Source organism: Thalassospira sp. HJ (genome assembly GCF_000948415.1).
Classification (GTDB): domain Bacteria; phylum Pseudomonadota; class Alphaproteobacteria; order Rhodospirillales; family Thalassospiraceae; genus Thalassospira.
The window spans coordinates 173,014-286,595 of record NZ_JYII01000012.1 but is presented as its reverse complement, the minus strand read 5'-3'; the positions used below and the strand labels follow the sequence as shown (position 1 = coordinate 286,595).

The following is a 113,582-nucleotide window of genomic DNA, read 5'->3' as shown; positions in this document are numbered from 1 at the left end:
TTGAATCTTCGTGGATTTGATTTGTCAACGAATTGACTAACTGCCAATAGTCGACATTAGCCGGTTTAGAATTGCTCCATCGCCCGACATTTGATTCGTTCAATAGTGCAAATCCCATAATAGCTGGATGGTTGGGATAGCGGGCACCAATTGACTTCAAATTGTTTTTCATGAAGTTACGACGATTTTTGTACCCCATAGCGCCGCCCGGTAGAGTTGGCGGGAAAATAGTGCCGATGGCACCCGGCGCTGAAACGCCAATCAGAACATAAATCGGATCGTTTCCCTTGTTCCATAATTCATCAAGGAATTCTTTATGTGACCACAGGTCACCGCAGCCTTTAGCAGTTTCTTTCTCAAGGCACTTTTGGGATACCCCCCAAAAATCTTCGCATTGTGATGGTGATCCTTTATCCTCGCTACAGTTATTATAGTTGGCAATAAGATTGTCCTGTGTTGGCGCATGTTCCCAAAACCCGTAAACGCGGACAGTATTAATGTTCATTTTTCGCATGATCGGGATGTCTCTCATGAAAACAGTCCGCCACGCTTCATGGTAAGTATCAACCATCGTGCTACCATCGCTGGATCCGATCGGCACCGGCTCATAGGCGATACCGTTACCAAAAAAATTTTCCCCATTCAGCTGTATGGTCTGACCACTTACCGTCCAGTCACTTGTCGATGAGGCCCTGACGTATGTTGCGTTGGCCATCAGAGACAAAGCCACGCCAAACAGAAACAAACAAGACTGCTGAGAAAGTCGTTTTATACCCACCATCTCTACCCCTCTCCTGCTTCGGAAGACGGTCATTTCAGACGCACACCGAAAAAGTAAAATCAGCCATCGGGAAATACATTTAAAGTTGAATTTTATATCAATCAACTCGCTTATACAAGACAGTTAACAGCATGAAGACGTCCCAGACCAGAAGTCATTCGCAATAATGAGCCACGGACTGACTGGCATCTTGCTGCCCTATGGCTGCAAATTGGGCATCCAGTAAGTCCTTGGCATCAAAAGCGAACCGCCACGGATGTGAAGTCGGTCAAAGGTATGACATTCAGGGTTAATCTTGCACTTGCCCAAGCTCAACTCAGTGGATATACATTTGAACAATCCCAAAACAACCAATCCAAGGAGGCAAGTTTGCAGGGTAACGATTACGAACTCACCGAAACCCACGTCAGCATCTATCACGGCTACACGAACTTCGTGAAATGGGGCACCATCTCCATCATTGCCCTGCTGATCCTGATGGCGATCTTCCTTCTGTGATCTGCCAAGTGGCATTGATCCGAACAAATTAAAAAGCTGCCGGAAAACGGCAGCTTTTTTGTTTTTCAAAGCGTGTCTGTCTGATGGGTAACAACGTTAAACCCCTCCTCCACGCTTGGCGGGACAAAGGCCGCATTGATCTGATGGAACTGCGCGTCGCTTGCGGCGAACTGATGGCTGCCCGCCCGGTTGCGCACCCGAAGCCGGTTGATACAAACATCATCTTCCAGATCAAGATAATGCAAAACATGATCGACCCCGGCATCCTCAAGCACACTGCGCATCCAGCGGCGCAAACCAACCGTATTGGCCGGAAAATCCAGCACCACCGATAATCCGGCGCGCAGCAACATTGCCACATGCGGCCCCATGACAGAGCGCAGCTTCTCTGATACCCGGACATAATCGGCGACCGAGCACATCTGATCGCCAAAAAGCGTCGATAACCATTCATCCTCGGCGATCAGAACCGTTCCGGGCTTGCGCGCCAGTTCGGCGGCAAGGGTTGATTTGCCTGCAGCAATCTTGCCGCACAGCATATGCAGCGTGCCGGGCTTTGAGCCGCCCGAAAGAACCTGCGGGCTTTGCGTCTGGTGTAATTGTGATAGGGGCTTGGTCATCTCTGTCTCCCGTTCTGCTTTGGTCTGGCCGGGAGACAGCCACAAAAAAACCCGCCTCGCCGGCGGGTGGGTATCATTTACTCAAAACGTCGCTACCCCGCCACTCTATGAGAGGCGGTAAAAATTCGTACTGAATGCTGGGTCACAACGTTTTCCATACCCCAACCATCGCACGCACCTGCCACCTTGTCCAGCATGACGCGGCGCACAATTGGTTAAAGTGATAAATATTATTCACCCTTGGGTTATTTGCAGGTAGTATTTTGCCATCGCCTTGCGCGACACCGGGCAACAAAACCAATCAGATAACCGGCCCGGTCAATCATGATCCGCAATCAGGGAGGAAACCCATGCAAGGAAGTGATTATGACGAAGGCCTGGTGCATCACCACGAGGAAGGCTGGCACCACTGGACGAAATTCATGCTCTGGAGTGTGGTCTCGATCGCCGTTCTTCTGCTGCTGATGGCCGCATTCCTGATCGACTGATTTATCGATATTCCAACAAAAAACGCCCCGCAATCTGCGGGGCGTTTTTGCATCCGGATAAACCGGAGAACTTCAGGGTCAGGACCTGCTAATTTGGCAGAAATGGCAGTCTTTATATCTGTAAAATTCAAGGAAAAGCCCGCTGTGCGGGGCGGCACCCCGGACAAGGGGTTTGACGTCGAAGTTTGCAGATATAAAGACTGTCCAGAGGATCAACCAGATTTGCACGACCTAGCTTTGTCGCAAAAACTTGAAAGATATTATCTTCCTGCGGTTTTGCTCCGCGTATCCGCACAAATCTGATTGACCATTTCGGTCAAACTAGCAGGTCCTGACCCTGTTAGCTTAGCCGACGATTTCGGTCTGAGCGAAGAAATATGCAATTTCGATTGCAGCGTTTTCGAGCGAGTCCGAACCGTGGACCGAGTTCGCTTCGATGGATTCTGCAAACTGTTTGCGGATGGTGCCTTCCTCGGCATTCGCCGGGTTGGTTGCGCCCATTACTTCGCGGTACTTAACGACGGCATCTTCGCCTTCGAGAACCTGGACAACAACCGGGCCAGAGACCATGAAGTCTACCAGCTCGCCAAAGAACGAACGTTCTTTGTGAACTGCATAGAAACCTTCAGCCTGAGCGCGGGTCAGAGCGACGCGCTTCTGTGCGACAATGCGCAGGCCAGCTTCTTCGATGACGGCGTTGATTTTGCCAGTCAGGTTGCGGCGCGTTGCGTCCGGCTTGATGATCGAAAGAGTGCGTTCGACAGCCATTGGTTTCACCTAAGCTTTGTAAAAATTCGTTACCCCCAAAGAGGACCCCATAAGGCCCCCCGAGCACAAAGGGCCTGCGGAAGATAAAGGCGGCACCAAAGACCGCCCTTATCATCCACAGACCCGAAGGTTGGCGCTATATAAACGGGGTTGGATCGCAACGCAACACATAGTTCTACCGCTGCAAAGCAGACCTGCAGCCGTTGCATTCACACGTTTCGCCTGCAAAATGTCGCCAAAAGGCATGAAACTGCGGTTCCGGGCGGTTTTGCGACCCTCCTGTCATCGAAATCACAGCTGCGATGACAATTTGAAGAATCCTTGCGTCAAACACGCTCCTGCCCTATTGAAAGCACAGAAATCCTTGCGATTCCCCCGATAATGCCCCGAAAACGACCCGATACCGGCGAAAGAGAACATGCTGCAAATTACCGATCTGACCTACCGCATTGGCGGCCGTGTCATTCTTGATCAGGTCAACCTGACCATCCCGGACGGGCACAAAGTCGGCCTGATTGGCCGTAATGGCGCGGGGAAATCGACACTGCTTAAACTGATCTCGGGCGAATTGCCGGGCGATGGCGGTGATATCCGCATGTCCAAACGTGCGCGCATGGGGGTGGTCGCACAGGAAGCCCCGGCGGGCGAACGCTCGCTGATTGAAACCGTTCTCGCAGCCGATACCGAACGCGCAAGCCTTTTGGAAGAAGCCGAAACCACCACCGACCCGCACCGCATTGCCGAGGTCCACACACGTCTGGCCGATATAGACGCCCACACGGCCGAGGCCCGCGCGGCCTCCATTCTGTCCGGCCTTGGTTTTGATGCGGATGCCCAGCAACGCCCGTGCGATGATTTCTCGGGTGGCTGGCGCATGCGTGTCGCCTTGGCCGCCACGCTGTTCCTGCGCCCCGATCTGCTGCTGCTTGACGAGCCGACCAACCACCTTGATCTCGAAGCCACCATCTGGCTTGAAAACTATCTGATCAACTATCCCGGCACGATCATCCTGATCAGTCACGACCGCGATCTTTTGAACAGGGCTGTCAAAACCATTGCCCATCTGCATGACGGCACGGTGACGCTGTATGGCGGCAATTACGACAAATTTGCCAAGACGCGCCGCGAACAGATGGAACTGGCCTCCAAGCATTATGAAAAGCAGATCGCCCAGCAAAAGCATCTGCAATCCTTCATCGACCGCTTCCGTGCCAAGGCCAGCAAGGCCAAGCAGGCGCAAAGCCGCGTCAAGATGCTTGAAAAAATGGGCCCGGCCATTCCGGTGGTCGAGGATCGCGGCATTACCTTTGACTTCCCAAGCCCCAAGGAACTGCCGCCGCCGCTGATCAACATTCATGATGGCGATGTCGGCTACGAAGAAGGCAAACCGATCCTGCGCAATATCAGCCTGCGCATTGATATGGATGACCGTATCGCCCTTCTGGGGGCCAACGGTAACGGTAAGTCGACACTGGCCAAGCTGCTGTCGGACCGCTTGCAACTGATGTCGGGTGAAAAGGCCGCATCAAGCAAACTGCGCATCGGCTATTTCGCACAGCACCAGACCGATGAGCTGCGCGGTGATGAAACGCCCTATCAGCATATGGCATCCCTTATGCCCAACGTCATCGAAAGCAAGGTCCGCGCCCAGCTCGGCCGCTTTGCCTTTGAAGGCCAGAAAGGCGACACCAAGGTCAAGGACCTCTCGGGCGGTGAAAAGGCGCGCTTGCTGTTTGCCCTGATGACGCTCGATGCCCCACACATGCTCATCCTTGATGAGCCGACCAACCACCTTGATATCGACAGCCGCGATGCGCTCAACCATGCGCTCAATGCCTATGAAGGTGCGGTCATCATCATCAGCCACGATCCCTATCTGATCGAAGCCTGTGCGGATCGCCTCGTTTTGGTTGCCGATGGCACGGTCAAGGCGTTTGACGGCGACGTTGCCGAATATCGCCAGTATCTTCTGGATCGCGCGCGCATGGAACGCCGCGCGAATAAGGGCGACGATGCTGGCAAACCGGCGAAACGCGACCGCAAGGCCGAACGCCAGCAGGCCGCCGAAAAGCGTAAAGTCGCCGCCCCGGTCAAACGCGAAATCGAGAAGCTTGAAAAACAGATGGAAAAGCTTTCCGAACGCAAAGCCGCAATCGAAGAAAAAATGGCCGACCCGACCCTTTACGAAGACGCCAACGCGCAAAAACTGGCCGACATCCAAAAGGAACTCGGCCAGATCGAAAACGAACTCGCCATGGTCGAACAGAAATGGCTCGACAAGCAGGAAGAATACGACGCGATGGTGGCGTAGGCCACCATCGCCCTCTCAAGCACGCCCCGCTCTCCCTCAAAAACCGTCATCCCCGCGAAAGCGGGGATCCATCTATGCTGCCCCCAAGGACGCCATCTCCCCCCTCTTCCTTGTCATTTCCGCGCAGGCGGAAATCCATCTATGACGCGACGAAAAACAGAAAACAGCACCTAAACCACACCAACCAATTCAACCAAAGATTGCCAATCTCAACACCCGCCTCTATCCTGAAAACCTCAGGAATCAAAGAGGTGCCCCATGCTCAAGACAGCAAGAAAACCCGTCAGCGTTGGTAAAATGCTCGTCACCGAGTTCATGGAACCAATGGACCTGACACAGATCGCCTTGGCCGAGGCCATGGGCGTTCCGCGCAAACATGTCAACGAACTGTGCAACAACCGTCGCCGGATTACCGCCGACACCGCCCTTATCCTGGCGCGTGTTTTTGGCAACAGTGCGGAATTCTGGATCAATCTACAAGTTCGGCAAGCTCTCTAGAAAGCTTGAACATCAAAAGTTACAGCCGCCGCTCCATTACCAAACAACTCTCGACGATCAGTTAAACTGCTTCTTCAGGCGGCAACATTACGTTTTGCAACTGCGCGCGGCGCTGAACATATTTCTCGATCAAGCTCTATTAATGGTTTCGGTACATCTGGCACTTGTAATCCATGGCTAAAGAACATGGCTTCTCGTCCGCGTTCCGCTTTTCTGGCGCTATAATTCAGCGTGTATTGCATCCATGGACAGTTTTCGTAAAGCTGATGGATAGGATACACATCGTCGTAGGAGACTATCCAGTTATGCTCATTCAAAGATGTCACCGCTGATGCTATTTGCGCATGATCATCTTCCCCGTAAGCATTATGATACAGGGATGGACCTTTTTTATAGTAAGGAGGATCAATGTAAATGAGAGTGTTGCTTCTCCACTCTTCTGATTTTTTCTTAAGAAGCTCTACAGCGTCCATACACGTCAACTCGATACGAGAGCGCAGAGCAGCAATTTTTTGAATCCGTAAAATCAGTTCATCTTTGTTAAATCTCGCATCGATTTTCCAAGTTCCGGTCTGCTTACGCCCACCAATAATCCCGCCATTCAAGATACCCGAACGATTCGTACGATTGAGGAAAAAGAAGGCAAAACCAAGCTCCAGAGTACCGGCGTCATCTTGATTACGATAAATATCCTTCCAGCGATCCCATTCATCAACTGTAACAGGGTGATCCTGAATCAGTGCACAAAGAGCATCCGTTTGGTTCAAAACGCTATCCCAAAACGCCCAGACCGGTCGGTTTATATCGTTGATCGTAACGCGACGAACAATGCCCGTAATCAGTAGTTCCCAAGCTACAGCAGCACCTCCTGCGTATGGCTCGACATATCGACCATCGGAAAGACCATTTAGGCGGATGATATCGCGCATAAAGCGTGCGATCTTTCCCTTACCTCCTGGATAGCGAAGGGGAGAATAACGTCCGGACTGGACTTTATCTGGTTTGTCGGGGTTCATCATGGCTCACCAAAAGTCGTGATGAATAGAGGGACGGCTTTCTCCCATCCACCAACGAGTGCGTCAGCAGCAGGAATCTCACTATTCTGGTGAACGGAAGCATTGAGGCTTTCGATAGAAATAGGACTGCCATTACCGTTTATGAGTTTTCGGAAACCAGATAGCTGCTTTTTCATGCCTTTTGTATTCTGTTCGATGTGGTTTGCAGCACTCTCTGCCTTTTGCCTAAGTGTAAGTTCTCTTCCAGATTTCCGGTCAACCTTCGGCAAAGAATTATCGTCAATATATTTATCAACCGTATACTCTATGAAAGCCCTGAGCAGAAAAGCAGATGAAACTCTATAATTTTGAACAGAAATATTTCCTGCCTCTTTAAGAAGCTGACGGGCTTTTTCAGATTCGGGGTGTTTAAAAGGGTTTTTCTTGGGCGCCAGAGTACTTCGATCTTGCGGTAAACGCTTTGACTTTACGGATGCCGTTTTTGTTGCCCCCCCCTTGTTCTCTCCTGAACCCACAATCATTTCACGAAAAGAATGAGGCTTTCCCATAGTTTGACCAGATGGCTGCAACGTTTTTGGAAGCCCCTCCAGATAGTCCTCTATGTCCTTCTCTTTATTCAGTTTTCGTGTATTTATCTGCTTCTTCTTTATATCGTCAACCACCTTCTGTAGCACACGAAGAATCCACTTTGGATTATATATCGTGGACGGGATCACCTCTTCGCCGTCTCGTTTTACGACAATACCCAAATGCTGCCTCCCCGGAGAGGATTCCAACAAACGGGTCAGGGTCGTAGAGTTTCTTTTGAGAAGATTCCTTATTTCTTTTCCTTCTTCATCGGAAGCGGCGTTTTTTATGATAAATTCGATCACGTCGAGGGTGGAACCATCACCTGAAAAGCGTTGCTTTTCCAGCGTCCCCCAATTTATGCGTCCTCTGCCCTTGTCCTCTCCCTCATGACGACGAGAAATCCATAAGTTTGCTTCATCACGATTTTCGAACAAAACCGCTCGAAGAGGTTCAACGGTCGCACAATCGAACCCTTTCGCAACACCTTTTAGAGATTTTTTGACCGAAGCTGAAATACCGGTTCCATCCAGCACGTTGGAATTAGACAGAATGATCAGCGCAGACGATCTGCGGTTACCATCAAGAACCACATAATCATTCGTATCATTTTCATTTTTCATGACATAAAGACTGTCTCCTGGATCAAGACCGTTCTCTTTTATGTCTATCATCAGGTTACGAATATGTTCGTGATTAAGTCCAATCAACGCCTCAAGCGCTGCCGATTGGTTTTCGACCGGATCTAAACGCGGGTTATTCTGATCCAGTAGCAGATCGTCGATTAAAAGTTCGATCTGTTCAGCCATCATTTCCCCCGAATATGCCTTCAATTATACAGCTATACATGAATACAGTATTTAAGTCAGGATGCTCTTGTACAGCATCGCAACCGTAGGTGTTGCTCCTACAAAGCACGCTGGCTATATGCGGTCACCCATTCTACGGCTTCAGGCAAAAGATCAAACGCCTCAATTGAGACCCCGTTATTATGCAAGACTACAGCTTGCTCGACACGATACGGTAAACGTAAACGATGAAGGACATTACCCAACGTCAAGACATCATCGCGAAACTCAATGTCGGATCGCGTAAATGGAATAATGTGGTAACAAACCATCTGAGAAACTGGCTGCCGCCCAAACCATCTCTTCCAGAAAACCTCTGAAAGATGAGATTTGATGGATTTATCTTTCCAGTTGTTTCCTGTAGCTACCTGTGCTCCCGCTAACAGAAATCCGGGCAATGCGTCCGGATGCCCTTTCCAAGCAAAGATATCAATTTGATCGTCTTTCGGTCTTTGTGGGGCGGCTGGGTCCACCGCTACACTACCATCTCTAAGCACATCCCAAATTTGTCCTAGCTTTTCAAGAAAGCCGGTATGGTCAGGTCGCGGATATCCGAAAGACCACGCCTGTCCCCCAATTTCCGCAGCAAGCGCCGCTGTGGCAAAATATTGAAAGTACTGACGTAGTTTTCGAATATCATCATCACTTGGATATACGATTGTTCCGTCCAAGACTGCTGAGACAGACTTCAGGTGAGATAACACAAGGCAAAGAAGATATGCGGCCTGCCCGTGTGTTAGTTCATCACGAAAGAATGTCAGTAAATCGCCGTTATCATCCATGCTGAAAGGATAGGAATCGCCAAGTGCATTCTTGCGTCCATCAATCCTTGAAATAGCCCCAGAAATGATTTCCTCACGATTGATAACCTCATCATCGACATCCAGATAGTCTTCTTCCGCACCAATCTCCGAGGCGTTTACTAAATCTTTAGTGAACGCCTGCGCATCCTTCGAAAAAAACGCGGTAAGCTCAAGATAATCCGCAGCTAAATCGCAATTTGGCTTTGGCGCATGAATTTCATCAATGGGAAAGTACAAAGACACATTCATGAATCTTGTCTCGTAGTAGCATTAAACTTCTTCTTTATCCGGTCATGAATAGTTTGCGCCGTTTCAGATATATCTTCAGCAATGTTCAAAAGTGATTCGTCACGCCCGTCATAGCCGCGTAAATTATTTACTGCTTCCCGCAGACCTGCACGGGCACGAATGAGTGATGATGATAGCTGTTCATCAGCAGGTTCAGTGCTTGTATGAGCTTCGTCAAGTGAACGCCCTGCACGCAACAAATGCAGGCCTTCTGCACTGGTAAGAACCTCGCCAAGACGCTTGATATCAGGATTCTGGGACTGGATAATAGGGGCTCTAGCATCTTCTTTTGACCCATAAATCCAAACAAGAACCTCTCGTAGAGCAGGAAGTTTTTCTTTTGGTATTTGATCTGGTCTGGGCTCATAACTCGCCCAAGCTATATCCAAACCTAAAAAGCTCATATAAGAGGCACGAGACAAAGCTGTATAGAGGTGGGAGAAATTAAATTTCTTAGCGTTCCGGTTATCAAGGGAGAAAATTTCATTCTCCTCGGCCTGCTCAAGAACGTATATGGCTGCAACCATCCGCTTGATAGTGTCGTGCCGGTCACCGATCTTGCTCGCGATTTCTTCCAAACTCTTGCCACCAGTTCGAAACCAATCAGCAGCAAATTTTGCCTTCGCGTAAGATTCCCATTTTGCAGCACCATTAATGTGCTTAAACCCGATAAATGAGCGGGCAGATTCCCGATCTGCAACGCGATATACAGACACTCTGTCAAGAGTTTGTCTATGTTCCGGCGACAACTCGGGAACTGTTATTCGAAGACGTTCAGATTTACTTATCCTATCAACAAGATCCGCATCTCGAAACAACATGATAGCCGCAAGCCGTCTGTTGCCTTCAAGGACAATAAATTGGTCATCATCCAATTCAACAATGAGCGGTTCAATATTAAGATAACCGTTGGCGGCAATAGAATGCAGGAGCTCCGCTAATTCCTCACTGCGATAAAGTTGAGCTACTATGCTTTCTATAGTTGTCTTTTGGTTGACACCGACCAAGCGCGGATTTTTCTGATCAAGCCGCAACCAATCAACAGGAACCTTGTATGTTTCTTGCAAAGGTACGTCTTTTGGTAAAGGCTGATCGTTAGTCATAATTTATATTTCCTCAAAATGGCTCCTCCCTCCATGAAGGCGGCACCTGCCTTTTCTATGGCCTTCCTAACGTCGCTTGCTCGCGACACGCGGGCACTTGTGCTCTGAGTGAAAGGTTAGCTTAAGGCGCTTATCGCGAGTATAGAAGCCAGTTCGTTGAGCTTCCAGCAGAACACTCAATGACATCTTTCCTTCGAGGTTATCAATACCTATCATTCAATCCAACTAGAAACCTCTAGAACTTTGATTTCTCAAGTTTCCGGGTGAAGATCAATCTTTGGAAAGCCCTCAACATTCCTGACCGCCACGAACGAATTGAACGCGCCGCCCCCATTGCGTCTTAGCGGACATACCTCGTAGTGAGTGAAGTGGGCCCCCCCCTTTTTTTTCCGGTCAATTAAAATCACAGCACCACCGCAGCACCATGCACTCCCGCCTGCAGCGGGAGTGACGGCACAAAGAACACAACTGCGGTTCCGTCATCCCCGCGAAGCCTGCCGCGCCCCGACCAGCCATCAAGTCGCCAAAATTCCGACGCAACCTTGGATTGCCGGGGTATAGGTATTCCACGCAGGAGATGGTCATGGTTGACAACATCTATGGAACCGACGGCAACGACACGATTATCGGAACAGAACAGGACGACAGGATATATGGCCGCGAGGGCGACGATTATGTCCAGGCCCTTGGCGGCAACGATCACCTGTTTGAGCTGGGATTTGGTGATGACACGCTTGATGGCGGTGCCGGACATGACGACATTAATGGCAGTGCCGGAAACGATACGCTGTTTGGAGGATCGGGCAATGACGAACTCAATGGCGGATCGGGCGCTGATGTGATTGATGGCGGCCCCGGTCGCGACGAAATCACGTTCGGCTTCACGCAAGATCCATCAAACCAGGGCGTTTACGTCAATCTCGCGACCGGGATCGGATTGGGCGGTGATGCCGAGGGCGACCGATACAGCAATATCGAAGATATCCGCGATACGACCTATGGCGATGTGCTGATCGGCGATGACGGCAAAAACGCCTTTTATCAGATCTACAATCGCACCGATGACGGCGATGTCATGCAGGGACAAGGCGGCGACGATACGTTCTATGCTGCCGCCAGCACTGACTTTTCCGAGGACAGGACCAATATCTTTGATGGCGGTGACGGGATTGACACCATCAGCTATATCGCCGGCTGGGGCAATGATGCACCTTATGGCGAATACGGCCCGCAACCGGTCATCAACCTTGAAACCGGCACGGGGCGTACCGGTGATCATTTCATCAATATCGAAAATGTCGATGGCAGCAATCAAAGCGACCTGATTATCGGCGATGACCAGGATAACCGTCTTGTCGGCAACCGCGGCAATGACACCATTTATGGCGGTGACGGCGACGACACCATGGTTGGCGAGAACCTTTACGGCGAGGCGGGAAATGACACGCTGACGGGCGAAACACGCGACGTTTCGCTCTTTGGCGGCGATGGGCATGATACGCTGCGTGCCGGTGCCGGTGGTAATCCGGTTTTCCATGAAAACCTTTTGTCTGGCGGGGCCGGTAATGACTGGCTTGAAGGCAATAGCAGCCCGGACACCTTCGTTTTCGATGCAGAGGCCTCAAGCCGTGACCGGATCGTCGGGTTTGAGACCGAAGATTATTATGACGAAATTCGCGATGTGCAGCGTGACATCGGGCACGATACGCTGCTTCTGACAAGCGACCTTCAGGAGCGCTCCGGCATCACGGATTTCGAAAGCTTCCTCGATCACACCACCCAGACCGGCGATGACCTCTATGTCGATTTCAGCAATGGCGATCCATGGACATTTGGCGTCATTATCGAGGACACCGACAAGGATGATCTGACCGCCGATCACGTCCTGTTTGGTGAGGTGTGATGAAAGGTCGATCAAATACTCACACGATTTGATTTCGACCACCAATCGGTCGGGTCATATAAAAATCCCGCAAGGCGCAAACCCTGCGGGATTTTTCAATTATTTTGAATAATGCAGATGATTATTCAGGAAGTTTGAATACCGGCAGAACCGATCCTTCATACTTGGTTTCGATGAATTTGCGGACCGCTTCATCGTGATAGGATTCAACCAGGGTTTTGACCCACGGCTCGTCTTTGCGCGACGTCTGGGTGACGATCACGTTGGCATACGGGCTGTCATTGCCTTCGATTGCAATCGAATCCTTGATCGGGTTCAGACCGGCTTCGAGCGCGTAGTTGGTGTTAATCGCCGAGGCATCCAGATCATCAAGCGAACGCGGCAGCTGAGCAGCATCGAGCTCGACAAAGCTGATATCTTTCGGGTTTTCAATAACATCAAGCGGGCTGACGACCAGACCAACCGCCGGATCAACCTTGATCAGGCCATGCGACTGCAGGACGAGCAGCGCACGACCGCCATTGGTCGGATCGTTCGGAATGCCGACTTCGGCACCTTCGGGCAGCTCATCGAGGCTTTTGATCTTGTTGGAATAAATGCCCATCGGGGTCAGGATGTTGTAGCCAACCACCGACAGCTCATAGCCGCGATCCTTGATCTGGTTATCGAGATACGGCAGGTGCTGGAAGCTGTTGGCATCCAGATCGCCATCATCCAGCGCCTGGTTCGGAATGACATAGTCCGAGAAGCTGACGATTTCGATATTAAGACCCTTGGTGGCCGCGACCTTGACGACTTCTTCCATGACTTCTTCATGCGCACCCGGGGTGACGCCGATTTTGATTTTTTCGTTCGCAAGCGCCTGACCGGTCAGGGCCGATGCGAGGACGGCAGCCGCCGTCAGTTTAAACAGAAACCGCATTGTAAAACTCCTTGTTTTCTTTTGGGTTTGTGCGGGAATTTGGCAAATGTGATCGATCCTCACATTCGGAATTTCGTTCGATCAGAGGATCAGATGTTTCGCTTGTCGGCCTTACGCGCCAGATAGTCGCCAAAGCTTTGCACGGCCTGCACAACGACAATCAGGGTAATGACAACCGCTGCCATCACATCCGGGCGGAAGCGCTGATAGCCATAACGAATGCCAAGGTCACCAAGACCACCGGCACCAACGGCGCCCACCATCGCGGAATAGCCAATCAAGGTCACCGCGGTCAGGGTCAGACCATGAATGATGCCTGGCAGGGCTTCAGGCAGCAGAACCTTGACCACGACCTGAACCGGACGCGCGCCCATGGCCTGGGCGGCCTCGATCAGGCCGCCATCAACTTCGCGCATCGCCCCTTCGATGATCCGGGCAATGAATGGGATGGCCGCCACGGTCAGCGGCACAATGGCAGCAGAGGTGCCGATTGAGGTGCCGACAACGAACCGGGTAAAGGGAATGATGGCCACTGCCAGAATGATGAACGGCACCGAGCGGGTCGCATTGACCAACGGACCAAAAACACGCTGGAACCAGAGCGCCTCAAACAGCTCGCCCCGGCCGGATGTCGCCAGCAAGACGCCAAGCGGCAAACCAAACAGGGTGGCAATCGAAAGCGACACCGCGACCATATAAAGGGTCTCGCCAGTTGCCTGCAGCAGAATGGGTGCAAGGGTTGAAAACATGACTTAGCCCTCCTGCCCGGCTGCAGCGCCGGTGTTATTGGCATCCGATCCGGCGCGGAAATCCATGAATTCATCGGCCAGAAGCGATTGGGTGGTCGCGTGTTTGGGATCGGCAAAGATGCCTTCGACAACACCTTCTTCAACAATCACACCACCATCCATCACCGCCACACGGTCACAGAGCGCCTTGACCACCGCCATTTCATGGGTGATCACGACCATGGTCAGACCAAGGCGCTTGTTGATGTCTTTAAGCAGTGTGAGGATCTGACGGGTGGTTTCCGGATCAAGGGCCGAGGTCACCTCGTCACACAGCAAAACCTTGGGATTGGAGGACAGGGCGCGCGCAATGCCGACACGCTGTTTCTGACCACCTGACAGTTCAGCCGGATAGCGATCCCGCTTTTCTTCAAGCCCGACCAGCGGCAAAAGCGGATCAACCGCCTTGGCGATCTCGGCCTTGGACGCACCGGCCAGTTCAAGCGGCAGTGCGATGTTATCGAACACGGTGCGCGAAGACAGAAGATTGAAATGCTGGAACACCATGCCGAGTTGACGGCGGAACAGTGGCAAGTCGCGTTTGGAAAGTGTCGTGACATTGGTGCCATCAACCGTGACCGTCCCGGATGTCGGGGTTTCAAGCAGGTTGATGCAGCGGATCAATGTCGATTTGCCCGCGCCGGAACGGCCGATGACGCCAACAATTTCGCCTGCTGCAATATCAAGATTGATGCCGCGCAAGGCGATATGTTCGTCACTGCCACGCCGGGCTGCATATGTTTTATGGACGTTCGAGAGCCGGATCATGGGTCTCAACCTTTCCGTAGATACAAAAAAACCGCCGCGGCTTAACCGAGGCGGTCGTACATACGGAGCATATACGCCCTCTCGCTTTAGCCGCATTTTTAGCGCGCCCGCAAGCTGAGGAGCAAATCGGCGCGTTCAACACCTCACTGTCTATCTGACCCGCTGTCATTCTTCAACAGGTAAAATCATGCATTTTACGCATGGCATGCATGAAACACCCAAATACAACACAAAAATATTGTTTATTAAACCCGAAACGGCATGAAATCACAAAGCCGGAACCTGCCCGTCTACTGATCGTCAACATCAATGCGGGATTGGACAGATGGCCTATGCCAACCGGATCAGCGACCTTGCCCGAACACTGGCGCAATACCCCACCACCGTCACGGTCATGGGCAACAAAGTCGATGTCCGCACCAAGGAACAATTGGCGACACTTTCGGCTGAAACCACAAAGCTCGAAGCATTGGCAGCCGAGGGCGATAGCGCGATCGCAAGTGGCACCTGCAAAGATCCATCGGGGCTTTCATCGCGGCTGAACTTCAATGCATCGCAGATTTCATCCCTGCTGACAGCCTTTGCCGCGCAAGACACCGAACGCCTGAAATCGATGAGCATCATCAGCAAACAGAAATTCGATGGCTACGCAAAGAACCGCCTGAGCGCGGAAAAGCGTTTCGCTGATGAAGTTTCCCAACTGCTGACGCAGGAAGCCAAAACCGTTAGCGGACTGGGCAAGAGTGAAACCGGGAAACCGGATGTGAAGCCGGATACAAAGCCCGAAAGCCCATCCACCCCAAAACCTGAAGACCCGGTTAAACCGCAGCCATCAAAGATACCGACCATGCAGGATACGATTTCCGCCCTGCCCGGTTACCTGCGTACCACCATTCCAGAAATCGTCAAAAAATATGATGACGCGGCCCTGTCAATGCAAAGCAAAAGCTACGCGGACGCGGCGATCAAACTTGGCACAAACTCGAACGAGGCCGTCAGAATCTATGTGGTTATGGCATTCACCTATGGCCCAGAGTTTCTCGCTCCCAGCACAAAGATCGGTTGGGTCAACGACATCATCAATAATTCGCAGCTTGGCACGATCGACCAGCGAATTCTGATACTGCGCAACGCAGTGGAAATGCGACGCAAGCTTGATCTGCCGATCTTGGACGCTGCCTAACCGTCTCCCCCAGAACAGGAAAATGCAATGGTCACATTCACAGTAAAAGTCACCCGACCCGCATCAAACAAGCTTCTGAAGGCTGTGAATATCGACGTTGCGGGAACAACAAATGCTCAGAAGACACCATCGTTCGGAGACGATGACACATCACTTTCCGAAGACTTTCAACTTGAAGCGGGTGATAACTACACGATTACCGTTAAAGGTCCGGGATATCTGAAGGAAACCGTTCCCAATGTTACTGTTTCAAACGGTGGTGAAAAGACAGTTGCTCTCAAATCGGTATGGTTCTCGCTGCATACGGATCGGGATCGGGATGGCAAAATCGAAAATGGTGATGAGACACCTGCAGCGATAAACGGCCTGTCGCCAGCGGCCATCACCTTTGGTGTTGACGGCGTTGGCGCGATCATTCCTGTGAACTGCAACCGTGACGGTAACAATACCGCAATTGCCTACAGCGATTGCCAGGATAACAAGATCAATTCCGACGAAGACCTGTTAACCGGGCTATCGCGCATGAAGATCATCAGGCATTCCGCAGGTGACGCTGCGGATGTCGATGCAAACTGGGTTATCAAGCTTTCAGTTGAGCCAACAGGTCTGGAGAACCCAGCAGAACAACATGTTCGCATTTTCTCAAAAGCTGGGACAGATGCGATGGAGCTTATCAGCCCCCAGAAAGGCAAAACAGCCACGTTGAATGCAGCCGACATCAGACCAACCCTTGTGTTGCCGCTTGAGATGATCCGCTTTGCCGGCGAGGATTTTGAGTCTGGCACCGTCAAAATAACACTCAGTGTCATCCAACCCGAATACTCGGGACCAGACACCCCGAGCTATACCTTCACCGAACAGGTCGTTGCGGCAAGGTGGATCGCAAATCATCACTTGCACCAAGTGACAAAGCTTCTGGTCACCAGTGACAGTTTCAACGGTAAATTTATCACGGCCCTCGAAACAGACGTTGCCAAGGAGCCATCCGGCCCAACAGATCTACGCTACGGCATTTTGAAATCTGCACAAGAACAGGTTCTGATCCCGTATCTTGACACTGACAAATGGTCTTTTATGAAACCTTCGGCCGATGTCATGACCCCCGATCAATGGATGCGTGACACAATCTTTTCGGGTTACAGCAGTTGGCCCGGAACGGCAGGTAACCATAAAACCCAGACAACATTCATCAAAATGCATCGGCAGCGAGAACTACAGAACTGGGTTTTCGGTAACCTTATGAGCAAAGATCATGCGGTTTACTACCCGGCAGCGGGGAGTGGCGATGCTGTAAACTCTGCCAATTCGGGCGGAAACTTTGAAGTAACTCCCCCGGTCAAGAAAACCCTTGGGAACACCTATCCGCTCGGGCGAGTATATTACGGCCATAGTGCAAAAAACCGACTTGGCGCGAACAGCACTTTAAGGAAAAGCCGACATAAAATTGATGAAAGCACCCGATCTTTTATCGAGGCACAAACACTTCAGTCACCAATTGAACTTGATACCGACTGGCTTGCCGTTGGCCATGTTGATGAAATGATGACCTTCCTGCCTTACCCGGGCGGTGGTGAGAACAAAAAGTGGAAACTTTTGGTCGCAAGTCCGAAGAAGGCTTATGACCTGATGACTGACAAAAGAGCTGACAACGTTGTTTTTGGCGGAGCAAAAGTTTTACGACGCCCGAAATGGGACACCGATCACTTTAATTATACGACCCTCAAGCTACACAATACCGTGGTTAGCTGCACCATCAACGATTTACTCGGGAATGGGCATGCGCCGCTCCGGGCACCGAACGGTTATACATATACCTATGATAGCCTTAAAGACTGGAATGTTGGCGGGGTGGAAAAGGCAATTGGCGACAATATCGATATCCTGAAAAGCGAATTTGACTTGGAAGACGACGATATCGTTCGAGTGCCGGTAATATTCTATCCAAGCGATCACGTTAGTGGTGGCCACGCATATGTACTTCCGAGCACCGACAAAATCGACAACACCAAAAGCCGACAGAACGGTTTCAACATCTTCCCTGGCCGCGGTGAGGGATTTAAATGCGGCGCTTTGACCGCCGATATGCCCAACATGTTTGTCGGCAACACCCAGCTTTATATTCCCAAGCCGTATGGCCCGTGGATCGACACTGGCGATGAAGGCACAAGCTTTGATCTTTTTGAAAAGTACCTGAAAGACGAAATTGCCAAGTTCAACGGTGCGCTGAACTGCAATTTCATTGATGACTGGGATCATTATCATGCATGCGAAGGGGAAATTCATTGTGGCACGAACGAAATCCGGCAACCGTCGCAAACGGATGAAAAGTGGTGGGCCATTTGATTGCAGCCAAACTGCATCAATATTCCATTCTCAGGAGTACGCAAAATGAGCGCACAACAGGACTATCAATCCGCACTCAGCAAGATTTCAGATCGCGAAAAGGCGGCAGCAGGTCGGGTTTCCGGTCGACCCAACGCTGGAAGCATGGCCGCTATTTTCGCATCATATGGCAACAGTATTGCAGCACCGATGACTGAAGACCTCCAATCTGGCACATGGAAAATCATGCCTGACTGGAAGTTGTCAGCCATGATTGATTATCTATCTGGCTATGGCACTTCTGCGGCTATCCCGGTCCTTCGCGAAATCGAAAAGGAGTATCCCGTGAGCGATATCCAAACAGAGGCAAAAGAGGTCGCGGACCATCTAGCAACACTTGAAGTTGCTGTCTCCGAAGCGCGCAAACTGGATTTTGTCCAGACCGCACTTTCGTCCGGTGATGCAAATGCGATGGCAAAGGCCGGGTTGCTTGCTCTTTCGCAGATTGATCCCGACTGGGACAACCGCGCATCGGAAATTCAGACCGCTCTTTCAAAGCTTGCACGCGATTGTTTCCCCGCCGTCAACGAAATTGCGTCAGGGAAAGTCACGCCCGATGAACTCGTAAAGGCGCTGATTGAAATCCTGTTTGAGGACAAGGATCACTTGGGAACATCAATCACAAAAGACTGAGAACGAAACAAAAGCAATCAGCTTTCGGCCTTTTTCTCCCACGCACCTTGCGGGGTTTGTTGCCAGTAGGACAGTTTGTGTCCGGCGTCTTTCCAGTCTTTCCAGCGGGTGCGGGCTTCTGCCACCGCATCGTAATCGCGATCATCAAACAGCATGATGACCCGTTCATAATCGCCGACCTTGTCGCTCATGGCGCGGTCGGTCAGGAACAGGAACTGGGCACCATTGGGATTTTCGTCATCCGTCGTCAGCCAGACCGGCTGCATTTCGGCATCGCCATCGGACTTGGAGCCATGGGGCAACCAGCTTGCCGGGTCAAAGGTCCAAAGCAAGGTGTTGATGGCTTCCACCCGTTCTTCCACACCGGTCATCACCACGGCACGCTTTTCGCGCTCCAGCGTTTTGGAGAGCAGCGTGGGCAAGGCCCGTTCCAGCGGCATGCTGGTGAGATGGTAAAACCAGATATCAGCCATAAGGCGGTTTTATCCCGAACATGAAAACGGGGCAAGGTGATCAACACCCTGCCCCGTATATTTCAACGCTATCATGCCCACTATGCCAACGCGGATTCCCGCCTTCGCGGGAATGACGGCATTTGGGCATAGCGGTTAGCTTTCGCAGTTATCGGCAACAAAGCGATCAAGCAGACGCACGCCAAAGCCGGTGCCGCCCTTCGGCACGACTTCCTTGTCCGCGGTTGACCAGGCCATGGCGGCGATATCAAGATGCGCCCACGGGCGATCCTTGGTGATAAAGCGCTTGAGGAACTGGGCTGCGGTGATCGAACCGGCCGGACGGCCGCCAACGTTCTTCATGTCGGCAATGTCGGATTTAAGCTGCTTGTCATAGGCGGGTGACAGCGGCAGACGCCAGACGCCCTCATCGACCGAAAGACCGGCTGTGGTGATCTGGGTTGCCAGATCATCATTATTGGAAAACAGACCGGCATTTTCATGACCGAGTGCTATGATGACGGCACCGGTGAGGGTTGCCAGATCAACAATCAGACGCGGATCGTATTTTTCCTGCACATAGGTCAGCGCATCACAGAGAACCAGACGGCCTTCGGCGTCGGTATTGATGACTTCGATCGTCTGACCGGACATGGAGGTCACAACATCGCCCGGGCGCTGCGCGCTTGAGGACGGCATGTTTTCAACAAGGCCCAGAACCGCAACCACATTGCATTTCGCCTTACGACCAGCCAATGCCTTCATCAGGCCCGACACCACACCGGCCCCGCCCATATCCCACTTCATGTCTTCCATGCCAGCAGCGGGTTTGAGCGAGATACCACCGGTATCAAAGGTCACGCCCTTACCAACGAAAGCAACCGGGGCGTCCTTTTTCTTGCCACCGTTCCAGCGCATGACGACCATGGCCGGTTTACGGGCCGAACCCATGGCAACACCCAGAAGTGCGCCCATGCCGAGCTTCTTCATTTCCTTTTCATCAAGGATGTCGATCTCGACACCGAGCTTTTCCAATGCCTTGACTTCCTTGGCGAAGCTTTCCGGATAGAGAACGTTGGCCGGTTCGGACACCAGATCGCGGGTGAAGAACACGCCTTCGACGACCTTTTTGGCGGTATCGAATTGTTTCTTGGCGTCCTTGTAATCGCGGGCGGCGATATCAAAGGCCTTCAATACCGGTTTGTCTTCCTTGGTCTCGGTGGTGCGGTATTTATCGAAACGATAATCGCGCAGCATGGCACCGGTTGCGAAATCAGACGCGAGGTTTTCCATATCAAAGAGAACGGAAAGCTCCTTCTCGCCGGTCGAGATGGCGCGTGCGGTGACAGAACCACCAAGTTTCTGCGCAGCAATCACGTCAAATTCGGCTTCCTTGCCGATCCCGAAAATGATCACGCGCGACAGATCAACATTGGCGGGCGCCAGGATCTGCAGGCTTTGGCCCGATTTACCCTTGAAGGTCGACGCCTTGATCGCCTTGGTGATCGCACCACCGGTTGCCTCATCAAGTGCGACCGCACTTGGCATCAGATCGGCACCTTCGGTCGCAAAGGCGATAACGGCACCGCTTTTCGGAATGGCGAGATCGGAAAACGTGATCTTCATGGTGAACAGGACTCCTGTCATGTTTCGGGGCGCGCGGCCCTTATCAAGCAACCGCGCATCAAAATGCTGCCCCTAATCTAGCGTGAATAACGCGGTTGAAAAGGCTTATCGTGGAAAAAGCTGCTGCTTTCGGCGACTAAGGCCATACGTTAGCTATTTATTCTGAAAACTGCATGTCGAACACCAAGGCGCCTAGCTAGACTTTTCAGGTTCCCATCTAATTCTGTTTCAGTGATTAGCAGCACTTTGACACTGTGGTTTGATCGGGGGTCTTGAGCGCGAAGGACAGCTTCATATTTGACACATTGGAAAATACCCCTTCGCAAATCGAACCAATCTGAGTCTATCGACTTCACCTCTATACCCAAAGTTCGCGAGCTAGAAAAATACGCGACGTCCACCCTGTCTCCTGAATAGAGTTCTACCTCTGTCTCCGAACGCGCGTTCTTCATACCGGGCGCTACTTTTCTAATATTATCCTTTACCCATAACCTCAGCGCCTTGTGGTTTTCGCCTTCTCCGCCTTTTCCAAATCGACCATCTCTTTCGGTGCCTTTTGGCTTTTTCAAGCGTTCTTCAGGCCATTTTTCCTTGTAGATACCCTCATAGACTTCTTTCCAATTTTGATACTCGTAAACTTCTCCTGCAGCTTTTTGGAAAGTCTTACGCCAAAGGTGAGGGTAACGGTCAGGAGCTTTTTCCTCTCTCAATTTAGCCAAACCATACTTTTCAGCCAGATAGCTTCCCGCACCTGAACCGGGCTCGTGGGTATCTTTTTTCACGAGCAGAACATTAAGCAGTGGCAAAGATTGATCATACTCATGGAGCAGGTCCATCGCTGCTCCAGCAGGCATACCTACCATCGTGGAGAAAATGGTACTGAACCCATGCTCTGCCTCCAGGCGTCTTTTGACCTCTCCATAAGTCAAATCTCTGCCGTTGATAGCTGCATCCATTAGCCAAAGGATCAACGGTTTAACTGCATGTTCCTTTAGATTCTCAAATGTTGGTTCGATCTGCTTTTTCATTTAGCTCTCCCTTCGTCGCTCTATTCAACCATAGAGAGCAAACAACACCAATCCAAACACTTAATAATCTGTGCTTATTCTTAGTTAGTGAAACCACTTCATGACCATTTTGGGCTGTTTCAGCTCGGTTCCAAATCTTCCATTTTCACAAATTGACATTGCGCAGAGACTTGCGGACCAAAACATTACATCATAATTTTATGGTATATCGTTCGCATTATCGGAAGAAGCCCCCATGCAGCCTTTTATTCCTCGCCGTCTGGAGCCTGTTGCCTTTGCCTTTTTGCTTTCGGGCATCCAGTCCTTTCTGATTTCGGGCATCGCGACATCCATCGCGATTTCCGACTGGTCGAAGTTTTTTGAATTGTGGATGGGGGCTTATGTGTCGTCCTGGGCGATTGCATTTCCGGGTGTGCTGGTGGTGGCACCGCTGGTGCGCCGGATTTTGAAACGGATCGTTAAACCGGATAGCAGCACGCAGGCCGCCTGAGCAAGGCCAAATCAGCCAAAATCAAACAGAGAAAGCGACGGATTGGATTTGATATATTCCACCTCGTCGTTTTCGATATCGCCCGTCGAATGCCAGCCATGGCTTTCATAAAAGCCGTGCGCGCGGTTATCGGGATTGGCCCCGGTAGTGAGCGAGATGTCATTACATCCCTTGGCAAACAGCCAGTCCTCTGCCGTGCGCAGCAAGGCGGCCCCGACACCGCGTCCTTCAAATTCCGGGTCGACAAACAGCGCCCACAGGGTGGCCTCGCTCGGGATCGCAATCGCGAACCCGGCGGCGGAGCCATCGAGATCGGCAAGCCAGATGCCATAGCCCTGGGTAAGCCATTTGCCAAAGGCCGCCTTGGTGATGCCGCGTTCGGCGAGTTCCGAGGCAGAAAGATGGTTTTCGCGCACGCGGCTTCGGATGGCAAAGATTGCCCCGACATCGCCCAATCGTGCTTTGCGAATTTTCATCCCGGCCACTGTGTGTACTTTCTTGCCAACCGCGTCAAACTGGGCGGCAATGTAGCGATATGGCGCGAGAGTGCCAGTGAAATCGTCAGGCACTGGAAGAGCGTGCATTTACCACACCGTCATCCCCGCGGAGAGCCTGTGCCCGCGTAGGCGGGTACGGGGATCCATAAGGCACCACCGCGCGATGGATTCCGGGTCTGCGCTTTGCTCCGCCCGGAATGACGGCGGACGGTCAGGTGGTTTCTTTAAGCCGCACCGGCAGGCGTTTCGGGCCCCACTGGCCCGGTTGAGCCTGAAAGACACCGGCACAATGGGTGCCACAGCTTTTGCACGCCCCGTGGGCATCAAGGTTCCAGTCGGATAGCTGATACCAGTCACGGCCAATCAGGATCTCGCCACAGCCATGGCAGAAGGTGCTGCTATGGGATTTGTCATGGACGTTGCCGACATAGGCGTAGCGGATGCCGTTTTCCATGGCGATATTACGCGCGCGGACCAGCGTTTCGGGCGGGGTGCGCGGGGTATCCATCATTTTCCAGTCGGGGTGGAAGGCCGAGAAATGCATCGGCACATCGGGACCAAGTTCATCATGGACCCATGACGTCATTTCATGGAACTCGGCGTCGCCATCATTTTCGCCCGGGATCACAAGGTTGGTCAACTCCACCCACACGCCGGTTTCATCGCGGAGATATTTGAGCGTCTCCAGAACGTCACCCAGATGGGCCGAGCACAGCTGATGATAAAAGCGATCCGTAAAGCCCTTGAGATCGACATTGGCGGCATCCATGTGGCGGAAGAATTCCACGCGCGCCTCATCACCAATATAACCCGCCGTGACCGCGGCCGTGCGCAAACCCATTTCACGGCAGGCAATGGCAACATCGACGGCATATTCGAGAAATATCACCGGATCATTATAGGTAAAGGCGACGGACGAGCAGCCATAGGCCTTGGCGGTTTTGGCGATCATTTCAGGTGTGGCGAGCGAGGAAAGCTTATCCATCTCGCGCGCCTTGGAGATTTCGTAATTCTGGCAGAACTTGCAGGTCAGGTTACAGCCCGCTGTGCCAAAGGACAGGATCGGGGTGCCGGGCAGAAAGTGATTGAGCGGCTTCTTTTCGATCGGATCAATACAAAAGCCCGAGGATCGGCCCCACGTCGTCAGCACCATCTGATCGCCTTGGCGGGCCCGAACAAAACACAAGCCCCGCTGCCCGTCGTTTAGCTTGCAAAAGCGCGGGCAGACATCGCACTGAATACGGCCATCATCGAGATGGTGCCAGTAGCGGGCGGAGACGGTGTCAGTGTTGATTGCGGGATCGGTCATCAGCTTTTTCCAAATGCAAAGCTTCCTCTTTGAAAATCTAGTCCTGATCGCTATCTTTTTAAAGGTAGGGTCACAACGGACTTATTTGATGGAATGGTCAATCAGATTTGCTCGAATACGCGAAGTAAGATTGCAGGAAGATCAGTATCTTTCAAAATCTTACGACAAAGTAGGTCGTGCCAATCTGATTGATCCTACGGACAGGCTCTGTCTTGGCCAAATCCAGCGTCAATCCCCTCAGTCGGGATACCAGCCCGAACTTCGGAGATTTCCTAGTATTTCACCAAGACAGAGCCTGCCATTCCGATCAAATAAGTCCGTTGCGACCCTTATCATGCGATTGGAGCGCCAATGACCATCATCCGCCCGCCTGCTGTTGCCGGGACGTTTTATCCGGCCGATGCCGATCTGCTGCGTAGCGAGATTGACGGGCTGATTGATGCCGCCTTGCATTCCGGGATCGCGCAGCAGGAAACAGCCACGCCCAAGGCGATCATTGTGCCGCATGCGGGATTGATGTTTTCGGGCAGTCTGGCAGCCCTTGGTTTTGCCACGGTGCGCGCACTCAAGGACACCATCAAACGCATCGTGATCATTGGCCCGGCGCACCGCATGGCGTTTCAGGGGATTGCGCTGGCGCGGGCTGATCAGTTTGCCACACCGCTTGGCAATATGCGCTGTGACCTGCCAGCACTGCAAAAGGCGTTGGCGTTGCCGCATGTTCAGATGTTGGATGAGGCGCACACGCTTGAGCACGGGCTTGAGATCGAATTGCCGTTTATCCAGCGCCTGTTTGGCGAGGGTGCTGATATCGGCATTGTGCCGCTTCTGGTCAGCCGGTGCAGCCCGCGGCAGGTGCATGAGGTGATCGAGAAGCTTTGGGGCGGGCCGGAAACCCTGATCGTGATTTCATCGGATCTGTCGCATTTCCATGATTATGACACCGCGCAACAAATGGATAACCGCACGCGGACGATGATCGAGAATTTCGATACCGAGAACATCGATAGCAGCGATGCCTGTGGCGCGTTGCCCGTCGCCGGGATGCTGATCGCGGCGCGCAATCGCGGGATGCGGATCAAGACGCTTGGCATGCGCAATTCCGGCGATGTGACGGGGGATAAATCGCGCGTTGTCGGCTATGGCGCCTGGGCGCTTTATGACGGAAAGGCATCGGGGATGCACGATGACGAGGACGGCGAGGACGGCTTCGCCAAGGCGACCGAACATCTGATCAAGACGCACGGGGCAGAGATGCTGGGCCTCTGTCGGCAATCGATCCTGCATGGACTTGAGACCGGGGCGCCGCTTTCGGTTTCGCCAAATGAATTTGGCCCGGCACTTTCCGCACCCGGCGCGTGTTTTGTCACGCTCAAGAAAGCCGGGCAGTTGCGCGGCTGTATCGGGTCGATCATGGCGCATGTGCCGCTTGCGAGTGACCTGTGCGAGAATGCCTTCAAAGCGGCGTTTCGCGATCCGCGCTTTGCCGGACTTTCGCCGGGTGAGATCAATGATGATCTGGAGCTTTCGATATCGGTGCTGTCGCCACCCCATCCGTTTGCCTTTGCCGATGAGGCGGATTTTGTTGCCAGACTGACGCCGTTTGAGGACGGGATTATTCTTTCTGATGGTAACCGGCGGGGCTTGTTCCTGCCGCAGGTTTGGGATCAATTGCCCGATCCGAAAGATTTCCTTGCGCACCTTAAGCGCAAGGCGGGGCTTGCGATGGATCACTGGTCGCCCAATATGCGCGCAGAGCGGTTTATTACGCGCGGGATATCCTCACGCGATGTTTCGCCGCACGGTTTCTGGGACCAGCAAGGTTAAAGGTTATGGCAAACGAGACACAAGGCGACACACGCTACGCCGATTTCATCCGCGAGGTTGCGGAATGGGAAGGTGTCTGGGCGCTGTATCATAATGGCTGGTTGCTGCAAACGACCGAGACGGGCCAGAAATACTGCCCGATCTTTGCCATGCGCGATGAAGCCAAAAGCTTTGAGGCCAGCATTCAAAGCGACCATGTGCCGACCGCGATCACGCTGGTTGAGTTGATGGAAAGCCTGATGGTGCAATGGCGGGCCGAAGACATCATGGCGGGCATCTGCCCGACCCCGGCCAAGCCCGCGATTGTGGTCAGCCTTGATCAGGTGAGTTCAGATCTTATGGCAGCACTCAAGGACGTTATGGCCGAGCGGCTTGGCAAGCAAAGCTGAGAAGACGCGCTGTTTCCAATGCCGATTACAATGACGGGCTGGACCTTGCGGGCAAAATTCCCTATTCCCGTGGGATAGTTCAATCTCCCTGATAAACGAGAGTGCCATGACCGTTGCCCTGCCCGCTGATGCCGATGCCCTTGAAAACGGCCTGATTGAAATCGCCCGCAAGGCCGGGGCCGCGATGATGGCAATCTATCAGACCGATTTCGAAGTGCGTTCCAAGGATGACGCAAGCCCGGTGACAGAGGCCGATGAAGCGGCAGAGGCCGTGATCCTGCCGGGGCTTCGCGCACTCACCCCCGATGTTAAAATCGTGTCCGAGGAAAGTGCCGCCAAGGGCGATGTGCCCGATGTGAATGGCGACACCGATTTCTTCTGGCTGGTCGATCCGCTGGATGGCACCAAGGAATTCATCAAGCGCAATGGCGAATTCACCGTCAATGTCGCCCTGATCGCCAAAGGGAAACCGGTTCTGGGCGTGGTTTATGCCCCGGCCATCGACAAACTTTATTACGGTGGGCCGGATGGTGCCAAGCTGATCGAAGGCGATCTGGAACCGAAAACCACCGCCATTTCGGTGCGTGAAATGCCTGAAGACGGCGTTGTCGTGGTCGGATCACGCTCGCACGGCGATCCGGAAGCGATGAAAGCGTTTCTGGGTGATCTTGCAGTCAAGGAACTGCGCCCGGCGGGAAGCTCGCTCAAGCTTTGTCTGGTGGCTGCGGGTGAAGCCGACCTTTATCCGCGTCTTGGCCCGACCATGGAATGGGATATCGGGGCGGGTCATGCGGTGCTGCTTGCCGCCGGTGGCGTGGTTGAAAATATGGACGGATCAGGATTCGTTTACGGCAAGGCCGATTTCCGCAACCCGTTCTTCATCGCGCGCAGCCCGTCTGTGCCGGTTAAATACGAGCAGTAAACCTTCGCAAAGCGGGATCAAAAGCGAATTTCAAAGCTGCATCAGCGGCTTGCTGATCCCGCGTTGCAACACCAGCCAAACGCGCATTTTTCGGGAAATTTTGAAACTGCCCCACGCCGCAGTTTTCTTGACTTTCAGCATGTTTTGCGCTATCAATTCCTTATCGCCACACAGAGTGTAGGTGACGTAAATAGCCGCCGGAATCACGGCGACGCGGTCCAGTTTCACCACCGCGGGGCGAAGCCGGGCTAGAGCGTAAAATGGAGCCGCCATTTTCATGGCGGCTCTGCGCTGTTCGGGGCATATCCGCGCCATTACTAATTCTTGTCAGAACATCACAATTTGCATGAAATACAGTGCGAAAGCCGTTACGGTTGCATGATCCAATTCGCACAAATCCTATAATAGAAGTCCGGTCTTTCATGCCCCGTGATCAAGTATCCCCGAATAACGACCTCGTCCTCGACGTCCTCGACTATTGGCACAAGATCGAATTTTTTATTCCATTCGATCTTAAGTCGAGAATTGAATCTGCATTAAATCAAGACAAACCAGCACGACGGCTTGATATCGGGCACGGTGCAACCTCACTGGCTAATTTGAGAACAACGGAGTTGCCTGCCGAGAAAGAAGTTGGTGGATATACATTATTTGTCGGTGTTTTCGACAAGGGCTCAGTCACATCTTTGTGCGATCAGATCGTTCCCACGGAAGGCACGGAAGTCATTAAGACCGATGACGATGAACGTGCAGACCTAGAAGGGGAAACTTGTTTTGCCCAAATCAGCCTATCTGCTGAAGGAGAACCAAGTTTTGAAAGCATGTCTGTTTCGACCCTGCCTTGGGCTCTGGGGAAAGCACAAAAGTACGGCTTAAACTTCCTCTCAATGAGTAATTTTGAAGCCGACTGGAACAACCTAGAAAGGCAGATTTATAATTTCCAGTCCAAACGCGAAGAGTCTTTTCGAAAGCGTAAGGAAGAAGATGAGAACCTTAAGTTCAACAGCCTTGAGTTTCCCGAAATCGTCGAACTTTGCAAGCTTTTAGCCGATTGGGCGGATTTTTCTCCCCTCAAAGAAAACGACATTGCCTTTGTCGAAATGTGGATCAAGGAAAAGAGGGCTAAGAGTTCCGGTTCCGAACCAAACGACACAGCGCCGGCAAAAGATGAAACCGACATTAATGACGATGAAGAGGATGCAGAAGAAGAAACAGAACAAACAACCGAAATTGGTATTTTAAACAGCTTCTTCATCAAAGACATCGAACGCGCAGCATCCGACATTCGCATCAATTCTGACGAAGGAACCAACCTTCACAAATACATATCTGCAGAAGAAGGAGACGGAAGAACCGACCTGTTTACCGTGAAAGGCCAAAAAGAAATCATCAATCAACTTTCCCCATCACGCACAGTTCAAGGACGGTGGTTTGACGAACCTCATCATATGATGAGCCTGATGCAGCAATTTTCGATTAATAGCGCTTTCACCGAGCTGCAAAACAACGGCATATTTTCGGTGAATGGACCTCCAGGTACCGGCAAAACCACTTTGTTGCGTGAAATGTTTGCTGAGAACATTGTCCGCCGGGGTGAAGTTCTTTCAACTTTGAAAACGGCCCGAGACGCTTTTGAATCTCACGCGACATCAATTCCCGTGCCAGAATGCGTTCGCAAGAAACACCGTCTATCGACCAAGAAATACCGGCCACTGAAGAGTGAACTTACCGGTTTTGAGATGGTCGTTGTTTCTGCCAACAATGCAGCTGTAGAAAACATTTCGCGAGAACTTCCCCAATCAGGTGCAATTGGTGAGTTCTGGAAACAAGGAAAAGCTCCGGAGTATCTAAAACCCATTGCTTATAACGTTGCTGCAAAGATTGGTGACAGCAAGTTCCGGCAACTTCCTGAAAAAGAGATCCCATGGGGTTTGTTTTCGTGCGTGCTGGGAAGAGCAAAGAACAGAAATACATTCAAAAGCAACTTTCTGTTCTCAGCAAAAGACGTTAATCCCAGACACAAGCCGCAAACCACTGCACAGGGGCTTTGGGAGTGGCTAAGAAACTACTCTGGTCCCTCATTTACAGATGCGCGCGAACTTTTCAGAAGCAAGAAGGTAACCGTTGACGCTCTCAGAGAAGATCTGTCCAAATACGAAAACTTGATTAATCGTTACGGCAGAACCTCATTGGAAGCCTTCCTGTCCGAGGCACAAGAAAAGTGCGACAGCGCCGAAAGAGCGTTTAGGTTGCGTGTCCGTGACAAAGAAGCTGCAGAACAGTCTCTGGAACCGCTTGAAGCGAAACTTCAATCCTTGAGAGAACAAGAACGATTACTTGACCGGGAGTCTCCCGCCTGGTGGGAAAAACTCTTTGTAACAGCAGCTGCGCGTCGGCATAAAATTGACGTCAGACACAATGCCAACGAGCAGCGCTCAACCTCAAATGACGTTGCGCGCATCAACGAAGAACTACGCTCTGTTCATCTTCCTGCCGTTAAAAAAGCGACCGATCACCTAGAACACGCAAAGCACGCGCTTAATCAATGTACTCAGGAATGGGAAGAGGCCCAAGCAGCATTAGCACGCTATCGCACGAAATATCCTGATGTTAAAGTTCCTGCATCAATCTCAGACATAGAGCAGGATACGTTTCAGATATCAGGGCTTTGGCATACACAAGAACTTGCCAAAGCACGGTCGGAGCTATTCCAAGTTTCTTTGGTTCTTCATGAGGCCTGGTTAGCGGAAGCGGCAGGTACGCCAGACAACAAAGGCCCTATGCGCGCCCACATCCATCTGATTGGCGCAATGCTGAGCTCGCCCAGCGCAGTAACAAGGCCAAATGATGCTTCGGCATTATGGCAGAGCTTCTTTTTGATGGTTCCCGTTGTCTCCACCACTTTTGCATCGTTCGGAAATCAGTTTTCCGCGCTGGGGCGCGACACCCTTGGCTGGGTCTTTATTGACGAAGCCGGGCAAGCCCCACCACAGGCATCTGTCGGGGCATTTTGGCGTGGCAAGCGCGTTATTGCTGTTGGAGATCCACGCCAAATTGAACCGGTATTCACTGTTCCAACAACATTGATTGAGGCGCTTTCAGAGCAATCGCCGAATACAGAAGGTGGAGCCTTTGCGCCGAACCGAACCTCGGTTCAGGAATTGTCAGATAAGGGCAATCGATTTGGTGCCTATGTCGACAATGGCATGGGAGATGACATATGGATTGGCAGCCCTTTGAGGGTCCACCGCCGCTGTATTGACCCGATGTTTTCGGTTGCAAACAAGATTGCTTATCAAAACAACATGGTTTTCGGCCTGCCAAGTCACGAGAAGAAACAAGATATATCTATTCGCCAAGAAAGTTGCTGGATCGACATCAGAGGGAACGTGCGTGGCAAACAAACGGTCGATACACAGGTTTCGTTCGCAGCCAAACTCGTAAAGCTTCTCGCTGCCGACGGTCAACTACCCGAAGATGTCTTTATCATCACCCCCTTCAAGGAAATTCGGCGAAATCTAATCAAATCTCTTAACGAAGAAATCCGCAGCGAAAAGCGTTTCAAAAAATCGCATTTTGACAAATGGTGCAGAACATCGGTTGGAACCGTTCATACATTTCAAGGGAAAGAAGCCGCAATTGTTTTATTCATCCTTGGCGCGGATCAAGAACATGATGGATCCGCTAAATGGGCTTCTTCAAAACCGAATTTGCTGAACGTTGCCCTGACACGTGCGAAACAACGGATCTTTATCGTTGGTGACCCGAACCTTTGGGGAAAGCAAAAGCACTTCAGTACCGCCTTGATGGCCTTACCGAAGGTTCACGAAAGAGAATTCCTTGAAAGATTGCATACGCGGGAAGCATAACTTTCAGCCTTCTTCCTTGTCATGGCAGTGCATCATCGCTAGGTATTTGAGATAGATTATCTTTTCGCGGAACGTTGCATGTCGCCAGCCCTTACCATCCGTCCCTATTCCGAAGGTGCCCTTAGTCAGGCGGCAGCGAAGCTGCGCGCCGGTGAGCTGGTGGCCTTTCCGACCGAGACGGTTTACGGGCTGGGCGCGGATGCGACCAATGCCGATGCGGTGGCGGGGATTTATGCTGCCAAGCAACGCCCGAGCTTTAATCCGCTGATCAGCCATTTCCCGGATCGCGATGCCGCCGCCAAGCATGCCGAGTTTGATGCGCGGGCCGATAAACTGGCTGCCGCGTTTTGGCCGGGTGCGCTGACACTGGTGCTACCGCGCAAGGCTGAAAGTGATGTTTGTGATCTGGTGACCGCAGGGCTTCCCAGCATTGCGGTTCGCGTTCCGGCCCATCCGATGGCGCGCGAGTTGTTGCGTGCGGTGGGTCGCCCGGTTGCGGCCCCGTCTGCCAACCGGTCTGGCAAGATCAGCCCGACCACAGCCGGTCACGTTGCGCGATCACTTGGCGATGCGGTTGGCATGATCCTCGATGGTGGGCCGTGTGGGGTCGGGCTTGAAAGTACGGTGATTGATCTGACCACGGATCGGGTGGTGATGCTCCGCCCCGGCGGGGTGACGGCCGATCAGGTTTCAGAGTTGCTCGGCACCGATGTTGTCATGGCCGAAAGCGATGACACAGCCCCCAAAAGCCCCGGTATGCTCAGCAGCCATTATGCGCCGGGCCTGCCGGTGCGGCTTTCGGCCACCCGTGCCGATCCGGCCCAATATGGCAATGAAGTGCTGCTGGGCTTTGGCGATTGCACCACCAAGGGATTTGATGCCGTATTGTGGCTATCGAAATCCGGCGATGATATCGAGGCGGCCACCAACCTGTTCGCCAAGCTGCATGAAGCCGATCAAGGCCGCTTTGACGGAATTGCGATTGCGCCGATCCCGGATCAAGGGCTTGGCATTGCGATCAATGATCGCCTGAAACGGGCCGCGGCACCGCGTGCGCCGCATGACGGCAAGTAAGGGAACAACACCATGTCGTTCCTGCCAGAATCTGCACTCACTGAACTAAAAGACCTGCTGGGCCCCAAGGGGTTCAGCATGGAAAGTGACGTTCTGGCCGCCCACAACAGTGAGGCCCGTGGCAAGTTTACCGGCACATCCGAGATCGTCCTGTTTCCGGCCAGCACCGATGAAGTCGCCAAGGCGGTTGCCATCTGTGCTGCGCATGACATTGCAGTGGTGCCGCAAGGCGGCAATACCGGGCGCTGCGGCGGGGCGGTTGCCGGGGACAAACAGATCCTGATCAACCTCAAGCGCATGAACAGCGTGATCGAGATTGATGCCCGTGATTTCACCGCGACCGTGGAAGCCGGTGCGATCCTGCAAACCATTCAGGAAGCGGCAGAAGAACAGGATTTGCTGTTCCCGCTTTCGCTTGGGGCCGAGGGCACCTGTCAGATTGGTGGCAACCTTGCGACCAATGCCGGGGGATTGAACGTTATTCGCTATGGCAATGCGCGCGACCTTTGCCTTGGGCTTGAGGTCGTGTTGCCCGATGGTACGGTGTGGAACGGGCTATCAAAGCTTCGCAAAGACAATACCGGTTACGACCTGCGTGATCTGTTTATTGGTGCGGAAGGCACGCTTGGCATCATTACCAAGGCGACGCTAAAGCTTTTTGCCCAACCCAAACACATCGCCACCGCCTGGCTTGCCGTGCCCTCGCCCGAATGCGCGATTGATTTGCTGGCACTCGCGCGTCGTCATACCGGCGATGGTATTTCGGCCTTTGAGCTGATGAGCGACTTTGCCCATGATTTGTCGGTGACTTACCTTCCGGGCCTGACCCGGCCGCTTGCGACCAAAACGCCTTGGCATGTGTTGATCGAGCTGACCTCGTCCCGCCCGGATGATGATCTGCAAACGCTTCTGGTCGATCTTTTGGGTCAGGCGGTCGAGATCGGGCTGGCAACCGATGCGACCATCGCCCAGTCCGAAGCACAGCGTAAAAACCTTTGGGCGATCCGCGAAGGCATCCCGGAGGCGCAAGGCTATGAGGGCGGATCGATCAAGCATGATGTGTCAGTACCCGTATCTAGGGTGCCCGATCTTTTGAAACGCGGTATGGCGGCGGCCGAGGCGCTTATTCCCGGCATTCGCCCCTGCCCGTTTGGCCATGTCGGCGATGGCAATATCCACTTCAATTTCAGCCAGCCCGCCACTATGGACAAGCAGAGCTATCTGGCGAAATGGGAAAGCCTGAATGGGGTCATTCATGACATCGTTACCGACCTTGGCGGATCAATCAGTGCCGAACACGGCATCGGGCAGCTAAAACGTGACGAGCTGGCGCATTATGCCAGTGTCGAAAAGCTGCAGCTGCTGCACGCCATCAAAAAGGCGATTGATCCCGACAACCGGCTTAACCCCGGCAAGGTTGTCTAGCCCCACACGCCCACCATTCCGCACGGTGAAGAACCGATGTTTTCCGTTGAACCCTATGCGCCGCTTGATACCGCGAAACAGATTGCGCCCGATGTCTGGATCTTTGATGGTCCGGTGATCGGGTTTCAGTATTGCGGTGTAAAACTGCCCTTTCCCACCCGCATGACCGTGATCCGGTTGGCCAATGGCAAGTTGTTTATCCATTCGCCCATCCGCCTGACAGATGCGCTTAAGACAGAGGTCGATGCGCTGGGGGAGGTTGCCTATCTGATTGCGCCCAACACCATCCATTATGCCGGGGTGTCGGACTGGCAAAAGGCCTATCCCAACGCCACAGCCTATTGCGCGCCCGGTGTCATCAAACGCGCCAAGTCGGTTGGCATATCGATTTCGTTTGATGCGGAGCTTGCCGACACGCCGGAAGCCGAATGGGCCGGGGAAATCGAACAGGTTCTGGTGCGCGGCAGTTATCTGAATGAGGCGGTCTTTTTTCATAAAACCTCAAAGACGCTGATCCTGACCGACCTGATCGAGAATTTTGAAGTCGCCAAGATCCACAACCCGATCTGGCGGTTTATGGTCAAACTGTTTGGCACCATGGACCCGCATGGCAGCACGCCGCGCGACATGCGCCTGACCTTTGCCGGGCACCGGGACGCCATGCGCAAGGCGGTTGAAACCATGATCGGCTGGAACCCGGATTACGTCGTGCTGGCGCATGGACGGTGTTACGATACGAACTGTGTTGCCGAGCTTAAACGCGCCTTTTCATGGGTTCTGAAATAGCCAAACAAAAAGGGCGCCCCGATGAACAGGACGCCCTTCTGTGTGTTCAAGGTCGGCGATTATTCAGCCGGACCGCCCCACGGGGTCATGGCGTTGATCTTGTCCTGACGGCGTTCGTCGCCGGACTTGCCCCAATCGCCACCGAAGGCTGCTGACTCCCAAGAACCGTAGCTCGGGTTCGGGAGCATGAACCAGCGTTCGCCCCAGTAGTTGCCGTATTTTTCCATGACTTCGAGACGCTCGGAAATCGAGCCATCGATTTCGTCGGTGAAGTCACCGAAGTTGTCACCAAACTGCATGATCACACGGTAGTCTTCGGTCACAGCGGCACGGCGCGGGGTTTTGTTCGAGCCCCACTCTTCGACTTCACCACGCAGCATGACGTGTTTTTCATCCGCATAAGGGAAGCCGAATTTTTTGAGGTTTTCGATGGTCGGCTCTTCTTCCGGTGCCTTGCGGTTCGAGACATAGAAGACTTCGACACCACGTGCTGCCGCCGCCTTGGTGAATTCCAATGCGCCCGGGGTCGGGGTGGAAATCATGTCATGGACGAATGCTGCCCAGGTTTTGGAGCTGTAATGGGTTTTCTCGGCGACAACCCAGGCCTGATAGGCGGAGTTATCAAGAACGGTTTCATCGACATCAAGGATAACCGCCGGCGGCTTGGCAGAATAGTTGCCATCCTGCTCAAGGGCAGCGGTCCAGTCATGATCGCCAATGGCCGCATCGAGCAAACGGGTGGCACCGGCATAAACCGACATGGCGGTCGTTTTGTATTCGACCGAGGTTTGCAGCCACAGCGTGCCGTTCAGGCCATCATTCTGTTCCGGCTCTGCCTGTGCGCCAAAGGCGACAAGGGCGCTGGTCGCGACAATGGCCGCCACGCCAAATGATTTTGCGATAAAAGTCATATGTAGTCTCCCTGTTGATTTCCCGGTTGCACGGATACTGACCATGCAGACAGGATTGCATAACCATGCCACCGCACTGCGATAAAGAAAAAGCCTTTTTCAACATTCCTGCTGAAAAAGGCTTCTGCAATCGATTTAATAAAGCCGCCAACGCCTTGGCAAAACTCTTGTTTTAGGCGGTTGGGCGCTTCTCGAACGTGGCAAAACCGTCGTCGAGGGCGGGTTCTTCGTGAATGCGATCAACGCGCGCATGGGTCGGACCTTCGTGGCAGGCGGTGATCATTGACTGCACGACCTTGACCGGGCCGCAAAACACCGCCTCGACCGAGCCATCATTGCGATTGCGCACCCAGCCGGTGAGATCACGTTTGCGGGCCTCTTCCACCGTCCAGGCGCGATACCACACACCTTGAACCCGGCCTTCGATACGGGCGTGGACGGCGATATTACCGGCCCCCGTTGACGGGTCGGGGCTTGTATCTGTCATGATCGGGCCTCCTCCCTTGTCGCTGGTGTATCTGGGCGGTTATTTCGCGCCGGGGATTTTGGCATGCAGATGGGCTGTATCCTGGAACTTCTGTTTCTGTTCCTCGGATGCCGGCGCCTGATAATTATCCTTCCAGGCGTCATAGGTCATGCCATAGACGACTTCACGCGCACCATCGTAATCCATGGAAACACCCTTTTCGCGGGCTGCGGCCAGATACCATTTGGCAAGGCAGTTGCGGCAGAAACCCGCAAGGTTCATCAGATCGATATTCTGGACGTCCTTGCGGTTTTGCAGATGCGTGACCAGTCCGCGAAAGGCAGCGGCTTCGAGTTCCAGTTTGGTTTGCGGATCAAGATCGGCTGCCGGACCGTTGGCCAGGACGGCCTCGGTGGACATTTCAGAACCGGCGCAATCAGACATGTTCCATACTCCCAGCTGTTCTTTGTTGTTCAAGTTTCTCGATAATGCCGGGCACATCGGCAATGGTTTCGGCCGTGATGACCTTTTCATTATCGATCTCGGTCTGATCGACCATTTCATGCACCCAGGTGATTTCATAGGGAATGTGGATCGCAGCCCCGCCGCACGCAAGGACCGGCAGGATATCGGATTTCATTGAATTGCCGATCATGACCGCGTCTTCGGGCTCAACGCCATAGCGGCCAAAGATGTTGCGATAGGTCAGCGGATCCTTTTCCGAGACGATCTCGATGCCGTCAAACAGGTCTTCAAATCCGGAGCGATCAATCTTGAGCTGCTGGGCGATCAGATCGCCCTTGGTGATCAGGACCACCTTGCATTTCGGGTCCTTGGCATAGCGTTTGAGTACGGCTTCGGCCCCGTCAATGATCCGGGTCGGTGCGCGCAGCATCGATTTGCCGATTTCGGCCAGTTTGTGGATGTCCTCGGCGCTGATCGTACGATTGGAGAGTTCAATCGCGGTTTCGATCATTGAAAGGGTAAAGCCCGTCACGCCATAGCCGTATATGGAAAGGTTTTCGAGTTCGGCCTGATACAGGCGATCATCGACTTCGTCGGCTGCCACATAGTGGCTGAGCATTTCGCGCAGTTCGACATGGGCCTGGCGGAAAAGCGGCTCGTTATGCCACAGGGTATCGTCGCCATCAAAAGCAATCAGCTTGTACATTCATACGCCTCGTTTCTTGTTATTGGATGGCCACAAGCACGGTGAAAGCGTTGGCAATCAACGTGGTTCGGAGATTACGGCCTCAATTCACGACCATATGGCAGCGAAAACGCGCCGTAAAGCCCCGTTATCTGTATTTAATATGCGCGAAACCGTTCCGAAAGCCCTTGAAAACACAAGTGTTTGAACAGGTTCAGGAATTGCCTAGACAAACAAGCACGAGCAAAAAGAAAAGCACCGCATAAAGCGGTGCTTTTCGTGTGTCATCAGGTCTTGGGAAGCTGTTGATCAAACGGCTTTCAGATCTGCCAGGAACTTGGAAATCAGGTTTTCCATGTTTTCGGCTTGCTGGCTCATCGTGCCGGCGGCAGCCAGAACCGACGATGCCACGTCACCGGTATCCTTGGCGGCCATGGCCACTTCCTGAATGCCGGAGGTAACTTCCTTACTGCGACCAGCAGATTCAGATACATTGCGCGCAATTTCCTGGGTTGCGGCACCCTGTTCTTCCACAGCAGAGGAAATTGCGGTTGCGATCGAGCTGATGCGGTTGATCGTTTCCGAGATTTCCTGAATGGCAGTGACGGTATTTTCCGTCTCAGACTGAATGCTTGAAATCTGGGAGCTGATTTCCTCGGTCGCCTTGGAGGTCTGGTTGGCGAGGCTTTTTACCTCGTTCGCAACCACAGCGAAACCCTTACCAGCATCACCGGCACGTGCGGCCTCAATCGTTGCGTTCAAGGCCAGAAGATTGGTTTGGGCCGCAATGTCATTAATCAGAGATACCACGTCGCCAATCCGGCTTGCTGCTTCTGCCAGGCCCTTTACCAGTTCCTCACTTGAGGATGCTTGATCCACCGCAGAGCTTGATATCTCGGCGGACTCAGAAACCTGCTGAGCGATTTCAGCAACCGATGCGCTGAGTTCTTCAGTTGCGGATGAAACCGTTTGGATATTTGAAGATGATTTTTCCGCCGCTGAAGACGAGGCTTGCGACTGGATGCTGGTTTTGTCTGCGGTCGAGCTGATATAGTTCGCGCTTTCGCTGACATCATTGGCAGCCTTGGTCACCCCTTTGACCAACTCAATAGCCGACATTTCGAAGTTTGCAGCAATGGCCTCAATCGCTTTGGCACGTTCGGCTTGGGCCGCTTGCTCTTCAAGCTCACGTGCCTGAAGATCGCGCGTTTCCTGTGCTGACTTCTTGAAGTACTGCAGAGAACGCAACAATGAACCGATCTCGTCACGGCGCTCTGCACCGACAATTTCTATATTGAAATTGCCACCGGCAACGTCTTCCATCATCTTGGCAACCTTGCCAATTGGACGCGAAACCTGTGAGAGCACGATGGCAAATGCCACCGCAAGCGATACAATCAGACCAATCGCCGCACATACAATCAGAACAACGGTCGTTGTCTTGTAGCGATCATGTGCTTCTTGGGTCGACGCCGCCAGGTTTACCGTTGCGAGGTCTTGTAGCTTATTGAGGTAGAAAGTGAACTCTTCCTTGATGATAGGTCCGCTGCTGTCAAGATACTCGAACGCACGCGAAATATCACCCTTGCGCCCGGCATCAATCCCTTTGAGGATAGCCAGTTCATAGTTTTCAAGACCTTTCTTCGCCTCAATCACCCAGACTTTTTCTTCGTCGCTTAAATCAAACTGCAACAGTGCATCAAGACCAGCCTCGGCTTTACCAACAGCCGAGATAAATGCCTTGGTTCTTTTCTCGATCTGTTCGGGTGATTTTTCTGCAACGATATCAAGCAAAACGTTCCTTGCCGTCATGGCAGAAGCCACGCGGCCTCTGTTTACGTCCAATGCCCCAAGAGACAATGGTGCATCCTGTTCGGTAATTCGGGTTGTTGTCGCCTTTAACGAGCTCAACGAATAGATAGATATACTCGTCACAATTGCGATCGCGATCCCAAGCAGCACCAAAGGTATTGTCAGCTTGAGATGGATTTTCATGTCATTCATACGCATGGCCATCAATATTCCCCACATGTACAGAGTGCGTGCAATTCCCGGCATACGATAACATTTAAGTCCATTTACAGGCTTCCTCCCCGAATGCCGAACTGCAGCAATATGACCAATCGGTCGTCCTATTTAACATCCTCACCCCGGGGAAGGGTTTACATCATCAGACGAATCATTCAATTAAGAACACATAAATAACAAAATCACCGAGAATATTACTTATGTATAGTAGTTTTACCATGCTGACTTTAAACCTATTGCTAGAATTTTCGACACAGCGCAGCAATTTTTGCACTTATCTGACTTAGAATCGATCTGCAACGCGCAGCCCCTTGTTTTTAAGATCCAAAAAAAGGATGACGCTTTTGCGACATCCTCTTAGTAGTAGCTGATAAGACAAGCACGCTCTGCTGCGGCTTATTCGTCTTTTTCGAACTCGATGATAATCGCATCGACCGAGAGGTTGGCGCCCTGCTCGGCGTGGATCTTTTTGACCACGCCCTTGCTTTCGCATTTAAGGACGTTTTCCATCTTCATGGCTTCAAGGATGCAGAGCTCCTCGCCCGGCTGGACGGTCTGGCCTTCTTCGACCGAGACCTTGACGAGCAAGCCCGGCATCGGGGACAGCAGGAAGTTCGACATGTCTGGCGGGGCCTTGAACGGCATCAGTTTCTGCAGCTCTGCCACGCGTGGCAGCATGACCTTGAAGCTGCGCTGAACGCCGTTGGCGGCGAGCTTGTAACCCACCCCTTCGATATCGATCTGCACACAGACCGGGGCACCGTCGATTTCACCGACAAACATCGGATCACCGATTTTCCAGTCCGACACCACACCATAGCTGCGATCACCAATGGCGACGATGTAATCACCGTTAACACCATCGAACTCGATATCAAATGGTGTGTGCTCATCACCACAAACCGCCACCCAGCTTTCGGCAACGTCCAGCGGATGATCGCTGACCTGGCCGGTGATGCCGGCATTGCGCTCGGCAACACGCTGATTGATGTAGGCTGCCACCACGATCAGGGTCGCGGGATCATCATTGGGCAGATCATCGGCCGAGAAGCCATCGGGATATTCTTCGGCGATGAAGTTGGTGGTGATGTTGCCATCTTGGAAGCGTTTGTTGGCCATGACAGCGGCCAGGAACGGGATGTTGTGCGAGATGCCGCGAATGAAATAGCCATCAAGCGCCTGGCGCATTTCGCCAATCGCCTGATCACGGTTTTCACCATAGGTGATCAGCTTGGCGACCATCGGGTCATAGAACATCGAGATCTCGCCGCCTTCATAGACGCCGGTATCAACACGCACGGTATCTGATTCGGCAGGCGGCTGATAACGCACCAAGCGCCCGGTGGAGGGCAGGAATTCGCGGAAGGGATCCTCGGCATAGACGCGGGTTTCCATGGCCCAGCCGGTCAGTTTGACGTCATCCTGTTTGAGGGTCAGTTTTTCACCATCGGCGATCTTGATCATCCATTCGACAAGGTCCTGACCGGTGACAAGTTCGGTCACCGGGTGTTCGACCTGAAGACGGGTGTTCATTTCAAGGAAGTAGAAGTTCTTGTCCTTATCGACAATGAATTCCACGGTGCCGGCCGAGCAATAATCCACCGCCTTGGCCAGTGCCACGGCCTGTTCGCCCATGGCTTTACGGGTTGCCGGATCGATAAAGGGTGACGGGGCTTCTTCGACGACCTTCTGATGGCGGCGCTGAATGGAGCATTCACGTTCGCCGAGATAGATCGCATTGCCGTGTTTATCGGCCAGCACCTGAATTTCAATGTGGCGCGGTTCTTCGACAAATTTTTCGACAAAGACGCGGTCATCACCAAAGGAACTTGCGGCCTCGGACGTTGCGCGTTCGAAGCCTTCGCGGCACTCGGCATCGTTGCGGGCAATACGCATGCCCTTGCCGCCACCGCCAGCAGAAGCTTTCAGCATCACCGGATAGCCGATGTCGTTGGCGATCTTGATCGCTTCGTCGGTGTCCTTGATGACGCCCATATAGCCAGGCACGGTCGAAACGCCGGCATCCGCCGCGATCTTTTTCGAGGTGATCTTGTCGCCCATGGCAGCAATCGCACCATTCGGCGGGCCGATAAAGGCAATACCAGCGGCATCAAGCGCCTTGGCGAAGGCCTGATTTTCCGACAGGAAGCCGTAGCCGGGATGAACGGCCTCGGCCCCGGTGGATTTGCAGGCCTCGATGATGTTTTCAATGATCAGATAGGACTGATTACTTGGCGCCGGACCGATCCGGACGGCTTCATCGGCCATCTGAACGTGGAGGGCTGCCTTGTCGGCATCGGAATAAACCGCAACGGTTTTGATGCCCATTTTCTTGGCTGATTTGATCACACGGCAGGCGATTTCACCGCGGTTGGCAATCAGGATTTTGCTAAACATTTTTCTGTCTCCCAATTTGTCTTACAGCGGAATGTTGCCGTGTTTCTTTTCAGGGTTCTTGATGTCCTTGTTGCGCAGCATGCCAAGCGCCTTGCAGAGGCGGCGGCGCGTGCCATGCGGCATGATGACATCGTCAATGAACCCCTTGCGGCCCGCGACAAACGGGTTGGCGAATTTTTCGCGGTATTCTTCGGTGCGGGCTTCGATCTTTTCGGGATTATCCATATCCGCCCGGAAGATGATTTCCACCGCCCCTTTGGGCCCCATCACCGCGATTTCGGCGGTCGGCCAGGCATAGTTGACGTCACCGCGCAGATGCTTGGACGCCATCACGTCATACGCCCCGCCATAGGCCTTACGGGTAATGACGGTGACCTTGGGCACGGTGGCCTCGGCATAGGCATACAGCAGTTTCGCACCATGTTTGATGATGCCGCCATATTCCTGGGCTGTGCCCGGCATGAAGCCCGGAACATCAACAAAGGTGACAATCGGAATGTTGTAGGCATCGCAGAAACGCACGAAGCGCGCGGCCTTTTTGGAGCTGTCGATATCAAGGCAGCCGGCAAGTACCATCGGCTGGTTGGCGACAACACCGACGGTGCGGCCATCCATGCGTGCCATGCCGACAATGATGTTCTTGGCGTAGTCGGACTGAATTTCAAAGAAGTCGCCTTCATCGACAACCTTGGTGATCAGTTCCTTCATGTCATAGGGCATGTTGGGGTTTTCTGGCACCAGGGTATCAAGCGAGAAGTCATCACGCTTGATCGGATCTTCGCACAGACGTGCAGGCGGCTCTTCCTTGTTGCACAGCGGCAGGAAGTCCATGAAGCGCCGGGTCTGCAGCAGCAGATCAACATCATTGTCAAAGGCAAGATCAGCAACACCCGACACACTGGTGTGGGTCGATGCACCGCCCAGCTGTTCGTGGGTGACTTCTTCGTGGGTCACGGTTTTGACCACGTCCGGGCCCGTGACGAACATGTAGGAGCTGTCTTTGACCATGAAGATGAAGTCGGTCATGGCCGGGCTATAGACCGCACCACCGGCACAGGGGCCCATGATGAGCGAAATCTGCGGGATGACGCCGGATGCCTCGACATTGCGCTGAAACACATCGGCATAGCCGGCAAGACTTTCGACACCTTCCTGAATACGGGCCCCGCCCGAGTCATTGAGGCCAATCACCGGTGCGCCGACCTTCATCGCCTGATCCATGATCTTGGCGATCTTGCGCGCGTGCGCACCCGATAGTGCGCCACCGAACACGGTGAAATCCTGTGAGAAGACAAAGACCAGACGGCCGTTGATCGTGCCGTGGCCGGTGACGACACCGTCGCCGGGAATGCGGTTTTCGGTCATGCCGAAATCCACACAATCATGTTCGACAAACATGTCCCATTCTTCGAAGGAGCCTTCATCGAGCAGTACATCAAGGCGTTCACGCGCGGTGAGCTTGCCTTTCTTGTGCTGATTATCAATGCGGCGCTGGCCACCGCCCATGGCAGCTTCGGCGCGCTTCGCTTCGAGTTTGGCGACAATATCCTGCATGTTGCGTCTTCCTTGCTGTGATCGGCCATTGGGCACATTTCGGGCCAATGTGCGCGTCTCGAGAATGAAATAGCATTATTCGGTACTGGAATGCCAATTATTTTTGCTGTTCTGACAGAGGTCGAGGATAGCGCCTAAACACCTGATTTCCCTAACGTCATCGCGATATATGTGAATGGGCTGGACTAAAGTCTAGAGTTGCAGGTCGCACCATCCCCGCACGGGATCATTTCGCCACCTCAGACGTTGAGATATTGGTGCATACTGGGATGCCCCGTGATCCGGGGCCGCCAGATCGCGTATACCTCATACCTGTCGTCACCCCTAAACGTTTGAGCCCATGTTGAAATTCAGCCCCCGCAATCCGGAAAAAACCGGCGATGATCGCCCTGCCAGCTCCCTTTGGGGTTATGTCTGGCGGATGAGTGGTTGGCATCAGGTGGTGGTGTGCAGCATGGCCGTGATTGTTGCCGCCCTTGGCATTGCCCCGATCGAGCTGCAGCGCCGGATTGTGGATAACGCGATCACGCCGCAGGATTATGATCTGCTGATCACGTTGGCAGCACTTTATCTCGGCCTGATTATCGTGCATGGCGGCATCAAGTTTGTGCTGCGGATTTACGAAGGGTGGCTGAGCGAAAGTGCGATCCAGTATAACCGCAAGCATCTGACGCGATTGCGCGCGCATAATCAGGCGGGCAGCGACGATGAAAGCAACGGGCGCGCGGTTTCGATCATCGGGTCCGAGATCGAAAAACTTGGCGGGTTTGTCGGCGATGGCCTGTCCCAGCCGGTGGTCAATAGCGGCATGCTGATCTTTGGCCTTGGTTACATGATCAGTGTCGAGCCGATGATTGGCCTGATCGGGGTGATTGCGCTTATCCCGCAGGTGGCGCTTGTCCCGGTGATCCAGAAACGCATCAATGCGCTGATCGAAGCCCGGGTTGAGAAAATGCGCGCGGTCAGTGATGAGCTGGCCGATCTTTCACCTGATGAGTCTGACGACGAACAGCTCAGCCCGATCAATCGCGGGATTACCGGGCTGTTTGACAACCGCATGCAGCTATTCGTTCTGAAATTCGGCATGAAGGCATTGATCAATCTGCTTAATGCCTTCGCACCGCTTTGCGTGCTGTTTGTCGGTGGTTATCTGGTGATCCAGGGCCAGACATCGGTCGGTATCATTGTGGCCTTTATTTCCGGCTTTGACCGGATGTCTTCGCCGATGCGCGAACTGTTGTCCTATTACCGGGTCGCGGCACAGGCAGCGGTGCAGCACAAGATGATTGCAAAGTGGATGCAATAAGCTAAGCGGTGGGCCTGCGAGCCCGCCCTACTCCGCGACCGACTTGGTTGGTGAATGCAGGGTGTTGCGCCCGCAGAGCTCCTGATCAATGGAACTACATTCATTGCAATCGCCTTCGACATAGAAGCAATAGCGGTTGCGCCCGCAATTCTTGGCGCGATACAGCGCCTTGTCCGCATCGCGATAGATCGAGTCAGGATCGCCGGACTGATCAGCGCAGTTCGAGATACCGATACTGATGCCGACATGCATTTCGTTGCCATCAATGATCCGCGGACGAGAGACTTCTTCGACAATCCGCTGGGCAGGAATGGCAGCGTCGCGGACATCTTCCATCAGCGGCAGAACCACGGCGAATTCATCGCCGCCAAGGCGGGCAACAACATCGGCCTCGCGGCAATTGCGCTTGATGATCTCGGCCACGTCAACCAGCAACTTGTCGCCGACCGGATGTCCAAAGGTATCGTTGACCGCCTTGAAGCGATCCAGATCCAGCAGCAAGAGCACGATGTTCTTTTCGAAGCGCTTGTTGATATGAATGATCTGCGAAAGCATTGATGTGAACTGATGGCGGTTGGAAAGACCGGTCAGATGATCGGTCTGGGCGAGCCTGCGAATTTCCGCCTCGACCGTTTTGGACGGGGTAATATCGGCATGCGTGCCCGACATGCGAAGCGGATTGCCGTCTTCGTCCCATTCCACGACCTTGCCACGATCAAGCACCCAGACCCAGCTGCCATCCTTGTGGCGCATGCGGCATTCGCACTCGTAGTGATCAGTTTCGCCATTGAAGGTGCTTTGCAAGAGTGCACCGGATTTCTCGAAATCCTCAGGATGGCAATAGGCAATCCAGGTTTCGATACTGACGGGCTCAAGCTCTTCGAGGGTGTGGCCGATGATTTCCGCCCAGCGTTCGTTAAAGCGGGTTTCCCCTGTCTGGATATTCCATTCCCAGGTTCCGGCATTGGTGCCCCAGATGATCTCATTCAGACGCTGGCGTTCTTCGTCGAGCTGGCTATTGGCATCCTTGAGCTTCGTTTCGTAATGCTCGCGTTCGGTGATATCGACATTGGTGGTGTGGATATATTTGCGTTCATGCAGCTCGATCACGCCAGCATGCACCTGCATTTTGCGCTCTTCACCATTCCCCAAGCGGTGGCGGACATGGAATGAAAAGGAGCCATTTTCCAAGACTTCGGCAACATGCTTGCGCAGAGATGGCGCGCCATCGACATCAAGATCAGGAATCGTGCGCCCGACAAGCCCACCATCGCCAAAGTCATAAAGCTCTTCTGCCGCGTAGCTGGCATCAACAATGCGGCCATCTTCCGGGTCGACCAGAATGTTGATCGCCGTGGTGTTGCTAAACATCTGACGATAGAGCAATTCGCGCTCACGGAACGCTACTTCGGCTTGTTTGACATCATTGATATCAGCAAAGGACACAATGACGCCGTCAAGCATTCCACTGTCCGCGGAATGCAGGGGTTCGGCATTCACCCGGATCCAGCGAAAATCGCCATTCGGACGGGTGACGCCCAGAACGACGCCATATTCGCGTTTACCGGTTTCGCGCACCGTCTTGCCCGGCAGCTCGTCGAGCGACAGGGGAACGCCATCTTCACTCACAAAGCCCCAGGCGTCATCCGTTGGCGTCCTGCCACTCAGCTCATCCGCGGTCAGACCAAGAATCTCAAGCGCGGTATCATTGAATTCGACAACCGCACCGGTGGCGTCGTGAACCACGACACCCTCAGCCAGAGAATCCAGCAGTCGCTTGTGCAGATTATCGCTCGCCGCAAGCACATCACTAATGCCATTGCCAAATGCCAGTGTTTGCGCGCCGTCGCGTGCCGTCATACAGCCAGACGTGACGACATCCCCGGACGGCGTTACCCGGACGACCGAGCAATCTTCAACCAGCACCCAGTGACCATCCTTGTGACGCAGGCGCAGTACATTCCGTCGTTTTGTGCCTTCCGGGGTGGCATCCACATCGGCGAAATCAAGCTTTTCGGCGTCTTCGGGATGAAGGAGCGGTATCCAGCCCTGTGCCGGGTCAAACTCACCTGCGGACGAATCATAGCCCAACAGGCCAAGTATGCCCCACCCGACAAAGTTACGCGACGGCGATTTGCTGGAAAACTCATACAGAATCGATACGGGCACCGCCTGCGGTGCTTCGTTCATTCCTGCCTGCTTGTTTGAGTTTACCGCCAAATTCATCCTGTCGCCGTAACGGCGTCTCCTTTGCGAAACGGATCAACAGCGCCAACTGATTTCCCGCCCCGGTTGCTTGCCCGAAATGTGATATGCACATTCCGGTTTTTCAAAAGTTCGGCGCAGAGTCAGAGCGTGACTGACCAATTCCTGATTCCAATACCAAAGTATAGCTCTGTATTTATACCTATTGCAAGTTGATGAAAAGCAGATTTTGCAGACTCCAAAGCCACATAACCAACCGCCCCAGCCGCATCCTCTCTAAGATATTGAAACAGAATGCAACCGCGACAAACCCTTCGATAGTCGAACTTGCAGCCATGCCAAAAACGCATGCAAAACGGCCATAAAAAAAGGAGCAGTTACCTGCTCCTTCGTAGGGGATCGTAATTTTGGCTGCGAAAAGAGAATCAGCCGAGCAGCTCGAGATAGCGACCAGCGGCAAGAAGTTCCGCCCGGTGGCGATCACGACGGGCGATGGCCTCGGCATCCTCGCCCCATTTTTCCATGGCGTATTCTTCGTCAAGCTGGGCAGCCTCGAACGCCGCCTTGGCATCGATCTGTTTTTTCATGACGGCCAGACCAATGATCACGGAGCCCGAAACTGTGGTCAGGCTATGCAGGGCGGTCAGGTAATAGTCATCGAAAGCTTCGACATGGTCCTGCAACCGGATCAGTGCATGATCATCCTGAGTGATCGGCATCACACCTTCGGTGACACTCAGCGCCACGCCGAGATCATTTTTTGACCAGTCCAATAGCGGCTGCCATGCCTTGGCCTGGCGTTCGATCAGATCTTCGGGGAAAGACGCGCGATAGCACAACAGGTCAGACCGGCCATAGCCCGTCAGTTCGGCAATCACCGCATCGCGGTTCGGGCGCACCCGGTCGATTGCAGTCGCGGCAAGCTGCATGATCGGCATGGTCGATGGCTGGACCTTTTCGCCCTGCGCGTCCCATTCTGCCGCGATTTCACGGGCCAGCACCTCGGAAGGCAGCAGGAAATCGGCCTTGGCCGGGGTTTTCACAGCACGGCCATCCAGAAGCACGCGCCAGCCTGCCCCGCTGTCATCGAAAGCGGCATCGGCCTTTTTATAGAAACGGTTGATTGATTGTGTAAGCATGACCGCCATATGCCCAAAAGCAGCGATTTGCGCAAGGGCTTTGCCACATAATTTGACAGATAAAGCGTGTCAAATGAGCGATTATCAAGAATTTCTGTATAATTTTTGATCAAATTGCCCCATTGACCAAATAATAAACAACTCTACTCTGCTGCGTGAAGGTTACAAAACCGCGACAAAGCGGGCGCATTAGAGAGATGGCATGACCATTGCTATATGCGCATTGGATTTTATCAGGTGGCTGGATTGTTACATCAATCCGCAATCAGGAGGCTTCTTTAGACATGACCACGCTTACGAACCGACTTTTGGGGGCTGCTATTGGTGCAGCAGTTGCTCTGGGCGCGCATGCCGCACTGGCAGACATGGCGATCAAATTCTCGCTCGACTGGAAATTCGAAGGTCCGGCAGCACCGTATCTTCTGGCCAAGAAGAACGGCTATTTCGAAGATGAAGGCCTTGATGTCACGATTGACTCGGGTAACGGTTCCGTTGGTGCGATCACCCGCGTTGCCAGCGGTGCTTATGACGTATCGCTTGCCGACATCAACTCGCTGGTGGAATTCAACGCATCCAACCCGGATCGCGCCATGAAGTCGATCTTCATGGTTTATGACCGCCCGCCGTTTGCACTGTTCATGCTGAAAAGCTCGGGCATTACCAAGCCGGAAGACCTGGTTGGCAAAACCCTTGGCGCACCGGTCTTTGACGCGTCTCGCAAACTGTATCCGGCATTCGCATCGGCCACCGGCCTTGATCTGGATGCTGTGACCTGGGAAAGCATGGACCCGCCGCTGCGTGAGCCGATGCTGGTGCGTGGCGATGTTGACGCGATTTCCGGTCACTACTTCACCTCGATCCTGAACCTGCAGGCACAGGGTGTGGCCAAGGATGACCTGACCGTGTTCATGTACAAGGACTTTGGCATGGACTTCTATGGCAACGGTCTTCTGGCATCGCCGGACATGATGGAAAACCATCCGGAAGAACTTAAAGGCTTCCTGCGCGGTGTGGTCAAAGGCTGGGCTGCTGCCATTGCCGATCCGGCATCGGCAATCGAAGCGCTTAAGGAAGTTGATCCGCTGATCAACCCGGATCTTGAGCTGCAGCGTCTGCAGATGGCGATCGATGAGAACGTCGTCACCCCGGCAACCCTTGAAGAAGGCATGGGCCTTGTCAAAGCCGACCGTATGGCAAAGGCCATCGATCAGGTTGCCCTGGCATTCGGGTTTGAGAACAAGCCGTCTGTTGATGACATCTATACCGATGCTTTCATGCCGGCTGCTGAAGACCGCATGCTGAAGTAATCACCATCCAAGACGGGGCAGTCAGATTTTCTGGCTGCCCCGTTTTTTCATCTGCTATCTATTAAAGAATAAAGAGACAGGGTCGCGACCAAGGGTCAGGACCCAGGCCAAGCAGGGGGAATAACTGCAGTGTCCAAAAGCTTCGTCGAACTCAACGACGTCAAACTTCGCTATAGCGAAGGCGATGAACTGGCGCTTGAAACCACCAACATGAAGATCGACAAGGGTGAGTTTATCGCCGTTGTAGGTCCGTCAGGTTGCGGCAAGTCATCCTTGCTGAAACTGGTTTCCGGCCTGATGCCGCCATCGGAAGGCAATGTCATTGTTGATGGCAAGGAAGTTTCCGGCCCGCTCAAGATTGTCGGGATGGCGTTCCAGAACCCGACCCTTCTGCCGTGGCGCACGACCCTTGATAACGTCCTGCTGCCGATGGAAATCGTCAAGCCGCACCGCCACCGCCTGCGCAAGCATCGCGCGGAATACGAAGAACGCGCGCGCAAGCTTCTGGCGACCGTCGGCCTTGAAGGCCATGAAAACAAATACCCCTGGGAGCTTTCGGGCGGCATGCAGCAGCGCGCATCATTGTGCCGGTCGCTGATCCATGAGCCGGATCTTCTGATGCTTGATGAGCCGTTCGGCGCCCTTGATGCGTTTACCCGTGAAGAGCTTTGGGACATCTTGCAGAACCTTTGGATGATCAAGCCGTTCACCGTCATTCTGGTCACCCATGATTTGCGTGAGGCGGCCTATCTTGCCGACACCATCTATGTGATGTCCAAACGCCCGGGTAAAATCCTTGTGGAGCGTGAAAACACCCTGCCCCGTCCGCGGGATCAGGAAACCACCTTTACCCAGCCTTTCACCGATCTTGTCCACGAATTGCGCGGTCACATTCGTGACGTGCGAGAATCTTGAGGGGGCTGGCAGTCATCATGAAAAAGAAATTGAACCTTACCAAAGCAACACCATGGCTTAGCGCCATCGGGCTTTTCGTTCTCTGGGAACTGATTGTGCGGATTTTCAATATTCCGCCCTATGTCCTGCCGACCCCGTCCGAGAGCATCATTGTCGGCTGGCAGTTCCATGAAGCGATCTGGATGCATGCCTATCACACGCTTTATACCACACTTGCGGGCTTTGCCATTGCGGTTGTGTTTGGCGTGGTGCTGGGTGCGCTGGTCGGATCAAGCCGGGCGATCTATGACGCGGCCAACCCGCTTCTGGTCGGGTTTAACTCTGTCCCGAAAGTCGCCCTTGTCCCGGTTCTGGTCATGTGGTTTGGCATCGGCACGGTACCGGCGATCATCACCGCCTTCCTGATTTCGTTCTTCCCGATTGTGGTCAACGTTGCGACCGGCCTTGCGACGCTTGAGCCGGAATTGCGCGATGTTTTGCGATCCCTTGGGGCGACGCGGCGTGACATCCTGATCAAGGTCGGATTCCCGCGTGCGATGCCGTATTTCTTTGCATCGCTTAAGGTCGCGATCACGCTGGCCTTTGTCGGGTCGGTGATTTCCGAAACCGTGGCGTCGAACGTGGGTGTCGGCTATCTGATGCTCTCAGCCTCATCGAAATTCAACATGCCGCTGGTCTTTGCCGGTCTTCTGGTGATCGCGGTGATGGGGATTGCGATGTATGAGATCTTTAACGTGATTGAACGCCGGTCTACCCGCTGGGCCAACCGCGGCAACCAGACCAACTGATCCGCGGCCCGCACCCAATCATCAGACAAATAAAAAGGCCGGGGAAAACCCCGGCCTTTTTTCGTCACACTATTTGTTCGTGGCGATGATCAGCTGAGATGTTCGTTAAAGAAGGCCATGGTGCGATCCCAGGACAGCATGGCGTCTTCGCTGTCATAGCGGCCACCGGTCGGGTTGGCAAAGGCGTGGTCGGCCTCATACCAGAAAAACTCGTAATCGGTTTTGCCTGCAACGCGGAGCGATTGTTCGAACCCGTCGACCATTTCCTTGTTGATGCTTTTATCAAGGGTACCGAAATGGCCCATGATCGGCGCATTGAGCGTTGCGACCTGTTCCGGCGTCTTTTTGACATTGCCGTAATAGATTACAGCTGCATCGACATCGGTTGCGAGTGCTGTATTGAGCGACCAGCCACCGCCAAAGCACCAGCCGACCGAGCCGACCTTGCCGGTTGAATCCTTGTGATTTCGAAGGAACTCGACCGAGGACTGCAGTTTGCGGGTTGCCACTACCGGATCCATCGACGACATCAGCGCACGCGCCCCGTCCGGGGTGGTTGCCGGCGGTTCGCCGTAAAGATCAACAGCCAAGGCGATATAGCCCTGCTTGGCATATTCAGCCGCAACCGCACGGATATGGTCATTAAGGCCCCACCATTCATGGATCAGAATGACAGTCGGTGCCGGAAGCGTGTGCGGCATGGCAATTTCAGCAACCATTTCATCGCCTTCGGGCGTGGTGATGGTTACTTTATCAAGCCCGTGACCGGCAGCATGGGCCAGCATCGGGTCGGCAAGAATAACGGCCAAAGGCAGGGCAGCAGCGCCCTTTAGAAACAGTCTGCGTTGTTCGTCGGTCGCCTTGGGCGGCGGGCCGAGATGTTCGTGGGAGCCACATCCATCTAGCGTACACATGTTCAAGCCTCCTCTTTATTCCTGAATTCGGGTTTGTCCCGTATCAACATCATTTGCGAGCGAAGGTGGTGTTGGCAAATGACATTACCGTCATCTGGACTGCCATCTTACACCGAACGCCCGCGCCTGCACTTTGTTCAGGTCTCTTTACGGTGCCTGTTGTGACAAGGATCATAGCATTGTTCTGTCACGCAACTGCTGCTTGCGCGCAGGGCGACCACCTGATTTAAGGGAGCCCCACGGGATAAAGCCCGATACCCCGCCACCAAGGAAAACGGAGACAACATGCGCGATATCGAAACGGTTCTGTTTGATCTTGGGGGTGTGCTTGTTGATTGGAACCCGCGTTATCTGTATCGCAAGATCTTCAAGGATCATGCCGAGATGGAGCGGTTTCTGACTGAAGTCTGCCATCCGCATTGGAACCATCTGCATGATCAGGGGATGCTGAGCTTTGCCAATTCCATCCCCGACCTTCAGCATCGCTATCCGCATTATAATGACCAGATTGCCGCATGGCAGGAACGCTGGCCGGAAATGCTAGGCGGGGCGATTGAGCGCACGGTTGCGGTTCTTGAAGATCTGAAAAAGCGTGAAAAAGTCCGCCTGTTTGCCCTGACCAACTGGTCGGCGGAAACATGGCCGCATGCGCTGGAGCGCTTTGGCTTTCTTGATCACTTTGAAGGCATTCTGGTATCGGGACAGGAAAAGCTCGCCAAGCCTGATTCCAGGATTTTTGATCTGGCGATTTCGCGGTTTGACCTTAATCCGCGCGAAACCCTGTTTATCGATGATAGCGATCGCAATATTCAGCAGGCGCGCGAACTGGGCTTTATCACCCATTGGTTCCGCGACCCGGTCAAATTGCAGCGTGAACTGATCGAATACCGGCTGTTCTGATTAGCGTTTTTGACGCAGGTAATTGCCAAAGCATTCGCCAAAGGCAAATTCCCAGCCCTTGAGGTAGCCTTCACGCAGGGCCGGTGCGATATCGCCGACATTTTCCCACGCCTTGTGCTCAAGGCGGATCACGCAACGGCCAAAGTCGTTCAGATCAAAGGATACCTCGACCAGGGTGAAGTCACCTGCATTCCAGCCCGGATGCCAGGTAAAGGACAGATGTTCACCCGGCTGCCAGCTTCTGACACGGCCCCAGGGGATATCGTCCTTGCCCTTGGCGCGCTCGATGATTTCGCCGCCGACACCCGGGTTGAATTCGACCGTTTTGCAGTCTTTTTTTGAGATCGAATGGGTCTCGATCGGCCACCAGTCGCCAAAGCCCGATGTGAAGGCCTCAAAGGCGTCTTCGGGATCAACGGCCAGGGTCAGCTCAAAGCGGATCGGGGCGAGATCGGGGTTTTTAAGCGGCGTCACAGTTAATGTCCCAAATTTCATCAAGGGCAGCGGCAAGTTCATCAAAATGGCTGATGACGGCATGCGCACCGGATTTATGCAGCGTATCGACATCATGATAGCCCCAATCAACCCCGATGGCGATCATGCCGGCCGCCCGGCCCATTTCGATATCATAGCTGGTATCGCCAACAATCACCGCATTGGGCGCATCGACCCCGGTTTCCTCAAGGGCTGCAACCAGCATGGCGGGATTGGGTTTTGACGGATGATTATCGCAGGTCTGAAGGGTGACAAACCGTCCTTCCAGCTCATTACGGGCCAGAACCGCATCAAGACCCCGGCGCGCCTTGCCGGTCGCGACACCGCTTAGCCATTGGCGGCTGTCGAGTTCGGCCAGCACCTCGCGCACGCCCGGAAATAGCGGCTCATGGAAATCAGGCGTCTGGCGCAGGGTGACGAAGGCGGTTTTATAAGCAGCAGTGACGGCTTCAATGATGTCATCATCGACCCGTGCCGGACTTGCCAGTTTGGTGATGGCTTCGGGCAGGCTCAGACCAATGATGGTACGCGTGTTTTCCAGCCCCGGGCAGTCCAGCCCGTGCTGCGCGAAGGCATGATCCATGCAATGTGCGATGGCGTGCTGGCTATCAACAAGCGTGCCGTCGCAGTCAAAAATCACAAGTCTCAGCGGATCATTGGTCATGTGGGGTCTTTCATCTTAATTGAAGGTCAGGAGTTACTAATTTGATTAGAATGGCAGCGTTTATCTTTGTGAAATCCTAGAAAAAGCCCGCAGAGCGGGTTGGTATCCCGCGCAAGGGCTTTGACGCCGGAGTTTGCAAAGGTAAACGCTGTCCTCCGGATCGCTCAGATTTGCACGGCCTACTTTGTCGCAAAACCTTGAAAGATGTATATCTTCCTGCGGTTTCGCTTCGCGTATCCGCACAAATCTGAGCGACCATTCAAACCAAATTAGTAACTCCTGACCTTGGAAAAGCGGAGACTAATCGAAAGCAGATCAAAGATCGAGTCTCCCCGGGTTGAAATGGAGGACGATTTTTGTGCTTTGCGGGAAGCGCCCGAAACTACAAGTGAATTTTGTATTACTTTTTATGCATCGGCATGCGCGCTATAATTGAATTCTGGCCCACAGAGCACTGGCTGCTAATGACAGGCTCTCTGCGACAGGAGGCAGATCATGCTTACACTTCGCGACTGCATCGACTTCAGCGACCTCACCGAGGAGGAAGTGCTTGCTATTGCTGAATGTGAGCATATTCCACTCGTCACCGCCCTTGAGGAGGGTGAGTGCATGGTGCACACAAAACACGGCCGCAAACAGCTTGCCGTGATGATCAAGGGCCAGGCCGAAATGTGTGAGCGCATGGGCAACAAGGTTCACGCCGAACAGTTGAACCGGGTCTATGACACCTTCATCAAGCGTTTCGACAACCGATAACCCCAGTTCTGTTTCAACGCCGTTTGATCAGGAGGACGAAAAAGCCGACGCAGTGCGTCGGCTTTTCGGTATTTGATGTTCTGTCCGAGCGGCTTACTTCTTGCGCGAACGCGACGGCTTTGCCTTTGGCATGGGCTTTTCTTCCTTTTCGCGGTGAATTTCCGGGGTCAGGAATTTCGTCGGCGTTTTCGGATCGAAATTAAGCTTTTTGAGCGTTTCGGCGAAATGTTCTGGCACCGGGGCCTCGATCACGACACGCTGGCCAGTGACCGGGTGCGGGAAATCAATTGCACGCGCATGCAGATGCATCTGGTTGGACAGACCATCGATAAAGGCCTTTGACCCGCCATATTTACCGTCGCCGAGGATCGGGCATTCAATCGCCTCGCAATGAACACGCAACTGGTGGGTACGGCCGGTTAGTGGGGACAGGGCAAGCCATGCGGCCTTGCGCCCGGCGCGATGGAGCTGGCGGAAGACGGACTGTGCCGATTTTCCGAGCTTCTCGTCGATCACCATTTTCTCCCCACCCTTGCCTGCAATTTTGGCAAGCGGTGCGTCAATCATGCCTTCGCGCTCAGCCGGCGCGCCGGTGACAATCGCCCAATAAAGCTTGCGGGTCGATTTATCCTTGAACGCCTTGGTCAGGGCATGGGCCGCCGATGCCGAACGAGCCAGCAACAGAACACCACTGGTATCCTTATCGAGACGGTGAACCAGTTTCGGGCGTTCCTTGCTATCAAGCTTGAGCGCATCAAGCATGCCATCGACATGGACATTGGTGTTCGTTCCGCCCTGCACGGCAAGACCGGCGGGCTTGTTGATGGCAAGGACCAGCTCGTCATAGAAAATGACGGAATCACGAAGGGCTTGCAGCTCTGCCTCGGACGCATCGGACTTGGCGGGGCCAGCCTGTTTGCGTTGCTGAACTTCGGCCGGGTTATAGCCAGAACCATCTTCGGCCCAAGGGCCGGTGCCGCCACCGGACATGACCGGTGCGGGCGGCACGCGGATTTCCTGACCCGGTTCAACACGCTGGTTGGCCTTGGCACGTTTGCCATCGACGCGGATCTGACCGCCGCGCAGGAATTTCTGGACCTGACCAAATGTGAATTCGGGACAGTTGCGCTTGAACCAGCGATCGAGCCGAATGTCGGCTTCGTCTGCCTTGACCTTGCGCAGAGTGACACCACTCATTGCAGAACACCCCTTACCAGCGCGATTGCGCCAAACAATGCCGAAATGCCGACCGTCACGGAAACAATGACATACAGGGCCGCCAGCCCCATATTGCCCCGTTCATACAAGGTCGCAACATCCAGCGAGAACGTCGAAAAAGTCGTAAACGCCCCCAGAAAACCGGTCACGAGGAGTGCGCGCGTTTCCAGGCCCATGGAGAGTTTCAGGGCGGAAACTTCGATCAGCACCCCCATCAGGAACGATCCGACGACATTGACCGTCAAAGTTCCCCAGGGAAATCCAGTGCCCATCACCGAGCCCATCATGACGGACACACTGTGACGCGCAACGGCACCAATGGCACCGCCCAAGGCAATGGATGCGATTAACAACGGTGAAAATTGCATGGCGCGGAACCTATTCCCTCAGTCCTGAAATGTCACGTGTGAATACGGCATGGGGCCATGGCAATAACGATGACCGATATCATTGGCCCTGCCCGCCGGAATAACCCGTTGGTATCAAACACCAAGGAGCACGGATGATCAATGTTCTTGGCGCCGATCCAGGACCGCTTACGACCGCTTATGATCCTTGGCCCATGCGGGTCACGACATCGGCCAGCCAGGCACGCGTGCGTTTTTCATTTTGCCCAACATCGTCGACACCATAGACCGATTTGGCGAACAGACAGAATGACACGTTGTTGCCGGCATCCGCACCAGTGCCGGTTTCAGGCAAGATCAACTCGATCTCGACCCAGTCGGGGAAGCGGAACACAGGCGTGCGGGCAAGGAAATAAAGCCGACCGGCTTCACCACCCGCAACGTCCGTCATCAGCTTCATGCCATGATCAGGTGCGGTTTCGATCAGCACTTCGGTCAGGGCCGCGACCGATGCATTGAAGCTTGGGCTTTGCATGGCGCGATCGGTTTGCGGCAACCGGTCGGCCGGACAGGCGAGGAAGAAATTGCGTGTATTGGGAAGATCGGCATCACGCCCGAAGGTGACATTGGGCGGATCACCGGCGGGCAGCATATGATCAATCAGTCCGGTAAAACGGACCGTTACAAATATCCCTGCCAGTACCAGCAGTCCCCAGATTGCAAACATCGCCAGCCGTTTCAATGATACCACCTGCCTTGCCTGCACCGGTCAGACGAGGTGTCTGCCCATGTGTCTAACCGTGTGTCTGAGACACCATAGACCAAACAGGGCAGAATCAAAATGCCCGACCGGATTACCAGTCGGGCATTTTAGGATACAAACCCGTTAATCAGCGAACCAAGGGGGGGAAGTACGGAAATTCGCTGATCGGCAGATCGTATCTTGTTCCTTGGTGCTGGAAACCTTAGGCGGCAGCCGGAAGTTTCGCAGCATCAACATTGGCAAGGGCGCGTGCCATGGCTTCTTCGGCGTTGACACCAAAGCCGGAAGCTTCGACGACTTCAACATCGGTAATGCCGATAAAGCCGAGAACCTGTTTCAGGTACGGGGTCGCGAAGTCTGCCGGGCTGTTGACCGGAACACCGCCAGTTGCAGCAACGATATAGGCTTTCTTGCCTTCGACCAGACCAACCGGGCCATTTTCAGTGTAATTGAAGGTTACACCAACACGGGCAATCAGATCCACCCAAGCTTTAAGGGTTGAGGGAACAGAGAAGTTATACATCGGCGCGCCAATTACGAGCACGTCGGCATCAAGAAGCTCGGCAACCATTTTGTCAGATGCGGCGATGACTTCTTTCTGGGCGTCAGAGCGGTCTTCTGCCGGGGTGTAATAGGCACCGACGGTTTCACCGGTCAAGGCAGAGACAACAGCGTCATTGGTGTTGCGTTCGGCAACAGTCACTGACGGGTCCGAAGCCTTGATACGGTCGATCAGTTTAAGAGCAATCTGGCGGGAGTTCGAGTTCTCACCATTCACAGATGCGCTCACATGAAGAATTTTGGTCATTTTCAGTCTCCGAGTCCGGGTTTGTTTGTTAACCCCAACTTACGCTGGTCAAACTGATCTGTTTAGCCAGAGACTCTTCACCAGATTGTTTCCAATTCGGCACCTAAATAACCGATGGTTAGTTATTGTCGCGTTTCTTTTGGCGCTCGGCGCGAAGACGGTCGAAATATTCGACGCGTTTTTTAAGATCGCGCTCAAACCCGCGTTCGACCGGTTCATAGAAGTTCTGACGGCGCATGCCTTCGGGGAAGTAGTTCTGCCCGGAAAAACCATCTTCCTGATCATGGTCATAGGCATATCCCGTACCATAGCCGATATCCTTCATCAGCTTGGTCGGCGCATTGAGGATATGGGCGGGCGGCATCAGCGACCCGGTATCGCGCGCGATCTTGAGCGACTTTTTATAGGCCGCGTAGCCGGCATTGGATTTTGGCGCAAGTGCGAGATAAATCACCGCCTGTGCCAAAGCCAGTTCACCTTCGGGACTACCGAGCCGTTCATAGGATTCCCATGCCCCGATGCAAAATTGCTGAGCCTGCGGATCGGCAAGACCGATATCCTCGACTGCCATGCGGGTCAGACGCCGGGCGACGAATTTTGGATCCTCGCCCCCGGCCAGCATCCGGTTAAACCAATAAAGGGCCGCATCCGGGTCGGAGCCGCGAATGGATTTATGCAGCGCGCTGATCAGGTTGTAGTGGCTGTCATCGCCCTTGTCATAGATCGGCATACGCTTTTGCACGGTGCGGGCAAGTTCGGCGACACCGAGCGGGCCATCATCATCACTGGGGGGCAGGGAAAAGAGTTCCTCGGCCAAGTTCATGCAATAGCGCCCATCCCCATCGGCCATGGCGCGCAGGGTTTCGCGTGCCTCTGGCGTGACGGGCAGATCAAAGCCCATTTCCTTTTCCGCGCGCACCAGAAGTTCTTCAAGGCCCTGATCATCAAGACGCTTGAGCACCAGCACCTGACACCGCGACAGCAGTGCGGCATTCAGTTCAAAAGACGGGTTTTCGGTGGTGGCCCCGATCAAGGTGATAGTGCCGTCTTCGACATAGGGCAGGAAGCTGTCCTGCTGTGCTTTGTTAAACCGGTGGATCTCATCAATGAACAGAAGCGTCGCCCCACCGGTCGAGCGACGCGCACGCGCACGTTCAAACACCTTGCGCAGGTCCGCCACCCCGGAAAAGATCGCCGAAAGTGGCTCAAACGCCATATCGGCGACATCGGCCATCAGACGGGCCAGTGTCGTCTTGCCACAGCCCGGCGGGCCCCAAAGCACAACCGAGGGCACCCGACCCGTCTTGATCATGCGGGTGATCGGGCCATCATCGCCAAACAGATGGTTTTGCCCGACAACCTCATCGAGTTTGGCGGGGCGCAATCTGTCGGCCAAAGGGCGCGTGACCTGACTTTCAAACAGGGAAACCATGGAGCGACATCGTGATGTTGAACGGGTTGGGGCGACGTTCGCGAAACGTAACACGCAGATGACATTCATGACAGACGAAACATCGTTGATTGACGCCCTGAAACGCACGGCATAGCTTTCAGGCTTATCCCGATCAAACAACAAAAAGAACCCGTTTGTGACGCCCGTTCCTGCCTGCCTGATCTGCCTTCACTGCCGGAGGATGACATGACATCACCCGGCACACCGGCCAAATTGCCGATCGTGATCGGATTGGGCACGGGTCAGACCCTTGCATTCGGAACCACGCTTTACCTGCCAGCCATTCTGGCAGTGCCGATGGCGATCGAGCTTGGCATTCCACCTGGTTGGGCATTCGGGGCCTTTTCACTCGCACTGATTTTTGCCGCCCTGCTCGGCCCCAAGGCCGGAGCGCGGATTGATCAGTTTGGCGGGCGCACTGTGCTGGCGGTATCCAGCCTGATCTTTGCAGCCGGTCTTGCCCTGCTCGGCACCGCTGACAGCCTGACCATGATGTGTGTGGCCTGGTGTGTGATCGGGGTTGGCATGTCGATGGGGCTTTATGAATCGGCCTTTGCCACACTCAGCTGGATTTACGGCCATGATGCGCGCGGACCGATTACCGGTATCACCCTGATTGCCGGATTTGCCAGCACGATCTGCTGGCCGATTACCGCCGGGTTAGAGGCCGAATTTGACTGGCGCACGGCGTGCTATTTCTGGGCGGTGATGCATATCGTGCTGGGCTTGCCGCTTAATCTGTTTTTGATCCCGCGCACCCGATCCGCCGATAAAACGACGGCAGAGGATGAAACACCCAAGACCTCCCCTGCCCCGACCAAACTTTCCCATCAGGATATCTTCAACATGCCGATGGTCTTGCTGGCCATCGTGTTTGCGGCAAGCTGGTTTACCGCAACCGCCATGGCGGCACATTTGCCCCGCTTGCTTCAGATATCGGGCATGGATGCGGCCGGTGCGCTGATAGCAGCGTCACTGGTTGGTCCGGCACAGGTTGCGGGACGTCTGGCCGAGTTCGGGTTGCTTAAAAAGATGCATCCGCTGATTTCATCGCGGCTTTCGGCCCTGACCCATCCGGTGGGGGCAGTGTTGCTTTTGATCTTTGGCGGACCTGTCGGAATGCTGTTTACCAGCCTGCACGGGATCGGCAACGGCATCCTGACAATTGCCAAGGGGACATTGCCACTGGCGACCTTTGGCCCGGCCGGGTATGGCGCACGGCAAGGCTATATCATGGCGCCATCGCGCTTTGCACAGGCGGCTGCCCCGTTTGTCTTCGGGCTTCTGATTGATGATTACGGGCAATATGCGATCTTGCTGACAATCGGGCTGGGGCTTGTCACCTTTGTCGCCCTGATGATGCTCCGTCATCGGCCATACGGGACAAATGACACCGCCTGACAGACAAAGAAAAAGACGCGCTACCGGATGGCGCGCGCCTTTTCGTTTAATCGGACATCATTGATGCCTAAAGGGTGAAGTCACCCGTCAGGACCTTGCCATCGCGTTTAACGGCGATCTTCCAGTCGCGGCTGCTTTCACCGGCACGAATGACTTCCTTGAAGCGTGCCACCGAGGTAATCGGCTCGCCATTGACCTCGACAATATAGTCGCCGGCCTGAAGGCGGGTGCGGCGTGCAAGGCTGTCGCGGGCGACGGCCAAGATCATCACACCTTCGCTGAGCGTATCGATGCCCAGTTCATCTGCGAGTGCCGGGTTCATATTGGCGATCTTGGTCCCGCTGAACGGGTTGCGACCATCAATGATGCTTTCATCGCGTGCCGGCTGTTCCGGGGCGACCTCAAGCGGCATGGAAAGGACGGTTTCTGCCCCACGGCGCAGAACCGACAGGTTTGCCTTGCCATTCAGCTCAAGCGTCGCGATGCGGAATTTAAGTTCGTTCGGGTTATCGACCGCAAGACCATTGACGGCAACGACCACGTCACCTGATTGCAGGCCACCACGTGCGGCCGGGCTGCCGTCGCGGACCTTGTTGATCAGAACACCATGCGGACGATCCAACTCAAGCGAGGATGCCAGATCGGCTGTGACCGCCTGCCCGGCAGCACCGAGCCACGGACGACGCAGATCACCACTGATCAGACCGCGCATCACCACCTTGACCATATTGGCCGGAACAGCAAAACCGATGCCGTTGGAGCCACCGGACTTGGTGAAGATCGCCGAGTTCACGCCAATCAGGTTGCCATCGATATCAACCAATGCGCCGCCGGAGTTACCCGGGTTAATCGCCGCATCGGTCTGAATGAAAGATTGATAGTCCTGCCCGGTGACGCCAGCACGCGCAAGGGCGGAGACAATGCCGCTGGTCACGGTCTGTCCGACGCCGAACGGGTTACCGATGGCAAGGACAAGGTCACCGACCTCAACCGCATCAGAGTCGCCGAACGGGATCGCAGGCAGTTCCTGATCCACAGCGCGCAGTTTCAGAACCGCAAGATCGGTGCGTTCGTCCGAGCCGACCAGATCGGCATCGAATTCACGGTTGTCATGCAAGACGACGCGGATCTCGCTTGCCCCATCAATGACGTGGTGGTTGGTCACAATCGTGCCATCGCCCGAGACAATGACGCCGGACCCCAGCGAACGTTCAACCCGCTGACGCGGCGCGCCAAAGGCCCCGCCGAAACGATCGCCAAAGAACTGCTTGAAGAACGGATCGTTGAAGAACGGCGTGCGCTGGCGTTGCTCGACCACCTTCTTGGTGTAGATGTTGACGACCGCGGGTGCTGTTTGCTTGACCAATGGCGAAAGCGACATCTTGATTTCCGTCTGGCTCGACGGCAGTCGCCGATCCAGGGTGGCTTCATCGCTTTGGGCATGGGCCAGATTGGCTGGGCCGGACACAGCCGCCATTGCGATTACGGCAAAGGCGACAGTTTTCGTAATCCATTTTGCCTGCACGTCAGACTCTCTCTTTTCGGGTTGCAGCGACCGGTGCGGGAACCGGCAATGGCAGAACATCAATTAGGAAAATTAGGACTGCCGCGCAACCTTGGCGGAAATATGAACTTTTTGAAATTTAGCCAAAAGAAAACGGGCGACACCAGATGGCATCGCCCGTTTCTGTTTCTTAAAGGCCGAAACGTTGCTTATTCAGCAACAGCTTCTTCGCCTTCGCCCTCTGCTTCGAGGCGAGCACGGTCTTCCGCGCCTTTTGCTTCGACGTTGCGATCAACAAGTTCGATCACAGCAACCGGAGCCGCATCGCCGTAACGGAAGCCAGCCTTGAGAACGCGGGTGTAACCACCGGCACGCTCTTTGTAGCGGTCAGCGATTTCGCCGAACAGCTTGGCTACGACTTTGTCGTCACGCAGGATCGAAATGGCCTGACGGCGTGCATGCAGGTCGCCCCGCTTGCCCAGCGTAATCAGTTTTTCGACATACGGGCGAAGATCCTTGGCCTTCGGAAGAGTGGTTTTGATCTGCTCGTGGGTGAGCAGCGAAACTGCCATGTTGGCAAACATCGCCTTACGATGGGACGAAGTACGATTAAGCTTACGGCCTTGCATACCGTGACGCATGGTAACTCTCCTTAATAGCCTGGCTTCGCTCACGAAACCGATTGTAAAACCGCGCCGCCACCCTGATCACTTTAATCGAAAGGTCAGGTCATGCACGTGCGGTGTGGGCAACGAGCCCGCCGGATGCCCAAACAACTGGGTTCTCCGGTTTGGAACATAAATGTTCCGATCTCGGCCCGAAGGCCGAAGACCCGTTCTTAGAACGGATCTTCGAACTTGCGAGCAAGTTCTTCGATGTTTTCCGGCGGCCAACCGCCGACTTCCATACCGAGATGCAGACCCATCTGAGCCAGAACATCCTTGATTTCGTTCAGCGACTTACGGCCGAAGTTCGGCGTACGGAGCATTTCTGCTTCGGTTTTCTGAACAAGATCACCGATATAGATGATGTTGTCGTTCTTCAGGCAGTTTGCCGAACGGACCGACAGTTCAAGCTCGTCAACCTTACGAAGAAGGTTACGGTTGAACGGAAGTTCGTCTTCTTTCTTCTCTTCGACAACCGCTTCCGGCTCTTCGAAGTTGACGAACAGCGACAGCTGGTCCTGGAGGATACGGGCAGCAAGTGCAACCGAATCTTCCGGGGTCAGCGCACCGTTGGTTTCAACGGTCAGCGACAACTTGTCAAAGTCGGTATCCTGACCAACACGGGTGTTTTCCACCTTGTAGGCCACTTTACGGATCGGGCTGAAGATCGCATCGATCGGAATAAGACCGATCGGCGCATCCGACGAGCTGTGCGAGCTGGCTGCAACATAGCCTTTACCGTTATCAACGGTGAATTCGATGTTGAGCGTAGCACCATCATCAAGATGGCAAAGCTCGAGATCCGGGTTGAGGATTTCGATATCCGCACCGGTTTCGATCTGACCTGCGGTGACGGCACCAGGGCCGGTCGCCTTCAGAGCCATTTTCTTCGGACCTTCAGCATGCATACGCACGCCCATGGTCTTGATGTTCAGGATGATGTCGGTGACATCTTCACGCACACCCGGGATCGACGAAAATTCGTGCAATACACCGTCGATCTGGATCGCAGTAACTGCCGAACCCTGGAGCGACGACAGCAGAATGCGACGCAGCGCGTTACCCAGGGTCTGACCAAAACCGCGCTCCAGCGGTTCTGCCACGATCGTACCAATACGGCTGGCATCAGTACCCGGAGTAACATCAAGCTTCGTCGGCTTAATCAGTTCCTGCCAGTTCTTTTGAATCACGAGACCCACCTTCGCAACTGGAGCCTATGGAAATGAGGGCAACACATCGCCCCCACGAGAAACGCGAAGAGGCCCGGTCATCCCGGGCCCAAACGCGGGGTCGTCCGCAAGGATCGACGCGATTAGACGCGACGACGTTTACGCGGACGGCAACCGTTGTGCGGAATCGGCGTTACGTCTTTGATCGACGTAATGGTGAAACCGACAGCCTGAAGCGCACGCAGTGCAGATTCACGTCCCGAACCCGGGCCTTTAACCTGTACTTCGAGGGTTTTCATGCCGTGTTCAGCAGCTTTTTTACCTGCATCTTCGGCAGCCATCTGTGCAGCATACGGAGTCGATTTACGCGAACCGCGGAAACCCATACCACCAGCGGTCGACCAGGAAATGGTGTTACCCTGAACGTCGGTGATGGTGATCATGGTGTTGTTGAAGGTCGCGTTTACGTGCGCGATACCGTTCGTAATGTTCTTGCGCTCGCGGCGACGCACGCGAGTCTGAGGAGCTTTCGCCATTGTCGTTCCCCTACCTTACTTCTTCTTGCCAGCAATCGGCTTAGCCGGGCCCTTACGGGTGCGAGCGTTGGTGTGGGTACGCTGACCGCGTACCGGGAGACCGCGACGATGACGCAGGCCGCGATAGCTACCCAGGTCCATCAGACGTTTAATGTTCATTGCGGTTTCACGACGGAGGTCGCCTTCGACGGTGTAATCAGCGTCGATAACTTCACGAACCTTCAGAACCTGGTCATCAGAAAGCTGATGAACGCGGGTTGCGGATTCGATTCCGACCTTTGCGCAAATTTCTTTGGCTTTAGCCGGGCCAATACCGGTGATGTAGGTAAGCGCAATCACGACGCGCTTCGCGGTCGGGATGTTTACGCCAGCAATACGAGCCACTATGTGAACTCCTGTTTCCTGTTAACAAACCCAGGGGCAGATCCGGTAGGGTAGGACGCTGCAAAAGCGGGCCAGCATTACTGCCAACCCGCCAGCAAAAAAACGCCCTGCCCGGGAAATTACCCCAGGATGGCTTCAATCTCGCGCGTAACTTCGTCGATTTCAGCCATCCCGTCAACTGTTTTCAGCTTACCGACCTTTTCATAGTAAGGAATGATCGGTGCTGTCTGCTTGTGATAAGCTTCCAGTCGCGAGGTGACCGTCTCGGCGGTGTCGTCCGCACGGCGTTTAAATTCGGTGCTGCCACAAACGTCACAGACACCTTCCTTGGCGGGTTTCTGGAACTCGTCATGGTAGCCCTGCCCGCATTTCGCACAGGTATAGCGACCGACAACACGGGCCACCAACGCTGCATCATCAACACGCAGTTCAATCACGTAATCAAGTGCCAGTCCCTTGGATTCCAGCATGTCGTCCAGCGCTTCTGCCTGGGCGGTCGTGCGCGGGAACCCGTCCAGAATGAAACCACCCTTGGTATCATCCTGGTCAAGTCTTTCAGAAATCAGACCGATCATCAGATCGTCGGATACGAGCTGGCCCGCATCCATGACTTCCTTTGCCTTCTGCCCCAGTTCGGTTCCGGCAGCAACCGCTGCACGGAGCATGTCGCCCGTCGAGAGCTGGATCATGCCGCGTCCCGTTTCAAGACGCTTGGCCTGGGTACCTTTCCCTGCGCCGGGAGGGCCAAGAAGGATAATGTTCATCGTCTTCCCCCTGAATGCGGTGGTCGCTCTTTAACGGCGGCGACCACGCAGTTTGGATTTCTTGATCAGGCCTTCATACTGATGAGCCAGCATATGAGACTGAATCTGCGCAACGGTATCCATGGTTACCGTGACAACGATCAGGAGGCTAGTCCCACCAAAGTAGAAGGGAACAGACCATTCCGCGATCAGCAGTTCCGGCAGGATACAGACGAATGCGAGATAAGCTGCGCCGATAACCGTCAGACGGGTCAGAATGAAATCCAGATAGTTGGCTGTATTTTTACCCGGACGTATGCCCGGAATAAAGCCACCATGTTTTTTCAGGTTGTCTGCCGTATCTTCCGGGTTGAAAACAACCGCAGTGTAGAAGAAGGCAAAGAAGACAATCAGGCCGATGTAAAGCGCAATGTAAAGCGGCTGGCCACGGCCAAGCAGTGCGGTCGCAGTCGTCAGCCATTCCGGTGCATTACCACCAGCAGTGAACTGGGCAACCGACAGCGGCATGAGCAGCAGCGAGCTTGCGAAGATCGGCGGAATAACACCGGCAGTGTTGATCTTGAGCGGCAGGTGCGAGCTCTGACCTTCCATGACCTTCATGCCGACCTGGCGTTTCGGGTACTGGATCAGAACACGGCGCTGTGCACGTTCAACAAAGACGATGAAGGCAATAACAGCGATCGCCAGAACGATGATTGCAACGATAACCAGGGCAGAAATCGCACCGGTACGACCCAGTTCAAGGGTACCTGCAATCGCGCTTGGCAGACCGGCAACAATACCGGCGAAGATGATCAGCGAAATACCGTTACCAATGCCGCGCTGGGTGATCTGTTCACCAAGCCACATCAGGAACATGGTACCGCCAACAAGGGTGATCACAGCCGTGATGCGGAAGAACATGCCCGGATCCGGAACCGCAGCACCGGTTGAACCGGTCATGCTTTCAAGACCAACGGCAATGCCCCACGCCTGTACGGTCGCAATCAGCACCGTCAGATAGCGGGTATATTGATTAATCTTTTTACGACCCTGCTCGCCTTCTTTCTTGAGCTGCTCAAGCGTTGGCGAAACGGTCGTCATAAGCTGGATAATAATCGAGGCCGAGATGTACGGCATGATATTGAGCGCGAAGATCGTCATACGACCCAGCGCACCACCGGCGAACATGTCAAACATGCCCAGAACGCCACCCGCATTCTGACGGAAAATGTCAGCAAGAATGGACGGGTCGACACCAGGAACCGGAATATAGGTCCCCAAACGGTAAACAATAAGCGCGCCCAAAGTGAACCAGATACGCTTTTTAAGCTCGGTCGACTTTGAAAAAGCGGACCAATTCAGGTTCGCGGCAAGCTGCTCGGCGGCCGATGCCATGCACTCATCTCCCAATACACATAAACTGGAGGGTCCGGTCCCGTGTGCTGGAACCGGACCCTCTCGAAGTCAATCTAGGCTTATTCTGCGGATTCTGCAGCAGCGACCGGAGCAAGAACCTTGACCGAACCGCCAGCTTTCTCGACAGCTTCAACAGCTGCTTTGGAAGCACCGGTAATTTCGATGTTCAGTTTCGCTTTCAGTTCGCCTTTAGCAAGAAGACGCAGACCGTCTTTCTGCGGACGAGCCAGACCTTTTTCCGCAAGAACTGCGACGGTGACATTTGCACCTTCTTCAAGAACACCGTTATCAACGGCGGTCTGAAGGGTACCAAGGTTCACAACGCCGAACTGTTTCTTGAACGGGTTTTTGAAGCCGCGTTTCGGAAGACGGCGATAGACCGGCATCTGCCCGCCTTCGAAGCCATTGATGGCTACACCTGAACGGGACTTCTGACCCTTCTGACCTGCGCCAGAAGTTTTGCCTTTGCCCGAACCGATGCCGCGACCGACGCGGGTGCGCGCCTTGCGGGCACCCGGGTTATCGGCAAGTTCGTTGAGTTTCATCGTTCAACACCTTTTCGATCTGGGGTCAATCAAGCCTCGTCCACACGGACGAGATGTTTGACCTTTGCGATCATACCGCGAACAGCCGGAGTATCTTCCAGCTCACGAGTCCGGTGCAGTTTGTTCAGACCAAGACCAACAAGGGTCTGGCGCTGATCAGCCGGACGTCCGATCGGCGAACCCGTCTGGGTAACGCGTACGGTCGCTTTTTTCTTAGCAGCCATATCGAATTACTCCTTTTCGAGAACGGCGGCAGCAGCCGAACCGCTATCGCGACGGGCAACGACGTCACCGACTTTCAGGCCACGCTTAGCAGCGACCTGACGCGGGGAAGCACCGTTGACCAGAGCGTCAAGGGTTGCGCGGATCACGTTGTGCGGGTTGTTCGAACCGGTGCATTTGGACACAACGTCCTGAACGCCCATGGTTTCGAAAACCGCACGCATCGCACCGCCTGCGATGATACCGGTACCAGCCGGAGCAGAGCGAAGGACAACCCTGCCTGCACCGAAGTGGCCCTGCGTATCATGGTGAAGGGTACGACCTTCACGCAGCGGAACGCGGATCATGTTACGTTTAGCAGCTTCGGTAGCCTTACGGATCGCTTCCGGAACTTCACGGGCTTTACCCGTGCCGTATCCGACGCGACCGCGCTGGTCACCGACAACTACCATTGCGGAGAAAGCAAAGCGACGGCCGCCCTTAACGACTTTCGCGACGCGGTTGATACCAACCAGCTTGTCGACGAGTTCGTTTTCTTCACGGGCTTTCGGCGCCTGCTGCTGTTGATTCTGGTTACGTGCCATGGTCGTGCTCCTTAGAAGTCCAGACCGCCCTCACGGGCGGCATCGGCCAGAGCTTTCACCCGGCCATGGAACAGATACCCACCACGATCGAAAACGACCGTTTTCACACCAGCTTTGACTGCGCGTTCGGCAATTGCCTTGCCGACCAGTGCAGCGGCGTCGGCATTGCTGCCTTTCGCCTTCAGATCTTTCTCCATCGTCGAAGCAGCCACCAGGGTGGTGCCTTTGACGTCGTCGATGATCTGAGCATAGATGTGGGCGTTCGAACGGTGCACGCTGAGGCGCGGGCGACCGGCCGCTTTCTGGCGGATCGCAAAACGAACGCGACGCTTGCGGCGTTCGAATAGGCTTCTCACGTTTTTCATCGTGCCTGTCCTTACTTCTTCTTGCCTTCTTTGCGCAAGATATACTCGCCTTCGTAGCGGACACCCTTGCCTTTGTAAGGCTCCGGACCGCGCCAGCCGCGTGCATTCGCAGCGAACTGACCAACGAGCTGTTTATCTGCGCCAGAAATGGCGACGAGGGTCGGCTTTTCAGCAACGACGTTGAGACCCGCAGGGATCTCCATTTCTACGTCATGTGAGAAGCCAAGCTGCAGAACCAGGTTTTTGCCCTGAACCTGCGCACGGTAACCAACACCGGTGATTTCCAGTTTCTTGGTGAACCCTTCCGAGACCCCGGTAACGAGGTTCGCGATATTGGCACGGGTGGTACCCCAAAGGGCACGAGCGCGCTTGCTATCGTTGTTCGGTTTCACGAAGATCTGGTTATCTTCCTGAGTGACGGATACGTCCGAGGTCAACGCCAGGTTAAGCTCACCGAGCTTGCCTTTTGCACTGATCTGCTCTTCGGTCAAGGTGATGGTAACGCCGCTAGGCACGACCACCGGATTTTTTCCTACTCGCGACATCGTTGGCCCTCCTTAGAATACCTTGCAGAGGATTTCGCCGCCGACATTCTGCTCGCGAGCCTCCTGATCCGAAAGAACTCCTCGCGGAGTGGACAGGACTGCGATGCCCAGACCGTTATATACCTTCGGAAGATCTTTGATCTTCGAGTATACACGACGACCCGGGGTCGAGACGCGGTCGATCTGCTTGATCACGGCATCGCCCTCAAAATATTTGAGTTCGATGGTGATTTCGCTGACGCCCTTGCGAATTTCATTAACGTTATAACCGCGGATGTAACCTTCGCGCTGGAGAACATCCAGCACACCGGTACGCAGTTTCGAAGCCGGCGAAACGACGCTGGATTTACCAACGCGCTGGCCGTTGCGGATACGCGTGAGCATATCACCGACTGGATCAGTCATCGACATGTGATGTCCTCCTTACCAGCTCGACTTCACCATGCCCGGGATCTGACCACGCGAAGCAAGTTCACGAAGCGCGATACGGGACAGGCGGAATTTGCGATAGACACCACGCGGACGACCGGTAACCTGGCAGCGAATACGCTGACGGATACGAGCCGAGTTACGCGGCAACTGGGCGAGTTTCATCACAGCAACGATACGATCCTCTGGGGACGTCTCGCGATTTGCGATAACCGCTTTAAGGGCGGCACGCTTGGCAGCATATTTTTTTGCCAGGCGTTCACGTTTGAGTTCACGCTCTACAGCGCTTTTCTTGGCCATGGGCCAACCTCCGTTAGTTTCCGAACGGAAGATCAAAACCCTTTAGAAGGGCAAGAGCTTCATCGTCGGACTTAGCCGTGGTACAAATGATGATATCCATCCCGCGAACAGAGTCGACTTTGTCGTACTCTACCTCAGGAAAGACGAACTGTTCTTTCAAGCCCATGGCAAAGTTGCCACGACCATCGAAAGATTTTTTGTTCAGGCCGCGGAAGTCACGAACGCGCGGAAGCGCGATGGTGACCAGGCGGTCCAAGAACTCAAACATACGGTCGCGACGCAGGGTCACTTTACAACCGATGTTCATACCTTCACGCAGTTTGAAAGCCGCGACCGACTTTTTCGCTTTGGTGAAGACAGGCTTCTGACCGGTGATAGCAGCGAGATCCGCAGCAGCACCTTCCAGCTTTTTACGATCCTGGGTGGCGTCGCCGACACCCATGTTGATCACGATTTTCTCGAGGCGCGGAATCTCCATGGTGTTCTCGTAGGAGAACTCCTTCTGGAGTGCGTCACGCACCACTTCTTTGTAATGTTCGCGCAGGCGCGTCATTTTTCCGTCCCTCAGTTGTCGATGACTTCGCCGCTGAGCTTCGCTACGCGAACCTTGCGACCATCATCGAGGGTCTTGAAACCGACGCGGGTCGGCTTGTTTTCTTTCGGGTCAACAATCGCGACGTTGGAAACAGCAATTTTTGCTTCCTTTTCGACGATGCCACCAGCATCAGCACCGGTCGGGCGCTGGTGACGTTTCACCAGGTTGATGCCCGAAACCAGAACTTTGTTCTCGGTCGGGAAAGCGGCGAGAACCTCGCCGGTCTTTCCTTTGTCTTTACCCGTCAGAACAACGACGCGATCGCCCTTTTTAATCTTGGCAGCCATTACAGCACCTCCGGAGCGAGCGAAATGATCTTCATGTAACCTTTGGAACGAAGTTCGCGGGTTACCGGGCCAAAAATACGCGTGCCGATCGGCTCACCGTTCGCATTAATGAGAACGGCAGCGTTGCGGTCAAAGCGGATCGCCGAGCCATCGGCACGACGAATTTCCTTTGCGGTGCGAACGATGACAGCTTTGTGAACTGCACCCTTCTTAACGCGACCGCGCGGAATGGCTTCCTTGACGGAAACCACGATAACATCACCAACGTTGGCGGTTTTGCGCTTCGAGCCGCCCAGCACCTTGATGCACTGGACGCGGCGAGCGCCGCTGTTGTCGGCGACGTCCAGATTGGACTGCATCTGGATCATGGGTTTACCCCTTGACTATGATTGGGCTGAGGACTCACTCCTCGACCACTACTTCCCAAGACTTCAACTTCGAGATCGGTTTGCATTCGCGAATGCGAACAACGTCACCCGTTTTGAAGCGGTTCTCTTCATCGTGCGCGTGGAATTTCTTCGACTTACGCACGTACTTTTTATACAGCGGGTGCATGACCTGGCGCTCCACTCGGACCACCACGGTCTTGTCGTTTTTGGTCGAAACGACTGTCCCCTGCAATACACGCCTCGGCATGTGTGTTTACTCCTCTGCGTGTCCAGTTAGGCCGCGGTTGCACCCTTCTCGTTGCCGAGAAGGGTTTTAATGCGGGCAATATCACGACGGACCTGGCGGACCCGCGCAGTGTTCTCGAACTGCCCGGAAGCCTGCTGGAATCGCATGTTGAACGATTCTTTACGCAGGTCCAGAAGCAGCTGCTTCAGTTCGTCAGCGCTTTTAGCGCGGAGATCAGCAATTTTCATCACTAATTACTCCCCTTCACCAAGACGGGTGACAAACTTGGTCTTGATCGGCAGTTTTGCCGACGCCAGCTCGAAAGCACGGCGTGCAAGATCCAACGGAACACCGTCGAGTTCAAACATGATCCGACCCGGTTTAACGCGTGCCGCCCAATATTCAGGCGAGCCTTTACCTTTACCCTGACGGACTTCGGCAGGCTTCTGCGAGACCGGGAGATCCGGGAAAACGCGAATCCACACACGACCTTGACGGCGGATGTGGCGGGTGATCGCACGGCGTGCCGCTTCGATCTGACGCGCCGTTATACGCTCAGGCTCCATGGCTTTCAAGCCATAAGCGCCGAAATTAAGATCCGTGCCACCCTTGGCTTCACCTTTAAGGCGGCCTTTGTGGGCTTTACGGAACTTTGTGCGTTTCGGAGAAAGCATATCTGGATCTCCTTACTTGCGGCCTGAACCGGTCGACTCGAGAGCGCGACGCTCAGAAGCCAACGGATCGTGAGCCATGATTTCGCCCTTGAAGATCCAGACCTTCAGACCGCAAACACCGTAGGTGGTGTGTGCTTCGGAAGTGCCATAATCAACGTCCGCACGCAGGGTGTGCAGCGGAACGCGACCTTCACGGTACCATTCGGTACGAGCGATTTCAGCGCCACCAAGACGACCAGCAGCATTGATACGAATGCCACCGGCACCGAGACGCATTGCGTTCTGAACCGAGCGCTTCATAGCGCGACGGAACGAAACACGGCGCTCAAGCTGCTGGGCGATGTTATCAGCGACCAGCTTGGCATCGAGTTCCGGCTTGCGGATCTCGATGATGTTAACCTGCACTTCGGCATTCGCCAGTTTCTGCAGATCGTTCTTGAGCTTCTCGATGTCCTGGCCTTTTTTCCCGATCACAACGCCCGGACGAGCGGTGTGGATCGAGATGCGGGCTTTCTTCGCCGGACGTTCGATAATCACCTTCGATACACCCGCCTGTTTCAGACGGTCGAAGACGAAATTGCGGATCGCGAGATCTTCGTGAAGAAGACCAGCGAAATCGGCCTTGTTGGCGTACCAGCGGGAATCCCAGGTACGGTTAATGCCAACGCGCAGACCGATCGGATTAATTTTCTGACCCATTACTCGGCCTCCTCACGTTCGCAAACGACGATGCGCATGTTGGAGAACGGCTTAATGATTTTACCAACACGACCGCGTGCACGGGCGCGCCAGCGCTTCATTACGAAGGCCTTACCAACAGATGCCTCTTTAACGTAGAGACGGTCAACATCGAGCTGATGGTTGTTTTCGGCATTAGCAATTGCCGATTCCAGCAGCTTTTTGACGTCCTGCGAAATGCGTTTATTGGAGAAGGTCAGCTCTGCCAAAGCAGCTTCTGCCTTCATACCACGAATCGACTCGGCGACGAGGTTGAGCTTACGCGGGGAAATGCGTACTGCCCGGAGCGAAGCCGCAGCCTCGTTATCCGCCAGCCGACGGATGTCAGCTTTCTTACCCATCGTTACTTCCTCTTCGCCTTTTTGTCGGCCGCGTGACCATAGTAGGTACGGGTCGGCGAGAATTCACCGAACTTGTGACCAATCATATCTTCGGTCACGAGCACCGGCAGGAATTTCTGGCCATTGTAAACCCCAAAGGTGAGGCCTACGAATTGCGGCAGAATCGTCGAGCGCCGCGACCAGGTCTTAATTACCTCATTCCGGCCTGAGGCACGGACAGTATCGGCTTTCTTAAGAAGGTATCCGTCAACAAACGGACCCTTCCAAACGGAACGCGCCATAGTCTAGCCTCCTCCGTTAGCTCTTGTGACGACGGCGCATGATGAGCGCGTCGGTCTTTTTGTTCGAGCGGGTACGTTTGCCCTTGGTCGGCTTGCCCCACGGCGTAACCGGGTGACGACCACCCGACGTACGGCCTTCACCACCACCATGCGGGTGATCGATCGGGTTCATGGCAACGCCACGAACCGAAGGACGCTTGCCAAGCCAGCGATTACGGCCGGCTTTACCAAGGTTCGAGTTCTGATGGTCCGGGTTGGACACGGCACCGATGGTTGCCATGCATTCACCACGAACCAAACGTACCTCACCGGAGGACAGCTTAAGCTGGGCGTAACCCTGGTCCTTACCAACAAGCTGTACATACGAGCCTGCTGAACGTGCGACCTGACCACCTTTACCGGCTTTCAGTTCGACGTTGTGGACAATGGTACCGACCGGAATGTTCTTCAGCGGTGCGGCGTTACCCGGCTTAATGTCTACGCGTTCAGCGGCAACAACGTTGTCGCCGACAGCGAGACGCTGCGGTGCGAGGATGTAGGCCAATTCGTCGTCAGAATAACGAACCAGTGCGATAAACGCGGTACGGTTCGGATCATATTCCAAACGCTCGACGGTACCGACGACATCAAACTTGGTACGTTTGAAATCGATCATACGGTAACGACGTTTGTGACCACCACCAATACGGCGGGCGGTGATACGACCAGTGTTGTTACGGCCACCTTTCTTGCGCAGACCTTCGGTCAACGCTTTAATCGGCTTGCCCTTGTGGAGATCGGAACGATCCACGAGAACCAGCTGACGGCGACCAGGAGAGGTTGGTTTAAACTTCTTCAAAGCCATTGTCTTAGATTCCCGTAGTCACATCGATGGACTGGCCCTCTTCGAGGGTTACCATCGCTTTCTTGAAATCGCTCCGACGACCGGAAATACCGCGAAAACGCTTGGTTTTTCCTTTTACCACAGAGGTATTGACCGCCTTGACCTTCACCCCGAACAGACCTTCCACAGCAGCCTTGATCTCCGGCTTGGTGGCGTCGATCGCGACTTTGAACGCAACAGCGTTGTGTTCAGAAATCAACGTCGACTTTTCAGTGATATGCGGGGCGCGGATGACTTCGTACATCCGCTCTTTGCTGATGATCGTCATTTGAGACGTGCCTCCAACGCTTCGACCGCACCCTTGGTCAGCACCAGGGTGTCACGGCGCAGGATGTCATAGACGTTAGCACCAATCTGCGGGAGCACATCAACCTGCGGGATGTTGCGCGCTGCGCGTGCAAAGCCCTCATTGACCTGCGCACCGTCGATGATCAGTGCAGACTTCCAGCCGAGTTTATTGAAAACTGCGACCAGATTCTTGGTTTTGGCGTCCGAGAATTCCGCATTATCAAGAACGATAAGCTTACCGTCTTTTGCTTTAGCCGACAGAGCGGTTTTAAGCGCGAGTTTACGGAACTTCTTGGTCAGATCGTGTGCGTGGTCGCGAACGCGCGGACCGTGCACGGTACCACCACCACGGAACTGTGCGGCTTTACGGGAACCGTGACGTGCACCGCCACTACCCTTCTGACGCACGAATTTTTTCGTGGTTGCGGAAACTTCGGACTTTTCCTTCACCTTGTGGGTACCGGCACGGCGTTTTGCCAGCTGCCAGTTCACCATGCGGTGCAGGACGTCACGACGTACTTCCAGGCCGAAGATGTCTTCTGCAAGATCAATCTTGCCGGACTTGGAAGCGTCAAGTTTGAGAATGTCGAGCTTCATGATGCTTATTCCTTATCCTCGGCGACAGCTTCTTCAGCGGCCGGGGCAGCACCCTTGAGCGCGGCCGGGAACGGCAGACCTTCCGGTGCAGCACGCTTCACGGCATCCTTGACAAGGACATAGGCACCCTTGTGACCCGGAACGGCACCGTGAACCAGGATCAGGCCCTTGTCGGCATCCGAAGATACGACTTTGAGCGACTGAACGGTTACACGTGCGGCACCGAGGTGACCAGCCATCTTCTTACCTTTGAAGACGCGGCCCGGGTCCTGGCACTGACCGGTGGAACCATGCGAACGGTGCGAAATCGACACACCGTGCGACGCACGCAGACCACCGAAGTTATGACGCTTCATCGCACCGGCAAAACCTTTACCGATGGACGTGCCGATTACGTCAACGTACTGGCCTTCGATGAAGTGGGTCGCAGCAAGTTCTGCGCCAACTTCGATCAGGCCGTCTTCGCTAACGCGGAATTCAGCAAGTTTGGCTTTCGGCTCAACCTTGGCTTTGGCGAAGTGGCCACGCATCGGCTTGGATACGTTTTTCACTTTCGCTTTGCCATAACCAAGCTGAACAGCGACGTAGCCGTCGGTGTCGTTGGTACGGTTGGCGACAACCTGAAGATCTTCGACCTTCAGAACGGTTACAGGAAGGTGGGAACCGTCGTCGTTGAAGACGCGGGTCATACCGACCTTCTGGGTAATAAGTCCACTACGCATTGCGGCTTACTCCCGATTAAAGTTTGATCTCGACATCGACACCGGACGCAAGGTCGAGCTTCATAAGAGCATCGACGGTTTGCGGGGTCGGGTCGACAATGTCGAGAAGACGCTTGTGCGTACGGATTTCGAGCTGTTCGCGTGATTTCTTGTTCACGTGCGGAGACCGCAGAACAGTGTACTTTTCAATGCGGGTCGGCAGCGGAATCGGGCCGCGGACCTCTGCGCCAGTGCGCTTCGCCGTATTGACGATCTCACGCGTGGACTGATCCAGCACGCGATGGTCAAACGCCTTCAGGCGAATGCGAATGTTCTGACTATCCATGTAATTATGTACCGGAGCCCTCAAAAGGACACCGGCCCCTCAACTGGAGTTGACGATTGCCGCAAAAGTGTTGCGGGCGGCTTAAATAGCCGCCCGCTTCACAAAGATCAAGAGAAAAATTATTCGATGATCTTGGCAACAACGCCCGCGCCGACGGTACGACCGCCTTCACGGATTGCGAAACGCAGACCTTCGTCCATTGCAATCGGTGCAATGAGGGTTGCGGTCATCTGAACGTTGTCGCCCGGCATAACCATTTCGGTGCCAGCCGGCAGCTCGATCGAACCGGTAACGTCAGTCGTACGGAAGTAGAACTGCGGACGGTAGTTCGAGAAGAACGGCGTGTGACGGCCACCTTCATCCTTGGTCAGGATGTAGGCTTCTGCTTCGAATTTGGTGTGCGGGGTGATCGAGCCAACATGTGCCAGAACCTGGCCACGTTCGACGTCTTCACGTTTGGTACCACGCAGCAGCGCGCCGATGTTGTCGCCAGCTTCGCCCTGATCGAGCAGCTTGCGGAACATTTCAACGCCGGTAACGGTGGTTTTAACGGTGTCTTTAATGCCGACGATTTCGATTTCTTCGCCAACTTTAACAACGCCGGTTTCAACACGACCGGTTACAACCGTACCACGACCCGAGATCGAGAACACGTCTTCGATCGGCATCAGGAACGGCTTGTCTTTCGGACGATCCGGTGCCGGGATGTAGTCATCAACAGCAGCCATCAGTTCGAGGATAGCGTTTTTGCCGATTTCGTCATCGCGACCTTCCAGAGCAGCAAGAGCCGAGCCCTTGATGATCGGAATATCGTCGCCCGGGAAGTCGTAGGACGACAGAAGTTCACGGATTTCCATTTCGACGAGCTCAAGGAGCTCTTCGTCGTCAACCTGGTCAACTTTGTTCATGAAGACTACGAGAGCCGGAACACCAACCTGACGTGCGAGCAGGATGTGCTCACGGGTCTGCGGCATCGGGCCATCAGCAGCCGAAACGACGAGGATACCGCCGTCCATCTGTGCCGCACCAGTGATCATGTTCTTAACATAGTCAGCGTGGCCCGGGCAGTCGACGTGTGCGTAGTGACGGTTCTCGGTCTCATACTCAACGTGCGCGGTCGAGATCGTGATACCACGAGCTTTCTCTTCCGGCGCTTTGTCGATCATGTTGTAGTCCTGGAACGAAGCGCCACCGGCTTCTGCCAGAACTTTGGTGATTGCTGCGGTCAGCGTGGTTTTACCGTGGTCAACGTGGCCGACGGTGCCTACGTTAACGTGCGGTTTTGTACGCTCAAACTTTTCTTTAGCCATTTCTAACTCCGTTTATTCTGGCGTGGCCTTAGCCGGCCGATTTGGCTTTGACTTCGTCCGCAACTGCCTGCGGAACGTCGGCATAATGATCGAACTGCATCACGAACTGGGCACGGCCCTGGGACATGGAACGCAGCGTGTTGACGTAACCGAACATGTTGGCCAGCGGTACGAACGCGTTAACAACGCGTGCAATACCACGGGTATCCATGTCACGGACCTGGCCACGACGGCTGTTCAGGTCGCCAATGATATCGCCCATGTACTCTTCCGGGGTCACGACTTCGACCTTCATGATCGGCTCGAGAAGCTTCGGAGAAGCTTTTGCAAGACCTTCGCGGAATGCTGCGCGAGCAGCGATTTCGAAGGCCATGACGCTCGAGTCAACGTCGTGGTATGCACCGTCAGTCAGGGTGATCGAGAAGTCGGTTACAGGGAAGCCTGCGATCACACCGCTATGCAGCGAGCTCTCGAAGCCTTTCTGTACGCCCGGGATGTATTCCTTCGGAACGTTACCGCCAACAACGGTATCGGTGAAGGAGAAGCCCGAACCCGGTTCACCCGGGGTGAAGGTCAACTTGATACGTGCGAACTGACCCGAACCACCCGACTGTTTCTTGTGGGTGTAGTCGATATCGACCGATTTCGAGATGGTTTCACGATAAGCAACCTGCGGCGCGCCGACATTTGCTTCGACTTTGAATTCACGCTTCATACGATCGACAATAATGTCGAGGTGAAGCTCGCCCATACCGGAAATGATGGTCTGGCCGGATTCGTGGTCGGATTTAACACGGAACGACGGATCTTCCTGCGCGAGACGTGCAAGCGCGAGACCCATTTTCTCCTGGTCGGCTTTCGATTTCGGCTCAACAGCGATTTCGATAACCGGATCCGGGAATTCCATGCGCTCGAGGATGATCGGCTTGGCCGGGTCACAAAGAGTATCACCAGTGGTGGTGTCCTTCATGCCAACCAGAGCAACGATGTCGCCCGAGCAAGCGTATTTGATTTCTTCACGGTTGTTGGAATGCATAAGCAGCATACGGCCGATACGTTCTTTTTTCTCTTTAACAGAGTTGAGAACATACGAACCGGCATCCAGCACACCGGAATAGATACGAATAAAGGTCAAGGAACCGACGAACGGGTCGGACATGATCTTGAACGCAAGAGCCGAGAACGGCGCGTCATCGGTCAGAGCACGGGAATCCGGCTCGTCTTCGGTGTTCGGCTTGACGCCACGAACATCGTCGATGTCGTCCGGAGCCGGCATGAAGTCGATGACTGCATCGAGAAGCGGCTGAACGCCTTTGTTCTTGAACGCGGTACCCAGAAGGACCGGAACAAGATCACCAGCGATGGTACCCTTACGGATGCACTTCTTGAGAACTTCCTCGGACGGCATTTCGCCTTCGAGGTAAGCTTCCATTGCAGCTTCGTCGCACTCGACAGCCTGTTCGATCAGGGCTTCGCGGTATTCCGCAGCCTGGTCAGCAAGGGAGTCACGAACGTCGCGATATTCGAACTCTGCACCGAGGCTTTCATCTTTCCAGATGATTTCCTGGTTGCGAACGAGATCGACAACACCTTCGAAATCACCTTCGGAACCGATCGGCAGCTGCATGACTGCAGCATTGGCGCCGAGGCGTTCCTTGATCATTTCGACGCAACGGAAGAAGTCAGCACCGGTACGGTCCATCTTGTTGACGAAGCACATACGCGGAACGTTGTACTTGTCAGCCTGACGCCATACGGTTTCGGTCTGCGGTTCAACGCCGGAAACGGCGTCGAAAACAGCGCAAGCACCATCGAGGACGCGGAGCGAACGTTCAACTTCAATGGTGAAGTCAACGTGGCCCGGGGTATCGATGATGTTGACACGGTGGTCTTTCCAGAAGCAGGTCGTCGCAGCAGACGTAATCGTAATGCCGCGTTCCTGTTCCTGTTCCATCCAGTCCATGGTAGCGCCGCCGTCGTGGACTTCGCCGATTTTGTAGGACTTACCGGTGTAGAAAAGGATTCGCTCGGTGGTCGTGGTTTTACCAGCATCGATGTGTGCCATGATGCCAATGTTACGATACCGAGAGATCGGAGTGCGTTGTACCATAATCGACTCTTGATCTTGAGGTCTGGGTTACCAGCGATAATGAGCGAAAGCCTTGTTGGCTTCGGCCATACGGTGGGTGTCTTCACGTTTCTTGACGGCGGAGCCACGGTTATTGGCTGCATCCATCAGTTCACCGGCAAGACGACCAACCATGGTGGTTTCGGAACGCTTGCGAGCTGCGTCAACCAGCCAACGAATGGCCAGCGCCTGACGACGCTCGGAACGAACTTCAACCGGAACCTGGTAGGTAGCACCACCAACACGGCGCGAACGAACTTCGACGTTCGGTTTCACGTTATCCATGGCTTCGTGGAACTGGGCAACAGGGTCTGCACCCTTGCCTTCCATGACTTCCAGTGCACCATAAACGATCTTTTCGGCGGCAGATTTTTTGCCATCGAGCATAAGACCGTTCATGAATTTGGTCAGAACCTTATCGCCATATTTGGCGTCAGGCAGAACTTCGCGCTTTTCAGCAGCGTGACGACGTGACATCTGAGCTGCTCCTTATTTCGGACGCTTCGCGCCGTATTTCGAACGACGCTGTTTACGGTCTTTGACACCCTGCGTATCGAGGGTACCGCGAATGATGTGGTAACGCACACCCGGCAAATCCTTTACACGGCCGCCGCGGATCATGACGACAGAGTGTTCCTGCAGGTTGTGGCCTTCACCCGGAATGTAGGAGGTTACTTCGTAGCCGTTGGTCAAACGAACACGGGCAACCTTACGAAGTGCCGAGTTCGGCTTCTTCGGGGTGGTGGTATAGACACGGGTGCAAACGCCGCGTTTCTGCGGGCATGCTTCCAGTGCCGGAACCATATCGCGCTGGGTGCGCGGAGTCCGCGACTTGCGGATCAACTGGTTAATAGTGGGCATTAACTTTCCCTTTTACTTCAACGGACGCCACTAGGGCGTTGCTCTTATCGACGCACGACGAGCGACCACGCGTCTTTGTACAAGTACAAAAACACGCGCGGACGCCCATAAAAGCAGGAGTTCCTGCCTCGACGGCCGTCAGAGTCGCACTCAAGCGATGGGGGGCGAAAACCGCCCGCTACCGCACAAAACGGTACCGGCACAGCTACACCCCCCTAGATTCGGTGGGCGCATACTAGTGACGGCCCCCTTTTGCGTCAAGCAAAACCCTCTGGGCCTTCGAGTTGGCGCTTCAAACGCCGAAACGAGCCGGTGCGTCGATAAGAGTCCGGCTCGTTTCTGATTCTTTTAACTGTCTGGCGCGACGAACTTATTCGCCTGCCGGCAGTGAAGCGGTATCGGCATCGGCCTGCGGACCGAAGTTGTCGCCGATTTCCTCTTCTGCCTCGATCTGTACGTTCTTGTCGCGTTCGGCAGCCAATGCGCGGAAGCGGTTCATCACCGCACCGGTACCAGCCGGGATCAGACGACCCACGATGACGTTCTCTTTCAGACCGATAAGAGTATCGGTTTTGCCCGAAACAGCTGCTTCGGTAAGAACGCGCGTGGTTTCCTGGAACGACGCGGCCGAAATGAAGGAGTGCGTCTGGAGCGAGGCTTTGGTGATCCCCTGGAGGACCGGTGCGCCTTCGGCCAGTTCGCCGCCTTCTTTAAGAGCACGTTCGTTTTCGGCATCAAAATCAACGCGGTCAATGATTTCGCCAACCAGAAGCGTGGTGTCACCCGGTTTGGTGATTTCCACTTTCTGCAGCATCTGACGTACGATGACTTCGATGTGCTTGTCGTTAATCTTCACGCCCTGCAGACGGTAGACTTCCTGGATCTCGTTGACCAGGTAGTCGGCCAGTGCCGGGACGCCCATAACACGCAGAATATCGTGCGGAACCGGTGAACCATCGAGAAGCTGATCGCCCTGTTCGACGAAGTCCCCTTCCTGAACGGCAAGGTGCTTGCCTTTCGGGATCAGGTATTCGACCGGTTCGGTCAGACCCGAGTCTTCGAGCGGGTGAACCACGACGCGACGCTTGTTCTTGTAGTCCTTGCCGAATTCGACGCGACCCGGGATATCCGAGATAATCGCGTGTTCTTTCGGTTTACGGGCTTCGAACAACTCGGCAACACGCGGCAGACCACCGGTAATGTCACGGGTTTTCGAACCTTCACGCGGGATACGTGCAAGCACGTCACCAGCAGCGACCTTCTGACCGTTCTCGACCGAGAGAATAGCATCAACCGAGAGGAAGTAACGGGCTTCAAGACCGTTATCCAGGTTGATGACCTCGCCGTTTTCGTTACGCAGGGTAACGCGCGGCTTGAGGTCGGATGCCTTCGGCATGCTCTTCCAGTCGATAACCGTTTTCGAGGCAATACCGGTCGCTTCGTCATAGACTTCGCGAATGGTTACGTTCTCGAGAAGGTCGACATAGTTCACGAAGCCTTCTTTCTCGGTGATGATCGGCAGGGTGTACGGATCCCATTCAGCCAGTTTCTGGCCACGGGTAACCTGCGCGCCTTCATCGGTCAGAAGTTTCGCACCATACGGAACACGATATTTCGCACGTTCACGACCGGTCTTGTCGATCAACAGGATCTCGAGGTTACGCGCCATAACGATATTGACGCCTGCCGAGTTCTCAACGACCGCACGGTTTTTCAGTTTCACGGTGGCGTCGAAGTTGGCTTCGACACCGGAAACTTCTGCACCACGCTGCGCGGCACCACCAATGTGGAACGTACGCATGGTCAGCTGGGTACCCGGTTCACCGATCGACTGTGCGGCGATAACACCGACAGCTTCACCGATGTTGACCGTGGTACCGCGGGCCAGGTCACGACCATAGCAATGGCCGCAAACACCGGTTTCGGCGTCACAGGTCAGCACCGAGCGGATGCGCGCCATTTCGACGCCAGCCTTTTCGATGAGATCAAGGTGATCTTCTTCGACCATTTCGTTCTTCGGTACGATGACTTCGCCGGTCGACGGATTGACAATCTCGTCAGCGGTAAAGCGACCGAGGATACGATCGGAAAGGGTTTCGATAACCTCACCGGAGTCGACGACGGCTGCGATGTCGAGGCCACGATCAGTACCGCAATCATGCTGAGTGATGATGCAGTCCTGGGCCACGTCAACGAGACGACGGGTAAGGTAACCCGAGTTCGCCGTTTTCAGTGCGGTATCAGCCAGACCTTTACGAGCACCGTGGGTGGAGTTGAAGTACTCCTGCACGGTCAGGCCTTCTTTAAAGTTCGAGATAATCGGCGTCTCAATGATCGAGCCATCCGGTTTCGCCATCAGGCCACGCATAGCAGCCAGCTGACGCATCTGGGCGGCAGAACCACGAGCACCGGAGTGTGCCATCATGTAAACCGAGTTCACATTGTCACCTTCTGCCGTCGCCGAGATGACTTTCATCATCGCTTCGGAAACGTCATCGGTGCACTGTGCCCAGGCGTCAACAACCTTGTTGTATTTCTCACCACGGGTGATGAGACCGTCCTGGTACTGCTGCTCGTATTCCTTGACCTTTTCATGGGTCGTGCCAACCAAGGTTTCCTTGGCGTCCGGAATGATCATGTCATCCTTACCAAAGGAAATACCGGCTTTACATGCCCAGTTGAAACCAAGGCCCATCATGCGGTCAGCAAAGATAACAGTCTCTTTCTGGCCACAGTGACGATAGACGACGTCGATAACGTTCGAGACGTCTTTCTTGGTCAGCAGCTTGTTGATGGTCGCGAACGGAATGCGCGGATGACGCGGCAGAAGTTCCGACAGCAACATGCGGCCCGGGGTCGTGGCAACACGAACGGTGATCGGTTCGTTGTTTTCATCCACCGTGTGGTAACGGGCATTAACCTTGGAATGCAGGTTTACGACACCTTCATCCAGAGCCTGCTCGATCTCGGCGATGTTGACAAACGACATGCCCTCGCCCGGCTGACCTTCACGCTCCATGGAGATGTAGTACAGACCAAGGACGATATCCTGCGACGGCACGATGATCGGTTTACCCGATGCCGGTGACAGGATGTTGTTGGTCGACATCATCAGGGTACGTGCTTCAAGCTGAGCTTCAAGCGACAACGGTACGTGGACAGCCATCTGGTCACCGTCGAAGTCCGCGTTAAACGCAGTACAAACGAGCGGGTGCAGCTGGATGGCCTTACCTTCGATCAGGGTAGGCTCGAACGCCTGGATACCAAGACGGTGCAGGGTCGGTGCACGGTTGAGCATGACCGGATGTTCACGGATAACCTGCTCGAGGATATCCCAAACTTCGGCGCGCTCTTTTTCCACCATACGCTTTGCAGCCTTAATGGTGGTGGCCATCCCGTACAGTTCCAGCTTCGCGTAAACGAACGGCTTGAACAGTTCGAGGGCCATTTTCTTAGGCAGACCGCACTGATGCAGTTTCAGGTTCGGACCGACGGTAATAACGGAACGACCGGAATAGTCGACGCGTTTACCCAGAAGGTTCTGACGGAAACGACCCTGTTTACCTTTGAGCATGTCCGACATCGATTTGAGCGGACGCTTGTTGGCACCGGTGATCGGACGACCGCGACGGCCGTTGTCAAACAGCGCATCAACCGATTCCTGAAGCATACGTTTTTCGTTACGCACGATGATATCAGGTGCACGAAGCTCGATCAGGCGCTTCAGACGGTTGTTACGGTTGATGACACGACGATACAGATCGTTCAGATCCGAAGTTGCGAAACGGCCACCATCCAGCGGAACCAGCGGGCGCAGTTCCGGCGGAATGACCGGGATCACTTCAAGGATCATCCATTCCGGGCGTGCGCCGGATTCCTGGAAGGCCTCAATCAGCTTGAGACGCTTGACCAGCTTCTTGCGCTTGGCTTCGGAATTGGTTTCCTTGAGGTCGAGTTTCGCGGTTTCGCGTTCTTCATCAAGGTCGATCGCTGCAAGCATATCGCGGATGGCTTCGGCACCGATACCGGCGCGGAAGCTGTCTTCGCCATATTCTTCCTGAGCGGTCATATACTGGTCTTCGGACAGGAGCTCACCCATCTTGAGCGGGGTAAGACCCGGTTCGATAACCACATAGTTTTCGAAGTACAGAATGCGCTCAAGATCCTTGAGCGTCATGTCCAGCAGCAGCCCCAGACGGCTCGGCAGCGACTTCATGAACCAGATGTGGGCAACAGGTGCCGCAAGTTCGATATGGCCCATACGTTCGCGACGTACTTTTGCCAGAGTCACTTCGACGCCGCATTTTTCACAGATAATGCCGCGATACTTCATACGCTTGTACTTGCCGCACAAGCATTCGTAATCCTTCACCGGACCAAAAATGCGCGCACAGAACAGGCCGTCGCGCTCCGGTTTGAAGGTCCGGTAGTTGATGGTTTCCGGTTTCTTGATTTCGCCGAAGGACCAGGAGCGGATACGCTCCGGGCTGGCAATCTGAATCCGGATCTGATCGAAGCTCTGGGTGCCCTGCGGCTGCCCGAAGATCTTCATCAACTCGTTCATAAAGGCTCTCCCGCTATGCCCGGTCTCGCCGGGTTTCGCCAATTTCAGGCCGAAAGATGCATATGGCGACCGGGATGCCCGGATGGGCACCCCTGTCAGCCAAACACTTAGTACTCGTTTTGCTCAAGCTCGACATTGAGGCCAAGCGAACGGAGTTCTTTAACGAGAACGTTAAAGGATTCCGGAATGCCGGCTTCGAAGGTGTCTTCGCCGCGAACAATGGCTTCGTAGACCTTGGTACGGCCCGAAACGTCGTCCGACTTGACCGTAAGCATTTCCTGGAGGGTGTATGCAGCACCGTAAGCTTCGAGTGCCCACACTTCCATCTCCCCGAAACGCTGGCCACCGAACTGCGCCTTACCACCCAGCGGCTGCTGGGTAACAAGAGAGTACGGACCAATCGAACGTGCGTGGATCTTGTCGTCGACCAAGTGGTGCAGTTTGAGCATGTAGATGTAGCCCACTGTCACCTTGCGATGGAATTTCTCACCGGTACGACCGTCATAGAGGTCGACCTGGCCAGAACCATCAAGGCCTGCTTTTTCAAGCATACGAACAACATCCGGCTCACGGGCACCGTCGAAGACCGGGGTGGCCATCGGGACGCCGCGACGCAGGTTGTTACCAAGTTCAATGACTTCGCCATCAGAAAGTTCTTTGATGCCAGCAACATATTCGTCGCCTTCATAGACATCATTGAGCTTGCTGCGCAGGTCATCCATCTCGCCACGACCATCGGCAACAGCATCGACGAGTTCGCCGATCTGTTCACCCAGACCACGAGACGCCCAACCAAGGTGGGTTTCAAGGATCTGGCCGACGTTCATACGCGACGGAACACCCAGCGGGTTCAAAACGATATCGACCGGCGTACCGTCTTCGAGGTGCGGCATGTCTTCAACCGGCATAATGCGCGATACGACACCCTTGTTCCCGTGACGGCCGGCCATTTTATCACCCGGCTGCATTTTACGTTTAACTGCGACGAAGACTTTGACCATCTTCATCACGCCCGGCGGCAGTTCGTCACCGGCCTGCAGTTTGTCGACCTTGTCATCGAAGCGGGCCTGAAGAACAGCGATCGATTCCTCGAACTGCTTTTTCAGAGCTTCGATGTCGGACATGACATTGTCATCTGCAACAGCGATCTGGCGCCAAAGACCACGGGCAACACCCGACAGGCTTTCTTCGGTCAGTTCACCGGTCAGGCCCTTCGGACCATCAACCAGTTTCTGGCCAACCAGAAGGTTCTGCAGACGACCATAGAAGTTACGCTCGAGGATCGCGCGTTCGTCATCGCGGTCCTGTGCGAGACGTTCGATCTCGGAACGTTCGATCGCCAGAGCACGTTCGTCCTTGTCAACGCCACGACGCGAGAACACGCGGACTTCAACAATGGTACCGAACTGTCCCGGCGGGACACGAAGCGAGGTATCGCGAACGTCAGATGCCTTTTCACCGAAGATGGCACGCAGAAGTTTTTCTTCCGGCGTCATCGGGCTTTCGCCCTTCGGCGTTACCTTACCAACAAGGATATCGCCCGGTTTGATTTCCGCACCGATGTAGACAATGCCCGCCTCGTCGAGGTTTTTGAGCGCTTCTTCACCGACGTTCGGAATATCACGGGTGATTTCTTCCTGGCCGAGCTTGGTATCGCGGGCCATGACTTCGAATTCCTCGATGTGGATCGAGGTGTAAACGTCATCACGAGCGATACGTTCGGACAGAAGGATGGAATCCTCGAAGTTGTAACCGTTCCACGGCATGAACGCGACGAGCACGTTACGGCCGAGGGCCAGTTCACCCATATCGGTACACGGACCATCCGAGATGATGTCACCTTTCTGGACGACATCGCCAACTTTCACCAGCGGACGCTGGTTGATGCAGCTGCCCTGGTTGGAACGCTGGTATTTCAGCAGGGTGTAGATATCGACACCCGATTCCGAAGCAGCAATGTCACCAGTTGCGCGGATAACCATACGGGTCGCGTCAACGGATTCAACAACACCGTCACGGCGTGCGATCAGGGTTGCACCTGAATCACGTGCCACCGGAACTTCCATACCGGTACCGACATACGGCGCTTCAGAGCGGATCAACGGAACCGCCTGACGCTGCATGTTCGAGCCCATCAATGCGCGGTTCGCGTCATCGTTCTCAAGGAACGGAATGAGCGCGGATGCGACCGATACCAGCTGCTTCGGCGAGACGTCCATCAGGTCGATCTCTTCGGAGCGGGCCATGTAGTGGTCACCGGCCTTACGGGTGTTGATCAGTTCGTTGGTGAAGCTGAAGTCATCGTTAAGCGGTTCGTTTGCCTGTGCGATGACATAACGGCCTTCTTCGATCGCCGAGAGGTAAATAACCTCTGCGGTGACGTTGCCGTCGACAACCTTACGATACGGGCTTTCGATGAAGCCGTACTGGTTGACGCGAGCAAAGGTCGCCAGCGAGTTGATCAGACCAATGTTCGGACCTTCCGGCGTTTCAACCGGGCAGATACGACCATAGTGGGTCGGATGAACGTCACGAACTTCAAAACCTGCACGCTCACGGGTCAAACCACCCGGGCCAAGCGCCGAAAGACGACGTTTGTGGGTAATTTCCGAAAGCGGGTTGGTCTGATCCATGAACTGCGACAGCTGCGAAGAGCCGAAGAATTCACGAACAGCAGCCGCAACCGGCTTGGCATTGATCAGGTCATGCGGCATGACGTTGTCGATCTCGACCGAGCTCATACGCTCGCGGATCGCACGTTCCATACGCAGCAGACCAACGCGGAACTGGTTTTCCATCAGCTCGCCAACCGAACGCAGACGACGGTTACCGAGGTGGTCAATATCGTCAATCTCGCCACGACCGTCTTTCAGGTCGATGAGAACACGGACGACTTCCAGAATGTCTTCGCGACGCAGGATGCGAACGGTGTCTGCACATTCGAGGTTCAGACGCGCATTCATCTTCACGCGGCCAACCGCAGAAAGATCGTAACGCTCTGCATCGAAGAACAGGCCCTTGAACATGGCTTCCGCACCCTCGAGGGTCGGCGGTTCGCCCGGGCGCATCACGCGATAGATGTCCACAAGGGCTTCTTCGCGGTTGCTGTTCTTGTCCAGCGCCATGGTGTTGCGCAGATACGGACCAACCTGGTTGTGGTCGATCATCAGCAGACGAACGGAGTCTACACCCCATTCTTTGAGCTGCTCGAACACTTCCTCGGTCAGTTCGTGACCGGCTTCTGCCAGGATCTCGCCGGTTTCACCATCGATGAGGTCATCAGCCATGAACCAGCCGTTAAGCTGATCTTCCGGCACGAGGATCTCGGTGACACCCTGTTCGGCGATCTTGTTGGCAGAGCGCTTGGTGATCTTGGAACCCGCAGCAGCGACAACTTCGCCGCTTTTGGCATCGATAAGATCGAAGACAAGCTTCTGGCCGATGTAACGTTCTGCGGAGAAATCGGTAACCCAACCATCCTTGGTGCGGCGGTATTCAGCCGACTCATAGTAATAGTTGAGGATTTCTTCCGGGGTCAGACCTTCGATTTCCGACGGATCGACAGAGCGGCCTTCTTCGGCACGCTGTGCACGCAAGGCTTCGGACTCTTCGTTTTCAAGAGCCATAAGCAGCGTGGTCGCCGGCAGTTTGCGGCGACGGTCGATACGGACATAAAGAATGTCTTTGGCATCGAATTCGAAATCGAGCCAGGAACCACGATACGGAATGACGCGTGCGGCAAACAGATATTTGCCCGAGCTGTGGCTCTTGCCCTTGTCATGATCGAAGAAGACACCCGGCGAGCGGTGCATCTGGGAAACAATCACACGCTCGGTGCCGTTCACAATAAAGGTACCGTGTTCGGTCATGAGCGGCATGTCGCCCATATAGACGTCCTGCTCTTTGATATCGCGGATCGAGCGTGCGCCCGTATCTTCGTCGATATCCCAGACAACCAGGCGCAGAGTTACACGCAGCGGTGCGGCAAAGGTCATGCCACGCTGGCGACACTCTTCGGTATCGTATTTGGGCTGCTCAAGCTCATACGAAACGAATTCAAGAGTTGCGCGTTCCGAAAAATCTTTAATCGGAAAGACGCTCTTGAATACTTCCTGAAGACCTGCATCGTCCCGCTGCTCCTGCGAGATTCCGGTCTGCAAAAACTTATCATAGGAATTCTTTTGAACCTCGATGAGGTTCGGGAGCGGAGCGACTTCGCTGATCCGTCCAAAGCTTTTGCGGATGCGCTTTCGACCAGTAAAGGACTTATCCATCATCGTTCCTTTAATCGCGCCTCCCCACACCGTCCGAACTCGTTCGTCCCTGCTCTGCCACGTTTGCGAGTCGCACAAAACGCATACAGCACAACGACGCCCGAGCCCCGTACGGGGCGGGCGTTCACTTGATTATGACTGTGGATGTTATTTGACATCCAACTTGATTGAGATCACTGATCCCTCGGCTGTCGACGCCGTCAAAGATAACCTCTGACCAAAACGGCCTTACGTTATGTACGATTACCTTTGGCAGCGTCAACCGTTAAATTCCTGTTCGCGCCCCTGCACGGGCTCGGCACAATTGCCGGGGTGCACAGAGACGGAAGGGCCGGCGCCCGAAGGACGCCGACCCAGACCTTGGCAAGAAGCCGTCGATTACTTGAGTTCGACGGTTGCGCCGGCTTCTTCCAGCTTCTTCTTGATTTCTTCGGCTTCGTCTTTAGAAGCGCCTTCTTTGACGGCCTTCGGTGCGCCTTCAACCAGTTCTTTGGCTTCTTTGAGGCCAAGACCGGTGATGCCGCGGACTTCTTTAATGACGTTGATTTTCTTGTCACCAGCAGAGGTCAGAACGACGTCGAATTCGGTTTTTTCTTCAGCAGCAGCACCACCGGCAGCAGCGCCACCAGCAGCAGCAACAGCTACCGGAGCAGCGGCGGAAACGCCCCACTCTTCTTCGAGCATTTTGGAAAGTTCTGCAGCTTCAAGAACGGTGAGCTTGGAAAGCTCGTCAACGAGTGCCTTAAGATCGGCCATTTTACTATACTCCTAGGCTTGAACTTAGATATCTGGGATATCTGGTTAGTTTGGTTTACGCGGCTTCGCCTTTGTCGGCATATGCCTTCAGCACCTGGGCAATCTGGCCCGCCGGCTTGGAGGTCAGCGTAGCGATACGCTGTGCCGGGGTCTGGATCATACCCACCAGTTTCGCACGAAGTTCGTCCAGCGACGGCAGTTCTGCCAGAGCTTTAACGCCCTGTTCATCAAGAACCTGTTCGCCGATGCCACCAGCGACAAGCACGAGCTTCTCGTTGGCTTTTGCGAATTCGGAGGCTACTTTTGCGACCGATGCCGGATCAGCTGAATAGCCAATCGCGGTCGGGCCGGTGAAGTAGTCTGCAAGACCAGCAAATTTGGTGCCTTCCAGAGCAAGTCGCGTAAGCCGGTTTTTGGTGACCTTGAAGCCCGCACCAGCTTCACGCATCTGCGCACGAAGAGCGGTAATTTCAGCAACCGTCAGACCCTTATACTGGGTGATGACGACGCCTTCCGCACCTTCGAACACTTCGCGCATTTCTGCTACGAACTGTTGTTTTTCATCGCGGTTCACTTTTAGTCTCCGACATTGCTTATTGCCCTGAACCCCACAAGGAGGTTCACAGACGCGACCAGTCCTTTCGAACCGGTCTGTGACGCCCGTCCGTTTGCCAGATGTTCAAGCCTTGTGTGAATCCCCGATGGGGAAAAACTAAGAACCGGAACCTCTGCCTATGCAGGAGATTAAGAGTGGCAAATCCCACTCACCTGCAGTCTGGGACAGACAGGTAGAGAGGGCATGGTGCCCTCTCCGGTCCTGACCGATCCGAAGACCGGTCAGAATTCGATAATTCTTACTTCGACGCGATGTCAGCGATCGACAGTTTCACGCCAGCGCCCATGGTGGAGCTGAGCGCAGCGCGCTGCAGGTATACACCTTTTGCGCCTGTCGGTTTTGCTTTAACGATCGCGCTTACGAATGCTTTTGCATTCTCAAGGATCTGTTCTTCGCTGAACGATGCCTTGCCGATACCTGCATGAACGATACCGTTTTTCTCGGCACGGAACTGGACCTGGCCAGCTTTTGCGTCGGAAACAGCGGTCGCTACATCCATGGTCACGGTGCCGAGTTTCGGGTTCGGCATCAGGCCGCGCGGGCCGAGAACCTTACCAAGACGACCGACAACAGCCATCATGTCCGGGGTTGCAATAACGCGATCATAGTTCAGATCGCCTTTCTGCATTGCTTCCATCAGGTCTTCGGCGCCAACAGCGTCTGCACCAGCTTTCTGGGCTTCTTCTGCTTTGGCTTCTTTTGCGAAGACAGCAACGCGCATGGTTTTACCGGTACCATGCGGAAGGGAAACAACACCACGGACCATCTGGTCAGCGTGACGCGGATCAACACCAAGGTTCATGGCCATTTCGATGGTTTCATCGAATTTGGCTTTTGCACCTTCTTTGACGAGCTTCACAGCAGCTGCGAGTTCGTACTGGGTGTTACGGTCGATGCCCTCATAGGCCTGGGCAAGGCGTTTACCAGTCTTGGCCATCGTCTTACTCCACAACCTCGAGACCCATCGCACGGGCAGAGCCCTCGATCATTGCCATCGCGCCATCAACGTCAAATGCGTTGAGGTCAGCCATTTTGGCTTCTGCGATTTCTTTGACCTGTGCTTTGGTTACTTTACCAACATAACCTTTACCGGTGGTACCGGAACCCTTCGGAATGCCTGCTGCCTTTTTCAGGAAGTAGGATGCCGGCGGGGTTTTGGTGATGAAGGAGAAGGAACGGTCGGAATAAACGGTGATGACGACCGGAATCGGCATACCAGGTTCCATCTGCTGGGTCGCTGCGTTGAACGCCTTGCAGAATTCCATGATGTTCACACCGCGCTGACCAAGGGCCGGGCCGACAGGCGGCGACGGGTTGGCTTTGCCGGCGGGAATCTGCAGCTTAAGATAGCCGTCGATTTTCTTCGCCATTAGAGTACCTCTTAAAGAAGCGCGCGGTCCGGCCATGGCTGACCTCCCGCGCCTTGATTGCTGCCTGCGTATACAGGCAGCGACTTAAATTTTCAAGATCGTTTTTTAAAGCTTCTCGACCTGGGTGTATTCCAGCTCGACCGGAGTTGAACGACCGAAGATCGAAACAGACACCTTCAGGCGTGCACGTTCTTCATCAACCCCTTCGACAATACCGTTAAACGATGCAAACGGACCGTCGGAAACACGGACTTCCTCGCCGATATCGAATGCGATGGTCGGCTTCGGACGATCAACACCTTCCTGCACCTGGTGCAGAATGTGCTGAGCTTCCTTTTCGGAAATCGGCATCGGCTTGCCACGGCTGCCGAGGAAATCGGTAACCTTGGCGGTGTTCTTGACCAGATGCCAGCTTTCGTCGGTGAGATCCATCTTCAGCAGGACATAGCCCGGGAAAAACTTCCGCTCGGCATTGACCTTGGTGCCGCGACGCATCTCGACAGTCTCTTCGGTCGGGACCAGGACTTCCTCGATTTCGCCTTCAAGACCTTTCTTGATGGACTGTTCGCGGATCGACTGGGCGACCTTTTTCTCAAAACCGGAGTGAACGTGCAAAACGTACCAGCGATGCGCCATGACTTAGCCTCCAACACCAAAGACCAGCTTAACACCCCATGCGAGGAGCTGATCGACAACAAAGAAGAAAATCGACGCAAGAGCAACCATCACGAAAACCATGATGGTCGAAACGGTCGTTTCCTTACGGGACGGCCACGAGACTTTTTTCGCCTCGGTGCGGACCTGCTGTACGAATTGTGCTGGCGACGTTTTAGCCATTGTCGGGGTTACACCGCTTTCTAATGCTTTATTTCACAACCCGGAAAAAATTGGCAGGAGAGGAGGGACTCGAACCCCCGACACTCGGTTTTGGAGACCGATGCTCTACCAACTGAGCTACACTCCTACAAGGCATCAGAAAGTTGAAAAGCTTATCTTCTTTCTGACTAACTCCCGCCCGGGTGGCGGGATGTGCGGGCGGTTTATAGCCGCCCGCACCCCCAAGATCAAGCACTCAATCGTGCAAAATCTCAAAAATTATTCGATGATTTTCGCAACAACGCCTGCGCCGACGGTACGACCGCCTTCACGGATTGCGAAACGCAGACCTTCGTCCATTGCAATCGGTGCAATGAGGGTTGCGGTCATCTGAACGTTGTCGCCCGGCATAACCATTTCGGTGCCAGCCGGCAGCTCGATCGAACCGGTAACGTCAGTCGTACGGAAGTAGAACTGCGGACGGTAGTTCGAGAAGAACGGCGTGTGACGGCCACCTTCATCCTTGGTCAGGATGTAGGCTTCTGCTTCGAATTTGGTGTGCGGGGTGATCGAGCCAACGTGTGCCAGAACCTGGCCACGTTCGACGTCTTCACGTTTGGTACCACGCAGCAGCGCGCCGATGTTGTCGCCAGCTTCGCCCTGGTCGAGCAGCTTGCGGAACATTTCAACGCCGGTAACGGTGGTTTTAACGGTGTCTTTAATGCCGACGATTTCGATTTCTTCGCCAACTTTAACAACGCCGGTTTCAACACGACCGGTTACAACCGTACCACGACCCGAGATCGAGAACACGTCTTCGATCGGCATCAGGAACGGCTTGTCTTTCGGACGATCCGGAGCCGGGATGTAGTCATCAACAGCAGCCATCAGTTCGAGGATAGCGTTTTTGCCGATTTCGTCATCGCGACCTTCCAGAGCAGCAAGAGCCGAGCCCTTGATGATCGGAATATCGTCGCCCGGGAAGTCGTAGGACGACAGAAGTTCACGGATTTCCATTTCGACGAGCTCCAGGAGCTCTTCGTCGTCAACCTGGTCAACTTTGTTCATGAAGACTACGAGAGCCGGAACGCCAACCTGACGTGCGAGCAGGATGTGCTCACGGGTCTGCGGCATCGGGCCATCAGCAGCCGAAACGACGAGGATACCGCCGTCCATCTGTGCCGCACCAGTGATCATGTTTTTAACATAGTCAGCGTGGCCCGGGCAGTCGACGTGTGCGTAGTGACGGTTCTCGGTCTCATACTCAACGTGCGCGGTCGAGATCGTGATACCACGAGCTTTCTCTTCCGGCGCTTTGTCGATCATGTTGTAGTCCTGGAACGAAGCGCCACCGGCTTCTGCCAGAACTTTGGTGATTGCTGCGGTCAGCGTGGTTTTACCGTGGTCAACGTGGCCGACGGTGCCTACGTTAACGTGCGGTTTTGTACGCTCAAACTTTTCCTTGGCCATTGCCCTCAGATCCTATTATCCGAACCAAAAAAACACGTAGAAACCCACCGCACGAGCCGACGGGTTGCATCATCATAATATTGGAGCGGGTGAAGGGAATCGAACCCTCGTCGTAAGCTTGGAAGGCTTCTGCTCTACCATTGAGCTACACCCGCATATTTCTGCTGCGAGCTCTCGCGAGGGCGAGAGAGTGGTGGAGGGGGCAGGATTCGAACCTGCGTAGACTAAGTCGGCGGATTTACAGTCCGCTGCATTTGACCGCTCTGCCACCCCTCCATCAGGGTCGTAACGCCATCCGGGTTTGACCCCGGCCTCGTTGCGGCGAGGGAGGGAATACGGCGAAGGCCCCTACCCTGTCAACAGCAAAAAAAGCACGAAATCGTATTTCCTTTCCTATATGTTCCCCAAGTTTCGCAGATCAACCGAAGCAAACTGCATTCGGTCCCCTACGTATTCCCCAAGGCCCGGAGGTTTCCGCCATTATGTCGCGTCGCAATAAATCCCGTTCAGGAAATCGTCATCAAGGTGACGGGTCACCCGATGCCCTCCCGCAAGGCGATGAAAACCGCGAAGGCAATTCGCGCCGCGGACGAAAACGCGGCCGTGATGGCGGCGGATCAGGTGGTAATTCGCGCCTGATTCTTTTCGGGCGCCACCCGGTCATGATGGCAATTGCCAACCCGCAGCGCACGATTCACAAGATCTGGGCGACGGAAAACACCCGTGACGAGGTCATGGCAGCCCTCGCCGATGCCGAGCGCAGCGATATTGCTGTAGATTCAGCCGGGCGCACCGACCTTGATGAAATGCTGCCACCGGGCACCGTCCACCAGGGCATGGCGATGCATTGCGCGCCCCTGCCCCAGCTATCGGTCGAGGAACTGATTGCCGATCATCGCGATTCTGAACAATGCACGGTTCTGATCCTCGATCAGGTCACCGACCCGCACAATGTCGGCGCGATCCTGCGCAGTGCGGCGGCCTTTGGTGCCTCTGCCGTCATCGTGCCCGACCGTCATGCACCGCCCGAAACCGGGGTTCTGGCCAAATCGGCCAGTGGCGCACTTGAAACCGTGCCCTATATCCATGCCGGGAACCTGAACCAGACGCTTGATAAGCTTAAGGGTGCGCATTTCTGGCTGGCGGGCATGGATGGCTACGCCGAACAGACCCTGGCCGAAGCCAAACTGCATGGCCGTGTGGGTATTGTCATGGGATCCGAGGGCGAAGGCCTGCGCCGTCTGACGCGCGAGAGCTGTGACTTTTTGGTCAAGCTTCCGATGTCGGATCGCATCGAAAGCCTTAATGTCTCCAACGCCGCTGCGGTTGCCCTTTACGAGCTGTATCGCAAGTAGGCAACAGCCCGCAAACACGGGCGTTTAGAGGGTTTTCACAGGATGTAAATTTCCCTGCTGCAAACTCTTGCATTCACGGGCGGCCCGGATTATGTTTCGCGCCGCTCACGCCGGCATAGCTATAATTGGTAGAGCAGCTGATTTGTAATCAGAAGGTTGGGAGTTCGAGTCTCTCTGCCGGCACCACTCCACCTATTAAGCCATTGATAATATGGATTAATAGAGAGAAAATCAGGACTCAGACGGACACCATGTGTACCTGTCAGGAGTCCTTTTTTTATGCCTCTATGTACCAACGTAACTCGTATTGGCAGCAAGTACTATTTCCGCCGCCGCATCCCCAAGGACTTAAAGCGATTTTTCGGCAAAGAGACATACAAAGTATCTCTCAAAACAGCCTGTCCTATTGAAGCCCGTGAACGGGCTGCTAAAGTTGCATCTCAACTTGTCGACTTTTTCCGGAGCTTGCGAGTTATGACTCAAGACAACGATAACGATGAAATTGATTACGACTTCAGCAAGTACGCTGACTATGACGAAGCAGACATCGACAATGATTTCATTGATGAGTTTCTCGCAGATGAGCCAATTCCAGAGGACGAGAGACTTACCGAAGAAGACCAAGAGGCACTTCTAAAACAGATAGACCAAGAAAATCGTGACCACGATTTATATATGCTCGGCCTAATGAGGCTTAACGAGAAAAAAATTGAAAAGCTGACCCAAGAGTCCGAGGTCAAAAACAGGATAATTGCAGACCTATCTGTAAGCCAGTCGAACCCCGCCAAATCCAATGATGTGAATAGTGTTGAAAAGCGGTTTCTGGAATTCCTTAGTGAGAGACAATCTCAAATCACACCAAATTTCTATAATTTTCATAGCTTGGTGTTCAGATTTTTCACCGAAATCTGCGGCACCAAAAATATGGTGGATTACAACCGCTCGGACGCTAACAATTACAGAAATACGGTTCTAAAGCTCCCAACTTACCCGAGCAATTGGGAAAAACACTTCGGCACCACAGAAATTTCGAAGGTGATTGAGCTTAATAAAACAAAACGGAAACCCACAGTATCGAAGAAAACATTTAACTCCAAACACTTAGCCGTTCTTGGACCATTCTTCAAATGGAGCAAGCAGCTTGGTTATGTTGACCACAATATCTTTGATGACATGACAACTTCTCTGACTGCGCAGGAAAAAAATATCAAACGTAAAGAAAAACGACCTCCTTTTACGATTGAAGAACTGAATAATATATTTAACAGCACCGAATTCACCAACCGTCATAAAGACTATGTTTATTTCGCTCCGTTAGTCCTGTTATTTAGCGGAATGCGGTTTGGTGAGCTTGCTCAACTTAAAATCAAAGACATAGTTGACCACAATGGCTTCAAACATTTCGACCTTACAGGTGATGACAAGTCACTTAAAAATGTTAACGCCTACCGACTAATCCCAGTCCATGAAGAACTTCGGAAAATCGGCCTATTTGAGTATATTGATGAAAGGCTCAAAAGGACGAGAAACCCAGAATCCCCGATGTTTGACATTTCCTACAATGAGAAAACGCATGGATATGACAGTCGCAGACTTCTGCGGCTTCTCAAAACATTTAAAGACCGCGGAATACTCGGGGAACACGTTGTTGTTCATAGCTTCAGGCACACATTCAGAAACCACTTGGTCTCATCAGGTGTAGATAGCGAGAGCATTGCAATGGCAATGGGCCACGAGCACGAAGGCTCAAGAATAGGGGGCATCTACTCTGATAATTTGATTAAAAAACCTCAATCAAAAAAGGTTCTGTCCCTGACCTATGAAGGCCTGAATCTCTCTCACTTATATTAACCTACGAGAATTCAAAAAAAATTCTACGTGATTACACGTGACTCAAAAGGTTATGTGAGCGCCTTGTTGATTCAGGCGCTCACAATCTAAAGACCTTTGGCCAACTCAAGAATCCTATTAAAAGTTAAATCTTTGACCCTGGCGCGTTTTGCAACTTCCATACATTCACGCGCATAAATTGAGGGTTCAAAATTTCCGCACATGCTTAAATAATGTCGAACTAAGGATTCTACAGTCCAGAACTCTAGATTAAAGCCTTGTTCCTCCCATAAGCGACGGAGTTTTCTTGGAAAATTAAGAATCGAAACCTGACGCCCTGCATATTGGCTATGAGGACCAGAAACGAACAGAAGAGCCGTCAAACCGCCCTCAACCGCTTTCTTGACCGCATGGTTTACGTCATCGTCAGAAAAATCTTTGTCTTTTATCTCAAGAGAGAACAAAGGCGCTCCCTTGAGACGGACATCAATGTCTCCAATCTCATTTGAAGAAGACCCAGCTTGGTTCACTGGATGCACTCTCACATCCATTTCAACTGAAACAGTTTTGCAAAATACACTCAAGGCGGCCCCCACCACCACCACCGAGGCCTGCCCCTCATCAGAAACGTGAATTACTTTCCTAACAAATTTCAGAATCTCGCCATACTCAATGGCCTTACCTTCCAATAAGTCGCCAATTTCACGACTAGGACGTTGCAACAAAAAATATGTCGCTGCATCTAAAAACTCTTGAGCATTCGCGTCATTAAGCTCCGTCAACACATCGATTGAAGCGGCTAGCAAGCGCCTGTCATTTCCTGCTCTAACAGGGTTGTCTAATGATAACTCTTTAGTCCTCGCAGGTTTATTCAAAAACGGCTCGTTGCTCTCTCCTAGTCGGCCTCCTAAATGAGACCTCTCTATTGGCACAACAGCTTTATGGCAAACCGACCTAGCATCATAGGCTCCTAGCAAATCAGAGCCTTGCTGAATTGCGAGGGCGTTTATCAGGGGATTTGTATTTTTAGCAACCAAGGCTGTATACAAAATGTATCTGTATGTCAGATGTGAACCTGAAATAACTGCTTCTATCTTTCCATACTTCCGAGGCTCCGGTTTCCAACCACTTTGAACTCGTAACAAGCTATCGAGAATGGTTTGCTTTGCCCGGTCGATATCAACTGTTTGCTTCATACACGTCCACTACAAGTTTCGTGGTTGACACTTGCAGGTGCTTCGCCAAAAAATCGACTAGCTCTAGGAACTCGAGAGCATCCAGCCTTCGTTCACAACGCTCTATCTTTGAGATGTCTGGCTGAGACAGACCGAGTTGCTCAGCCAATTCGACCTGATTTATGCCTGCCCTCTTTCGAGCAGCCACCAAATTTTTAATCAGTTTTCTGTATTTCTCGTTATGAATAGAGGTTAGTTTCGACATTTATTCTGCCAAGTCACCTGATTGAGAACGGTACTTGACATGCGATTTTGAAATATGCCAAATTCGCATAAATAATTATAGTTGAGGAATCGAAAATGCGAGCTATCTCCTTGTTTTCAGGAGCAGGAGGCATGGATGTTGGCTTCGAGCAAGCAGGCTTTAGAGTCGCTTGGGCCAACGACTTTGATAAGGACGCCTGTGCGACATTCCAAGCCAATTTCGATACTCCCATAGTACAGGGCGATATTAATAGACATATCCCCACCCTAGACCAATTTTCAGACATAGACGTTTTATTTGGTGGGCCACCTTGCCAAGGTTTCTCTGTTGCAGGGAAGATGGATCCTAACGACGAACGCAGTCAACTGGTTTGGAGTTTTATGAAAGCTGTGGAGGTTGTGCAGCCAAGGGCTTTCGTCATGGAGAACGTAAAGTCTCTCGCAACCTTGGCCAAATTTTCTGCAATTCGAGAAAAGCTTTTTTGGCTCAGCCAGAAGCTTGGATATTCCTATGACTTGGTGGTCTTAAATTCCAGAAACTTCGGTGTTCCCCAAAGCAGAGAAAGAATGTTCTTTGTCGGCATCAAAGGTGACACCAAATTCAGATTTGAACCCGAAGCTAAACGTTTCTCGAGTGAAGAAAAGGCCGTTCGTGATATTATTTTCTCTCTAGGTAAAGCTGGAACTGAGAAAAACAAGCGTGTTTGCAACGCAAAAATTACGATAGCGGCAAAGCCTGTTCTCAGAAAATCCCCATATTCAGGAATGCTCTTTAATGGACAAGGAAGGCCTGTAAACCCAGACACCCCTTCCTGCACACTCCATGCAAGTATGGGAGGCAATCGAACACCGATTGTCGACGAAAACCACTTGTTTGAAGGCTCTCCAAGTTGGGTTGAAAATTATCACCATCATTTAATGAACGGTGGACAACCTTACGGAATGAATGAAGCTCCGGAATTCTTGCGTCGCCTAACGGTTGACGAAGCCCTCCGGATTCAAACGTTCCCTGATGACTATGAGTTTATTGGACGCCAAAGCAGCGTCTTTCGACAAATAGGTAACGCAGTACCTTGCAATCTAGCATTTGCTGTAGCTCGAGCAGTCAGGTCCATTCTCGGCTCTGCTGAAACATCCGCAAACTATATACAAAATAAACAGTATGTCGCCGCTGTATAGCGTGCGTAAAAACAGGGTGATAAAGCGAATTTCTTCATCACTCTGCGAAAAAGTCAATTACCCTGACTCGTAGGGCACCTGCAATAGCGGCAAGGGTAGTAACGGTGGGACTACGTTTTCCATTCTCAATTTGACTGAGGAAGCTTGGCGCAATGCCAGACTTGTGCGCAAGAGCCTCCTGACTCATGCCACTATCGCGCCGTATCCGGCGAATATTTGCCCCTACCGTCTCTCGTATATCCATCGACAGACGGTAGGGTTTTTGTTCGCCATTCACCATTTACTATAGTAAAAGATTCGAGTTTTTGCATACCGCTGATGAGTAACGATTTCAAAGGAGTATCAGGTTGAAAAATACGAGAAATCCGAGTTCTGCAAACCGCAATTGGTTGCGCAACCATCTGGTGTTACAGGTATTGGCGCTTGTGATTGGTGGCCCGTTGGTGCTGTTTTTATTGGTGGCAGCCCATAACACGCTTTACGGGACTTCTTACATCCGACGCGTGAGCGATGTTCCGGCTATTTATTGGTTTCTTATTGCTGGCTTTATCATCTGGCTTCCCATGAGGTTGAAGCGTCAACCAATCAAAGATGCAGCGAAAGACAGTCCGGTTTCCAAAGCGGTCATCAATGCAGCTACCCAGCAATTCCTCAAAGACCTGAAAGGCGGCACCGTATTGTTCTGGGGTGTTAGCGTTATCGCGGGACTGGGTGCGGCCACGGTCTTGCTTCTTGTTCATGCGTTCAGTTCACGCACGGGCAGTTCATCTGGAGCTGCATGGATTTGGCTTATCGTTATCCCATTTGTTCTATACCTTCGTTTCAAATTGCCTGAGATGCTTAAAAACAAAAACATCAAGCTTTCTCTGAAGGCGTTAGCAAGAATCGAAGAGTTTCTTGATGCAGATATTGGCTACTATGTTATCGGGTATCGGGGCGGAATTGCACTATCACAGGACAACAAGAAGCTGGCATTTGTTCGCTTGAACGGAAGCAAAGTCGAGAAAGCTGATTTGCTGAATTGGGAGCAGGTCAGACGCTGGGGTGAAAGAACAGGTCAGGCCAATACGATAAAGGCGATTGGTAGAACCTCTCTGTCAGAGAGTAGTGATGTGTTTTTCCACAATGCCGGTGAGCACAACCAAGCTGCCCTTAATACAGGTCTATACCTAGAATATGACCTTTCTGATTTGGAAAACGACCGGGTTTTAGTCCCATTGGAGGGGTATCAGGCATCTACATGGGTCAAGCTGTTGAGCCGTTTAAACGGTGGTGAGCTTGCGGCCATCAATGGGCCAGACTTTCGGCCTGCTTTCCGTGCCGATGCGTAAATGCAGTAGCCATATCAAAATGTAATCGAAAGCCTCCATAGCGAGGCTTTCGTGCTAACTCTCCGACTGGATAAAGTTATCCAGGACTTGGGATAGCTCAAGCGTGTCGCCTGTTATCTTTTCGAGGGTATCTCCCAAACCTTCGAACATCTCCAAGTCGGATTTGGTGCAGATACCGTTCTTAATCTTAAAGTCTAAGATGTTCATTGTTGGTTTTAGTGACATCACCAACAATTCGACTTCGTGTTCAAACCTCCTAATTCTCTTTCTTACTTCAATATTCAATGCGGTCTCCTTTTTATTATTGACTAATTTAGATATATATTATATTATTTAATTATAATAGTCAATAAAAAAGGAGGAGCGATGTCACCATTACTTCGAAAAGAGAATTTAAAGTACCCCCACAGCGGCCTATTCTCTACGTTTCGCAGAAAATTTGGAAAGCCTATTCAGAACAGCTATTTCATGAGGCAGTTGGATTTCATTTATGAAAATACGGCCAACATCAACGATTTCTTTATTTCGCAATGCGTCTTCAGCGAGAAAAATCGCCGAAAGATTAACTTGAAATATTTCACCCATGCGTGGGTCGATATCGATTATTACAGGATTGAGAGCCTCTCCAGATTCTCAAAAGAACAGATAGCTCAGCAACTTATTGATTTTATACAAGATAATGGCATTCCTTATCCATCCAGCATCATAGATTCCGGGAATGGAATTTATTTGAAGTGGCATTTTTCCAGCTATGTTCGAAAAGAAGCTGGCAGAAAACTGGAAGCCGTAAATAGGCAATTAATCAGCTTGTTTGCCGATTTTGGTGCCGACACAGGCACTCACGACGCATCAAGAATTCTAAGGTTTGTAGGCAGCATCAACACAAAGGCAGGAAGTCCAGTCAGTTTCATTCAGGAAACTGGTCTCTTTTATGACTTCGAGATGTTTTGCGATGAAATTCTGCCACCTATACCCGAGGCGAAGCCATCTAAGGTACTTTCATATAGAGCAGAAAAGGCCAAAAGGGCTGTTCTCGCAACCAGAGCCTTCACCAGGCAAGATTATGCATGGAAAGTACTCTGTGACCTTGAAAAGCTCATAAAAGCCCGTTTTGTGGGTGGAGAGGTGCTAGAGGGCCATAGAGACCGCTATGGCTTCATTGGTGCCTGCCAAATATCCATAGCCTTTTCGAGCTATCCTGACGCCGATATTCGGCAAGAGATACTGACATGGGCTAAACAGCACCTCTCAAGCAGCTATGTGAATGACGAGCTAAGAAACTACATATCCAGTCTTTTGCAGCGCGTTTCCCGTCACAGAAGAGGGGAACGGGTAGAATTCATGGGTAAGAAAATCACTCCAATCTACACCTATAAAAAAGACACCCTCATAAACTTGTTTGAAGTTCAAACATCGGAGATGGAGCAGCTCAATTTGACGGTCTTGATTGATAGGAGGGTTAAATACGACAGGAAAAACAAGAAGAGACGAAAAGGCGCTCTAAGCGCCGATGATAAACTGAGCATCTTAAAGTGTGCCATTGAGGAGGCGAAATCAGCAAATGAGATTATCAACCAGTCGTATTTAGCTGAAACCACGGGATTTTCGCAGCCCACAGTCTACAGATTGCTCAAAAAGCTCTGAGTTTGCGATGGGCGATAGTCAACACTTCCATGCAATTTTTCGCGTCTTCCACTGCTGTCTCGTCGAAGCCTAGAATGCCACTGTAAGCCTTGAGAACAAACGCCCTAATGATTTTAGGGCTTTGTGTTTGTCAACATCTTGCCAACACTTATTCAAAAACGGTCTGAAACTACACTATGCGAAGCATGGCATAGCCTAGTCACCACAATATCACATCCATAAAGGCAGCCTATTTTAGAGTTATAATCGCATGAGCGGTTATCGGTATCCAATAGGTTTGGTGGGCTACGGGGCGCGACCTCACGACCTATACAAAAATCCATTATATGAAATCAGGATACCTACTCACTCCTAATCAAGAGACCTAAGGCCTCTCCACCTCACAGACTTACCCTCATTGTGGTGTTTCCGTTGCGTTCATATCCAGCCTCTGATTGTGGAAGGCAATCACTATGATTGAAGTGAATTTGTGAAAGTTAATTTACGAGAGACTTCTTTTATATTTAATACTCGAGAAATACTATTCCTATATATTTGATATACGTAGTTTTTTATTTTAAAATACTTGACATGCTGCAAGTATTATTATAGCATAAGTTATCCGGATATTTGAGCCAGTCATGCCCCTTGTCCTGCGGACAGGTGCAACTGGCAAGGGGTGATACCCCGTTGACCCCAGTTTTCGGATGCCAAAAACAATAATAAGGAGACTGAAATGAACATTGATTTTAATGAACTGAAAAAGGAGATAGCCGGACATCGAGGAGCATTTGAGCTGATAGTCGATGAAAGCAACCTGACTGAGTTGAAAGAGCATTTTTCCGCATGCAAAGAATCAAAAATATATCCGGAAAATCTACAGTTCAATTATGCCACTCGACCAATACTGGAAATTGCGCGCAGATGCCTGACTCTAAGCTGCTTTAACGAAAAATATGACCCTGTCTTCGTCAAATTCGTGAACGGACAGTTCTTGATGATATGTGACCAAAACCTATTTGGAGTGAGATTGCAGCAGGAAGAGTTCGATGATGCTTTGTCAGAAAAATCATTTGAATGTGCAGGCTACGCAATCGATAGCTTGGTCGAGCAGTTAGGGGAGATGACTGCTAGCGATAGAGGAAGCGAAAGATGAAAAACAAAACAATACGCTTCCGTATAACGAGCGAACAGTATGCTCAAATTCTCAAATCTGCCTCAAACTCCAGCAAGAATCTGAGTGAGTGGATTAGGGAGTCTCTAAAAATTTCCAGTGATAGAAATCTTGTTGAGAGAAGGCTTCAGTATGTCTCCGAGGTGCAGAACCTCTCGAGGCAAATTTCCCTTATTGGAAACAATATTAATCAAGTCGCCAGGCTTGCAAACGCCAAGCGAGAATTTCAGCAGATTGAGGAGTTTTCGAGTGTGCTTGACAGTATAAGGGAGAAGGTTCGCGAGCTAAGATGATAATCAAATCAACAAGAGTACAGACAAAATCTGGAGTATATAATCTATCAAATCATCTGTTGAACAAGCCTCATGAAAATGAAGAGATTCGACTTTTAGAAGGCTCTGAAGCTGATTTTGAGACTTTCCATAAGGAAGCAATTTTAGACGGTAGCAAGTATGCTTTTCGTCATTTTAGCATTAATCCAGGTTGCGACTGGACATATGAACAGCAACTCAAAGCGGTTGATAAAATCAAACAAGAATACCAAGCCGAAAGCCATCCCCACTTGCTCGTCAGGCATAGTAAGAAACTCTGCGATGGAACGAAGAATGAGCATCTTCACCTTGTTCTTCCCGAGAGATTTAACGGTAGAACTCTGAGTTCAAGCTGGAGCTTCCCAAGAAACGAAAAAATATGCCGTGAATGTGAGTTTGAATTCGGACATGAGATTGTTGTCGGAAAACACAACAAATCATCTGCTTATTTTGTGTCTCACAAGAATCTGAAAAACATCCTTTTAGAGAATTCACTAACGCAGATGCCAAAGGCATCGTTTAGCTCGATTGAGCATCAAAAAGCTAAGAGGCAAGGGCTGGACCTTCCAAAGACCAAAAAACTCATAAAAGAGCTTCATGTGCAATCGGATGGGTTTAGTGCTTTTCGTGCTGCATTAAAGGAGCATGGTTTTGTCATTAGAAACGGCAAAAAGACAGCTATTGTTGAAAGCCATAAAGGCGAGTTTATCGGCTCGCTGAATCGATTGGTTGGTATGAGGAAAAAGGATTTTTTAAAGTATGTAAAAGGAGTGGATAGTGAGAAAATTATTTCAAAATCAGACGGTAGAAAAACCAAAAAAGAAAATGTCAGAAGCGTTGCTACTCTTGGGAACGAAAACAAAGGGAAACACGGACGAGATTCTCGAACTTCTCAATCAGGAAGGCGAGAGCAAGATAGACCAAGTCATAGAGATATTGGCGCAGATAGTCGTCAACCAGCAGAACCAAGAAGAACTCTTATTGAAGATTTTAAATTCGAAGCCTCACTAAGGTGTTCTGGCAGGTCGATAAAGCTTGAAAAAATTCTCAATGCTGCTTGTGAATTAACAGACAAACAAACTAAAAAAGCCTTCCTTGCCCCTTCGAAGAGAGGTTTATTGGATTTTGACGAAATTGGCACTCCAGTCACGTCCGAAGATAATCTGAGACAGATTCGAGCTGCTCCCAAGACAATTTATTGATTTGTGCACCAGATATGTGTTCTACTAACCAAAGTGTTCGGCAACAATTTTCGTCTAAAATCAGACACTTATTGTAAAAATGGTAGTTCGTTCGAGTCTCTCTGCCGGCACCATTAAAGAAACCCCCGCAAGCCATCGGCTGCGGGGTTTTCTTTTGTGCAAATGGCAAACAATTACGCGGGCAAGCCATCAAGTCTGTCGATGTCTTCAAGACCCTCGTCCCAGTTGGCCTTGCTGCCCATCATGATGTGGGCGGTCGGACGTATCGAGACCGGAGTTTCAAGGCTTCCCGCCGGGACGACCAAAAGCCTGCCATCCATCTGCGTGTAGGGCACGGCAGAGCCACATGTCTTGCAAAATGCCTTTTGATGGCGGGTTCCGGGCACGGTAAAGGACTGGATGTGCGCGCCCCCTTCCAGCCAAGACAACGCGGCCTTGGTCGAGAACAGATTGGCGGCGTGTGCCGATCCTGTGTCCTTTTGGCAATATTGGCAGTGACACAGGAAGAATGCGTCAAAGTCGCCTGTGACCTCGTAGCGAACAGCGCCACACAGACAGCCACCGTGATGTTTGTTTGCCATAAAAGCTCCCTATCCGTTGCGGCGAGACGAGGCGTAGCGTTCCGAGACTTCGTAATAGTCATCAAAGCCGATGCGTTGGCGCAGGTCCGCCCAGCTCATCAGTTTGTCATCTCGGGGCTGGCCAACCTTCATGGTTTGCAGGCATTCGACCATGGCCTTCATTGCGGCGGCCATGAGCGAAAGCGGATAGGCCGCGATTTGATAGCCGATTTCCTTGAGTTCTTCGGGTGACAGATCCGGGGTTTCGCCGCCCTCGACGATGTTGGCCATCTTGGGACCGGGAAGCTCGGCACAGAGTTTGCGCATTTCATCGACGGATTTCGGGGCTTCGACAAACAGGATGTCGGCCCCGAGTTCCTTGAACTTTGCAGCACGGTCGATGGCCTCGGACAGGCCATGCTGATGGCGGGCATCTGTGCGGGCCAGGATCAGGATATCTGCGCCGGCTTCGCGGGCGTCGACTGCGGCCTTGATGCGGTCAAACGCCTCGTCCCGGCCAACAACTTCCTTGCCCTTGGTATGGCCGCAGCGTTTCGGGGCCAGCTGATCTTCGATCATCACAGCCGCACAGCCCGCCTTGGCGAATCCTGTGACGGTACGCCGGACATTCATGGCATTGCCATAGCCGGTATCGCCGTCGCCAATCACGGGGATGGACACCGCATCGGTGATGTTGCGCGCCTGATCTAGGACCTCGCCATAGGACATCAGGCCGAGATCAGGTTCACCAATACGGGCCGCAGAGGTCGCAAAGCCCGACATGAAGGTCAGGCCGAATCCCTCCTGCTCGATCAGTTTGGCGGAAAGCGCATCAAAGCAGCAGGGCATGGTAATCAGATCCCCCGTGGCAAGCAGCGCACGCAGGGCATCGGCAGGTGATTTTGCGTTGGTCATCGGTCTTTACAGCTTGAAGGGAATATAAAGGGCGAGGTCGTGCCACAGATACAAAACCGCGGCACAGACAAACATCAGGATCAGGAACGGTGCAACACCCCGGGCCACTTCACCCAGCCGGGCCTTGGCGACCGACTGAATGACATAAAGGTTAAGCCCGACAGGGGGCGTGATCAGGGCACACTCGACCATGATCACCATATAGACACCAAACCAGATCGGATCGAATCCAAGGGCAAGGGCGGCTGGCAACAGCACCGGCGTCATGATCAGCACCATGGATAGCGCTTCGAACACCAATCCCATGACCAGAAGCACGGCGGTCACGATCAGGATGAAGCCAAGTTCGGTATCGACCCCTTGCGTGATCATCACCGAGATATCCTGTGGAATGCGATACAGCGTGATCGCCTTGCCGAATACCTTGGCCCCGGCAATGATCAAAATGATCGCAACCGTGGTTGCCATGGAATCGAACACTGCCTTTTTGAGCGCATCCCATGTCAGGACCCGCATGATCGGGCCGGTGATTATGAGTGCTGCGGCAAAGCCGATGGCGGCGGCCTCGGTCGGGGTGAAGGCACCGGAATAGATGCCGGAAATAATCAGAACCGCCAGAACAACAGATGGCAGTGCACGGAAGGTGGCGCGTTTGCGTTCGGCCCAGTCCTTTTTCGGTTCCAGCTCCTGCCCGCCCATACGGGCATAGATCATCGAGAAGATGATGAAGAACAGCAAAAGTGCGATCCCCGGCCCAATCCCGGCCAGGAACAGCGCAATCACCGATTCTTCGGTGACAAAGCCATAAATGATCATCGGGATCGAAGGCGGGATCAGGATGCCAAGCGTGCCGCCTGCTGCCAGCAAGCCATAAACAAACCGCTTGTTATAGCCACGATTGATCATTTCCGGGATGGCCACCGTGCCGATGGTCGCGGCGGTTGCGACCGAGGATCCGGAAATGGCGGCAAACACACCACAGGACAGGATGGTCGCCACCGCAAGCCCGCCCGGCCAATGGCCGACCCAGGCACTGACCGCAGCAAACAGGTCATTGCCGACACCCGCGCGCAAAAGGATGTTGGACATCAAAAGGAACAGCGGCACGGCCAGCAGGATAAAGCCATCCAGCGTAGACAAAACCGCCTGCGGGGCCATGAGCGGCGAAAAACCACCAAGGAGCAACATGGCAAGCCCGAGCCCGCCAAGGGCAAAGGCCACCGGCACACGCATCAAAAGCAGCGCGAACATCGCTGCCAAGGTCAGGACAATGGTCATTCGTGCGCCCCTTTCGGAATATCCTTGCCACGCGCAAGCCCGACAATTTCGATCACCGCCTGAATGGCAAGCAGCGCAAAGCCGATGGCAACAGGCAGTTCGGCAATCCACGCCGGAAGATCAAGCATGGTGCCGCTGGTGCGCCCGCGTTCGAAACTTTCATAGAAGATTTCCCAGCCCTTGAAGGTCACCATCACCGAAAAGGCCAGAATGCAGGCCATGGCGATGATTTCGACAAGGCGCTGGACCTTGGGGGCAAGAAGCCGCGTCACCGCATCCACCGAAATATGGCGGCGTGCCGCAAGCGCCCAGGGCATACCCAACAGCGATCCCCAGATCAGGCACAGCTGGGAAAGTTCGGCCGCCCAGATGGTCGGCTTCACGAAGAAATAGCGTGCCAGCACTTCGTAGGTCAGCATGCAGCCAGCCAGCACAAACAGGATGGCGGCGACCCACGCAAGAATAAGCGTTAATCGATCAAACATGATTTAAACAGTGCATGTTGGAAGACGGGAAGCCATCACCGCTACGGTTAAAACCAGTGGAACCCGCGCGGTGATGACACCAAATCAGATCAAACTTAGATCACGTTCAAACAACGCCCCGGTCGGCGTCCATCCGCAATCATGACAAGCATGGTAGATGGCACCCGACCGGCGAGCGTCAAAAGACCTAGAACTTCTGAGCAGCCTCGAAGACCTGCTTGCCGAGATCACCGGCGTCTTCAAGGAAGGCATCATAGACCGGCTGTGCGACCGAACGCCATTTGACCAGTTCTTCCTCGGTCGGGTTATAGACCGTCATGCCGGCTTCTTCGGATGCGGCATAGGCTGCTGCTTCGATCTCGCTCATGCGGTTGCGCACATCGGCCTCGGCATTCATCGCCGCGGTGTTGATGATGGTGCGCTGTTCATCGGTCAGACCGTTCCAGAAGTCGGTATTGACGACGACAATGAACTCGACATCGGCATGGTTGGTCACAGTGATGTTGTCCATGACTTCCCAAAGCTGACGGGATTTAACACCCGAAACGCCGGTCATGCCGATATCAACAGTCCCGCGCTGATAGGCGATATATTGTTCGGAACCGGAAATCAGGGTCGGCGCACCGCCAGCAGCAACCGTGAAGTCACCCAGCGTCTTGCCAAAGACACGAACCTTTTTGCCTTCCATGTCTTCCGGACCATGCAGCGGGGCGTCCTTGGACAGCATGATGGCGCCACCATAGGCCTGCCACCACAGAACCGATGCACCGGTTTCGGCAATAGCGGCATCAAGCGGACCACGGACTGGGGAATCCTTGGCGGTCGCCTTGCGGACCTTTTCCTCGGTATCGAACAGGAACGGCTGATAGAAAACGTCAACCGCCGGGATATCACCGACATAACGGGTCAGCGATGCCACACCCATTTCAATCGCGCCGGAGCCAACAGCCGCCGGGACTTCCTTGTCCTTGTAAAGCTGGGCTGAGTCATAAATCTGGACTTCGATATCGCCGTTTGATTTTTCCTCGACCTCGTTCTTGAACATCAACAGGTTCTGACCGAGGTGACTTTTCATCGGCAATTGCAGGGAAATACGCAAAGTCAGGTCTGCGGCCTGAACGGTGCCGGAAAATCCGACGGCTGCCATCAATGCGGCAGCAAGGGCAAATTTCTTCATGATGGAAGTCCTCCGAGAATTTTTATTCTGTTTCTTGCTTAGGGACGGCAAGGATGCGCCCATTTTTTGATGGGGTTCAACATGTTTTGACCGCGTAAGTACTTCTATCCAATAACCCTTAGTGCGCCGCACACTGCAAACCGACCTTACGGGAAAAAGACATCCCGGTTGCCAGCAAGGATAAATTTACGGCACTGCGGCAGATCAATTTGGCAAGAAAGCCAACCTCCCACCGCGTCACTGGCATGCCAGAAAACCGGGTATGGATACAGAATCAGAGAATCGCACAGTGTTTCAAAGCACTAATTCGATAGCGTCTTATACATTACCGTCGTAGCACTAAGGACATCGCTATCGGGGTCGCGGGCATAGACCGGGATTACGCCCGCCGTTTCGAACCCGAGTGATGCATAGAGAACTTCAGCACTGTCGCCTGTTCGGGTATCAAGGGTCAGCAGGCTTCGCCCCAATCCAAGTGCCCTGTTTTCAGCTTTTTGCATCAGCATTTTCGCAATACCGCGTCTGCGGCAGTCAGGATGAACCATCAGTTTGCTGATATCGCCGCGATGGCGTTGATTGGGCATGGTGTCGTAATCAAGCTGTACTGTTCCCACAACCCGTTGATCATCAAAAGCAGCATACAGGGTTCTCTTGCCCGTGCGCAGTGCCGGAATAATTCTGTCCCGCCAGAAGGAGACGGCATCCTGTTGGGTAAAGGGTTCTATAAAGCCGATACTGGCGCCATCCTTCACACAGGCAAGCAGCATCTCGCCAAATTGCTCCTGCAGGTTTGTTAATTCATCTGCATCAAGCGATCTGATCTCGGGGGCATTGGTGGTAGCCTTCATGACAGTTCCAATCAGATGATCATTATTCGACGATAAAGAGGTGGTATCGCGCGCCCGAATGTTTCGGCGTTTGGAAGATGTTGCCATCTCTGAGCTGATAGCGCAGGCAGTCTCCGACTTTCAGGGAATGGGTTTCTCCTCCGACCTGCATAGACAACTCTCCGTCAAGCATCACCAGATGATGTTCAAGCCCTTCACGCGGTGAACCGTGATATTCAATGCGTTGACTGGCACCAATTTCCACCTCAAGAACTTCGCCAGCTAGCTGGCGTGATGCTGGTGAAACCAGACGACGGCGATACCCGGTTTCCGGGTCCGTCCAGACTTCTTGTTCCGCACGCAAGACCACAGCAACAAAGTCTTCCTCGACCATCTGCATCAATCGTGACAACGTGACCCCGAACGCCACGCAAAGATTACCCAACACATTGGCTGTCGGGCTTACCTCACCATTTTCGATCCGCGACAAACTGGCACGGCTGACACCACTACGTTTGGCGAGTTCATCAAGCGACCAGCCGCGCTCTGATCGCAGGACCGACAGCCGTGTGGCAAGACGCACTTCAATATCTTCCATCCTGAACTCCGAATCTCTATATCGGGATATTTTTCCATATTTGGGATTTCGTCAATAAAGAAAAACCGGCCGCTGCCACTACTAGTGCCACCGGGCCGGTTCACCAAACATCAAAGCATTGCTGCGCAGGTACTTATGCCTGTGTGTTTTCAGGCGGGTCTGTATATCGGAATACGTCAGTTATTGGGCTTCGCCTTCAAGATCAAAGCCCGCGCGACACCAACTTTGAATGCCACCTTTAAGATTGCTGACCTCGCAATCGACATGGGCCAAAACGGCATTGGCTGCGCCAAAGGATCGCTGACCGACCGAACAGACGAAAACCAGATCTGTATCCGCCTCGTCCGTTATATCGACGATGGCAGGAATGTCGAAGTTTGATGTCGGGATATTGATCGATGTTTCAATGTGTCCCTTGGCAAATTCGTCGGGTTCTCGGACATCAATGACGGTAACACTTACCTGCCCGATCAGAAGATCAAGCTCGTGAGATTCAAGAAACTTTACCGCGCCTTCGCTCATCGAAAATACTCCCCTTCCCGGCAGACATGGGTATAGCGCCCCCGATCCAGGGTGACCGGCTGCAAGCTGACATCGCAGATAAGATAAATCAAGTTGCCTGTGTAACTTCCGTCATGCGGCAGCCCCGGACCGGGGAACAAGAAGTCAACACCACCTTCGCGGGCAATATGTTCCTGATCCAACAAACCGGGGCAAACACGGCTCGGACTACTCTGCCAATGCACGCATTTCCGCGATCAGATCGGATTTTCCTTCAAACCCGATACCTGGCAGTTCCGGCATCGTGATATAGCCGTTCTCAACCTGAACACTGTCCGGGAAACCGCCATATGGCTGGAACAGGTCCGGATAGCTTTCATTTCCACCAAGCCCGAGACCAGCCGCAATATTGAGTGACATCTGGTGACCGCCATGCGGAATGCAGCGTTTACGCGACCAGCCGTATGTTTCAAGTACGTCAAGAGTTCTCAGATACTCAACCAACCCATAAGACAGCGCGCAATCAAATTGCAACCAATCACGGTCCGGGCGCATGCCGCCATGACGCAAAAGGTTCTTTGCATCCTGATGTGAAAACAGGTTCTCACCCGTTGCCATTGGTCCGGGATAGAAATCCGCCAAAGCCGCCTGGAGCTGATAATCCAGCGGATCACCGGCTTCCTCGTACCAGAACAGTGGAAATTCACGCAGCATCTTGGCGTAGGCAATCGCAGTCTCAAGATCAAACCGCCCATTGGCATCGACGGCGAGCTGCGCATCGCTGCCGATTTCGTCAAGAACAGCCTCGATCCGTTCGCGGTCCTCATCAATCGAGGCACCGCCAATCTTCATTTTAACGACTGTATAACCGCGTTTCAGATAGCCACGCATCTCCGCACGTAATGCCGAAAGATCTTTGCCCGGATAATAATACCCCCCAGCGGCGTAAACAAAAACGCGCGGGTTCGCTTCTCCGCCATATTTATCCGCCAAAAGTCGGAACAGCGGCTTCTGCGCGACTTTGGCCACCGCATCCCAAATCGCCATATCCAGAGTGCCGACAGCAACAGAACGTTCGCCATGTCCACCGGGTTTTTCATTTTGCATCATTGCGGCCCAGATGCGATGC

At 53.4% G+C, this 113,582-nt stretch carries 116 protein-coding genes, 4 tRNA genes and 1 pseudogene (2 of these 121 only partly in view); 32 read left to right on the top strand and 89 right to left on the bottom strand.

What is annotated here, in order from left to right:
- Window positions 1-781: the 5' end (the start) of a hypothetical protein gene (locus tag UF64_RS10210; protein ID WP_152630664.1), read on the bottom strand. The gene continues 1,460 nt to the left of window position 1, outside the view; only the first 781 of its 2,241 coding nucleotides appear in the window; the start codon lies at window positions 779-781; the stop codon falls past the left edge of the window.
- A gap of 369 nt (window positions 782-1,150) precedes the next feature.
- On the opposite strand from UF64_RS10210, the gene UF64_RS20730 reads away from it, so the two are divergent.
- Entirely contained in the window at window positions 1,151-1,279 is a 129-nt protein-coding gene (locus UF64_RS20730; RefSeq protein WP_198157185.1) for an aa3-type cytochrome c oxidase subunit IV, read from the top strand.
- 65 nt (window positions 1,280-1,344) lie between these two features.
- Here the strand turns inward: UF64_RS20730 and UF64_RS10205 are convergent, their stop codons facing one another.
- Window positions 1,345-1,899 carry an ATP-binding protein gene (locus UF64_RS10205; protein WP_200892667.1) on the bottom strand — a complete coding sequence of 185 codons (555 nt, stop codon included), beginning with the start codon at window positions 1,897-1,899 and terminating at the stop codon, window positions 1,345-1,347.
- Window positions 1,900-2,249: 350 nt separating this feature from the next.
- Between UF64_RS10205 and UF64_RS20165 the strand changes: the two genes are divergently transcribed.
- A complete protein-coding gene (locus UF64_RS20165; RefSeq protein WP_152630663.1) occupies window positions 2,250-2,387 on the top strand; it encodes an aa3-type cytochrome c oxidase subunit IV in 138 nt (45 codons plus the stop codon).
- Between the two features lie 345 nt (window positions 2,388-2,732).
- On the opposite strand, the gene ndk is transcribed toward UF64_RS20165, so the two are convergent.
- On the bottom strand, window positions 2,733-3,155 hold the full coding sequence (gene ndk, locus UF64_RS10195; protein WP_008891250.1) for a nucleoside-diphosphate kinase: 423 nt from the start codon (window positions 3,153-3,155) through the stop codon (window positions 2,733-2,735).
- Between the two features lie 418 nt (window positions 3,156-3,573).
- Between ndk and UF64_RS10190 the strand changes: the two genes are divergently transcribed.
- Both UF64_RS10190 and UF64_RS10185 read left to right on the top strand, forming a co-directional pair.
- Window positions 3,574-5,466: an ABC-F family ATP-binding cassette domain-containing protein gene (locus tag UF64_RS10190; RefSeq protein ID WP_044828475.1), complete on the top strand. Its 1,893-nt coding sequence runs from the start codon at window positions 3,574-3,576 to the stop codon at window positions 5,464-5,466.
- A 258-nt stretch (window positions 5,467-5,724) separates the two neighbouring features.
- Window positions 5,725-5,964, top strand: coding sequence for a HigA family addiction module antitoxin (locus UF64_RS10185; protein ID WP_082049674.1), 240 nt, complete (start codon window positions 5,725-5,727; stop codon window positions 5,962-5,964).
- Window positions 5,965-6,038: 74 nt separating this feature from the next.
- Here UF64_RS10185 and UF64_RS10180 read toward each other — a convergent pair whose 3' ends face one another.
- The 4 genes from UF64_RS10180 to UF64_RS10165 all read right to left on the bottom strand — a co-directional run bounded on the left by UF64_RS10180 (window position 6,039) and on the right by UF64_RS10165 (window position 10,589).
- Entirely contained in the window at window positions 6,039-6,983 is a 945-nt protein-coding gene (locus UF64_RS10180) for a DNA adenine methylase (protein WP_235285025.1), read from the bottom strand.
- Complete coding sequence (locus UF64_RS10175) at window positions 6,980-8,356, bottom strand: hypothetical protein (protein WP_152630662.1); 1,377 nt, start codon at window positions 8,354-8,356, stop codon at window positions 6,980-6,982. The genes UF64_RS10180 and UF64_RS10175 overlap by 4 nt, the downstream gene beginning before the upstream one ends.
- A 98-nt stretch (window positions 8,357-8,454) precedes the next feature.
- The gene (locus UF64_RS10170) at window positions 8,455-9,447 is read right to left on the bottom strand and encodes a hypothetical protein (protein WP_044828472.1); all 993 of its coding nucleotides are present in this window, start codon (window positions 9,445-9,447) and stop codon (window positions 8,455-8,457) included.
- Entirely contained in the window at window positions 9,444-10,589 is a 1,146-nt protein-coding gene (locus UF64_RS10165) for a ParB N-terminal domain-containing protein (RefSeq protein WP_044828471.1), read from the bottom strand. The genes UF64_RS10170 and UF64_RS10165 overlap by 4 nt, the downstream gene beginning before the upstream one ends.
- Window positions 10,590-11,172: 583 nt before the next feature.
- Between UF64_RS10165 and UF64_RS10160 the strand changes: the two genes are divergently transcribed.
- A complete protein-coding gene (locus UF64_RS10160) occupies window positions 11,173-12,492 on the top strand; it encodes a calcium-binding protein (RefSeq protein ID WP_044828950.1) in 1,320 nt (439 codons plus the stop codon).
- A gap of 121 nt (window positions 12,493-12,613) precedes the next feature.
- Here UF64_RS10160 and UF64_RS10155 read toward each other — a convergent pair whose 3' ends face one another.
- From UF64_RS10155 to UF64_RS10145, 3 genes and pseudogenes are all read right to left on the bottom strand, one after another.
- A complete protein-coding gene (locus UF64_RS10155; protein ID WP_044828470.1) occupies window positions 12,614-13,414 on the bottom strand; it encodes a MetQ/NlpA family ABC transporter substrate-binding protein in 801 nt (266 codons plus the stop codon).
- Between the two features lie 89 nt (window positions 13,415-13,503).
- On the bottom strand, window positions 13,504-14,163 hold the full coding sequence (locus UF64_RS10150) for a methionine ABC transporter permease (RefSeq protein WP_044828469.1): 660 nt from the start codon (window positions 14,161-14,163) through the stop codon (window positions 13,504-13,506).
- A 78-nt stretch (window positions 14,164-14,241) separates the two neighbouring features.
- Window positions 14,242-14,970, bottom strand: a pseudogene (locus tag UF64_RS10145) (methionine ABC transporter ATP-binding protein); the annotation flags it as partial.
- 325 nt (window positions 14,971-15,295) lie between these two features.
- Between UF64_RS10145 and UF64_RS10140 the strand changes: the two are divergent.
- The 3 genes from UF64_RS10140 to UF64_RS10130 are packed head-to-tail and all read left to right on the top strand — an operon-like array spanning window position 15,296 to window position 19,168.
- Window positions 15,296-16,153 carry a hypothetical protein gene (locus UF64_RS10140; protein WP_044828467.1) on the top strand — a complete coding sequence of 286 codons (858 nt, stop codon included), beginning with the start codon at window positions 15,296-15,298 and terminating at the stop codon, window positions 16,151-16,153.
- Between the two features lie 27 nt (window positions 16,154-16,180).
- Window positions 16,181-18,496, top strand: coding sequence for a protein-arginine deiminase family protein (locus UF64_RS10135; protein ID WP_044828466.1), 2,316 nt, complete (start codon window positions 16,181-16,183; stop codon window positions 18,494-18,496).
- Between the two features lie 45 nt (window positions 18,497-18,541).
- Window positions 18,542-19,168, top strand: a complete 627-nt coding sequence (locus UF64_RS10130; protein WP_235285024.1) for a hypothetical protein — start codon at window positions 18,542-18,544, stop codon at window positions 19,166-19,168.
- 17 nt (window positions 19,169-19,185) lie between these two features.
- Here the strand turns inward: UF64_RS10130 and UF64_RS10125 are convergent, their stop codons facing one another.
- From UF64_RS10125 to UF64_RS10115, 3 genes are all read right to left on the bottom strand, one after another.
- Window positions 19,186-19,641, bottom strand: a complete 456-nt coding sequence (locus UF64_RS10125; protein ID WP_044828465.1) for a DNA polymerase III subunit chi — start codon at window positions 19,639-19,641, stop codon at window positions 19,186-19,188.
- Window positions 19,642-19,776: 135 nt separating this feature from the next.
- Window positions 19,777-21,246, bottom strand: coding sequence for a leucyl aminopeptidase (locus UF64_RS10120; protein ID WP_044828948.1), 1,470 nt, complete (start codon window positions 21,244-21,246; stop codon window positions 19,777-19,779).
- A gap of 149 nt (window positions 21,247-21,395) precedes the next feature.
- Complete coding sequence (locus UF64_RS10115) at window positions 21,396-22,274, bottom strand: hypothetical protein (protein WP_044828464.1); 879 nt, start codon at window positions 22,272-22,274, stop codon at window positions 21,396-21,398.
- Window positions 22,275-22,509: 235 nt separating this feature from the next.
- Here UF64_RS10115 and UF64_RS10110 point away from each other — a divergent pair, with 235 nt between their 5' ends.
- The gene (locus tag UF64_RS10110) at window positions 22,510-22,764 is read left to right on the top strand and encodes a DUF2798 domain-containing protein (RefSeq protein WP_044828463.1); all 255 of its coding nucleotides are present in this window, start codon (window positions 22,510-22,512) and stop codon (window positions 22,762-22,764) included.
- An 11-nt stretch (window positions 22,765-22,775) separates the two neighbouring features.
- Here UF64_RS10110 and UF64_RS10105 read toward each other — a convergent pair whose 3' ends face one another.
- Together UF64_RS10105 and amrS are read right to left on the bottom strand one after the other, a co-directional pair.
- Complete coding sequence (locus UF64_RS10105; RefSeq protein ID WP_082049673.1) at window positions 22,776-23,348, bottom strand: GNAT family N-acetyltransferase; 573 nt, start codon at window positions 23,346-23,348, stop codon at window positions 22,776-22,778.
- A 124-nt stretch (window positions 23,349-23,472) separates the two neighbouring features.
- Window positions 23,473-24,570: an AmmeMemoRadiSam system radical SAM enzyme gene (gene amrS / locus UF64_RS10100; RefSeq protein ID WP_044828461.1), complete on the bottom strand. Its 1,098-nt coding sequence runs from the start codon at window positions 24,568-24,570 to the stop codon at window positions 23,473-23,475.
- A gap of 351 nt (window positions 24,571-24,921) precedes the next feature.
- Here amrS and amrB point away from each other — a divergent pair, with 351 nt between their 5' ends.
- From amrB to cysQ, 3 genes are all read left to right on the top strand, one after another.
- Window positions 24,922-26,397, top strand: a complete 1,476-nt coding sequence (gene amrB / locus UF64_RS10090) for an AmmeMemoRadiSam system protein B (protein WP_044828459.1) — start codon at window positions 24,922-24,924, stop codon at window positions 26,395-26,397.
- Between the two features lie 5 nt (window positions 26,398-26,402).
- Window positions 26,403-26,786, top strand: a complete 384-nt coding sequence (locus tag UF64_RS10085) for a DUF2750 domain-containing protein (protein ID WP_044828458.1) — start codon at window positions 26,403-26,405, stop codon at window positions 26,784-26,786.
- 106 nt (window positions 26,787-26,892) lie between these two features.
- Complete coding sequence (gene cysQ / locus UF64_RS10080) at window positions 26,893-27,708, top strand: 3'(2'),5'-bisphosphate nucleotidase CysQ (RefSeq protein ID WP_044828457.1); 816 nt, start codon at window positions 26,893-26,895, stop codon at window positions 27,706-27,708.
- Between the two features lie 30 nt (window positions 27,709-27,738).
- On the opposite strand, the gene UF64_RS10075 is transcribed toward cysQ, so the two are convergent.
- Complete coding sequence (locus tag UF64_RS10075) at window positions 27,739-27,987, bottom strand: hypothetical protein (protein ID WP_152630661.1); 249 nt, start codon at window positions 27,985-27,987, stop codon at window positions 27,739-27,741.
- 143 nt (window positions 27,988-28,130) lie between these two features.
- Between UF64_RS10075 and UF64_RS10070 the strand changes: the two genes are divergently transcribed.
- The 4 genes from UF64_RS10070 to UF64_RS10055 all read left to right on the top strand — a co-directional run bounded on the left by UF64_RS10070 (window position 28,131) and on the right by UF64_RS10055 (window position 34,862).
- On the top strand, window positions 28,131-31,577 hold the full coding sequence (locus tag UF64_RS10070) for a DEAD/DEAH box helicase (RefSeq protein WP_044828455.1): 3,447 nt from the start codon (window positions 28,131-28,133) through the stop codon (window positions 31,575-31,577).
- 78 nt (window positions 31,578-31,655) lie between these two features.
- Entirely contained in the window at window positions 31,656-32,651 is a 996-nt protein-coding gene (locus tag UF64_RS10065) for an L-threonylcarbamoyladenylate synthase (protein WP_044828454.1), read from the top strand.
- Window positions 32,652-32,663: 12 nt separating this feature from the next.
- Window positions 32,664-34,076 (top strand): FAD-binding oxidoreductase, encoded by a 1,413-nt coding sequence (locus UF64_RS10060; RefSeq protein ID WP_052657560.1) that lies wholly within the window; start codon window positions 32,664-32,666, stop codon window positions 34,074-34,076.
- A 36-nt stretch (window positions 34,077-34,112) separates the two neighbouring features.
- Complete coding sequence (locus UF64_RS10055; RefSeq protein WP_044828453.1) at window positions 34,113-34,862, top strand: DUF4336 domain-containing protein; 750 nt, start codon at window positions 34,113-34,115, stop codon at window positions 34,860-34,862.
- A 59-nt stretch (window positions 34,863-34,921) separates the two neighbouring features.
- Here UF64_RS10055 and UF64_RS10050 read toward each other — a convergent pair whose 3' ends face one another.
- The 7 genes from UF64_RS10050 to UF64_RS10020 all read right to left on the bottom strand — a co-directional run bounded on the left by UF64_RS10050 (window position 34,922) and on the right by UF64_RS10020 (window position 43,368).
- Window positions 34,922-35,773: a 5'-nucleotidase, lipoprotein e(P4) family gene (locus UF64_RS10050; protein ID WP_044828452.1), complete on the bottom strand. Its 852-nt coding sequence runs from the start codon at window positions 35,771-35,773 to the stop codon at window positions 34,922-34,924.
- A 172-nt stretch (window positions 35,774-35,945) separates the two neighbouring features.
- Window positions 35,946-36,260, bottom strand: coding sequence for an acylphosphatase (locus UF64_RS10045; RefSeq protein WP_044828451.1), 315 nt, complete (start codon window positions 36,258-36,260; stop codon window positions 35,946-35,948).
- A gap of 39 nt (window positions 36,261-36,299) precedes the next feature.
- A complete protein-coding gene (locus UF64_RS10040) occupies window positions 36,300-36,659 on the bottom strand; it encodes a DUF1244 domain-containing protein (protein ID WP_044828946.1) in 360 nt (119 codons plus the stop codon).
- A 16-nt stretch (window positions 36,660-36,675) separates the two neighbouring features.
- The gene (locus UF64_RS10035; RefSeq protein ID WP_044828450.1) at window positions 36,676-37,410 is read right to left on the bottom strand and encodes an HAD family hydrolase; all 735 of its coding nucleotides are present in this window, start codon (window positions 37,408-37,410) and stop codon (window positions 36,676-36,678) included.
- 288 nt (window positions 37,411-37,698) lie between these two features.
- The gene (locus UF64_RS10030; protein WP_235285055.1) at window positions 37,699-39,384 is read right to left on the bottom strand and encodes a methyl-accepting chemotaxis protein; all 1,686 of its coding nucleotides are present in this window, start codon (window positions 39,382-39,384) and stop codon (window positions 37,699-37,701) included.
- 429 nt (window positions 39,385-39,813) lie between these two features.
- Window positions 39,814-41,814 carry an acetyl-CoA carboxylase biotin carboxylase subunit gene (accC, locus tag UF64_RS10025; protein WP_044828449.1) on the bottom strand — a complete coding sequence of 667 codons (2,001 nt, stop codon included), beginning with the start codon at window positions 41,812-41,814 and terminating at the stop codon, window positions 39,814-39,816.
- A gap of 21 nt (window positions 41,815-41,835) precedes the next feature.
- Window positions 41,836-43,368: an acyl-CoA carboxylase subunit beta gene (locus tag UF64_RS10020; RefSeq protein WP_044828448.1), complete on the bottom strand. Its 1,533-nt coding sequence runs from the start codon at window positions 43,366-43,368 to the stop codon at window positions 41,836-41,838.
- A gap of 340 nt (window positions 43,369-43,708) precedes the next feature.
- Here UF64_RS10020 and UF64_RS10015 point away from each other — a divergent pair, with 340 nt between their 5' ends.
- Window positions 43,709-44,674, top strand: a complete 966-nt coding sequence (locus UF64_RS10015; RefSeq protein ID WP_044828447.1) for an ABC transporter ATP-binding protein — start codon at window positions 43,709-43,711, stop codon at window positions 44,672-44,674.
- 27 nt (window positions 44,675-44,701) lie between these two features.
- Here UF64_RS10015 and UF64_RS19685 read toward each other — a convergent pair whose 3' ends face one another.
- On the bottom strand, window positions 44,702-46,864 hold the full coding sequence (locus UF64_RS19685; protein ID WP_052657556.1) for a diguanylate cyclase: 2,163 nt from the start codon (window positions 46,862-46,864) through the stop codon (window positions 44,702-44,704).
- 440 nt (window positions 46,865-47,304) lie between these two features.
- A complete protein-coding gene (locus UF64_RS10005; protein WP_235285023.1) occupies window positions 47,305-48,018 on the bottom strand; it encodes an ATP12 family chaperone protein in 714 nt (237 codons plus the stop codon).
- A 284-nt stretch (window positions 48,019-48,302) separates the two neighbouring features.
- Between UF64_RS10005 and UF64_RS10000 the strand changes: the two genes are divergently transcribed.
- The 3 genes from UF64_RS10000 (at window position 48,303) to UF64_RS09990 (ending at window position 51,028) form a co-directional block, all read left to right on the top strand.
- Window positions 48,303-49,325, top strand: a complete 1,023-nt coding sequence (locus UF64_RS10000) for an ABC transporter substrate-binding protein (RefSeq protein ID WP_044828446.1) — start codon at window positions 48,303-48,305, stop codon at window positions 49,323-49,325.
- Window positions 49,326-49,454: 129 nt separating this feature from the next.
- The gene (locus tag UF64_RS09995; RefSeq protein ID WP_044828445.1) at window positions 49,455-50,240 is read left to right on the top strand and encodes an ABC transporter ATP-binding protein; all 786 of its coding nucleotides are present in this window, start codon (window positions 49,455-49,457) and stop codon (window positions 50,238-50,240) included.
- Between the two features lie 17 nt (window positions 50,241-50,257).
- Window positions 50,258-51,028: an ABC transporter permease gene (locus UF64_RS09990; protein ID WP_044828444.1), complete on the top strand. Its 771-nt coding sequence runs from the start codon at window positions 50,258-50,260 to the stop codon at window positions 51,026-51,028.
- 89 nt (window positions 51,029-51,117) lie between these two features.
- Here the strand turns inward: UF64_RS09990 and UF64_RS09985 are convergent, their stop codons facing one another.
- Window positions 51,118-51,942, bottom strand: a complete 825-nt coding sequence (locus UF64_RS09985) for a dienelactone hydrolase family protein (RefSeq protein ID WP_044828443.1) — start codon at window positions 51,940-51,942, stop codon at window positions 51,118-51,120.
- A gap of 285 nt (window positions 51,943-52,227) precedes the next feature.
- Here UF64_RS09985 and UF64_RS09980 point away from each other — a divergent pair, with 285 nt between their 5' ends.
- On the top strand, window positions 52,228-52,842 hold the full coding sequence (locus UF64_RS09980) for an HAD family hydrolase (RefSeq protein ID WP_082049667.1): 615 nt from the start codon (window positions 52,228-52,230) through the stop codon (window positions 52,840-52,842).
- Here the strand turns inward: UF64_RS09980 and UF64_RS09975 are convergent, their stop codons facing one another.
- Window positions 52,843-53,316: an SRPBCC domain-containing protein gene (locus tag UF64_RS09975; protein ID WP_052657552.1), complete on the bottom strand. Its 474-nt coding sequence runs from the start codon at window positions 53,314-53,316 to the stop codon at window positions 52,843-52,845.
- Window positions 53,303-54,001 (bottom strand): HAD-IA family hydrolase, encoded by a 699-nt coding sequence (locus UF64_RS09970; RefSeq protein WP_082049665.1) that lies wholly within the window; start codon window positions 53,999-54,001, stop codon window positions 53,303-53,305. Before UF64_RS09970 ends, UF64_RS09975 begins: the two co-directional genes overlap by 14 nt.
- A gap of 495 nt (window positions 54,002-54,496) precedes the next feature.
- Here UF64_RS09970 and UF64_RS09965 point away from each other — a divergent pair, with 495 nt between their 5' ends.
- Window positions 54,497-54,757 (top strand): hypothetical protein, encoded by a 261-nt coding sequence (locus UF64_RS09965; protein ID WP_044828441.1) that lies wholly within the window; start codon window positions 54,497-54,499, stop codon window positions 54,755-54,757.
- Window positions 54,758-54,850: 93 nt separating this feature from the next.
- On the opposite strand, the gene UF64_RS09960 is transcribed toward UF64_RS09965, so the two are convergent.
- The 5 genes from UF64_RS09960 to UF64_RS09940 form a co-directional block, all read right to left on the bottom strand.
- Entirely contained in the window at window positions 54,851-55,954 is a 1,104-nt protein-coding gene (locus UF64_RS09960) for an RluA family pseudouridine synthase (protein ID WP_044828440.1), read from the bottom strand.
- Entirely contained in the window at window positions 55,951-56,343 is a 393-nt protein-coding gene (gene crcB, locus UF64_RS09955) for a fluoride efflux transporter CrcB (RefSeq protein WP_044828439.1), read from the bottom strand. The genes UF64_RS09960 and crcB overlap by 4 nt, the downstream gene beginning before the upstream one ends.
- A gap of 178 nt (window positions 56,344-56,521) precedes the next feature.
- Window positions 56,522-57,049 carry a DUF1499 domain-containing protein gene (locus UF64_RS09950; RefSeq protein ID WP_044828438.1) on the bottom strand — a complete coding sequence of 176 codons (528 nt, stop codon included), beginning with the start codon at window positions 57,047-57,049 and terminating at the stop codon, window positions 56,522-56,524.
- Window positions 57,050-57,287: 238 nt separating this feature from the next.
- Window positions 57,288-57,893 (bottom strand): FMN-dependent NADH-azoreductase, encoded by a 606-nt coding sequence (locus tag UF64_RS09945; RefSeq protein ID WP_044828437.1) that lies wholly within the window; start codon window positions 57,891-57,893, stop codon window positions 57,288-57,290.
- A gap of 118 nt (window positions 57,894-58,011) precedes the next feature.
- The gene (locus UF64_RS09940; protein WP_044828436.1) at window positions 58,012-59,325 is read right to left on the bottom strand and encodes a replication-associated recombination protein A; all 1,314 of its coding nucleotides are present in this window, start codon (window positions 59,323-59,325) and stop codon (window positions 58,012-58,014) included.
- 207 nt (window positions 59,326-59,532) lie between these two features.
- Between UF64_RS09940 and UF64_RS09935 the strand changes: the two genes are divergently transcribed.
- On the top strand, window positions 59,533-60,747 hold the full coding sequence (locus UF64_RS09935) for an MFS transporter (protein ID WP_044828435.1): 1,215 nt from the start codon (window positions 59,533-59,535) through the stop codon (window positions 60,745-60,747).
- 67 nt (window positions 60,748-60,814) lie between these two features.
- Here UF64_RS09935 and UF64_RS09930 read toward each other — a convergent pair whose 3' ends face one another.
- From UF64_RS09930 to UF64_RS09715, 44 genes are all read right to left on the bottom strand, one after another.
- Window positions 60,815-62,272 carry a DegQ family serine endoprotease gene (locus UF64_RS09930; protein ID WP_082049663.1) on the bottom strand — a complete coding sequence of 486 codons (1,458 nt, stop codon included), beginning with the start codon at window positions 62,270-62,272 and terminating at the stop codon, window positions 60,815-60,817.
- 188 nt (window positions 62,273-62,460) lie between these two features.
- A complete protein-coding gene (gene rplQ / locus UF64_RS09925) occupies window positions 62,461-62,892 on the bottom strand; it encodes a 50S ribosomal protein L17 (protein ID WP_082049661.1) in 432 nt (143 codons plus the stop codon).
- A gap of 197 nt (window positions 62,893-63,089) precedes the next feature.
- The gene (locus UF64_RS09920; protein WP_008892197.1) at window positions 63,090-64,106 is read right to left on the bottom strand and encodes a DNA-directed RNA polymerase subunit alpha; all 1,017 of its coding nucleotides are present in this window, start codon (window positions 64,104-64,106) and stop codon (window positions 63,090-63,092) included.
- Window positions 64,107-64,228: 122 nt separating this feature from the next.
- The gene (rpsK, locus tag UF64_RS09915; protein WP_044828432.1) at window positions 64,229-64,621 is read right to left on the bottom strand and encodes a 30S ribosomal protein S11; all 393 of its coding nucleotides are present in this window, start codon (window positions 64,619-64,621) and stop codon (window positions 64,229-64,231) included.
- 15 nt (window positions 64,622-64,636) lie between these two features.
- A complete protein-coding gene (gene rpsM, locus UF64_RS09910) occupies window positions 64,637-65,005 on the bottom strand; it encodes a 30S ribosomal protein S13 (protein WP_008892195.1) in 369 nt (122 codons plus the stop codon).
- Window positions 65,006-65,124: 119 nt separating this feature from the next.
- Entirely contained in the window at window positions 65,125-65,769 is a 645-nt protein-coding gene (locus UF64_RS09905) for an adenylate kinase (protein WP_044828431.1), read from the bottom strand.
- Between the two features lie 30 nt (window positions 65,770-65,799).
- Window positions 65,800-67,146 carry a preprotein translocase subunit SecY gene (gene secY / locus UF64_RS09900; protein ID WP_044828430.1) on the bottom strand — a complete coding sequence of 449 codons (1,347 nt, stop codon included), beginning with the start codon at window positions 67,144-67,146 and terminating at the stop codon, window positions 65,800-65,802.
- Between the two features lie 80 nt (window positions 67,147-67,226).
- Entirely contained in the window at window positions 67,227-67,712 is a 486-nt protein-coding gene (gene rplO, locus UF64_RS09895; protein WP_044828429.1) for a 50S ribosomal protein L15, read from the bottom strand.
- A 29-nt stretch (window positions 67,713-67,741) separates the two neighbouring features.
- A complete protein-coding gene (gene rpmD / locus UF64_RS09890) occupies window positions 67,742-67,936 on the bottom strand; it encodes a 50S ribosomal protein L30 (RefSeq protein ID WP_007091489.1) in 195 nt (64 codons plus the stop codon).
- Window positions 67,937-67,942: 6 nt separating this feature from the next.
- On the bottom strand, window positions 67,943-68,518 hold the full coding sequence (gene rpsE, locus UF64_RS09885) for a 30S ribosomal protein S5 (protein ID WP_044828428.1): 576 nt from the start codon (window positions 68,516-68,518) through the stop codon (window positions 67,943-67,945).
- An 11-nt stretch (window positions 68,519-68,529) separates the two neighbouring features.
- Entirely contained in the window at window positions 68,530-68,883 is a 354-nt protein-coding gene (rplR, locus tag UF64_RS09880) for a 50S ribosomal protein L18 (RefSeq protein WP_008892190.1), read from the bottom strand.
- 11 nt (window positions 68,884-68,894) lie between these two features.
- Complete coding sequence (rplF, locus tag UF64_RS09875; protein ID WP_044828427.1) at window positions 68,895-69,428, bottom strand: 50S ribosomal protein L6; 534 nt, start codon at window positions 69,426-69,428, stop codon at window positions 68,895-68,897.
- 12 nt (window positions 69,429-69,440) lie between these two features.
- Window positions 69,441-69,839, bottom strand: coding sequence for a 30S ribosomal protein S8 (gene rpsH / locus UF64_RS09870; RefSeq protein ID WP_044828426.1), 399 nt, complete (start codon window positions 69,837-69,839; stop codon window positions 69,441-69,443).
- Between the two features lie 12 nt (window positions 69,840-69,851).
- On the bottom strand, window positions 69,852-70,157 hold the full coding sequence (rpsN, locus tag UF64_RS09865; RefSeq protein ID WP_044828425.1) for a 30S ribosomal protein S14: 306 nt from the start codon (window positions 70,155-70,157) through the stop codon (window positions 69,852-69,854).
- 13 nt (window positions 70,158-70,170) lie between these two features.
- Window positions 70,171-70,710: a 50S ribosomal protein L5 gene (gene rplE, locus UF64_RS09860; protein WP_008892186.1), complete on the bottom strand. Its 540-nt coding sequence runs from the start codon at window positions 70,708-70,710 to the stop codon at window positions 70,171-70,173.
- An 11-nt stretch (window positions 70,711-70,721) separates the two neighbouring features.
- The gene (gene rplX / locus UF64_RS09855) at window positions 70,722-71,039 is read right to left on the bottom strand and encodes a 50S ribosomal protein L24 (RefSeq protein WP_008892185.1); all 318 of its coding nucleotides are present in this window, start codon (window positions 71,037-71,039) and stop codon (window positions 70,722-70,724) included.
- Window positions 71,039-71,407 carry a 50S ribosomal protein L14 gene (gene rplN, locus UF64_RS09850; RefSeq protein WP_008892184.1) on the bottom strand — a complete coding sequence of 123 codons (369 nt, stop codon included), beginning with the start codon at window positions 71,405-71,407 and terminating at the stop codon, window positions 71,039-71,041. The genes rplX and rplN overlap by 1 nt, the downstream gene beginning before the upstream one ends.
- Window positions 71,408-71,441: 34 nt before the next feature.
- Entirely contained in the window at window positions 71,442-71,675 is a 234-nt protein-coding gene (gene rpsQ, locus UF64_RS09845) for a 30S ribosomal protein S17 (RefSeq protein ID WP_008892183.1), read from the bottom strand.
- A gap of 26 nt (window positions 71,676-71,701) precedes the next feature.
- On the bottom strand, window positions 71,702-71,902 hold the full coding sequence (gene rpmC / locus UF64_RS09840) for a 50S ribosomal protein L29 (protein ID WP_008892182.1): 201 nt from the start codon (window positions 71,900-71,902) through the stop codon (window positions 71,702-71,704).
- A 6-nt stretch (window positions 71,903-71,908) separates the two neighbouring features.
- Window positions 71,909-72,328: a 50S ribosomal protein L16 gene (gene rplP, locus UF64_RS09835; RefSeq protein ID WP_033067183.1), complete on the bottom strand. Its 420-nt coding sequence runs from the start codon at window positions 72,326-72,328 to the stop codon at window positions 71,909-71,911.
- Window positions 72,329-72,340: 12 nt separating this feature from the next.
- Window positions 72,341-73,027: a 30S ribosomal protein S3 gene (gene rpsC, locus UF64_RS09830; RefSeq protein WP_044828424.1), complete on the bottom strand. Its 687-nt coding sequence runs from the start codon at window positions 73,025-73,027 to the stop codon at window positions 72,341-72,343.
- Window positions 73,027-73,407: a 50S ribosomal protein L22 gene (rplV, locus tag UF64_RS09825; RefSeq protein WP_044828423.1), complete on the bottom strand. Its 381-nt coding sequence runs from the start codon at window positions 73,405-73,407 to the stop codon at window positions 73,027-73,029. The genes rpsC and rplV overlap by 1 nt, the downstream gene beginning before the upstream one ends.
- 2 nt (window positions 73,408-73,409) lie before the next feature.
- A complete protein-coding gene (gene rpsS / locus UF64_RS09820; RefSeq protein WP_008892178.1) occupies window positions 73,410-73,688 on the bottom strand; it encodes a 30S ribosomal protein S19 in 279 nt (92 codons plus the stop codon).
- A 16-nt stretch (window positions 73,689-73,704) separates the two neighbouring features.
- Entirely contained in the window at window positions 73,705-74,532 is an 828-nt protein-coding gene (gene rplB, locus UF64_RS09815) for a 50S ribosomal protein L2 (RefSeq protein WP_044828422.1), read from the bottom strand.
- A gap of 4 nt (window positions 74,533-74,536) precedes the next feature.
- Window positions 74,537-74,839, bottom strand: coding sequence for a 50S ribosomal protein L23 (locus UF64_RS09810; RefSeq protein WP_008892176.1), 303 nt, complete (start codon window positions 74,837-74,839; stop codon window positions 74,537-74,539).
- Window positions 74,836-75,456: a 50S ribosomal protein L4 gene (gene rplD / locus UF64_RS09805; RefSeq protein ID WP_008892175.1), complete on the bottom strand. Its 621-nt coding sequence runs from the start codon at window positions 75,454-75,456 to the stop codon at window positions 74,836-74,838. Before rplD ends, UF64_RS09810 begins: the two co-directional genes overlap by 4 nt.
- 5 nt (window positions 75,457-75,461) lie before the next feature.
- Window positions 75,462-76,178, bottom strand: a complete 717-nt coding sequence (gene rplC, locus UF64_RS09800; RefSeq protein WP_044828421.1) for a 50S ribosomal protein L3 — start codon at window positions 76,176-76,178, stop codon at window positions 75,462-75,464.
- Between the two features lie 16 nt (window positions 76,179-76,194).
- The gene (gene rpsJ, locus UF64_RS09795) at window positions 76,195-76,503 is read right to left on the bottom strand and encodes a 30S ribosomal protein S10 (protein ID WP_008892173.1); all 309 of its coding nucleotides are present in this window, start codon (window positions 76,501-76,503) and stop codon (window positions 76,195-76,197) included.
- Between the two features lie 119 nt (window positions 76,504-76,622).
- A complete protein-coding gene (gene tuf, locus UF64_RS09790) occupies window positions 76,623-77,813 on the bottom strand; it encodes an elongation factor Tu (RefSeq protein ID WP_044828412.1) in 1,191 nt (396 codons plus the stop codon).
- Window positions 77,814-77,841: 28 nt separating this feature from the next.
- Entirely contained in the window at window positions 77,842-79,923 is a 2,082-nt protein-coding gene (fusA, locus tag UF64_RS09785; protein WP_044828420.1) for an elongation factor G, read from the bottom strand.
- 27 nt (window positions 79,924-79,950) lie between these two features.
- Window positions 79,951-80,418 (bottom strand): 30S ribosomal protein S7, encoded by a 468-nt coding sequence (rpsG, locus tag UF64_RS09780; protein WP_007092426.1) that lies wholly within the window; start codon window positions 80,416-80,418, stop codon window positions 79,951-79,953.
- 12 nt (window positions 80,419-80,430) lie between these two features.
- Window positions 80,431-80,802, bottom strand: a complete 372-nt coding sequence (gene rpsL, locus UF64_RS09775) for a 30S ribosomal protein S12 (RefSeq protein ID WP_007092427.1) — start codon at window positions 80,800-80,802, stop codon at window positions 80,431-80,433.
- A gap of 370 nt (window positions 80,803-81,172) precedes the next feature.
- A complete protein-coding gene (rpoC, locus tag UF64_RS09770; protein ID WP_044828419.1) occupies window positions 81,173-85,366 on the bottom strand; it encodes a DNA-directed RNA polymerase subunit beta' in 4,194 nt (1,397 codons plus the stop codon).
- A gap of 107 nt (window positions 85,367-85,473) precedes the next feature.
- Window positions 85,474-89,640 (bottom strand): DNA-directed RNA polymerase subunit beta, encoded by a 4,167-nt coding sequence (gene rpoB / locus UF64_RS09765; RefSeq protein WP_044828418.1) that lies wholly within the window; start codon window positions 89,638-89,640, stop codon window positions 85,474-85,476.
- 378 nt (window positions 89,641-90,018) lie between these two features.
- Window positions 90,019-90,396 (bottom strand): 50S ribosomal protein L7/L12, encoded by a 378-nt coding sequence (rplL, locus tag UF64_RS09760; RefSeq protein WP_044828417.1) that lies wholly within the window; start codon window positions 90,394-90,396, stop codon window positions 90,019-90,021.
- Between the two features lie 55 nt (window positions 90,397-90,451).
- Window positions 90,452-90,970: a 50S ribosomal protein L10 gene (rplJ, locus tag UF64_RS09755; protein ID WP_044828416.1), complete on the bottom strand. Its 519-nt coding sequence runs from the start codon at window positions 90,968-90,970 to the stop codon at window positions 90,452-90,454.
- A gap of 280 nt (window positions 90,971-91,250) precedes the next feature.
- Complete coding sequence (gene rplA / locus UF64_RS09750; RefSeq protein WP_044828415.1) at window positions 91,251-91,949, bottom strand: 50S ribosomal protein L1; 699 nt, start codon at window positions 91,947-91,949, stop codon at window positions 91,251-91,253.
- Between the two features lie 4 nt (window positions 91,950-91,953).
- The gene (gene rplK, locus UF64_RS09745; protein WP_044828414.1) at window positions 91,954-92,382 is read right to left on the bottom strand and encodes a 50S ribosomal protein L11; all 429 of its coding nucleotides are present in this window, start codon (window positions 92,380-92,382) and stop codon (window positions 91,954-91,956) included.
- Window positions 92,383-92,487: 105 nt separating this feature from the next.
- Window positions 92,488-93,018, bottom strand: a complete 531-nt coding sequence (nusG, locus tag UF64_RS09740; RefSeq protein WP_033068684.1) for a transcription termination/antitermination protein NusG — start codon at window positions 93,016-93,018, stop codon at window positions 92,488-92,490.
- Between the two features lie 3 nt (window positions 93,019-93,021).
- On the bottom strand, window positions 93,022-93,219 hold the full coding sequence (gene secE / locus UF64_RS09735; RefSeq protein ID WP_044828413.1) for a preprotein translocase subunit SecE: 198 nt from the start codon (window positions 93,217-93,219) through the stop codon (window positions 93,022-93,024).
- A 51-nt stretch (window positions 93,220-93,270) separates the two neighbouring features.
- Window positions 93,271-93,346: transfer RNA gene (locus UF64_RS09730), tRNA-Trp, on the bottom strand.
- 131 nt (window positions 93,347-93,477) lie between these two features.
- The gene (tuf, locus tag UF64_RS09725) at window positions 93,478-94,668 is read right to left on the bottom strand and encodes an elongation factor Tu (protein ID WP_044828412.1); all 1,191 of its coding nucleotides are present in this window, start codon (window positions 94,666-94,668) and stop codon (window positions 93,478-93,480) included.
- 81 nt (window positions 94,669-94,749) lie between these two features.
- Window positions 94,750-94,823, bottom strand: a tRNA-Gly gene (locus UF64_RS09720).
- 36 nt (window positions 94,824-94,859) lie between these two features.
- Window positions 94,860-94,944, bottom strand: a tRNA-Tyr gene (locus UF64_RS09715).
- A 206-nt stretch (window positions 94,945-95,150) separates the two neighbouring features.
- On the opposite strand from UF64_RS09715, the gene rlmB reads away from it, so the two are divergent.
- The 3 genes from rlmB (at window position 95,151) to UF64_RS09700 (ending at window position 97,874) form a co-directional block, all read left to right on the top strand.
- Window positions 95,151-96,023: a 23S rRNA (guanosine(2251)-2'-O)-methyltransferase RlmB gene (gene rlmB / locus UF64_RS09710; protein ID WP_044828411.1), complete on the top strand. Its 873-nt coding sequence runs from the start codon at window positions 95,151-95,153 to the stop codon at window positions 96,021-96,023.
- Between the two features lie 109 nt (window positions 96,024-96,132).
- Window positions 96,133-96,209, top strand: a tRNA-Thr gene (locus UF64_RS09705).
- Between the two features lie 93 nt (window positions 96,210-96,302).
- Entirely contained in the window at window positions 96,303-97,874 is a 1,572-nt protein-coding gene (locus UF64_RS09700) for a DUF6538 domain-containing protein (protein WP_044828410.1), read from the top strand.
- Window positions 97,875-97,960: 86 nt separating this feature from the next.
- Here UF64_RS09700 and UF64_RS09695 read toward each other — a convergent pair whose 3' ends face one another.
- Together UF64_RS09695 and UF64_RS21150 are read right to left on the bottom strand one after the other, a co-directional pair.
- Entirely contained in the window at window positions 97,961-99,049 is a 1,089-nt protein-coding gene (locus UF64_RS09695; protein WP_052657550.1) for a restriction endonuclease, SacI family, read from the bottom strand.
- Entirely contained in the window at window positions 99,033-99,293 is a 261-nt protein-coding gene (locus UF64_RS21150) for a helix-turn-helix domain-containing protein (RefSeq protein ID WP_044828409.1), read from the bottom strand. The genes UF64_RS09695 and UF64_RS21150 overlap by 17 nt, the downstream gene beginning before the upstream one ends.
- Window positions 99,294-99,388: 95 nt before the next feature.
- On the opposite strand from UF64_RS21150, the gene UF64_RS09685 reads away from it, so the two are divergent.
- Window positions 99,389-100,471 (top strand): DNA cytosine methyltransferase, encoded by a 1,083-nt coding sequence (locus UF64_RS09685; protein WP_044828408.1) that lies wholly within the window; start codon window positions 99,389-99,391, stop codon window positions 100,469-100,471.
- A gap of 37 nt (window positions 100,472-100,508) precedes the next feature.
- Here UF64_RS09685 and UF64_RS20535 read toward each other — a convergent pair whose 3' ends face one another.
- Entirely contained in the window at window positions 100,509-100,715 is a 207-nt protein-coding gene (locus UF64_RS20535) for a helix-turn-helix domain-containing protein (RefSeq protein ID WP_044828939.1), read from the bottom strand.
- A 103-nt stretch (window positions 100,716-100,818) separates the two neighbouring features.
- Between UF64_RS20535 and UF64_RS09675 the strand changes: the two genes are divergently transcribed.
- The 5 genes from UF64_RS09675 (at window position 100,819) to UF64_RS09655 (ending at window position 106,112) form a co-directional block, all read left to right on the top strand.
- Entirely contained in the window at window positions 100,819-101,802 is a 984-nt protein-coding gene (locus UF64_RS09675; protein ID WP_152630659.1) for a hypothetical protein, read from the top strand.
- A gap of 366 nt (window positions 101,803-102,168) precedes the next feature.
- The gene (locus tag UF64_RS09670; RefSeq protein WP_152630658.1) at window positions 102,169-103,446 is read left to right on the top strand and encodes a hypothetical protein; all 1,278 of its coding nucleotides are present in this window, start codon (window positions 102,169-102,171) and stop codon (window positions 103,444-103,446) included.
- Window positions 103,447-104,161: 715 nt separating this feature from the next.
- Window positions 104,162-104,581 carry a hypothetical protein gene (locus tag UF64_RS09665; protein WP_044828405.1) on the top strand — a complete coding sequence of 140 codons (420 nt, stop codon included), beginning with the start codon at window positions 104,162-104,164 and terminating at the stop codon, window positions 104,579-104,581.
- Entirely contained in the window at window positions 104,578-104,892 is a 315-nt protein-coding gene (mobC, locus tag UF64_RS09660; protein ID WP_044828404.1) for a plasmid mobilization relaxosome protein MobC, read from the top strand. Before UF64_RS09665 ends, mobC begins: the two co-directional genes overlap by 4 nt.
- Window positions 104,893-104,951: 59 nt before the next feature.
- The gene (locus UF64_RS09655) at window positions 104,952-106,112 is read left to right on the top strand and encodes a hypothetical protein (RefSeq protein ID WP_044828403.1); all 1,161 of its coding nucleotides are present in this window, start codon (window positions 104,952-104,954) and stop codon (window positions 106,110-106,112) included.
- Between the two features lie 173 nt (window positions 106,113-106,285).
- Here UF64_RS09655 and UF64_RS09650 read toward each other — a convergent pair whose 3' ends face one another.
- The 9 genes from UF64_RS09650 to UF64_RS09605 all read right to left on the bottom strand — a co-directional run.
- Window positions 106,286-106,693 (bottom strand): GFA family protein, encoded by a 408-nt coding sequence (locus tag UF64_RS09650; protein ID WP_044828402.1) that lies wholly within the window; start codon window positions 106,691-106,693, stop codon window positions 106,286-106,288.
- Between the two features lie 9 nt (window positions 106,694-106,702).
- On the bottom strand, window positions 106,703-107,587 hold the full coding sequence (locus UF64_RS09645) for an oxaloacetate decarboxylase (RefSeq protein WP_044828401.1): 885 nt from the start codon (window positions 107,585-107,587) through the stop codon (window positions 106,703-106,705).
- Between the two features lie 6 nt (window positions 107,588-107,593).
- On the bottom strand, window positions 107,594-108,865 hold the full coding sequence (locus tag UF64_RS09640; protein WP_044828400.1) for a TRAP transporter large permease: 1,272 nt from the start codon (window positions 108,863-108,865) through the stop codon (window positions 107,594-107,596).
- The gene (locus tag UF64_RS09635; protein ID WP_044828399.1) at window positions 108,862-109,350 is read right to left on the bottom strand and encodes a TRAP transporter small permease; all 489 of its coding nucleotides are present in this window, start codon (window positions 109,348-109,350) and stop codon (window positions 108,862-108,864) included. The genes UF64_RS09640 and UF64_RS09635 overlap by 4 nt, the downstream gene beginning before the upstream one ends.
- A gap of 187 nt (window positions 109,351-109,537) precedes the next feature.
- Complete coding sequence (dctP, locus tag UF64_RS09630; RefSeq protein WP_052657545.1) at window positions 109,538-110,527, bottom strand: TRAP transporter substrate-binding protein DctP; 990 nt, start codon at window positions 110,525-110,527, stop codon at window positions 109,538-109,540.
- A gap of 302 nt (window positions 110,528-110,829) precedes the next feature.
- Window positions 110,830-111,375 (bottom strand): GNAT family N-acetyltransferase, encoded by a 546-nt coding sequence (locus UF64_RS09625; protein WP_044828398.1) that lies wholly within the window; start codon window positions 111,373-111,375, stop codon window positions 110,830-110,832.
- Between the two features lie 22 nt (window positions 111,376-111,397).
- On the bottom strand, window positions 111,398-111,952 hold the full coding sequence (locus UF64_RS09620; protein WP_044828397.1) for a helix-turn-helix domain-containing protein: 555 nt from the start codon (window positions 111,950-111,952) through the stop codon (window positions 111,398-111,400).
- Window positions 111,953-112,132: 180 nt separating this feature from the next.
- Window positions 112,133-112,474 (bottom strand): rhodanese-like domain-containing protein, encoded by a 342-nt coding sequence (locus tag UF64_RS09615; RefSeq protein ID WP_052657544.1) that lies wholly within the window; start codon window positions 112,472-112,474, stop codon window positions 112,133-112,135.
- 207 nt (window positions 112,475-112,681) lie between these two features.
- Window positions 112,682-113,582, bottom strand: partial view of a mandelate racemase/muconate lactonizing enzyme family protein gene (locus UF64_RS09605; protein ID WP_152630656.1) — the 3' portion only. 263 nt of this gene lie beyond the right edge of the window; only the last 901 of its 1,164 coding nucleotides appear in the window; its start codon lies beyond the right edge, outside the window — the gene reads right to left on this strand; it ends in the stop codon at window positions 112,682-112,684.

What these genes read in the sequence shown, in the direction of transcription:
- UF64_RS10205 (WP_200892667.1), bottom strand. Translation starts at nt 1,899, where the DNA reads ATGACCAAGCCCCTATCACAATTACACCAGACGCAAAGCCCGCAGGTT.
- UF64_RS20165 (WP_152630663.1), top strand. Translation starts at nt 2,250, where the DNA reads ATGCAAGGAAGTGATTATGACGAAGGCCTGGTGCATCACCACGAGGAA.
- ndk (WP_008891250.1), bottom strand. Translation starts at nt 3,155, where the DNA reads ATGGCTGTCGAACGCACTCTTTCGATCATCAAGCCGGACGCAACGCGC.
- UF64_RS10190 (WP_044828475.1), top strand. Translation starts at nt 3,574, where the DNA reads ATGCTGCAAATTACCGATCTGACCTACCGCATTGGCGGCCGTGTCATT.
- UF64_RS10185 (WP_082049674.1), top strand. Translation starts at nt 5,725, where the DNA reads ATGCTCAAGACAGCAAGAAAACCCGTCAGCGTTGGTAAAATGCTCGTC.
- UF64_RS10180 (WP_235285025.1), bottom strand. Translation starts at nt 6,983, where the DNA reads ATGATGAACCCCGACAAACCAGATAAAGTCCAGTCCGGACGTTATTCT.
- UF64_RS10175 (WP_152630662.1), bottom strand. Translation starts at nt 8,356, where the DNA reads ATGGCTGAACAGATCGAACTTTTAATCGACGATCTGCTACTGGATCAG.
- UF64_RS10170 (WP_044828472.1), bottom strand. Translation starts at nt 9,447, where the DNA reads ATGAATGTGTCTTTGTACTTTCCCATTGATGAAATTCATGCGCCAAAG.
- UF64_RS10165 (WP_044828471.1), bottom strand. Translation starts at nt 10,589, where the DNA reads ATGACTAACGATCAGCCTTTACCAAAAGACGTACCTTTGCAAGAAACA.
- UF64_RS10160 (WP_044828950.1), top strand. Translation starts at nt 11,173, where the DNA reads ATGGTTGACAACATCTATGGAACCGACGGCAACGACACGATTATCGGA.
- UF64_RS10155 (WP_044828470.1), bottom strand. Translation starts at nt 13,414, where the DNA reads ATGCGGTTTCTGTTTAAACTGACGGCGGCTGCCGTCCTCGCATCGGCC.
- UF64_RS10150 (WP_044828469.1), bottom strand. Translation starts at nt 14,163, where the DNA reads ATGTTTTCAACCCTTGCACCCATTCTGCTGCAGGCAACTGGCGAGACC.
- UF64_RS10140 (WP_044828467.1), top strand. Translation starts at nt 15,296, where the DNA reads ATGGCCTATGCCAACCGGATCAGCGACCTTGCCCGAACACTGGCGCAA.
- UF64_RS10135 (WP_044828466.1), top strand. Translation starts at nt 16,181, where the DNA reads ATGGTCACATTCACAGTAAAAGTCACCCGACCCGCATCAAACAAGCTT.
- UF64_RS10130 (WP_235285024.1), top strand. Translation starts at nt 18,542, where the DNA reads ATGAGCGCACAACAGGACTATCAATCCGCACTCAGCAAGATTTCAGAT.
- UF64_RS10125 (WP_044828465.1), bottom strand. Translation starts at nt 19,641, where the DNA reads ATGGCTGATATCTGGTTTTACCATCTCACCAGCATGCCGCTGGAACGG.
- UF64_RS10120 (WP_044828948.1), bottom strand. Translation starts at nt 21,246, where the DNA reads ATGAAGATCACGTTTTCCGATCTCGCCATTCCGAAAAGCGGTGCCGTT.
- UF64_RS10115 (WP_044828464.1), bottom strand. Translation starts at nt 22,274, where the DNA reads ATGAAAAAGCAGATCGAACCAACATTTGAGAATCTAAAGGAACATGCA.
- UF64_RS10110 (WP_044828463.1), top strand. Translation starts at nt 22,510, where the DNA reads ATGCAGCCTTTTATTCCTCGCCGTCTGGAGCCTGTTGCCTTTGCCTTT.
- UF64_RS10105 (WP_082049673.1), bottom strand. Translation starts at nt 23,348, where the DNA reads ATGCACGCTCTTCCAGTGCCTGACGATTTCACTGGCACTCTCGCGCCA.
- amrS (WP_044828461.1), bottom strand. Translation starts at nt 24,570, where the DNA reads ATGACCGATCCCGCAATCAACACTGACACCGTCTCCGCCCGCTACTGG.
- amrB (WP_044828459.1), top strand. Translation starts at nt 24,922, where the DNA reads ATGACCATCATCCGCCCGCCTGCTGTTGCCGGGACGTTTTATCCGGCC.
- UF64_RS10085 (WP_044828458.1), top strand. Translation starts at nt 26,403, where the DNA reads ATGGCAAACGAGACACAAGGCGACACACGCTACGCCGATTTCATCCGC.
- cysQ (WP_044828457.1), top strand. Translation starts at nt 26,893, where the DNA reads ATGACCGTTGCCCTGCCCGCTGATGCCGATGCCCTTGAAAACGGCCTG.
- UF64_RS10075 (WP_152630661.1), bottom strand. Translation starts at nt 27,987, where the DNA reads ATGAAAATGGCGGCTCCATTTTACGCTCTAGCCCGGCTTCGCCCCGCG.
- UF64_RS10070 (WP_044828455.1), top strand. Translation starts at nt 28,131, where the DNA reads ATGCCCCGTGATCAAGTATCCCCGAATAACGACCTCGTCCTCGACGTC.
- UF64_RS10065 (WP_044828454.1), top strand. Translation starts at nt 31,656, where the DNA reads ATGTCGCCAGCCCTTACCATCCGTCCCTATTCCGAAGGTGCCCTTAGT.
- UF64_RS10060 (WP_052657560.1), top strand. Translation starts at nt 32,664, where the DNA reads ATGTCGTTCCTGCCAGAATCTGCACTCACTGAACTAAAAGACCTGCTG.
- UF64_RS10055 (WP_044828453.1), top strand. Translation starts at nt 34,113, where the DNA reads ATGTTTTCCGTTGAACCCTATGCGCCGCTTGATACCGCGAAACAGATT.
- UF64_RS10050 (WP_044828452.1), bottom strand. Translation starts at nt 35,773, where the DNA reads ATGACTTTTATCGCAAAATCATTTGGCGTGGCGGCCATTGTCGCGACC.
- UF64_RS10045 (WP_044828451.1), bottom strand. Translation starts at nt 36,260, where the DNA reads ATGACAGATACAAGCCCCGACCCGTCAACGGGGGCCGGTAATATCGCC.
- UF64_RS10040 (WP_044828946.1), bottom strand. Translation starts at nt 36,659, where the DNA reads ATGTCCACCGAGGCCGTCCTGGCCAACGGTCCGGCAGCCGATCTTGAT.
- UF64_RS10035 (WP_044828450.1), bottom strand. Translation starts at nt 37,410, where the DNA reads ATGTACAAGCTGATTGCTTTTGATGGCGACGATACCCTGTGGCATAAC.
- UF64_RS10030 (WP_235285055.1), bottom strand. Translation starts at nt 39,384, where the DNA reads ATGAAAATCCATCTCAAGCTGACAATACCTTTGGTGCTGCTTGGGATC.
- accC (WP_044828449.1), bottom strand. Translation starts at nt 41,814, where the DNA reads ATGTTTAGCAAAATCCTGATTGCCAACCGCGGTGAAATCGCCTGCCGT.
- UF64_RS10020 (WP_044828448.1), bottom strand. Translation starts at nt 43,368, where the DNA reads ATGCAGGATATTGTCGCCAAACTCGAAGCGAAGCGCGCCGAAGCTGCC.
- UF64_RS10015 (WP_044828447.1), top strand. Translation starts at nt 43,709, where the DNA reads ATGTTGAAATTCAGCCCCCGCAATCCGGAAAAAACCGGCGATGATCGC.
- UF64_RS19685 (WP_052657556.1), bottom strand. Translation starts at nt 46,864, where the DNA reads ATGAACGAAGCACCGCAGGCGGTGCCCGTATCGATTCTGTATGAGTTT.
- UF64_RS10005 (WP_235285023.1), bottom strand. Translation starts at nt 48,018, where the DNA reads ATGCTTACACAATCAATCAACCGTTTCTATAAAAAGGCCGATGCCGCT.
- UF64_RS10000 (WP_044828446.1), top strand. Translation starts at nt 48,303, where the DNA reads ATGACCACGCTTACGAACCGACTTTTGGGGGCTGCTATTGGTGCAGCA.
- UF64_RS09990 (WP_044828444.1), top strand. Translation starts at nt 50,258, where the DNA reads ATGAAAAAGAAATTGAACCTTACCAAAGCAACACCATGGCTTAGCGCC.
- UF64_RS09985 (WP_044828443.1), bottom strand. Translation starts at nt 51,942, where the DNA reads ATGTGTACGCTAGATGGATGTGGCTCCCACGAACATCTCGGCCCGCCG.
- UF64_RS09980 (WP_082049667.1), top strand. Translation starts at nt 52,228, where the DNA reads ATGCGCGATATCGAAACGGTTCTGTTTGATCTTGGGGGTGTGCTTGTT.
- UF64_RS09970 (WP_082049665.1), bottom strand. Translation starts at nt 54,001, where the DNA reads ATGACCAATGATCCGCTGAGACTTGTGATTTTTGACTGCGACGGCACG.
- UF64_RS09965 (WP_044828441.1), top strand. Translation starts at nt 54,497, where the DNA reads ATGCTTACACTTCGCGACTGCATCGACTTCAGCGACCTCACCGAGGAG.
- UF64_RS09960 (WP_044828440.1), bottom strand. Translation starts at nt 55,954, where the DNA reads ATGAGTGGTGTCACTCTGCGCAAGGTCAAGGCAGACGAAGCCGACATT.
- crcB (WP_044828439.1), bottom strand. Translation starts at nt 56,343, where the DNA reads ATGCAATTTTCACCGTTGTTAATCGCATCCATTGCCTTGGGCGGTGCC.
- UF64_RS09950 (WP_044828438.1), bottom strand. Translation starts at nt 57,049, where the DNA reads ATGTTTGCAATCTGGGGACTGCTGGTACTGGCAGGGATATTTGTAACG.
- UF64_RS09945 (WP_044828437.1), bottom strand. Translation starts at nt 57,893, where the DNA reads ATGACCAAAATTCTTCATGTGAGCGCATCTGTGAATGGTGAGAACTCG.
- UF64_RS09940 (WP_044828436.1), bottom strand. Translation starts at nt 59,325, where the DNA reads ATGGTTTCCCTGTTTGAAAGTCAGGTCACGCGCCCTTTGGCCGACAGA.
- UF64_RS09935 (WP_044828435.1), top strand. Translation starts at nt 59,533, where the DNA reads ATGACATCACCCGGCACACCGGCCAAATTGCCGATCGTGATCGGATTG.
- rplQ (WP_082049661.1), bottom strand. Translation starts at nt 62,892, where the DNA reads ATGCGTCACGGTATGCAAGGCCGTAAGCTTAATCGTACTTCGTCCCAT.
- rpsK (WP_044828432.1), bottom strand. Translation starts at nt 64,621, where the DNA reads ATGGCGAAAGCTCCTCAGACTCGCGTGCGTCGCCGCGAGCGCAAGAAC.
- UF64_RS09905 (WP_044828431.1), bottom strand. Translation starts at nt 65,769, where the DNA reads ATGAACATTATCCTTCTTGGCCCTCCCGGCGCAGGGAAAGGTACCCAG.
- secY (WP_044828430.1), bottom strand. Translation starts at nt 67,146, where the DNA reads ATGGCATCGGCCGCCGAGCAGCTTGCCGCGAACCTGAATTGGTCCGCT.
- rplO (WP_044828429.1), bottom strand. Translation starts at nt 67,712, where the DNA reads ATGAAACTCAACGAACTTGCCGATAACCCGGGTGCCCGCAAGGCGCGC.
- rpmD (WP_007091489.1), bottom strand. Translation starts at nt 67,936, where the DNA reads ATGGCTGCTAAGAAAAAAGCGACCGTACGCGTTACCCAGACGGGTTCG.
- rpsE (WP_044828428.1), bottom strand. Translation starts at nt 68,518, where the DNA reads ATGGCACGTAACCAGAATCAACAGCAGCAGGCGCCGAAAGCCCGTGAA.
- rplR (WP_008892190.1), bottom strand. Translation starts at nt 68,883, where the DNA reads ATGAAAAACGTGAGAAGCCTATTCGAACGCCGCAAGCGTCGCGTTCGT.
- rplF (WP_044828427.1), bottom strand. Translation starts at nt 69,428, where the DNA reads ATGTCGCGAGTAGGAAAAAATCCGGTGGTCGTGCCTAGCGGCGTTACC.
- rpsH (WP_044828426.1), bottom strand. Translation starts at nt 69,839, where the DNA reads ATGTCGATGACTGATCCAGTCGGTGATATGCTCACGCGTATCCGCAAC.
- rpsN (WP_044828425.1), bottom strand. Translation starts at nt 70,157, where the DNA reads ATGGCCAAGAAAAGCGCTGTAGAGCGTGAACTCAAACGTGAACGCCTG.
- rplE (WP_008892186.1), bottom strand. Translation starts at nt 70,710, where the DNA reads ATGACGCGCCTGCGCGAACATTACAAAGAAGTGGTGCGTGACGCACTC.
- rplX (WP_008892185.1), bottom strand. Translation starts at nt 71,039, where the DNA reads ATGGCTGCCAAGATTAAAAAGGGCGATCGCGTCGTTGTTCTGACGGGT.
- rplN (WP_008892184.1), bottom strand. Translation starts at nt 71,407, where the DNA reads ATGATCCAGATGCAGTCCAATCTGGACGTCGCCGACAACAGCGGCGCT.
- rpsQ (WP_008892183.1), bottom strand. Translation starts at nt 71,675, where the DNA reads ATGCCGAGGCGTGTATTGCAGGGGACAGTCGTTTCGACCAAAAACGAC.
- rpmC (WP_008892182.1), bottom strand. Translation starts at nt 71,902, where the DNA reads ATGAAAATTGCTGATCTCCGCGCTAAAAGCGCTGACGAACTGAAGCAG.
- rplP (WP_033067183.1), bottom strand. Translation starts at nt 72,328, where the DNA reads ATGCTTTCTCCGAAACGCACAAAGTTCCGTAAAGCCCACAAAGGCCGC.
- rpsC (WP_044828424.1), bottom strand. Translation starts at nt 73,027, where the DNA reads ATGGGTCAGAAAATTAATCCGATCGGTCTGCGCGTTGGCATTAACCGT.
- rplV (WP_044828423.1), bottom strand. Translation starts at nt 73,407, where the DNA reads ATGGGTAAGAAAGCTGACATCCGTCGGCTGGCGGATAACGAGGCTGCG.
- rpsS (WP_008892178.1), bottom strand. Translation starts at nt 73,688, where the DNA reads ATGGCGCGTTCCGTTTGGAAGGGTCCGTTTGTTGACGGATACCTTCTT.
- rplB (WP_044828422.1), bottom strand. Translation starts at nt 74,532, where the DNA reads ATGGCTTTGAAGAAGTTTAAACCAACCTCTCCTGGTCGCCGTCAGCTG.
- UF64_RS09810 (WP_008892176.1), bottom strand. Translation starts at nt 74,839, where the DNA reads ATGACGATCATCAGCAAAGAGCGGATGTACGAAGTCATCCGCGCCCCG.
- rplD (WP_008892175.1), bottom strand. Translation starts at nt 75,456, where the DNA reads ATGAAGCTCGACATTCTCAAACTTGACGCTTCCAAGTCCGGCAAGATT.
- rplC (WP_044828421.1), bottom strand. Translation starts at nt 76,178, where the DNA reads ATGCGTAGTGGACTTATTACCCAGAAGGTCGGTATGACCCGCGTCTTC.
- rpsJ (WP_008892173.1), bottom strand. Translation starts at nt 76,503, where the DNA reads ATGGATAGTCAGAACATTCGCATTCGCCTGAAGGCGTTTGACCATCGC.
- tuf (WP_044828412.1), bottom strand. Translation starts at nt 77,813, where the DNA reads ATGGCTAAAGAAAAGTTTGAGCGTACAAAACCGCACGTTAACGTAGGC.
- fusA (WP_044828420.1), bottom strand. Translation starts at nt 79,923, where the DNA reads ATGGTACAACGCACTCCGATCTCTCGGTATCGTAACATTGGCATCATG.
- rpsG (WP_007092426.1), bottom strand. Translation starts at nt 80,418, where the DNA reads ATGTCACGTCGTCACGCTGCTGAAAAGCGCGAAGTTCTGCCTGACGCC.
- rpsL (WP_007092427.1), bottom strand. Translation starts at nt 80,802, where the DNA reads ATGCCCACTATTAACCAGTTGATCCGCAAGTCGCGGACTCCGCGCACC.
- rpoC (WP_044828419.1), bottom strand. Translation starts at nt 85,366, where the DNA reads ATGAACGAGTTGATGAAGATCTTCGGGCAGCCGCAGGGCACCCAGAGC.
- rpoB (WP_044828418.1), bottom strand. Translation starts at nt 89,640, where the DNA reads ATGGATAAGTCCTTTACTGGTCGAAAGCGCATCCGCAAAAGCTTTGGA.
- rplL (WP_044828417.1), bottom strand. Translation starts at nt 90,396, where the DNA reads ATGGCCGATCTTAAGGCACTCGTTGACGAGCTTTCCAAGCTCACCGTT.
- rplA (WP_044828415.1), bottom strand. Translation starts at nt 91,949, where the DNA reads ATGGCCAAGACTGGTAAACGCCTTGCCCAGGCCTATGAGGGCATCGAC.
- rplK (WP_044828414.1), bottom strand. Translation starts at nt 92,382, where the DNA reads ATGGCGAAGAAAATCGACGGCTATCTTAAGCTGCAGATTCCCGCCGGC.
- nusG (WP_033068684.1), bottom strand. Translation starts at nt 93,018, where the DNA reads ATGGCGCATCGCTGGTACGTTTTGCACGTTCACTCCGGTTTTGAGAAA.
- secE (WP_044828413.1), bottom strand. Translation starts at nt 93,219, where the DNA reads ATGGCTAAAACGTCGCCAGCACAATTCGTACAGCAGGTCCGCACCGAG.
- tuf (WP_044828412.1), bottom strand. Translation starts at nt 94,668, where the DNA reads ATGGCCAAGGAAAAGTTTGAGCGTACAAAACCGCACGTTAACGTAGGC.
- rlmB (WP_044828411.1), top strand. Translation starts at nt 95,151, where the DNA reads ATGTCGCGTCGCAATAAATCCCGTTCAGGAAATCGTCATCAAGGTGAC.
- UF64_RS09700 (WP_044828410.1), top strand. Translation starts at nt 96,303, where the DNA reads ATGCCTCTATGTACCAACGTAACTCGTATTGGCAGCAAGTACTATTTC.
- UF64_RS09695 (WP_052657550.1), bottom strand. Translation starts at nt 99,049, where the DNA reads ATGAAGCAAACAGTTGATATCGACCGGGCAAAGCAAACCATTCTCGAT.
- UF64_RS21150 (WP_044828409.1), bottom strand. Translation starts at nt 99,293, where the DNA reads ATGTCGAAACTAACCTCTATTCATAACGAGAAATACAGAAAACTGATT.
- UF64_RS09685 (WP_044828408.1), top strand. Translation starts at nt 99,389, where the DNA reads ATGCGAGCTATCTCCTTGTTTTCAGGAGCAGGAGGCATGGATGTTGGC.
- UF64_RS20535 (WP_044828939.1), bottom strand. Translation starts at nt 100,715, where the DNA reads ATGGATATACGAGAGACGGTAGGGGCAAATATTCGCCGGATACGGCGC.
- UF64_RS09670 (WP_152630658.1), top strand. Translation starts at nt 102,169, where the DNA reads ATGTCACCATTACTTCGAAAAGAGAATTTAAAGTACCCCCACAGCGGC.
- UF64_RS09665 (WP_044828405.1), top strand. Translation starts at nt 104,162, where the DNA reads ATGAACATTGATTTTAATGAACTGAAAAAGGAGATAGCCGGACATCGA.
- mobC (WP_044828404.1), top strand. Translation starts at nt 104,578, where the DNA reads ATGAAAAACAAAACAATACGCTTCCGTATAACGAGCGAACAGTATGCT.
- UF64_RS09650 (WP_044828402.1), bottom strand. Translation starts at nt 106,693, where the DNA reads ATGGCAAACAAACATCACGGTGGCTGTCTGTGTGGCGCTGTTCGCTAC.
- UF64_RS09645 (WP_044828401.1), bottom strand. Translation starts at nt 107,587, where the DNA reads ATGACCAACGCAAAATCACCTGCCGATGCCCTGCGTGCGCTGCTTGCC.
- UF64_RS09640 (WP_044828400.1), bottom strand. Translation starts at nt 108,865, where the DNA reads ATGACCATTGTCCTGACCTTGGCAGCGATGTTCGCGCTGCTTTTGATG.
- UF64_RS09635 (WP_044828399.1), bottom strand. Translation starts at nt 109,350, where the DNA reads ATGTTTGATCGATTAACGCTTATTCTTGCGTGGGTCGCCGCCATCCTG.
- dctP (WP_052657545.1), bottom strand. Translation starts at nt 110,527, where the DNA reads ATGAAGAAATTTGCCCTTGCTGCCGCATTGATGGCAGCCGTCGGATTT.
- UF64_RS09625 (WP_044828398.1), bottom strand. Translation starts at nt 111,375, where the DNA reads ATGAAGGCTACCACCAATGCCCCCGAGATCAGATCGCTTGATGCAGAT.
- UF64_RS09620 (WP_044828397.1), bottom strand. Translation starts at nt 111,952, where the DNA reads ATGGAAGATATTGAAGTGCGTCTTGCCACACGGCTGTCGGTCCTGCGA.
- UF64_RS09615 (WP_052657544.1), bottom strand. Translation starts at nt 112,474, where the DNA reads ATGAGCGAAGGCGCGGTAAAGTTTCTTGAATCTCACGAGCTTGATCTT.